Raw genomic sequence first — 115343 nt, 5'->3', positions numbered from 1 at the left:
CAGCAACGCGATCGAGAGCGCGACCCAGGCCAGCCAGAGCGATCCTGAACCCAGCAGCGGCCCGAACAGCAGTCCGACCCCCACCGTCGCTGCGCAGCCGAACATCAGCACCCGCCCGCTGCTGGTCGCGTCCGAGCGATAACCTGACAGGATGATGCCCAGCGCCAGGAACAGGATCGCACCCAGTTGCACCAGCAGGAAATCGACCCGGTCGTGCCCCAAAGCAGTGGTGGCATAGCCCAGCGCGAATGCTGTCGAGAGGTAGAAGATCGCAAAGCAGGCGACGACCGCGAAGGTGCTGGCAAAGGTTGCGCGCAAGTGGTTGCGGAAGAGTTCGGCCACTGGCACCGGCGCGGGCTTGTCGCGCGCCAGAACCTCGGCGAAATCGGGCGTCTCGCTGATCTTGAGCCGCACCCACAGCCCTAGCCCCACCAATATGCCGCTGGCGAGGAACGGCACGCGCCAGCCCCAGGCGACAAACTGCGCGTCGGTCAGCGACAGCCCCAGCAGCAGGAACAGCCCGTTGGCGGCGATGAACCCCACCGGCGCGCCGAGCTGCGGCGCCATGCCGAAGCGCGCGGCCCATCCCGGCGGTGCGTTCTCGACCGCCAGCAGTGCCGCCCCGCCCCATTCGCCGCCCAACCCGAAGCCCTGGCCGAAGCGAAGGATGCACAGCAGCAGTGGCGCGACCCAGCCGACCATCTGATAGGTCGGCAGAAACGCAATCAGCAGCGTCGATCCGCCCATCAGCATCAGCGAGGCGACCAGCGTCGACTTGCGCCCGATCCGGTCGCCGAAATGGCCAAAGACCACCGCGCCGACCGGCCGCGCGAAGAACGCGAGGCCAAAGCTCATATAGCTTAGCAGCAGCTGCGCCGAGGCACTTTCGGAAGGGAAGAACAATGGCCCGAAGACCAAAGCGGCGGCGGTTGCGTAGATATAGAAATCGTAGAACTCGACCGCGGTCCCGACCAATGATGCGGTAAGCACGCGCGCATGGGTGCGATAGGGATGTTGGGGTGTCGTGGTCGCCATGGGACCGCAGCGTTAGCGCGCGACACGCTGATGACAAGCGAATGCGCGCCCCTTCGCGCACAGCGGATCCAAAAAGGGCGGCTGGTTGCCCGCCGCCCTTTTTCAAATGTCGGTGTAAACGCGCCTCAGGCAGCGATGACTTCGCCATCGGCTTCGGGATCGCGCAGCACATAGCCGCGGCCCCAGACGGTCTCGATATAGTTTTCGCCGCCGCAGGCCAAGGCCAGCTTCTTGCGCAGCTTGCAGATGAACACGTCGATGATCTTGAGCTCGGGCTCGTCCATCCCGCCATAAAGGTGGTTGAGGAACATTTCCTTGGTCAGCGTGGTGCCCTTGCGCAAGCTGAGCAGCTCGAGCATCGCGTATTCCTTGCCGGTCAGGTGGACCCGGGCGCTGTCGACTTCGACGGTCTTGGCATCGAGGTTCACCGCCAGCTTGCCGGTGCGAATGACGCTTTGCGAATGGCCCTTCGATCGACGCACCACGGCGTGGATGCGCGCGACCAGTTCCTCGCGGTGGAACGGCTTGGTAACATAGTCGTCGGCACCGAAGCCGAACGAGCGGACCTTGCTGTCCATTTCCGAAATGCCCGAAAGGATCAGCACCGGCGTCTGCACCTTGGCAACGCGCAGCTTTTTCAGCACGTCATAGCCGTGCATATCGGGCAGGTTGAGGTCGAGCAGGATGATGTCGTAATCATACAGCTTGCCCAGATCCAAGCCCTCTTCACCCAGGTCCGTCGTATAGACGTTGAAACCTTCGGTGGTGAGCATCAGCTCGATCGCCTTTGCCGTGGTCGGTTCATCTTCGATCAAAAGCACCCGCATGTGCAGCCCCTTTTTGCCCGTGCCATCAGCACCGTTCAGTCATCTAGACCCAAGAACGGATCGACGTGGAAAACATTAACCATAAAAGTTTTGGGGGCAAAAGGTTAATTTTGGGTAAACCTCGAGCTGCCTGGAGGCCGCGATACGGCCGTAAGGGCCTAATACGCGGGAAAGACTCAGGATTTGCAGGCATTGCCATCCATCAACGGCCCGTCGCATTTCCAGTTATTAAACGCATTTGGTTTCCAATTGGTAAGGAAATCGCGTCGAGGTTAATTTAATTTCGGGGCAGTTCGCTGCGCAAGAATGCGATCAGCGCCTCAACCCGCGCGGGGCGATGCGGCGATGGCGGGGTGACGATACTGAGCGTGGTTTCATCGAACTGCCATTCGGGCATAAGCCGGACAAGCCGCCCGTCGGCGATCGCCTCGTCGCAGAAAAAGTCGGGCAGCGCGGCTATGCAAAGCCCTGCGAGCACGGCAGGAATGGCCGCATCGGCATTGTTGACGATCAGCGCCGGCTTGACCGGGCAGTATAGCCGGGTGCCGTCCGGCCCAGTCAGCGCCCACATCCCGGGTTGCGCGGCGTTCGCATAATACACTGCGCGGTGCTGCCCGAGATCTTGTGGGGTGACCGGCGTGCCGTGGCGGGCGCAATAATCGGGCGAGGCGATCATGTAGAGCTGCACCGGGCGCAGGCGGATGGCGCGCAGACTGCTGTCGGGCAAGGTGGCGATGCGCAGCGCCAGATCGAAGCCTTCGCTGACCAGATCGACCCGCGCATCGGACAGATGCATGTCGATAATGATCCCCGGATGCATCGCCATGAAACGCGCAATCAGCGGCGCGACCGCACGCAATCCGAAACTCATCGGCAGCGCGATCCGCACCGTGCCGGTCAGCAACGACGCTTCATCGCGCGCCGCCTCGACCGCCGCTTCGCCATCGATGCGTATCCGCCGCGCATGATCGACCAGCGATCGTCCGGCAGCAGACAGCGATAGCCTCCGCGAGGTTCGGTGGAACAGCACGGTTCCCAGTTCCGCCTCCAGCCGCGACACCGCCTTTGAGACCTTGGCCTTCGACAGGCTGAGCGCGTCTGCCGCTGCGGTGAAGCTGCCGGTGTCGGCAACGGCTGCAAACACCGCCCAGGCTTCGAAATCGGGAAGGCGCATATTGGAAACAATCCTTTTCCAAACTGGCTATTTTGGAAACGATAGCACCGTCCTATCTGTTGCTCAAGCCAAGGCACCGGCTCAGATCGAGGTGCCTGATGAAGGAGCAACCGATATGATCGAGAAGCGCGACTTTTCTTCGCTGGGCCATGCCAACCACGGCTGGCTCAATGCCCGCCACCACTTTTCGTTTGGTGGCTATCATGATCCTGCCCGCATGGGTTGGGGAGCGCTGCGGGTATGGAACGACGACGAGATCGCTCCCAAGAGCGGCTTTCCCACCCATCCGCACCGCGACATGGAAATCATTACCTATGTCCGCTCGGGCGCGATCACCCATCGCGACAGCCTGGGCAATGAAGGCCGCACCGAGGCGGGCGATGTCCAGGTGATGAGCGCAGGCACCGGCGTTCAGCACAGCGAGTTCAATCTGGAGGGCGAGGAAACCCGGCTGTTCCAGATCTGGATCATCCCCGATGCACCCGGCGGCGCACCCCGTTGGGACGCCAAGCAGTTTCCCAAGGGCGAGCGCTCGGGCAAGCTCGAGGTCCTGGCCAGCGGGCGGGATGAGGACATCAGCGCAGGCGCATTGATGATCCGCGCCGATGCGCGGCTGTCGGGCGCAACGCTGGCCGCAGGCGACAGCATCACCCATCGGATCGCAGACGGCACGTCTGCGTATCTGGTGGTGTCGGCAGGCAGCGTGACGGTAAACGGGGTCGAAATCGGCCCGCGCGATGCCGCCGCGATTACCCGCGAAACCGAAATCACGGTTGCGGCCTCACAAGACGCCGAGTTTCTGATCGCGGAAACCCGGACTCACTGACCCTCTGGGGTTCCTGGAACCCCTGTCCCGCCGCTTTCCCCCTCCCGGCGGCGGGACACCCCTTTTCAACCTTTCTGTCGAAGGAGATCTCTCATGGCAAAAGTTCTAGTACTTTATTATTCTTCCTACGGTCATATCGAGACGATGGCCGAGGCGGTTGCCGAAGGCGCGCGCGGCGAAGGCGCCGATGTCACGATCAAGCGTGTTCCCGAAACCGTGCCCGACGATCTGGCCAAGTCGAGCCATTTCAAGCTCGACCAGGCAGCCGAGATCGCAACGCCTGAAGAGATGGCCGATTACGACGCGATCATCGTCGGTACCGGCACCCGATTTGGCCGCATGTCCAGCCAGATGGCCACCTTCTGGGACCGCACCGGTGGTCTGTGGGCGAGGGGCGCTCTGGTGGGCAAGGTCGGCGCGTCATTCACCGCCACCGCGAGCCAGCATGGCGGACAGGAGACCACCCAGTTCTCGATCCTCACCAACCTGCTACACCATGGCCTGACCATTGTCGGGCTCGATTATGGCTTTCAGGGCCAGCTGAGCAACGACGAGGTCGCAGGCGGATCGCCTTATGGTGCCAGCACGATCGCAGGTGGCGACGGATCGCGCCAGCCGCACACGATTGATCTCGACGGCGCACGCTATTTGGGAGCCAAGGTCGCCCGCACCGCAGCCAAGCTGGTCGCCTAACCTTTCGCGCTCTCCCTCCCAGGAAACGCCGCCCGCACCCCCGTTTATAGGGGTTGCGGGCGGTATGCGTGCGCTCTAGCGTTGCGCCTGAAACGGGGAGCGGGCGATATGAGGTGGATGGGTCGGCGCATGGGAACGTCGGGGCTGACCTTGGGGTTGAGGTCGGGGCTGATGGCAGTGCTGACAGCAACCGTGGCCCTGCCGAGCGCTGCGCTCGCCGAATGGCACGAAGCCTCGAGTCCCAATTTCCTGGTCTATGCCGATCAGGGCGAAAAGCAGGTGCATGCCTTCACCGACATGCTCGAGCGCTATCGCTCGGCGATGCTTGCGCTTTACAAGATACCTGACGAGCCGACATCGCCGTCCAACCGGCTGACGGTGTTCGTGGTGCGCGATGCGGCACAGGTGCGCAAGCTGCTGGGCACTGGCAACCGCTACATCCAGGGCTTCTATCAGTCTCGCGCCGGTGGATCGGTGGCCTTTGTCCCCCGTGTCGATGGCTCAACCCAGAGCGACCGCGTGAGCCAGGGCGAGCAGGTTCTGCTCCATGAATATGCCCATCATTTCATGTACAGCGTGTTTTCCGGATCGGCACCCTTGTGGTTCACCGAGGGCTTTGCCGAATTCTACTCCACCGCCAAGTTCGAGAAGGACGGGTCGGTCGGCCTGGGTCTGCCTGCGACCCACCGCGCAGCCGAATTGTTCTATGCGCAGGATGTTCCGCTCGAGATGCTGCTGAGCACCCGCAAATACCGCGATAATGCGTCCAAGCGCTATGACGCATTTTACGGGCGCAGCTGGCTGCTGTTTCATTACCTGATGCTGTCGGGCAAACGCCCTGGCCAGCTCAACGACTATCTCGGCCGACTGAACAACGGCGAGGGCGAGGATGCCGCCGCAGCGAGCGCGTTCGGCGATCTGGCTGGCCTCAACAAGGAGCTCGAGCGCTATATGATGTCGCGCAGGATGAGCTATCTCAACCTGGGCGCCAACCGCATCAAAACCACCGAGATCGGCGTGCGTCCGTTGCGTGCGGCAGAGGCCGCGATGCTGCCCGTGATGATGCGATCGAAGCGTGGTGTGGATGAGGACCAGGCCGTGGTCGTAGCCGAGACGGCGCGCGAGATTGCGGCGAAATATCCCGATGATCCGTTCGTTCAGACGGCGCTGGCCGAAGCCGAGTTCGACGCCGGAAACGACGCCGCAGCGCTGGCCGCAGCGGACCGCGCCTTGGCGCGCGACCCGAGGGCGATCAATGCACTGATTCAGAAGATGTACGTGCTGTTTCGACAGGCCGAGGATGACAGCAGCGACAGTCTGTGGCCCAAGGTCCGCGCCGCTGTGGGCGCCGCCAACAAGGTCGAGAACGATAACCCGATCCCATTGAGCTTCTACTACCGGACCTACGCTGCCGAAAACAAACAGCCGCCCGAGATCGCGGTGCAAGGGCTGCAAAAGGCGCTGATGTTGGCGCCTTATGATACCGGGCTTCGGATGACGCTCGCGCATTACCATATCCGCATGGGCGACAAGGAAATGGCGCGCAAGATCCTCGGGCCTTTGCTCAACCATCCCCACGACACCGGTCTTGCCGACTTCGCACGCAAGATGCTCGAGGGCGATCCCTCGCCCGCTCCGCTGGAGGATGCAACCGACGCCGCAAACTGATAGCCTTCGCCAATCAGAAGGAGAGTCGCATGTTGCGTCTAAAGTCATTTCGTATCGGATTGTCGGCAATGGCTGCGGCGTTGAGCATGGGCGTCACCCTGGCCCAGGCGCAGGACGCGCCCCGCCCGGGCTTTCACGCGGGAACCGTGATCAGCGACTTCGGCCCTGTGGCGATGGTAGAAGGCCACGAGCCGCTGCCTGCAGATGCGACGTTCAGCGTCGCCTTCGATGTGGGCGAAGCCGCCAAGCCCGGCGCGATCAACCGCACGCTCGAGAGCGCCGCGCGGTTCATCAACATGCACGCCGAAGCCGGAGTGCCGCGCGAAGCGGTGCGGGTCGCGGTGGTGGTCCATGGCCCCGCATCGTTCGACCTGACCAATGCGGCGGCCTACAACCAGAAGCACGGCGGCGCGAGCAACGCCAACCTTGCAGCAATTGCCGCGCTGATCGAGAACGGCGCCGAAATCCATCTGTGCGGGCAGAGCGCTGCGGGCCAGGGCATCACCCGCGCCGATCTGGCGCCGGGGGTAAAGATGTCGCTGTCGGCGATGACCGCGCACGCGCTGCTCCAGCAGCGAGGATATACGCTCAATCCTTTCTGAGCGTGGCTGCGCGACCAAGCGGGGCGATGTTCGCAGGGAACCATTCTGCGCTGCGACCGTAAAGTGATCAAGCACCGCAGCACCGCAACCGCAGGCATGCGCGCTGTTCTTGCCGAGACAGGCTTAACCGCGTTCGTGCCAGGCTGGCCTTCGATCCCGCCGGTCGCCGACGCATTTCAAAGAAGGAATCATCATGGGAAAAGGCATCATTTTGTGGCTGTTGGGCGTCCCTGGACTGCTGATCATTGCACTCCTCGTCTTCGGCATTCTCTGAGCCCAAGCTGACGATCGCGCTCGGTCGATGAGCGCTGCCAAGTCGGCCTGACCGTACACAAGAAACCCCGCCGGAATCGCTTCCGGCGGGGTTTCTTGTGTTTGCAAAAGTGGGTGCTCCCCGGCCTGCGCCGGGGAGCACCCACTTATTGAGACGGCCCTTATTCCGCGTCGGTATCCACCGCTTCAGGCTCGGCTGCGACCGGTGCCGGGGCAGGCGCTGCCTCGACTTCGTTCGCGGCGGCCATCGCCCGCTGCAGCGCGCGCTGCTGCGCACGCAGGGCAGCGTCACGGCTGTTGGCGGCGATCCGCATACGGGCCATGCCGGCACCGGTACCTGCCGGGATCAGACGGCCCACGATGACGTTTTCCTTGAGGCCGATCAGCGAGTCACGCTTGCCTTCGACGGCCGCCTGGGTGAGCACCCGGGTGGTTTCCTGGAACGACGCCGCCGAGATGAACGAGCGCGTCTGCAGCGAAGCCTTGGTGATGCCGAGCAGCACGGGCTTGCCTTCTGCGAACTTCTTGCCCGCGTCGAGACGCGCGTTGTATTCGTCCATTTCCTCGCGATCGAGTTGTTCGCCCGGCAGCAAGGTGGTGTCGCCTCCATCGGTGATTTCCACCTTCTGCAGCATCTGACGGACGATGACCTCGATGTGCTTGTCGTTGATCTTCACGCCCTGCAGACGATAGACCTCCTGGATTTCGCTGACCAGATATTCGGCCAGCGCTTCCACGCCAAGCACCTCAAGGATGTCGTGCGGGTCGGGCGAACCTGAGATCAGGTTATCGCCCTTCTTGACGAAATCGCCTTCCTGCACGTCGATGACCTTGGACTTGGGCACCAGATACTCGACCGATTCACCCTCTTCAGGATGGATCGCGATCTTGCGCTTGGCCTTGTAGTCACGGACGAATTCGATGCGGCCCGAGACCTTGGCGATGATCGCGTTGTCCTTGGGCTTGCGTGCTTCGAACAGCTCGGCAACACGCGGCAGACCACCGGTGATGTCACGCGTCTTGGCAGCTTCACGGCTGACACGGGCGAGAACATCGCCTGCTTCGACCTTCTGGCCTTCCTCGACCGAGAGCATCGCGCCGACTGCCAGCATATAGCGTGCAGCCTCACCCGAATCGTCGTCGAGCAGGGTCAGACGAGGACGCAGATCTTCCTTGGACTTTGCCTTGAGCGATCCACGGAATTCCACGACCACGCGCTGCGCGATACCGGTGGCATCATCGGTCTGTTCGATCAGCGTCTTGCCGTCGATCAGGTCCTGATACTTTACGACACCGCCCTTTTCGGTGATCACCGGCATGGTGAACGGATCCCATTCGGCAATCCGGTCGCCCAGATTGACCACGCCATTGTCGTCGACCAGCAGCACGGTGCCGTACGGGATACGGTGGACCGCACGTTCGCGGCCTTCCTTGTCAACAATCGCGATTTCGCCGTTGCGGGCGAGCGACAGGCGCTGTCCGCGCTTGTTCACGATTGTAGGGATATCCCGGTACTGCAGCGTGCCATCGGCCACCGCTTCGAGGTTCGAGGTTTCGTTGAGCTGCGCTGCGCCGCCGATGTGGAAGGTCCGCATCGTCAGCTGGGTACCCGGCTCACCGATCGACTGAGCGGCGATAACGCCGACAGCTTCACCGATGTTGACCGGCGTACCGCGGGCGAGATCACGGCCATAGCATTTGCCGCACACGCCCATGGTCGCTTCGCAGATCAGCGGCGAACGAATGCGCGCTGCCTGCAGACCCATGGCTTCGATCGTCGCGATGTTCGCTTCGTCGAGCAACGTATCCTTGGCAATCACGATCTCGCCCGACTTTCCGTCGGCGATATCTTCGGCCAAAGTCCGGCCCAGGATACGCTCGCCCAGCGAAGCGATGACGCTGCCGCCCTGGACGATCGCGCGCATTTCGAGCGCGTGCTCGGTGCCGCAATCTTCCTGAACGATGACGCAATCCTGGCTGACGTCGACCAGACGGCGGGTCAGGTAACCCGAGTTTGCCGTCTTGAGCGCCGTATCCGCCAGGCCCTTACGGGCACCGTGGGTCGAGTTGAAGTATTCAAGAACGGTCAGACCTTCCTTGAAGTTCGAGATGATCGGCGTTTCGATGATCTCACCTGAAGGCTTGGCCATCAGACCGCGCATACCGGCAAGCTGCTTCATCTGCGCTGGCGAACCACGCGCGCCCGAGTGGCTCATCATGTAGATCGAGTTGACAGGCGCCTCGCGGCCGTTCTCGTCCTTGGGCGTTGCCTTGATCTCTTCCATCATGGCGTTGGCGACCTGGTCGCCGCAACGGCTCCAGGCGTCGATCACCTTGTTGTACTTTTCCTGCTGGGTGATCAGACCATCCTGATACTGCTGCTCATAGTCAGCCACCAAGGCGCGGGTCTCATCGACCAGACGTTCCTTGCTGTCGGGGATGATCATGTCGTCCTTGCCGAACGAGATGCCGGCGCGGCAGGCGTGACGGAAGCCCAGGCCCATGATCGCATCGGCAAACAGGACGGTGTCCTTCTGGCCGGTATGACGATAGACCTGATCGATGACGTCGCCGATTTCCTTCTTGGTGAGAAGGCGGTTGACGACATCGAAGGGCACCTTGTGGCTCTTGGGCAGGCACTCGCCGATGAGCATGCGCCCCGGCGTGGTGTTGTACCGCTTCAAGTACTGGTTGCCCTGCTCGTCGGTCTGCGGAACGCGCGCGATGACTTTGGAGTGCAGCGTCACGGCGCTGACTTCCAATGCCTGATGCACTTCGGCGATGTCGGCCATCAGCATGCCCTCGCCAGGCTCGCCTTCGCGGTCCATCGAGAGGTAATACAGGCCCAACACCATGTCCTGCGAAGGCACGATGATCGGCTTGCCGTTGGCGGGCGAGAGGATGTTGTTGGTCGACATCATCAGCACGCGCGCTTCCAGCTGCGCTTCGAGCGACAGCGGAACGTGGACCGCCATCTGGTCACCATCGAAGTCGGCGTTGAACGCCGAGCAGACGAGCGGGTGAAGCTGGATCGCCTTGCCTTCGATCAGCACGGGTTCGAACGCCTGGATGCCCAGACGGTGGAGCGTCGGGGCGCGGTTGAGCATGACCGGGTGCTCGCGAATGACTTCGTCGAGAATATCCCAGACTTCCTTGCGTTCCTTTTCGACCCACTTCTTGGCCTGCTTCAGGGTCATCGACAGACCCTTGGCATCGAGACGCGCGTAGATGAACGGCTTGAACAGCTCGAGCGCCATCTTCTTGGGCAGGCCGCACTGATGCAGCTTGAGTTCGGGACCGGTCACGATGACCGAACGGCCCGAATAATCGACGCGCTTGCCGAGCAGGTTCTGACGGAAGCGGCCCTGCTTGCCCTTGAGCATGTCGGACAGCGACTTCAGAGGACGCTTGTTGGCACCCGTGATGATGCGGCCGCGACGACCGTTGTCGAACAGCGCATCGACGGCTTCCTGCAGCATGCGCTTTTCATTGCGGACGATGATGTCCGGCGCGCGCAGTTCCATCAGCCTTTTCAGACGATTGTTGCGGTTGATCACGCGGCGATACAGGTCGTTCAAGTCCGAGGTCGCAAAGCGGCCACCGTCGAGCGGCACCAAAGGACGCAGCTCGGGCGGGATCACGGGGATCACTTCGAGGATCATCCACTCGGGACGGTTGCCTGAATCAATGAAGCTTTCCACGACCTTGAGGCGCTTAATGATCTTCTTGGGCTTGAGCTCGGACTTGGTGGTCTCGAGCTCCTGCAGCAGATCGGCACGCTCGCTTTCGAGGTCGAGGTCCATCAGCATCTGGCGCACGGCTTCGGCACCGATTCCGGCGGAGAACGCGTCCTCGCCGAATTCGTCCTGCGCATCGAGCAGCTCGTCTTCGGTCAGCAGCTGGTACTTCTCCAGGCTGGTGAGGCCCGGCTCGATGACGACATAGCTTTCGAAATACAGCACCCGCTCAAGCTGCTTGAGCTGCATATCGAGCAGCAGGCCGATGCGCGACGGCAGCGACTTGAGGAACCAGATGTGCGCAACCGGAGCGGCGAGCTCGATATGGCCCATGCGCTCGCGGCGCACCTTGGTCACGGTGACTTCGACGCCGCACTTTTCGCAGACGATGCCCTTGTACTTCATCCGCTTGTACTTGCCGCACAGGCACTCATAGTCCTTCACCGGACCGAAGATACGCGCGCAGAACAGGCCGTCACGCTCGGGCTTGAACGTGCGATAGTTGATGGTTTCGGGCTTCTTGATCTCGCCGAACGACCACGAGCGGATCCGCTCAGGCGAGGCGAGACCGATCTGGATCTCGTCAAAGGTTTCCGGCTTGACGGCGGGATTGTTGAATTTGGTCAGTTCGTTCATTTTTTTCGCCTTCCGAGCCCCTCACCTTTAGGGGAGGGGTTGGGGTGGGGAATTTGGGCGGGGCACATTACTGCCCCACCCCCGGCCCCTCCCCTGAAGGGGAGGGGAGCATGTCTTACTCCGCGGCTTCCGCAATCTCGTCCGGATCGGGAAGCGCGTCGATGGAGTTCAACTCGACGTTGAGACCCAGCGAGCGCATTTCCTTGACCAGAACGTTGAAGCTCTCAGGAATGCCGGCCTCGAACGTGTCGTCACCCTTGACGATCGCCTCATAGACCTTGGTGCGTCCGACCACGTCATCGGACTTCACCGTCAGCATTTCCTGCAGCGTATAGGCCGCGCCATAGGCCTGGAGTGCCCAGACCTCCATTTCCCCGAAGCGCTGTCCGCCGAACTGCGCCTTACCGCCCAGCGGCTGCTGGGTGACGAGGCTGTAGGGACCGATCGAGCGCGCGTGGATCTTGTCGTCCACAAGGTGGTGCAGCTTGAGCATGTAGATATAGCCCACGGTCACCTTGCGGTCGAACTTGTCGCCTGTACGGCCATCGTACAGATCGACCTGGCCCGAGGGGTCGAGACCCGCCCGCTCCAGCATCCGCGAAACGTCCGCCTCGCGCGCACCGTCGAACACCGGGGTGCCCATCGGAACGCCGTTGCGCAGCAGACCGGCCAGTTCGACTACGGCTTCATCCGAGCGGCTGTCGATCTCGGCGTCGTAATCTTCGCCATAGACGTATTTCAGCTTCTCGCGCAGCGCATCGGGCGGAGCGCCCGCTTCGGGGTTTGGATTGGCCTCACGCCAGTCGTCCAGCGCCTTCGAAATCTGCTGGCCTAGACCGCGCGCGGCCCAGCCCAGATGGGTTTCGAAGATCTGACCGACGTTCATGCGGCTGGGAACGCCCAGCGGGTTGAGCACGAAGTCGACATGCGTGCCGTCTTCGAGGAACGGCATGTCCTCGATCGGCAGAATGCGGCTGATGATGCCCTTGTTGCCGTGACGGCCGGCCATCTTGTCGCCCGGCTGCAGCTTGCGCTTCACCGCGACGAACACCTTGACCATCTTGAGCACGCCCGGAGCCAGCTCGTCGCCGCGCTCCAGCTTTTCACGACGGTCATCGAACTTCTCGGTGATCCGCGTGACGGCTTCGTCATACTGGACCTTGACGGCTTCCAGATCGGACTGGACCGCATCGTCCTCGACGGCGAACTTCCACCACAGATGCTTCTCGACTTCCTCGAGCAGCTCTTCGGTGATTGCATCGCCCTTCTTGACGCCCTTGGGCGCAGCAGACGAAACCTGGCCGACCAGCATTTCGCGCAGGCGGTTGTAGGTGGCGCGGTTGAGAATGGCGCGTTCGTCTTCGCGGTCCTTGGTCAGACGCTCGATTTCCTCGCGTTCGATCGCCAGGGCACGCTCGTCCTTGTCGATACCGTGACGGTTGAACACACGGACCTCGACCACCGTGCCCGATACGCCCGGCGACAGACGCAGCGAGGTGTCACGCACATCGCTTGCCTTCTCGCCGAAGATCGCGCGCAGCAGCTTTTCTTCCGGAGTCATCGGGCTTTCGCCCTTGGGGGTGATCTTGCCGACCAGAATGTCGCCAGGATGCACTTCCGCACCGATATAGACGATGCCCGCTTCATCGAGGTTGCGCAGGGCCTCCTCGCCGACATTCGGGATATCGCGGGTGATGTCTTCAGGACCCAGCTTGGTGTCGCGGGCCATCACTTCGAATTCTTCGATATGGATCGAGGTGAATACGTCGTCCTTGACGATGCGTTCGGAGATCAGGATCGAATCTTCGTAGTTGTAGCCGTTCCAGGGCATGAACGCGACGAGCGCATTGCGGCCCAGCGCCAGTTCGCCCAGATCGGTCGAAGGACCATCGGCAATGATATCGCCTTCGGAAATCACTTCGCCCACCTTCACCAGCGGACGCTGATTGATGCAGGTGTTCTGGTTCGAACGCTGGAACTTCTGCAGCGTGTAGATGTCGACGCCCGAACGGCCCGAATCCACCGAGCCGGTGGCGCGGATCACGATACGGGTCGCATCGACCTGATCGACGATGCCGGCGCGCTTGGCAGCGATCGCGGCGCCCGAATCGCGCGCCACGGTTTCTTCCATGCCGGTGCCGACGAACGGCGCTTCGGCCTGCACCAGAGGCACGGCCTGACGCTGCATGTTCGATCCCATCAGCGCGCGGTTGGCGTCATCGTTTTCCAGGAACGGAATGAGCGATGCCGCAACCGAAACCAGCTGCTTGGGGCTGACGTCCATCAGGGTGATGATGTCGCGCGGCGCCATCAGGAATTCACCTGCCTGACGCGACGAGACGATGTCCTCGACAAAGCCCATGTCGTCGTCGAGCTCGGCGTTGGCCTGCGCGATCGTGTGCTTGGCCTCTTCCATCGCCGACAGATACACAACGTCATCGGTCACCTTGTGATCGACGACCTTGCGGTACGGGGTTTCGATGAAGCCGTATTTGTTGACCCGGCTGAACGAGGCCAGCGAGTTGATCAGACCGATGTTCGGACCTTCAGGCGTTTCAATCGGGCAGATACGGCCATAATGGGTCGGGTGAACGTCGCGGACTTCAAAGCCTGCGCGCTCGCGGGTCAGACCGCCTGGGCCCAAGGCCGAAACACGGCGCTTGTGGGTGACTTCGGCCAGCGGGTTGGTCTGGTCCATGAACTGCGACAGCTGCGAGGAGCCGAAGAATTCACGCACCGCGGCGACCGCAGGCTTGGCGTTGATCAGATCGTTGGGCATCACGGTCGAGACGTCGACCGAGCTCATCCGCTCCTTGACCGCACGCTCCATGCGCAACAGGCCGACGCGATACTGGTTTTCCAGCAGCTCGCCCACCGAACGCACACGACGGTTGCCCAGGTTGTCGATGTCATCGACTTCGCCCTTGCCGTCCTTCAGATCGACCAGCGTCTTGACGACCGCCAGAATGTCCTCGCGGCGCAGCGTGGTGACAGTGTCCTCGCAGTCGAGTTCCAGACGCATGTTGAGCTTGACGCGGCCCACGGCGGACAGGTCATAACGCTCGCCGTCGAAGAACAGGCCTTCGAACAAGGCATCGGCGGTTTCGCGCGTCGGCGGCTCGCCGGGGCGCATGACGCGGTAGATCGCATCGAGACCCATGTCGCGATTGTCGGCCTTGTCGGCCTTCATCGTGTTGCGGATCCACGGGCCGGTGGTGACATGGTCGATATCGAGCAGCACGAGCTCGTCGATGCCTGCCTTGTCGAGCTTTTCCAGGTTCTCGGCGGTGACTTCGTCGCCAGCCTCGATATAGATTTCGCCCGTCTTTTCGTTGATCAGGTCATAGGCGCTGTAACGGCCGAAGATTTCCTCGGTCGGGATCAGCAGGCTGGTGAGGCCATCCTTGCCCGCCTTGGTGGCGGCGCGCGGGGTGATCTTGTCACCCGCCTTGAACGCAACTTCGCCGGTAAGCGCATCGACGATGTCGAACGCAGGCTTCAGACCGCGCCACTGCTCGGCCACATAGGGGATCTTCCAACCGCCGGTGCCACGCTCGTAGACGACCTTCTCATAGAAATGGTCGAGGATTTCCTCGTCATTGAGGCCCAGCGAATACAGCAGCGAGGTGACCGGCAGCTTGCGCTTGCGGTCGATACGCACGTTGACGATGTCCTTGGCGTCGAATTCGAAATCGAGCCAGGACCCACGATACGGGATCACGCGGGCAGCAAACAGATACTTGCCCGAAGAATGGGTCTTGCCGCGGTCATGATCGAACAGAACGCCCGGGCTGCGGTGCATCTGGCTGACGATCACGCGCTCGGTGCCATTGACGACGAACGTGCCGTTGCCGGTCATCAAGGGCATGTCGCCCATATAGACGTCCTGCTCCTTGATATCGAGAACCGAGCGGCTTTCGGTTTCGGCGTCGACCTCGAACACGATCAGGCGCAGCGTGACCTTCATCGGCGCGGCATAGGTAATCCCGCGCTGACGGCATTCCTGCACGTCGTACTTGGGCGATTCGAGTTCGTAGTGCACGAAGTCGAGCTCGGCAGTGCCGGCGAAATCGCGGATCGGGAACACGCTGCGCAGCGTCTTTTCGAGGCCCGAGATGTAGCCGATCGAGTGGTCCGAGCGCAAGAACTGCTCGTAGCTCTCGCGCTGAACCTCGATCAGGTTCGGCATTTCACTGACTTCGTGGATGTCGCCGAAAATCTTGCGGATGCGCTTCATGGGAGTCGGCTTCTGCTGAGCCGTCGGACGTGCCTTGGTTGCCATAGCTTTGTCTTCGCCTTTTTCGTGCAAGTCGGTATCTGTATCTATCGATTCGCGGCGTCAGAGACGCCAAAAGGCCGCGAGCCCATGGATACCCATGAACTGCAGCCTATCGCGTTAAATTGATGCCTGATATCTCATTCGGTGGGCAGGTCCGCGCAAACCTGTCATGTCTCGAGACGTCCGGTGTTGGAGAGCGATATAGGCCTTGGTGTTGGACTTGTCAAACGGCCCCAAGCGCATATCCGCGTCACGCTGGCGCAAACCGCGTGCACCGCATATAGCACCACGCAATGACCCGCTATCAGCGCCATCACTGGTATCTCGCGATGGCATTGGCCGCGCTGGCAGGCTTCGTCGATGCGATCGGCTTTCTGTATACCGGCGGCTTCTTTACCGCATTCATGACCGGCAACTCGACCCGCATGGCGGTGGGTCTGTTCACCGATGGCCGGATCGCGGGAATCGCCGCAGCGATGATCGCAACCTTCGTCGCGGGCGTGGTGCTGGGGTCGCTGGTGGGACATATGTGCCCCACCCGCTATCGCCTGCCGCTGACCATAACCGGAGTTGCGCTGCTGCTCGCCATGGCGGCAGGCCTCGCCATGGCGGGAATGGGCACGGCGGCAGTCGGCTGCACGCTGCTGGCGATGGGAATGGAAAACACCGTGTTCCAGCGAGAGGGGCAGGTCAGCATTGGCCTCACCTATATGACCGGAACGCTGGTCAAGCTGGGGCAATCGCTCGCGCGGATCCATCACGCCGGTCAGCGCTGGACCTGGGTCCCGCATCTGCTGTTATGGTCCGGGCTGGTCGGTGGCGCAGGGCTGGGCGTGGTGGCCTATCTCGATATGGCACTGCTGGCCTTGTGGATCGCATCGGGTGCCGGGCTGGCCCTCGCGCTGCTTGCCTGCCTGCCGCGGTTTGCGTTGCTCGATTAAGCGATCAGCGCCTCAGCCCGAACAGGCGCAGTGCCAGCAGGCTGGCGAGAACGCCCGCCGCGGCACTGGGCAGCACCTGGCTGGTCCAGTGCCCCCCGGCAGCGATCCGACCTGCGCACCCGATCACCAGCAGCGAAGCCGCCCCAGAGCGCACCAGAACCGCCTCGCACCCGCGCTTGCCCCAGGCGAGCGCGATCAGCGCGCCGCACGCCGCGCCAAAGAACATCGCGAAGGTCGATGGCAAGCCTGAGCTTGCAGACAGTTTGGCGACATCGACCAGTTCGGATGACGGACGCGGGACGAGCACGAACATCCGCAGCCCGCGCTCCATCGCCATCGCCAGCACCATGCCGACCAGCGCCGCTGCCGCCCCGCGCAACCCGGCCAGCGAGGCTGCAAACACTGCCACCACCAAGCCGCTGACGATGATTCCGGGCCAGCCGGCGGTTATCGAGAGGTAATCGATCCACGCCGAGCCTGCCGGAATGAACGCTTGCAGCGCTTTCGTGATCTCGATGTCGAACGGCAACGGCCCCTGGAGCCACATGCTGGCTGCGCCAAGCATCAACACCATCAGGGCAAGCACGAGGGTGAGATTGCGCATTCGATGACCCCTTCGACGACACCAAAGCCACGGATTTAGGTATGGTATCCAGACCTAGTTGGGCATCTGGCCGATCCGGTGGCTCGCTTCAACGGTTATCCGACGATCAGGCGTGAACGTTTTTGCCGTGCTTGAGCGTTTGGTGACTTACTATGACACACACATCGCACCCCATTCGCCCGGCAAGGGCCGCGATTGCCGCCGTTCTTGCCCTGACCGCAACCCCGCTTCTGGCGCAGGACATTCCGGGCGTCGCGCCAGTGATGCCGCCGCCTGGGGCAATGCAGCCGGCAGGCCCTAACGCGTTTAATCCCACGATGACGCCCGAAATCCAGGTGCCTACCGCGCAACCAGCCAACCCTGCAGTTCCCGAAACTGCCCCGCCCACAGCAAGCGGACCAGCGCCGAGCGGACCAGCCCCTTCTACCTCTCTTCCAGGCGAGCCGATGCCGATGGCGATCCCCATTGCGCCCCCGCTGGCAGATGATTCGCTTACAACGTCGGCAGCACTCCCGGCGGATGCGACCGAGCGCCCGTCTACAGCGGCGCGCGCCGCCCCCACCGAGCGCGAGCAGACCCGCGCAGCGACGTCTCCCGCTGCTGCCCAACCGACCGACAGTGTGCAGCCCGGCACCGGCTCCGCCCCTGAGCTGCTGGCCACTCTGCCCGAGCAAGGGGTAGATATCATCCCGATGGCCCCGGCCGCATCAGCACCGGTCGAAACGGGAGTGCAGCCGGATGCGACGATCAGCGACACCGAATCGGGCCGCGGCGATATCTGGGGCTATCTGGCAGGATTGCTGGCGTTGCTGGGAATCGGTGGCGGCGCGATCGCATTGCGCAAAACCCGTACCCGCAAGAGCGCACGGGTGACAAACAGTGCCCCGCTGGCAGCAGCGCCCGATGGACGCCTCGCAGGTCCGCATGATCGCGCGCAGAGCACAACCGTGACCACGCCGGTGCCCGCGCCTTCGACTGCCCGCCTCGATCAGCCGGCCATGCAGACGTCTGCGGTGGCTCCGATGGCAGCACCGCGTCCCGCATCGCGCAACACCCCGGCAGAGCCGCGTCACCACCTGAATGCTGACCTGAATGCGGACGAGCGTCGCATCGAGGAGATGATTGCGCAGAAGCCCAGCCGCGACAATCCGTTCAAGACGCGCGCCAACCGCAAGCGTCGCGCGATCTGGCTGCTGCGCACCAGCTATCCGATGCAGAGCGCGGCCTGATACCGCCAACCCCTGATTGGCCAAACCCCTATTGGGAGGACACGAAACGACAGAAGGCGGGGAGCAATCCCCGCCTTCCTTGTCACGTCAGTCGCAATCGGGCTCAGCGATACCGCTCGAGCCAGTGCGCATAAGGCGCAGGCAGCGTCCAGCTGGGCTTGTCCTTGCCCAGTTCCTTTGCCGCCTGATACGGCCAATGCGGGTTCTCGAGCATAGGCCGTCCCATCATTACCAGATCGACCTGGCCGGTCTCGACCATACGGTTGGCGTTTTCCGAGGTGCCGATATACCAGCTGGTCGCGGCAGGCAGCCCGGTCTCGCTGCGCACCCGCTCGGCAATCGGCGCCATGAACGCCGGACCCCAGGGGATATTGGCGTCGGGCGTCGAGAAAACGATGCTGACATCGATGAAGTCCAGCCCGCGCGCCTTCATCAGCTTGATCAGCTCGATCGACTCGGCAAGCGTTTCTTCGTCATTACCGTCAAACTCGATCACGCCGAAGCGCGCCGACAGCGGCAGCTCGGCGGGCCACACAGCGCGCACGGCTTCCAATGTCTCGAGCAGGAAGCGCGAGCGGTTCTCGAAGCTGCCGCCATAATTGTCCGTGCGCTGGTTGGAGTGCTTGGAGAAGAAGCTCTGCGCCAGATAACCATGGGCAAAGTGCAGCATCAGCCATTCGAACCCGGCCTCGCGCGCCCGGATCGCCGCAGACACATAGTCGGCCTTGACCTTCTCGATATCGGCCAGCGTCATTTCGCGCGGCACCTTGCTAAGGCCCCCGCCGAACGCGATTGGAGACGGCGAGACGGTTTCCCAACCGCGCGCGTCGCCTTCGGCAATGTGATCGTCACCTTCCCAGGGCTTGTTGGCGCTGGCCTTGCGCCCGGCATGCGCGATCTGGATGCCGGGGACGGCGCCTGCCGCCTTGATCTCGGCGACGATCGGCGCGAACGCATCGCGCTGTTCGTCATTCCAAAGGCCCGTGCAGCCAGGCGTAATCCGGCCTTCGGGCGACACGCCCGAGGCTTCGGCAACGACCAGTCCTGCGCCGCCGCGCGCCAGCGAGACGAGGTGCGAGCGGTGCCAGTCGTTAGGCACGCCGTTTTCGGCGGAATACTGGCACATCGGCGAGACCGCGATGCGGTTGCGCAAAGTGACGGACTTGAGCGTGTACGGCTCGAACAGCGCGGGAGTCTTATCAGTCATGGGAAATCCTGTAGTTGTTATGATAGTACGTATATAATCGAACTATAGGATTTACAAGACCGCCATGCTATATGAGTGCCATGCGCACCTATCAGCATCCCGACCTTGCCACCGTCACCATCGAACACGCGCTGCACGCGCTGAGCGATCCCGTCCGGCTAGACATCGTCCGCCAGCTCGACCGCGAAATCGAAGCCAGCTGCGCCGCTTTGGACGGCGGCCGCCCCAAATCGAGCATGTCCCACCACTTCCGCGTGCTTCGCGCGGCGGGGCTGGTGCATACGCGGATTGCCGGCGTGCAGCATATGAACACGCTGCGCCGCGAGGAGGTGGACAAGCGGTTTCCGGGGTTGCTGGATGCGGTTTTGGGGGTGAAGGGGTAGGGTTGAGGCTTGGTTGGCCGCGGTTTCAGGCTATCCAAGATCGGCGTTGGATAGCTGGGGGGCGTGGAAAGCCGCCATCTTGTATGCCTTAAATCAACATCTCTTAGATGGTTTTTTCAGCGGTCACTGCTATCCGATTGCGGGGATCGTCTGGGCTACCATTACGGGGATCATCGGTCATGCGTCGTCGCCCGCTATCCGGCATTCTTTAAGCTTGAATACATCCCCCAACCCAATAGAAATCAGTCTTTGTGCCAGCGCGTCTGACAGGAATATTTTGTGATCAACACGTGCTTCAAACCATAGATCAGGGCCAGATAACGCTATTTCAGAAAGAACGACATCGCCATCTTTAGACCAGCCGTTAACCCTAAGCAGTTCCAAGCCAGTGATTTTTTGGATGCCCCGCACAGAGATATTCTGACTCTGCTCCTTAACTATCGTATTCTTTCGTGAGCCAAAATTAAGCAGAAAAAATCCGCCTGGATAAGGCGTTTCGAGGTCGGCTTTGTAGATGGTGAAGGGGATTATCCCCCCCTTCGCCCAGATCGAACTGCGAAAGGGTTTCAGCGAGCCTGCCTTTTACAGCGTAAAAGGGGCCAGCCATAAAAATGTCTTTGACTTTATTGAACCGCTTTTCGTCCCAAACTGCGATTGCTTCTGGAAGCTCCGATCGTTGCAACGCAAAGCCTTCCCGATGTCGCTTGGAGGCTTGGTATACCTCTTCCGGTTCCGTCGGTATCGTCAAGGATGCCGGGTTCCAATCGTGACCGTAAAACTTCGCCCGCGCGCCCTGCTTCATGCCGATATCGTAGTTGTCTAGCACGCTGCTCATCCAGACCTGGCCGCCTATGTCCTCGGGCGCAGTCCTGGCCTGATCCGGTGCAGGCCGGCTAAACCATTTTCGAAAGACCATCCTGCTTCCCTTCACCGATGTGCCACGGCAACAGCCTTGCCGCCGCTGCAAACGGTAGGCATCGAGCCCTCCTGAGAAATCAGGCGCGTTGATGCGCAACCTAACCGCAAACGTGGCGGTCGGAAAGATTGCACACCGGGTCAAGCCCGGGATGACGGAAGCGGAACCGCCTCCCTCTCCTCCCCGCTTGCCTGCGCAGACAAGCATCCATCTCCTGCCCTCGCACCCGGCACAGCGGTCGGGAGATGGGCCCCTGCCTTCGCAGGGGATCGGCAGGGGTGGCGTTGGGGCGCTGACGGGAGAGTGGAGCGCGGGGGGCAAAAGCCCTCTCCCCTTTAGGGGGGAGGGTTGGGAGGGGGGAAGTCGCCTGAGGTGGCGGTGGCTAGGCCCCTCTCAACTTCGGCTAGCCAGCAAGCTGGCAAGCCTTCGTATCTCTCCCCTTAAGGGGAGAGAGCAAAAAACTCAATGCACCCAGGCAAACAGCGCAGCCGCCCCGGCTCCCGCGCCGATGATCAACGCCGCCAGATGGCTCCAGAAGCCGCCGCTGCCTGCCCCGGCCACGCGCACCTTCTTGTCCCAGATCAGCGGGATGTGCGGGATCGGGGGCGGTTCGGGGGCGCCGCCCTTTTTCGGAACCTGTTCTTCGAGGCGCCGCACCAGATCGGGCAGGCGCAGCAGCGTCGCGACATCGGTGTTGATCCGGTCGGCGAGCAGCGTTTCCGGCCCCAGTTCGCCGCGGATCCAGTCGCGCACATACGGCGCCGAAACATCCCACATGTTGATCTGCGGATCGAGCTGGGTGGCAACGCCCTCGACCATCACCATCGTCTTTTGCAGCAGCAGCAGGTGCGGCTGGGTCTTCATGTCGAAATCGCGGGTGATCGCAAACAGCCCGTCGAGCATCTGGCCGACCGAAAGCTCGCTCACCGGCTTGCCGCGCATCGGCTCGCCCACCGCGCGCAGCGCGGTCGCGAACTCGTCGACATTGTGATAGCTCGGCACGTACTGCGCCTCGAAATGGATTTCGGCGACGCGGCGGTAGTTGCCCGTGGTCAGCCCATAGAGGATTTCCGCCAGCCAGAACCGCGCCTGCCGGTTGATCCGCCCCATGATGCCGAAATCGATCGCCACGATGGTCGAATCTGCTGCCACGAACAGATTGCCCTGGTGCATGTCGGCATGGAAGAAGCCGCCCGCGATCGCCTGGCGCAGGAACGCCAGCACCAGCCGCCGCGCCAGATCGGGCAGGTCGTGGCCGGCAGCGACCAGCGCCTCGCGGTTCGAGATCTTGATGCCGTCGATCCATTCGAGCGTCATCACGGTGCCGCAGGTGCGATCCCAATCGATATCGGGAACGCGGTAGCCGGGGTGGCCGTCCATCGCGCTGGCGAGTTCCGACGCGCTCGCCGCCTCGCGCCGCAGATCGAGCTCGCGCATCGTCCAGCGGCGAAAGTTGGCGATGGTCAGCTGCGGACGCAGACGCGTCGCCTCGCCGCCCAGCGCCTCGAGGTGCGCGGCGGCCCATTCATAGGTTTCGATATCGCGCGCGAAATTCTTGCGCACGCCGGGGCGCAGCACCTTGATCGCGACATCGCGGCCCTCGATCGTGCGCCCACGATGAACCTGCGCCACCGAGGCTGCGCCGACTGGCACCTCGTCAACATGCGAAAAGAACTTTTCGAGCGGGCCGCCCAGCCCCTGCTCGATCTCCGCTCGGATCAGCTCGAACGGCACCGGCGGCAGGCTGTCCTGCAATTCCAGCAAATTGTTCGCGGCCTCTTCGCCGACCAGATCAGGCCGCGTGGCGAGCGTCTGGCCCAGCTTGATCGCCGCCGGACCGATCGCGCGGAAGGCGCCGGCGTAATCGGGCTTGGCGGGAACGCGGGCACCCAGCCGCGCGATGCGGAACAGGCGGCGGACCTCGGGCGGGGTCTGCGGCGCAGCCTCCAGACCTTTGAGCGCACCATGCCGCGCAAGGATGCGGCCCCATTTGAGGAGCCGGAAGATATGCGTGCGCGGAGCGGTCATGCGCGGATGCCGAACCCCTGGCCCGGCTGCATCACGCCTTCCACCCGCTATGGATGTTCACCGCGCCACCCAGAATCGGCTCGACCCTGGTCGATACGAACCCGGCGTCCTTGATCATCTGCTCGAACACGGGCGGCTTGGGGAATCGGCGGATCGATTCGGCGAGATACCGATAGCTGTCGGCATCGCCCGCGATCATCTGGCCCAGCCGCGGCATCAGATGGTGCGAATAGGCATCGTATACCTCGCCAAAGCCCGGCCATTCGGTCGTGGAGAATTCAAGGCAATAGAAGCGCCCGCCATAGCGCAGCACGCGGTGCGCCTCGGCCAATGCCCTGTCGATATGGGTGACGTTGCGGATGCCGAAGGCGATCGTATAGGCATTGAAGCAGCGATCGGGGAATCTGAGGGCCTCTGCATCCTGGCACGACCAGACCAGCCGGTCCTCGCCGCGTTCGACCGCGCGGTCGATGCCGACATCGAGCATATCCTGGTTGATATCCGCGACGGTGACGTTGGCGCCCGACTTGACCATGCGGAAGGCGATGTCGCCAGTGCCGCCTGCCATATCCAGAATGTCCTCGCCGGCGCGCGGCTTGACCCGGCGGACGAAGCGGTCCTTCCAGAGCCGGTGCATGCCGCCCGACATCGCATCGTTCATGATGTCGTATTTGGCAGCCACGCTCGAAAAGATGCCGCCAACCCGTCCCTGCTTTTCAGCCGGGTCGATATCCTGATAGCCAAAGGGCACTGTCTCGCTCATGGCACCGCATGTAAGCATCTTTGTACCAAGCGCAAAGACTGATAACGCCGGAATGTCCATGCCAGAGCTTCCCGAAGTCGAAACCACCGTGCGCGGGCTTGCCGCCGTGCTGCAGGATGTGCGCCTGACCAGCGTCATCACGCGCCGTGCCGATCTGCGCCGTGCGTTTCCGGTCGATCTGGGCCAACGGATGACCGGGGCGCGGATCGTGACCCTGAGCCGCCGCGCCAAATATGGCCTGCTGGGCACCGACCGCGGCGATTCGATGATCTTCCATCTCGGCATGTCGGGTCGCTGGCGAATCGACCCCGAAGAGATCGGGACGCATGACCATCTCGTGATCGAGACCGATTCGGGGCAAGTGCTCTCGCTGTTCGACCCGCGCCGATTCGGGTCGGTCGATCTGGTCGAGACCGCGCTCCTTGCGAACTTTCCCAGCTTCGCCGCGATGGGCCCCGAACCGCTGGGCGACGATTTCACCCCCGCGTACTTGCGAGAGCGGCTCAAAGGCCGCGCCTCCCCCATCAAAGCCATGCTGCTCGATCAGCGAATCGTCGCCGGCCTGGGCAACATCTATGTCTGCGAGGCGCTCAACATGGCGCGAATCTCTCCGCTGCGCGCGGCCGGACAGATTGGTCCTGCCAAGCTCAAACCTCTGGTCGCGGCAATCAAATCGGTGCTGATCGATGCCATCGCGGCGGGCGGATCGACCTTGCGCGATTATGCCCGGCCCGATGGCCAATTGGGCTATTTCGCCAAGCAATGGCGGGTTTACGCCCGCGAGGGAGAGCCCTGCCCGTGCGGCGGTACGGTACAGCGCACGGTCCAGTCTGGCCGCTCCACCTTCTGGTGCTCCGCCTGCCAGAAGTGATATGAGCTTGCGCACTGCTTTGGCAATCTGGCGTTGACGCGCCAACGGATAATCGCTAACGGCAGCGGCTTCAAAGCGCGGGCAGAGCTTTATCGCGGCCCAACGCTTTTACCCAAAATCCACCGATCATGCTGTGATCGCCTGAATGAAAGACGTGTGAGAACTTATGGCCAATACGCCGCAAGCCAAGAAGCGCATCCGCCGGAACGACCGTCGGGCGATTGTCAATGGCAACCGCATCGGACGCATCCGCACCTTCGTCAAGAAGGTCGAATCGGCTCTCGAAGCCGGCGACAAGGACGCTGCTGCTGCGGCTCTGGCCAGCGCGCAGCCTGAACTGGCTCGCGGCGTCGCCAAGGGCGTGCTCCACAAGAACACCGCATCGCGCAAGTTCTCGCGCCTGACCAAGCGGGTCGCCGCTCTGGCATGATCTAGGTCTGCGTGTAGCGGCTCACCCCCGCTCCGCAGCCGGTCACCACGCTACGGATAACGGAATATCCGCCACCCGGCACCGGGTCGGCGGATTTTTCCTGTTTGGTGATGGTTTGCAGCCATGTGACACCGGTCGCCAGCCGTATGACAGGATGGTCATAAAACCTTCACCTGCGGTTTTGACAAAGCCTAGCAATTCCCGCGATTCGCATGGGGTCCTCAAAACCGATTTTGTCTAAGTCATTGCAAAACAATGGTTTTTACAGTGAATCAAGCAATATCCAGACGTTAACTGAGTCAAGCGTCTTTATTTCATTTTTTTTACCCTGGCGCTCTTGCTCGACTCGTTTTTTCATCGCTACATCAGGCTCCAGAGAGCGAGCGATCAAGCACCGCTCTTAACTGCACCAACGGATGAGGCATCGCGGATCGAAAGGGTAACAGCCTTTCGTGCAGGTGTCTTGCGCGCTGGTGGAGGGGCATCGGATCGACAAGGGCCAGGGGTTGGTCCGGGTCGGAAAAGATGAGGTTCGGCAGCAGGCGCGTTGCCTGCCGCCGGTGCGGATGTGGGGAGATAGCCAGTGTTGCGTATCAGGGTCGGATTGCCACAGGAACTGACATTGGAAGCGATGCTCGCAGGGCTGCACGCGATGCAGCTGCCCGCTTCGTCCTCACTGGCCCGCTGGTCTGACACGGGCCGAGGGTGCATCCACTAGAGGGGCCGTGACGTCACTGGCGCAGGTATCCCGCCCGTGTGAGAGTGATGTCCTCAACATCCCATATAATCCCGGTTCCCGCGCATTCTCGCGTTGCCGGAGTTTTGTCAGCAATGACCAAGAACCAAGAAGTGGCAGTGACCGGCATGATCGACATGAATGATTCGAACGGTGCAGCCGACTGGGCGGCAGACTGGAACGAAATCAGCGAAGGATTGAGGAAAGACCTGGGCGCGCAGATCCATACGCAATGGATCCGTCCGATTCGCCCCGGAAGCTTCGATCCCGGCTCGGGCATGCTCAACCTGCATCTGCCGTCCGAATTTTCCGCCAACTGGGTTCGCGAGCGCTTCGCCGACCGGCTGGCGCTCGCCTGGAAGATCGTGCGTCCCGAAGTGCGCAGCGTGACGATCGCTGCGGCCCCGCGCGATACCGACCTTGCGCGTCCCCGCGCCGCTGCCGCCGCCCCGCAGATGGCAGCGCCTGCGCCGCGCGCGCCGCTTGGCGAAGCTGGCAACCGGATCTCGCTCGATCCCTCGCAGGTGTTCGGTGGGTTCATCACCGGCCAGTCGAACGTGCTGGCGTTCAACGCCGCGCAGCGGATGGCCGCGATGGAAAAGCCGCTGTTCAGCCCGCTCTACCTCAAGGCCGCAACCGGTCAGGGCAAGACGCATCTGCTGCACGCGATCGGCAATGCGTTTGCCGAGGTCAATCCGGGCGCGCGGATCTGCTATTGCCCGGCGGAAAAGTTCATGAACGATTTCGTCAGCGCCATTCAGCGCGGCGATTCGATGGCATTCAAGGCGCGGCTGCGCGGCTTCGACATGCTGCTGGTCGATGACATCCAGTTCATCATCGGCAAGAACTCGACCCAGGAAGAGTTCCTGCACACGATCGATGCGATCCTGGGCGCGGGCAAGCGCCTTGTCGTGACATCCGACCGCGCACCCCAGGCACTCGACGGGGTCGACCAAAGGTTGCTCTCGCGCCTCGCCATGGGTCTGGTCGCCGACATCCAGCCTGCCGATATCGAACTGCGCCGTGCGATCATCAGCGCGCGGATCGCAACGATGCGGATGGGCGATGTGCCCGAAGACGTGATCGAGTTCCTCGCGCGCACCATCAGCCGCAATGTCCGCGAGCTGGTCGGCGGTCTCAACAAGCTGATGGCCTATGCCCAGATCACCGGCCAGAAGGTCACGCTGCCGCTCGCCGAAGAGCAGCTTTCGGATCTGCTCAGCGCCAATCGCCGCCGGATCACCATCGACGAGATCCAGCGCGCCGTGTGCCAGTTCTACAAGGTCGACCGCTCTGAAATGTCCTCCAAGCGGCGCGCGCGTGCGGTCGTGCGTCCGCGCCAGGTCGCGATGTATCTCGCCAAGGTGCTGACCCCGCGTTCTTACCCCGAGATCGGCCGCAAGTTTGGTGGACGCGATCATTCGACCGTGATCCACGCGGTCCGCCTGATCGAGGACCTGCGCACCCGCGATGCCGACATGGACGGCGACGTCCGCGCGCTGCTGCAACAGCTCGAGAGCTGAGCGAGATATCACTCCAATAAAGATACCGTTCTCCGGCGAAAGCCGGAGCCCAGGAGTGGGATTGCGCTACATCGCCCCTGGATTCCGGCTTTCGCCGGAAAACGGGTGAACTGATCCGCGTTCGGTATTACAGCGGCGAAATCATGCCCCTCTCCCCCACCCAGCTCAATCGCCACGCCCGGCACATCGTGCTGCCCGAGATCGGCGGCGTGGGCGTCGCAAAGCTTTCTGCGGCGCATGTCGTGCTGGTCGGCATGGGCGGGATCGGCTGCCCGGCTCTCCAGTATCTCGCCGGTGCCGGGATCGGGCGGCTCACTCTGATCGATGACGATCACGTCGACATCTCCAACCTCCAGCGGCAGACCTTGTTCACGCCCGCCGATATCGGCCAACCCAAAGCCGCAGTTGCAGCAAACTGGGTGAGCAGCTTCGATGCCGAACTCACCGTCACCGCGATCACCGAGCGGATCACCCCCGCCAATGCCGCTGAACTGCTAGCGGACGCCGATGTCATCCTCGATGGCACCGACAATTTCGCCACCCGGCTGCTGGTGTCGGACACCGCGACCGCATTGCACATCCCAATGGTCAGCGCGGCGATCGGGCGGTTCCAGGGCCAGATCGGAACCTTTCGCGGATGGCTCCCCGATGCCCCGTGCTATCGCTGCTTCGTCGGCGATGCGTTCGATGCCGAGGATTGCGATACCTGCGCCGAGCAGGGCGTGCTGGGCGCGATGGTCGGGCTGATCGGCAGCTTCGCCGCAATGGAGGCGGTGCGCGCGATCACGGGCTTTGGCGACGATCCTGCGGGCAAGCTGCATCTGTTCGATGGCCTCAAACCGCTATGGCGCACGCTGAAGATCGCCAAGGACCCATCCTGCAAGGCTTGCGGGGAAGCCGCACCAGCGGCATAGTCGGACCCTGACCTGAGGGGGGCCGATCCATGACACTGCCGATCACCGCTTTGACCGCCGCGATCTGCGCGATCATGCTGCTCGCCACCGCGATTGCCACGGTCCGCGCGCGCTTCCGCACCCAGGCCGCGTTTGGCGATGCTGAAGATCAAGGCCTGATCAGCGCCAGCCGATCGCACGGCAACCTTGCCGAACACGCGCCTCTGTTCGTGATCCTGATCGGCCTGCTTGAGCTCGCCAGCGCCAGCCACTGGCCGCTGACCGCGCTCGCGGTGCTGTTCCTGGGCGCCCGCGCGGCCCACATCATCGGCCTGCACCAGACCCACAGCGCCGGCAAACCGCCGATGCTGCGCGCGGTCGGCGTCATTGGCACCTGGATCACCTATGCCGCCGCGATCGGCTGGACACTGTTTCTGGTGGTGACGGTGAATGGGTGAGGCGTTTTCAAATCCTCCCCCAGCTCGCTGGGGGAGGGGGACCGCCCGCGTAGCGGGTGGTGGAGGGGCAGCGGGGTCGCGCCACCTTCAGCTGCACACTATCTCGCTTCCCCTCCACCACCGACCTTCGGTCGGCGGTCCCCCTCCCCGAGACAAGCTCGGGGAGGATTTTTGAGTCGGCTTTACCCCAGAACCTCGTCCACCCACGCCGGCACCAGCAGCGATGCCGGGCCATGGCGCGATTCGTGGAAGAAGTGGCTGCCCTGGCTGGGATCGAGGTTGAGCTCGAGCGTCATCGCACCGCGGGCGCGTGCCTCGCGGACCAGCCCGGCGGCGGGATAGACCGCGCCCGAGGTGCCGATCGAGACAAACAGGTCGCAATTGCCAACCGCCTCGTAGATCCGCTCCATCTCGTACGGCATCTCGCCGAACCAGACGATATCGGGACGCAACTGCCCCGGCGTGCCGCATTCGGGGCAGGCGGGCCGGTGGATCAGCGGATCGCGCCATTCAGGCCGCGCGTCGCAGGCGAGGCACCATGCGGTCAGATGCGTGCCGTGCATATGCAGCAGCCGGTTGGCGCCGGCGCGCTCGTGCAGATCATCGACATTCTGCGTGACGATCAGCAGCTCACCCGGCCACTGCGCGTCCAGCCGCGCCAGCGCTTCGTGTGCAGGGTTGGGCTGCTTGGTCTGGATCGATTCGCGGCGCATGTCATAGAAGCGCAGCACCAGATCGGGATCGCGGACAAAGGCTTCGGGGGTGGCGACATCCTCGATCCGGTGCTGCTCCCACAGTCCGCCCTCGGCGCGGAAGGTATCGATGCCGCTTTCGGCGCTCACGCCTGCGCCGGTGAGGATGACGATGCTGGGAATCTTTGCCATAGCCCATGCATTAAGGCATTGGCCAACGCAGATACAACCCAGAGCATGAGCAGGACAGCGATGACGCGCATCGGAATTATCGGCAACGCAGGCCGGATGGGACAGGCGCTGGCGACGGCGATCGCCGATGCTGGTGCCACCGCGTCGGGCGGGATCGACCAAGGCGGCGATCCGCTGGCGCTGGCGAAGCAAAGCGACGTGCTGGTCGATTTTTCCTCGCCGCACGCGCTCGAGGCCAATCTCGATGCCGCGATGGCAGCCAACATCCCGATTGTCATCGGCACCACCGGGCTCGATGAACGCCACCATTGGCTGATCGATACCGCATCCGACCAGATCGCGGTGCTGCAGACCGGCAACACCTCGCTGGGCGTCACGCTGCTCGCGCATCTGGTGCACGAGGCCGCGACCCGGCTGGGCGAGGACTGGGACATCGAGATCGCCGAGATGCACCACCGCCACAAGGTCGATGCGCCTTCGGGCACCGCGTTGCTGCTCGGCGAGGCTGCGGCCAAGGCACGCGGCATCGATCTGGCGCGGGACAGCGAGCGCGGCCGCGATGGCGTCACCGGCGCGCGCGCGCGCGGTGCGATCGGCTTTGCGAGCTTGCGCGGTGGATCGGTGGCGGGCGACCACACCGTGTTCCTCGCCAGCGACGACGAGCGGATCGAACTCACCCACCGCGCCGAGAACCGCATGGTGTTCGCCCGCGGCGCGGTGAAAGCCTGCCTGTGGCTGCACGGCAAGCCAGCCGGGCGCTACACGATGCCGCAGGTGCTGGGGCTGGCTTGACGGACACCGTCGCACAGCCTAGCTGTGTTATTTATCCAATACAGCGGGGGCGGGATGGCATTCAATCCGGAAGCGGCGACAAAAGCCTATATTGACGGGCTGGGGGCAGACGCGCTCGCCAAGGCGGCGGCCTACACCATGGATGGTCACTGGATGATCCTGTGGGGGTTGCTGGTGTCAGCGCTGGCAACGATCATCATCGTCAAGCTCGGGCTGACCGACCGCATCTGGGCACGGATGGAGCAGCGCGGTTGGGCGTTGCGCACCTTCGCCACTGCCGCCGGTCTCTTCCTCGTCTCGGCGATCATCACCCTGCCCTGGAGCATCTGGGCCGAATGGGGCCACGAACGGCTGTATGACCGCACCCAGCAGCCGCTGGGCGATTTCCTGATGCAGGACGCGATCGGCATTGCGATCAGCGTCATCGGCGGCGGATTGTTCTTCCTCGGCATCTATGCGCTGATCCGCAAGACCGGCAAACGCTGGTGGCTGTGGTCGGGCGGGTTTTCCGCTGCCGTGTTGTCGGCGGTGCTGCTGCTTTCGCCGACGCTGATCGAGCCTTTGTTCAACAACTATGAGCCCATCCCCGCAGGCCCGGTGCGCGATGCGGTGCTGGAGATGGCAAGCCAAGTCGACATCCCCGAAGACCGCATCTTCATCTATGACGGTTCGCGCCAGTCGAACAACTTCACCGCCAACGTCTCGGGCGTGGGCAGCGCGGCGCGGATCGCGATCTCGGACGTCGCGCTCAAACAGGCCTCGCTCGATGAGGTCCGCGCGGTCACAGGGCACGAGATCGGCCATTACGTGCTGGGCCATGTCTGGCGCTCGGTGCTGGTGCTGAGCGTGCTGGCAATGCTGTTCTTCTTCCTCGCCGACCGGCTGTTCGCGCGGTTTGCCAAGCTGTTCGGCAGCCAGACGACCGACATTGCCGACCCGCGCGGTCTGCCGGTGTTCCTGTTCGTGCTGTCGTTCCTCGGCGTGTTCGCGGTGCCGGTGGCCAACACGCTGACCCGGATCAGCGAAAGCGAGGCCGATGCCTATTCGCTGCAGATGGTCAACCTTCCCGATGCACTGGCAGGCGCGCTCGTAAAGACCGCCGAATACCGCTATCCGCGCCCGCACCCGGTGCAGGAGGCATTGTTCTACTCGCACCCCTCGGTCGAACGCCGCGTCCGGCGCGCGATGGAGTGGAAGGCCGCCAATCCTCCCGCCGCCACGCCTGACCCTTCGTCCAATCCGTGACCGGCTTGATGCGGACCATCGGCCTGCTGGGCGGGATGAGCTGGGAGAGCTCGGCGCATTATTACCGGCTGATCAACGAAGAGACGCGCCGCCGTTTGGGAGGCACGCACAGCGCGCCCATCGTGATGGTGTCGGTCGATTTCGCCGAGATCGAAGCGCTGCAGCACGCGGGCGACTGGGACGCGCTGACCGAGAGGATGATCGCAGCCGCGCTACAGGCCGAACGCGGAGGCGCGCAGCTGCTGGTGATCTGCACCAACACGATGCATCTGATGGCCGATGCGGTGCAGAACGCGATCGCCATTCCGCTGCTGCACATCGCCGATCCGGTTGGCCGGGCGATTGCCGAACAGGGAATCACCAAAGTGGGCCTGCTGGGCACCGCGTTCACGATGGAGCAGCGGTTCTTGCGCGATCGGCTGGAGCAAAACCTTTGCCTGGAGGTGATCACGCCGGGTCCCGAAGACCGCAGCGCCATCCATCGCATCATTTATGACGAGCTGGTCTGCGGCGTCGTCACCGAGCCATCGCGCGCGCTCTACCGTGCGATCATGCACCGGATGGCGGACAAGGGCGCGCAGGCGATCATCCTGGGGTGCACCGAGATCATGCTGCTGGTCGACCAGAGCGACAGCCCGGTGCTCTTGTTCGACACCACCACGCTGCACGCGCTTGCCGCAGTGGATGCGGCTCTGGCACAAGGCGCGGCATGAACAAGGCCGACACCTTCGAATTCTACCGGCGGCTGGCCGAGGCCAACCCCGCGCCGGTGACCGAGCTCGAATATGGCAACCATTTCCAGCTGCTGGTCGCAGTCGTGCTCTCGGCGCAGGCGACCGATGTCGGCGTCAACAAGGCGACGCGCGCGCTGTTCGAGCTGGTCAAGACGCCGCAGCAGATGGTCGAACTCGGCGAGGACGGGCTCAAGGCGCACATCAAGACCATCGGGCTGTTCAACGCCAAGGCCAAGAACGTGATCGCACTGTCCGAAGCGCTGATCGCGCGGCATGAAGGTGAGGTGCCCAATGACCGCGACGCGCTCACCGCTTTGCCCGGGGTGGGGCGCAAGACCGCCAATGTCGTGCTCAACGCCGCGTTCGGGGCGGAGACCTTCGCGGTCGATACGCATATCTTCCGCGTCGGCAACCGCACCGGCCTGGCACCGGGGCGCACGGTGCTCGATGTCGAACGCGCGCTCGACAAGGGCACCCCCGGCCCGTTTCGCGTCCACGGCCATCACTGGCTGATCCTGCATGGGCGTTATATTTGCAAGGCGCGCAAGCCCGAATGCTGGCGCTGCCCGGTAATCGATCTGTGCCGGTTCAAGCCCAAGCCCGATGGCCCCGACGCCCCCGCGCCCAAAGCCGCGCTCAAGCACCGCGCCAACAAGCCCGCGTCCGCGCGGAAGAAGCGGGTGAAGGTGGTGAGGGCCGCCGAGATCATCGATCCCCAAGCGTGAACCGGTTCCCCTGCGAAGGCAGGGGCCCATCTCCTGCAAGTGCGTTCGATGCACCGGTTGTTTGGCAAAGGGACTGTCCGATGATGGGCCCCTGCCTTCGCAGGGGACCGGAAAGGGATTGCTTCGGCTCGACAACACCGCCTTAATACGCCAGCGTGGCGCGATGACATCACATCCCACCCCGCTCGCCCTCATTCCGTTGCTGCTCGCGCTCGCCGGTTGCGCCACCACCGCGCCCGCCGATGACCCGCAAGCCGCGTTCCTCGCCAACCTCGCACAGCATTGCGGCAAGGCCTATCCCGGCAGACTGGTGAGCACCGACGCCGCCGATTCCGATCTGGCGGGCAAGCCGATGATCGTCCATTTCCGCTCGTGCAGCGCCGACCGGATGGAAATTCCGTTCCATGTCGGCACCGAAGGTGGCGGCTGGAACCGCTCGCGCACCTGGATCATCACCCGCACCGGGACCGGCCTCCGCCTCAAGCACGACCACCGCCACGAGGACGGCAGCATCGACAAGATCACCCAGTACGGCGGCGATACCGCCACGGTCGGCACACCCAGCCAGCAGACGTTCCCGGTCGATGCCGAAAGCATCGCGATGTTCCGCGCACAGGGGCTCACCGGGTCGGTGACCAACCGCTGGGTCGTGGACATCGACGCAGACACCTATGCCTATGCGCTACGCCGCCCCGACGGCCCCAATGCACGCAACTTCCGCGTCGAGTTCGATCTGAGCCAACCGATAGCGCCGCCGCCAGCACCCTGGGGCTGGTAGGCGCCCGTCCGATTGCAGGCACAGATTTCAGGCGCTTTTGAAGCCGACAGGGTTTATAGCAGGCGTCCGGGCGCTGCGCCTGGACAAGGAACAGACCATGGCAAAAGGCCAGAAGAAGACCAATCGCGAGACCCGCAAGCCCAAGGCCGAAAAGCCCAAGCCGCAGAACGCATCGAACCCGTCGACCAAGCCCGGCGGCCTTTCCATCGTCACGCTCAAGAGCTGAACCGACCGATGCACAGCGGCGACAGCGACGACTATGTCTATGACGAAGCGACCGGCGAATGGGTCGCCCCCGGCGATCTGACCGTCGCCGCGTCTGAGGACGAGGCGGTCGAAGTCCGCGATTCGGCAGGCACCCTGCTCGCCGACGGCGACCAGGTGACGCTGATCAAGGACCTCAAGGTCAAGGGCGCGGGCCAGACATTGAAGCGCGGCACCGTGATCAAGTCGATCCGGCTGACCGGCGACGCGCAGGAGATCGATTGCCGTTTCGATGGCATCAAGGGTCTGGTGCTGCGCGCCGAGTTCGTCCGCAAGCGCTGATCCATATGCCGCGCCAGTCCGCTGTCCGCACCGGATTTCGCTGGCTGCTGGCGCTGATCTATTTCGCGGCCGGGGTCATCCACATCCGCTCGCCCGGCGGGTTCCTCGCAATCACGCCGGGCTGGGTGCCGTTTCCCGAAGACGTGATCTTCCTGACCGGCGTCGCCGAGATCGCAGGCGCGATCGGGCTGATGGTTCCCCGGCTGCGCTATGCGGCAGGGATCGGGCTTGCGCTTTATGCGCTGTGCGTGTGGCCCGCCAACATCAACCACGCCTTCGGCGATATCGCGGTCGGCGGGCGGACCTTGCCCTGGGCCTATCACGGCCCGCGCCTGGTGCTGCAGCCGGTGATCATCTGGTGGGCTTTATGGGTGGGCGGCGTCACCGACTGGCCGTTCCGGCGCCAACAAAAGATGCCGTAACGGTAATTGATCTGGCCAGCGGTTTGCGCCACTAGGCGATTTCATGACAGCGGCACGCGGCGATCACGCCGCAAGGAAAGCCCTGCATCAGGTGTGGGGACGGATGATGAACGCGAGTCAGCCTGAGCCTTCCCGGCCGCGTAAGCTTTCCACCGCGCATTTGGGCTGGGCGGCCCGCGCGCTGTATGCGCTGATGATGTTCGTCTATCGCCGCCACCGCTTTGAGGCGATCGGCACCCCGCCGCCCGAGCGCCGCTACATCATCATCGCGGTGCCGCACACCAGCAACTGGGATTTCCCCAACTACATGGGCGTTACCCGCGAGCTTGGCCTGGAAACCCATTTCATGGCCAAGACGTCGCTGTTCCGCTGGCCGTTCCACAATTTCATGCGGCAGATGGGCGGGGTTCCGGTCGATCGCAGCGCGGCGGGCGACATGGTGCAGCAGATGATCGCGGAGTTTGGCGCGCGCGAGGACTTCATCCTCACCATCGCGCCCGAAGGCACCCGCAAGTCGGTCACCGCGTGGCGCACCGGCTTCTACCGGATCGCGCATGGCGCGGGCGTGCCGATCGTCTGCGGGTTCATGGACTATGGCAACCGCCGCGCAGGCCTTGGCCCGGTGATCTATCCGACGGGTGATTACGACGCCGACATGGCGCCTGCCTTCGCCTTCTATGCGGCGATGGCAGGGCGCAATGCGGTGCATTCAGCCCTGAAGGGCTGAATGCCTATCCTCAGTCCTGGTGCGCGAGATCGGGCCGACCCAGATCGCCCTGCCCCACTGTGCTGCTCGCCATCTCGAGCATTCGGTCGAGCGACTTCTTGGCGTTGAGCCGCAGTTCCTCGTCCATCTCGATCCGCGGCGTCAGATCGCGCAGCGCGACGTAAAGCTTCTCCATCGTGTTGAGCGCCATATACGGACAGATGTTGCAGTTGCAGTTACCGTCCGCACCCGGCGCGCCGATGAAGGTCTTTTCGGGAACCGCCTTTTCCATCTGGTGGATTATGTGCGGCTCGGTCGCCACGATCACGGTGGTGCTCGTGGTTTCCTTGGCGAATTTGAGGATCGCGCTGGTCGAACCCACCATATCGGCATGATCGATGATGTGCGCGGGGCATTCGGGGTGCGCGGCGACCGGCGCATCGGGATATTGCGCCTTCAGCTTGAGCAGTTCGGTCTCGCTGAACGCCTCGTGGACGATGCACACGCCGGGCCATAGCAGCATCTCGCGGCCCAGCTTGCGCACCAGATAGCCACCCAGATGCTTGTCCGGGCCGAAGATGATCTTCTGGTCCATCGGGATTTGGCTGAGGATCTTTTCGGCCGACGAGGACGTCACGATGATGTCGGACAGCGCTTTCACCTCGGTCGAGCAGTTGATATAGGTCAGCGCGATATGATCGGAATGCTTGGCGCGGAACGCGGCGAACTGGTCGGGCGGGCAGCTGTCCTCGAGCGAGCAGCCCGCGTCCATGTCGGGCAGCACCACGATCTTGTCGGGGCTCAGGATCTTGGCGGTCTCGGCCATGAACTTGACGCCGCAGAACGCGATGACGTCCGCATCGGTTTCCGCCGCGATCCGCGACAGCTCGAGCGAATCGCCGACGAAATCGGCAATGTCCTGAATCTCGGGCTTCTGGTAATAATGCGCCAGAATGACGGCGTTCCTCTCCTTGCGCAGCCGGTCGATTTCGGCGCGCAGATCCAGTCCAGACAGGTTCTCACGGGGTTGTGCAGTCATCGATCGTAAAGCCCTTTATCAGCGACCTGCATGCTCTAGCGAACTTGCACGCAAGCTGCAGTCCAATTGTTAAGCGGCGGCCAGCAGCCGCCATGCGTCGCCATCGCGCGCGACCAGCCTGCGGTTCTCCAGATCGATCAGATGCGCGAGCACCGATCGTCCGGCCGCGCCGAACAAGCGCTGATCCAGCCCCTTGTACATCTGCGGCACCATGTCGGGGATGGTCTGCGGCCCGCTTTCGAGCTGGCGCAGCACCTGGCGTTCGCGCTGCTTGCGGTGGCCCATCATGCCGCGCACCAGTTGTGCGGGGTTCTCGACCGCGGGCCCGTGCGCGGGGTAATAGACCCGGTCGGAGCGTTCCTGCAGCTTGGCAAGGCTCGCCATATATGCCGCCATATCGCCATCGGGGGGCGAGATGACGCTGGTCGACCAGCCCATGACGTGATCGCCGGTGAACAGCGCGCCTGTCTCCACCAGCGCCAGGCACAGATGGTTGCTGGTATGGCCAGGTGTCGCCACCGCCTGCAGCGTCCAGCCATCGCCCGATACGCTTTCGCCATCGCTGAGCACCCGGTCGGGGGCATAGCTGGTGTCGAACGCCTCGTCCGAGCGGGGGCCGTCGTCGCTGAGCGTCAGCGGCGCGCAGCCGATGATCGGAGCACCGGTGCGTTGCTTGAGCGGCGCGGCGGCGGGGCTATGGTCGCGGTGGGTATGCGTGCACATGATCGCGGCGATCTTTGCGCTGCCCACGGTGGCGAGGATCGCGGCGATATGGTCTGGGTCTGCGGGACCCGGATCGATCACCGCGACATCGCTGCCGTTGCCCACGACATAGGTCTGGGTACCGGTATAGGTGAACGCAGACGGATTGCCCGCGAGCACGCGGCGCACCAGAGGCTCGATGGTTTCGGCAAGACCGGTCGGAAGATCAGCAGGCAGTTCCATCGCGCCTAAGTGGCATCGATCGAGCCAAAGCGAAAGGGGCGGCGCGATATTTGGTGAGTCGTAAGGCAGACATCAGCGGCTGATGGAAGGTGGGGCCGGAGGCGCAGGAGGAGCCGGCATAGCCCGCATCTCACGGCGGGCTTCGGCCAGATCGGCGCGGACTTCGCGCCGCGCCTCGGCGAGATCGGTACGCAGTTCGCGCATCCCTTCGTCCAGTTCACGCAGGGCCTCCGAGCGCTCGCTATCGCTTAGATACCTGTTCTTGCGGATCTCGGCGCGGGCGACCGCCATGCTGCGGCTGGCCTCTACCATTCCGCGTTCGATCTGCGCCATGATCTGGGCCTCGTCGGGCATGACCTGACCGCAGGTGACGACCTTGGTGCGCGTGACATTGCCGTTCCTGGTTTCGGTGTGGGTCATGAACGAGGCCGCCTCGGATTTGCCTTTGCAGTTGCTGGTCTGCACCCGCAGGCTGTGGCGATCCCCCATTTCGATGACATAGTTGTCGGGGGATCCGGTGCGCACCACCATCTGCCGCGCGCGATCCATGGCGTCTGCCCGGGTGCGTTCGGCGCTATCGAAAGCAACGGCCCTGGCTTCGGCCACCGCCGCCGCACGGTCTGCCTGTGCCCAGGCACGATCGGCCTGCGCCATCGCCCGGTCACCCTCTGCCATCGCAAGGTCGCCTTCCGCCAACGCGCGGGAGGCTTCCGCTTCCGAAACCCGGCGCTCGATCTCCGCCCGGTCGGTGGGACGATCCAACCGCAGGACGATGGTGTTGTCGCCGCGAGGGACGGTGTAGATATACACGCCATCCTTGATCACTGGCGTGAGCGGAGCACTTGGTGCTTGTGGCGCTGCCGGAGCGCCAGGCGCTTGCGGCGATGCCGGGGTACCGGGCGTTTCGGGAGCACCGGGCATGCCCACCGGCTGGATCGCATAGCTGACCGTCGCAGTCATCGCCATCGCGGTGACCAGACCGCTGCCGATCAGCGTTCCGCCGAGCCACTTGCGGGTGCGCGAGGTTTCCTTTTGCTTCATGATCTTCAGCCGCTCGACGATCTTGGTCTTGGGATTGAGCGGGCTGGCAAAGGCGAGCGTGTGGCCGGTCGCCGCCTTGGCGATGGCGCGGGCGTAAGCAGTGCGCTCGGCAGCCGAGCGGCGGCGCAGCACCCGGGCATCGCAGGCAGCCTCTTGGTCGAAGCGGAAAGCACGCCAAGCCATCCACGCAACGGGGTTGAACCAGTGCAGCGACAGCATCGCGAGCGCGGCAAAATTGGCCCACAGATCGCCCGCCCGGTGGTGCGAGCGTTCGTGCGCCAGTGCCAGTTCGCGCTCCATCGGGTTGTATGCCTTGGTAAAGCCGATCGGCAGCGCGATGTACCGCCGCCACAGCCCGAAGGCGAATGGGCCTGAAATCCCGGCGATCTCGATCACCCGGATGCCATCGATCCGCGAGACTTCGACCGCATCTTCAAGCAACTCTCGCCGGTTCTGCAGATAGGCCGACAGTTGCGCGATCAGGAAGATCGCTGCACCGCACAGCCAGACGGTGACGCCGATCACGAACCAGTCGGAATCGAGCAAAAGCCCGTTGGCAAACGCAGCTTCGGGCACGGCGTCGATTGGCGTGGCCAGATCGGCAACCGGCATCGCCATGGCGGCGGTGCTATCAACCGCAGCCGGTGCAGGTTCGCTGACCGGCACCTCGATCGTCTGGACCACCGGCGGCATGAACAGCCGCGCAAGCGGAATCGCCCAGAGCATGTACACGATCTCGGCACCGAAATGCCGCGCCACCGGTCGCCGCAGCAACAGCACCAGCACCAGCAGCGCCGCGGTCACGACCAAGGTTTCGACCAGCCACTGCCCGGCCACACCATGTGCAAATTCCGCCAGCCAATCGCTGACAAGTCCGTCCCCGCTCATGACTTCAACTCCCCGATCAGCCGCTCGATTTCGGCGAGATCCTCCGCCGTGAATTCCTGCTGCTCTGCCAGATGCGCGATTAGCGGCGCGGCGCGGCCGCCGAACAGACGATCGACCAACCGCCGCGATTCGTCGCCGACATAGTCTTCTCGCGCCAAAATCGGGCTGTAGAGATACCGGCGGCCTTCCTGCTGATACGACACCGCACCCTTGTTCGCGAGCCGCGAGAGCAGCGTCTTGACCGTTTGCAAGGTCCAGTCGCGGGCGTCGGCCAGCGAATCGGCAACATCCGCGGCAGTCATCGGCGATCGCTGCCACAGCACCTCCATGACCGCATGCTCGGCATCGCTGATACGTTCGGGGGCCATGAAATCACTGCCTTTCACAAATTGCGACCACGGGCGTAATCGATTCGACCACGCATGTAAACGATATTGTTGGAGACAGCCTTGCCGACCAGGAATATACCGTATCAAATACGCGATTGCGGAACCTTCGACCGGCTCGGGCCTTTAGCCAATCGACCTGCGCAGGTTTATGAGGTTGGGCCAGGCCAGAAGGGGCAAAACAAGACAATGGCCTCCACCGTTACCAGCAAGCCTCCCGCGAACCCTTACGCTGCGTTCGATTACAGTGCCGACATCGTCATCTCGCTGAACGCCGATGGGATCGTCCAGGCATGGAACGCGGCGGCAACCGAAGCATTGGGCCATTTGCGCGAAGATATCGTTGGACACTCCATCACGCAGATCATTCCCGACTTGACCGACCTTGCTCTGCAAAGTCACGATCAGGTTTCGGCCAGCGCAGACGATAACACCCGCGATTTGGTCGCGCACCACCATAACGGCGCCCCCACGACCCTGAGCGTCTGCATCTCACCGGTCATTCTGGACGATGGCGCCATCAATGGGTTCTGGCTGGTTGCCAGGGATATCTCGCGCAAGCTGCGGGTCCGCAATATCCAGCAGCCGCTGATCGATTGCGCGCGGCTGGTCGGCGAACCCTTTCTCGAAAAGGCGGTCGAGGTGCTTGCCGGAGCGCTCAAGGTCCGCTGGGTAATGATTGCCGAGGTCGATCCTGATCTGCCCGATACTGCACGCACCGTGCGGTTCTGGGCAGATGGCGCGCTGCAAGAGAATACGGACTATGCCCTGCGCGGCACGCCGTGCGCAGACGTGGCCCAGAACCAGATCTGCTTCGTCCGCTCCAACGCCATCGCGCAATACCCCGATGATCCCATGCTGGCCGAGATGGGTGTCGAGAGCTATCTCGGCGTGCCGTTGCATTCCGGCAATGGCAAGCTCATCGGCCTGCTGTCGGTGTTGCACGATGCCCCGATCGACGAACAGATCCAGCCCGCATTGATCCTCGAGTTGTTCGCAGGGCGCGCCGCAGCCGAACTCGAGCGGCTCAAGTCGTCTTCCAGCGTCGAACGGCTCGGCCGCATTGTCGAGGATGCGGTCAGCGAAGCATTCCTGTTCGATGCCGGCACACTCAATTTCATTCTGGTCAACCGCGGCGCGCGCGAGAACCTTGGCTATACGATGGAAGAGCTGCGGTCACTGACCCCGATTGATATCAAGCCGCAGATCGACGAGGCCGGGTTCCGCGCACTGATCGCGCCGCTTCTGATCGGAGAAAAGCAGGTCTTGGCATTCGAGACCGTGCACCGGCGCAAGGACGGCAGCGATTACAACGTCGCGGTGCGGTTGCAACTGCTGGTCGATCAACAGCAAAAGGTTTTCTACGCAGCGATCGAGGATGTCACTGAGCGCAACTGCACGCTCAGCGAACTGCAGAGCGTCACCAACCGGCTCGACACCGTGCTCAACAACACCTCGATGGCGGTGTTTCTGATGGATGACCGGCAGCAGTGCATTTATCTCAACGAAGCCGCCGAACGGCTGACCGGGTATCGCTTCGACGAGATCGAAGGCCGCATCCTGCACGATGTCATCCACCACACCCGGCCCGGTGGAGAGCCTTTCCCGCTGCATGAATGCGCCATCGACCGGGCGCTGCCCGAAGACAATCAGATGCAGGGCGAAGAGGTCTTCGTCCACAAGGATGGCAGCTTCTATCCTGTCGCCTATTCCGCAAGCCCTATCCGCGACGGATCAGGCATAGCCATCGGCACCGTCATCGAAGTCAAGAACATCACCACCGAACTGGAAGCACGGGCAGCGCGCGAAAATTTCAACGCCGAGCTCAAGGCTCAGGTCGAAAAAGCGCTGGCCGAACGCGACGCTGCCGAAGCGCAGTTGCGCCACGCCCAGAAGATGGAAGCGGTGGGCAAGCTTACCGGCGGGGTCGCGCACGATTTCAACAACCTGCTCCAGATCATCGGTGGCAGCCTGGAGCTGCTTGGCCGCGATGTCGCCGGCAACGAGCGTGCCCGCCAGCGCGTCGAGCTGGCACTGTCAGGCGTTGCGCGCGGCACCAAGCTGGCACAGCAGCTGCTTGCCTTCAGCCGCAAGCAACCGCTGGCGCCAAGGCCCGTCAACCTGTCCCGGCTGATGGGCAATCTGGGCGACATGCTGCACCGCGCACTGGGCGAACAGATCGCGCTCAAGTCTGTCGCCGACAGCGGCCTGTGGGATTGCTTCGTCGACGAAGGTCAGCTCGAAAACGCCATCCTCAACCTTGCGATCAACGCACGCGATGCGATGCCCGACGGTGGCATGTTCACCATCGAACTTGCGAATGCGGCGGTGGATGACCTGTTCGCCAGCAGATATCCCGACGTTGCCCCCGGCGAATATGTGATGGTGTCGCTCACCGACACCGGCACCGGAATGCCGCCCGAAGTGCGCGAGCGCATCTTCGAGCCCTTCTATACCACCAAGGAGGTCGGCAAGGGGACAGGTCTAGGGCTCAGCATGGTCTACGGGCTGATCAAGCAGTCTGGCGGGCATGTTACGGTCTACAGCGAGCAAGGGGTCGGCACGACTTTCCGCATGTACTTGCCCCGGTCGATCGCTCCGGACACGGCGCAGGCCGAGCAGGTCGACGACATCGTTGCGGGCGGAAGCGAAACGATTCTGGTGGTCGAAGACGATGACGATGTCCGCTCGACCGTCACCGCGCTGCTCAACGAACTGGGCTATGCCACGCTGACCGCGCGACATGCCGCTGCCGGGTTGGCGATCGTCGAGAGCGGCACGAAGATCGACATGCTGTTCAGCGATGTCGTGATGCCGGGCCCTGTACAGAGCCACGAGCTCGCCAAGCGCGCAGCCAAGCTGATCCCTGGCCTGGCGGTGCTGTTCACCTCGGGCTATGCCGAAAAGGGCATCGTCAACGGCGGGACGCTGGAGGCCGGGGTCAAATTGCTGAGCAAACCCTACACCCGCGATATGCTGGCACGCAAAGTGCGCCAGTGCCTCGACGCGCGCTGAAACGTTACCAGTAGCGCGCGCTGGCGATGCTCGCGCCTTCCGACAGCGCGGCAAGCTTGGCCCAAACGATCTCGGGATCGAGGCTGTTGCTTCCCGCATGGACCGAAAAGCCGCAGTCCACGCCCGCGATCACCCGTTCGCAACCCAGCAGATCGGCATAGCGGCCGATGCGCTGCGCGATCAGCTCGGGATGCTCGATATACGGGCTCTGCGGCTCGACCATTCCGGGGCACAGGATCTTGCCTTCGGGCAGCGGGTGTTGCTCGAAAAACGCGAATTCATGCGCGTGGCGCGGGTTTGCGCCCTCGATCAGCACGGTCTGCGGCTTGGCCGTCCAGACGATATCGGCAATCTCGCCCAGCGCCACGTCGCAGTGGTGCGGGCCGGGGTAGTTGCCCCAGCACAGGTGCATGCGCAATTGCTCGGCCGGGATGTTCTGCACCGCATGATTGAGCGCGGCGATGTTCATACCGATGCGCTTGCGAAAGTCCTGGAGGCTGAGATGCGTGAACTGCACGTGGCGGCCCATCGCGAGGTCCGGACAATCGACCTGCAAGGTTATGCCGGCAGCGGCGATGGTTTCGTATTCGTGGCGCAGCCCCTCGGCGAGCGCGAAGACATACGCCTCGTCGCTCGGATAATATTGGTTCGGAAAGAACAACGCGGTAACGCCCGGCGACGCCGCCGACATGAAGGTGGCGTGGCCATTTGCCAGTCGCTGCAGCCGCTCGGCATCGATCCGCGGGGCTTCCATATCGATCACTGTGATCGGCGCGGTGCACGCCGGCGCGGTCCGCCGGGCGCGGCCCGTGTTGCCGAACACCTGCGCCTTCGCGCCGGGGAAGGCCTCGAGATCGGCGAATTCATATTGTCCCGCCTCGCCGCCGAAGCCCGAGAGCCGGTGCTTGATATAGGTGGCATAGCTTGGCTTGGACTGCTCGCCATCGTTGACGATGCTGACCCCGGCCTCGATCTGACGCTTGACGACATAAGCGGTAGCCTGCTCGACCGCGGCATCGAAGTCAGCCTCGGAAACCGGCTCTCCGCCTTCGCGCGCGAAGACCAGTTCGAGCAGCGCTTCGGGCCGCGGCAGGCTGCCGACATGCGTGGTGAGAAAGCGGTCGGGCGCGGGCATTGCAGAAGTCTCCATAGCTCGAAATGGGGCGGATCAATCGTTGACAGCAGACGGGACCGGCAGCAGCGGCCGGGTAAGGAAAGCGGATAAAGCGGCGTTGTATTCCTGCGGATGCGACATGTTGCACACATGGCCGCCCGCCCGGACGAACCGCGCCTGGCCCAGCGGCGCGGTGCGCGCCACTGCCTGGGTCACCGAGCGGCGCCATGGCGTGTCCTCGTCACCGGTGATCGCCAGCACGGGCACGGTCAGCGCGGCGACGCTTTCGAGGCGCGCCGATGGACCCGCAGCGCCTGCCAGCAAGTCGCGGCCATCATAATCGGCGAGCATCGCAGCGCCGATTTCCGCCGCCTCGCCCGACAGCCCCGCCATCAGTGGGTGCCCTGCCCAATGGCGCTTCATCGAAGCGAGCGCCCCAAGTCGCACCATCTCGGCATAATCGGCCAGCGGTATGCGGTCCGATGCGTTGGAATGATCCGGTATACCGGCAAGCGAAATACCCTGCAGGACCAGCGACGCGACGCGCGCGCGGTGCCTTTGCGCAAACGCGATCGCGGTCGCGCCTGCCTGCGACATCCCGACCAGATGAAAGCTCTCAAGCTGCAGCTGATCGGCCAGCCGCGCCAGATCATCGACCTCGCGCGCGCGGTCGGGCTGCGCGGTGGATTGGCCAAAGCCGCGCCGGTCTAGCGCGATCAGCGTAAAGCGGCCAGCAAGCGCGCGGGCCTGCAGCATCCACATCCGCCGGTCGAGCGTCCAGCCGTGCAGCAGCACGACCGCAGGCCCGCTGCCGATCTGCTCGACCGCCACATGCCCATCGCCGACATCGAGCCAGAAGGTCTTGCCATCCAGTCGCGCGTCGGGTGGGGTCATGGTGTGTGCGCAGCCCAGCGTCCCGACCGGGCCAGCCACCGATCAGGCCGCTTCGGCGCTGCGGAACGGGTTGTTGTTGCTGTGATCACCCGCCAGCCAGCGCGCGAGTTCGGCGCGAGCCTTGGCGCGGGTGTCCGCCTCGATGTCGAGCGCCTCGGGCGCATCGCAGGTGAACTCGATGATCATGCCGTTGGGGTCCTTGACGTAGACCGACCGGCAATAGCCATGCTCGAGGATATAGGTCCGCGGCTCTTCGATCCCGGCGGCAGCGATCCTGCGTTCGAGTTCGACCTGCGCATCCTGATCGACATGCAACGCGATGTGGTGGAACGGCGATTCGGGGATCGGCGGACTGAACTCGGCCTGATCGTCCTCGTTCGCGAACTGGAAGAAGGCAAGCGCGCTGCCGTCCTTCATCGCGAAGAAGCAGTGGCAATAGGTGCGCTCCTTGCCGAACAGTTCGTCCTTCTCGCAATAGGTTGCGACCAGAGGAAAGCCGAGTACGTCCTCGTAGAACGCGCGCGTCGCTTCAAGGTCGCGGGTGGTGTAAGCGGTGTGGTGCAAACGGTTGACGAGTACGGTCATCGCATCCTCCTTGAAGTGTCCCCAGAACCGGCGGTCAGGCGGCCAGCTTGAGCGTGATTTTCGCCACATGCTCGCCTTGGAAGCGCGCGCCTGCAAGCTCGTTTTCGGACGGCATCCGCGATCCGTCGCCGCCCGCGATGGTGCTGGCGCCGTAAGGCGTGCCGCCGCTGATTTCGGTCATGATGGTGTTGCCGGCAAAGCTGTACGGCAGGCCGATCACGATCATCCCGTGGTGGAGCAAAGTGGTGTGGAACGAGGTGATCGTGGTCTCCTGGCCGCCATGCTGGCTGGCAGTCGAGACGAACACGCTGCCCGGCTTGCCGACCAATGCGCCCTTGGCCCACAGCCCGCCGGTCTGGTCGAGGAAGTTGCGCATTTGCGCTGCCATGTTGCCGAAGCGGGTGGGCGTGCCGAAGATGATACCGTCATAGTCGGCAAGCTCCTCGGGACTGGCAAAGGGCGCGGCCTGATCAAGCTTCATGTGCGCTGCGGCGGCAACCTCGTCCGACACCAGTTCAGGCACGCGCTTGATCACCGCCTCGCAGCCTTCGACCGCGTTGACGCCATCGGCGACGGCACCCGCCATCACCTCGGTGTGACCATAGCCCGAATAATAGAGGATAAGGATGCGTGCCACTGGTGTTTTCCCGTCGTCGTTAAGATCAGAACTTGTAGAGCGCCTCGAGCCCGAAGACGCGCGGACGGCCCTTGAACACGAAGCCTCCGGGCGAGAACTCGGCATTGTAGCGTTCGTCGAACAGGTTATCGGCAAAGCCGGTCAGCGACCATGCGCCGCCATCGAGCGTCAGCCGCGCGTTGACCAGATCGACCGGACGCCGCACGGTCGAATTGGGCACATCGAACCAGGTCTTACCGGTGCGGTTGTAATCAACCCGAATGCGGCCCTTGAGATCGCTGTCGCCCAGATTGCTCTCATATTGCGTGCCCAGGTTGATCGTGTAGCGCGAAATGAACGGCGCCTCGTTGCCGATCACGGTGGGATCGGGGAATTCCTTTATCTCGCTATAGGTGACGCCGAGGCCAAAGTTGATGTCCAGCCCGCGTGCGGGACGCAGCGTTCCGTCGATCTCGAAGCCCTGCAGCCGGACCTCGGGAACGTTGCCCAGGTTCTGCGTCGAGTTGGCGGCGAGGAAGACGAAGAAATAGCCGTTTTCGGACTTGGTGGTGTAGGCGCTGGCGTTGAGCGTCAACATCCGGTCGAACAGGGTGGTCTTGACGCCAAGCTCGAAGGTATCGGCGACTTCGGCCTCATAGATATCCCCCACGCCAACGACACCGGTGCCTGCTGCCACCGCACCGACGCCGGTCTGGTTGAACCCGCCCGAACGGAAGCCGCGGGCATAACCGCCATAGATCGTGACATTCTCGACCGGCTTGTAGGTCAGCGTGACCTTGGGCTGCCATTCATCGAAGGTCTCGCGGCGCACCTCGCCCGGCGTGCCGGTAGGGAAGCCGGGGACCACGGGAATGAACGCCAGCGGGGTCAAGGTACGGTTGCGGCGGCGGTCCTTGTCGTAACGCAGCGAGGCATCGACGCGGAAGGCGTCGGAGAACTTGTAGCCAAGGTTCAGATAACCCGCCCAGGCGAAGTTGTTCTGCGAATCCGCCAGGAACGACGCCTGCGGGTTGAGCGGGTTGGTGCTGGGGGTGCGGAACACCGGGAACACGCCATTGCCGGTGTCGACCATGTTGCCCGTTGAGATATAGCGCTTGGTGTCGATGAAGTAGCCGCCGACGGTCCATTCGAACGCCTGGCCATCGGGCGACTGGATGCGCAAATCCTGGCTGAACGCCTCGACATCGAGGAACTGGCTCTGGTTGAGATCGAAGCCGAGGATCTGGAAAAACAAGGATTCCTCGATCGGCAGGAAGTCGAACGCGTCGCCGGTGAGGATTTCGGTCAGCGTGTCGTACGAGGTGACCGAGGTGATCTTGCCCCAGTCGCCCTCGTAATCGATCTTGGCCGAGACATTGTAGATGTCGCGGTCGTTCTGCCCGGCGTTGTTTACCCGCACCGGCAGGCTGGTGTCGTTCACGTCGGTGACAATGTTGTAATACAGCGCCTGGGTGCGCAGCAGCGACATCGAGGCGCGCAGATCGACGGTCAGGCTATCGGTCGGCGTCCACAGCAATTTGCCGCGCAGCGAGATATCCTCGAGCGGATCGGCATCCTCGCCCAGAAAGGAATTGGGAATATAGCCATTGGTGTCGCGGTACGATCCCGACAGGCGGAATTTCAGCGTATCGCTGATCGGGCCCGAAACCCCTGCGCGCAGCGTGTAGCCAAAGCCGTTGTCGATCCCGGCAAATACCCGCCCCTCAAATTCATCGCTGGGCTGCTTGGTGTTGATGATGATCGCCCCGCCGATCGCGTTGCGGCCATAGAGGCCGCCCTGCGGGCCTTTGAGGATTTCGATCTGCTCGATATCGAACAATTCCTGGCTGAACTGGGCAGCATTGACCTGCTGCACTCCGTCAACCACCACGGCGACCGAGGGCTCGGAATTGCGGTTCTGGGTGATCCCGCGGATGATGACGAAGGCGTTGCCCGCGTTCTGGGTTTCGATCAGCTGAACGTTCGAAGTCAGGCCGATAAAGTCAGCCGCCTTGTCGATCCCGGCGTTCTCGATCGATTCGGCATTGAAGACGGTGATCGCAGCGGGGGTATCCTGCAGGTTGGTGTCGCGGCGCAACGCGGTAACGACAATCTGTCCGTCGTCTGCAGATTCATCGGGGGCAGACTGGTCCTGCGCAAACGCGGGAGGTGTGATCGCCAGCGCCAGAGCCGACGCCGAACCTGCCAGAAGCATCTTGTTCCAAATGACGGACATACCACCAGTTCCCCTCATCCTGTGATGTCCCGCTACGTCAGGCCAAGATGATTGGGGACACTGCGCGCGGGTTATGATCTCGAGATAAATTGTTCGTAATACGAAGTCAAGTTCGCTATGCGAAGTTTTAAAGCACTGTGCGAACTCGCCCACAGGTCTTGGTTCGCCACCGCCTGGCGACGTTGCTTGGCATCGGTGATGGGATCAGATCAGTTTTGCTGGAGCGAGTGCATCAGCGTCGGCCAGCGCTGGAGCGCGTTGCCGATTTCGGCAGCTGCCTCACGCAACATCGGCAGCCGGGTGCGGACCAGCTCGTCTTGCGATATCCGCGTCGTCGAGGTCGAGCAGTTGATCGAGGCGATCGCGTTGCGGCTGGCATCGAACACCGGAACCGCGACCGAAACGATGCCGTAATCGAGCTCGTCGAGCGCCGAATCATAGCCGGTCTCGCGCGCGCCCTGCAACCGCTGCTCCATAGCTTCGGCGCTCGTCACCGTCCGCTCGGTAAAGCGCTGCAGGCTGACATCGGCCATGTATTGCGCGATCACCGGCGCAGGCTGGAACGCAAGCAGCACCTTGCCCAGCGAGGTGGCGTGTACCGGGAAGCGCGTGCCGACCGTCGCCCCCAGCCGGATGCGGCGGTTGGTCGAGACATGCGCGACATACAGGATATCGGTCCCCGACAGCACCGCCATCGACGCGCTGTCGCCGGTGTCGTCGCGCAACTTCTGCAGCGGCGGCAGGATGACCTGCTCGACATTCATCGATGACAGATACGCGGTGCCGAACGACAGCACCTCGGGCCGCAGCAGGAACTTGCGCCCGAACTGCGCGACATAGCCCAGCTGCACCAGGGTATTGAGACAGCGCCGCGCGACGGCGGGGCTGAGCCCGGTAACCTGTGCGACCTCACTCAGCTGCATTTCGGGATGCATTGCATCGAACGCGCGCAGCACCTTGAGCCCGCGTTCGAGGGTCGACAGATATTCGCTGTCTTTCTCGGGCTTGGCCTTGCCGGGCTGGGACACATCTTGCATCGCAGCAGCGCTAGCCTGTGTGCCGGGTGCAGACAAGGTTATGCTGTCAGGCGCGTACAGCGGCCTTACTCCGCAGCGGCGGAAGTATCGGCCAATCCCGGGGTCCTGGCCCCCAGGATTTCTTCGTTGTGCTGGCCCAGCATCGGGGGCGCGGTCACGCTCGTTGCGCGCTCGCCATCGAAGCTGACCGGCGACCGGATGGTACGGAACCGGCCATGCGGGCCATCGGGGTCCTCGATGCAAAGCTCCAGATGCTGCGCCTGTGGTGTCGCGATCACCTCGGGCGCGGAATAGACCGGTGAATGCGGAACCTCGAGCTGCTCAAGCGTCGCGCACCAGTCGGCGCGGCTGCGCGCGGCGAACAAGGGCGCGAGGAAGGCTGCGACCTTTTCGTAATTGGCGATCCGCGCGTCGCGGCTGGCGAACTCGGGCCGTGCCAGCATATCGGGCTGGCCGACGGCGGTTGCCAGGTTCTCCCAGAACTTGGGCGGCGATGACATGTGCAGCGCCAGCCAATCGCCACCAGCGCACTGGAAGACATAGGATTGCGAGACGTTGGGGCGGCTGTAGGGGCCCATCACCTGGTCGTCGGAGAAATAATGGGTGAAATCGTCGAGATTGAAATGCGTCATCGCCTCGAACATCGAAACCTCGACCAGCCGGCCTTTTCCGGTGCTCGCGCGCTCGTGCAGCGCGGCGAGCACGCCATAGGCGCCGTAAAAGCCGGTGATCGCATCGGCGAGCGCGGGTCCGACGACGCGGGGATTTTCAGGGTTGACTAGCAGCCGCAGGAAACCGCTTGCCGCCTGTGCCACCGTGTCGAACGCCGGGCGATCACGATCAGGACCGGTCGCGCCGAAGCCCGAGATCGACAGATAGATCAACCGCGGATTGATGCTGCGCAGCCGCTCGGGGTCGACATTGATCTTGTCGGCGACACCCGGACGGAAGTTCTGGATGAAGACATCGGCCTTGGCGATCAACTGATCGAACGCTTCCAGATCGGCACCTCCACGGGTATCGAGCGTGATCGAGCGCTTGTTGCGGTTGTACGTCTGGAAATGCGGGCTGTAGAACCCGCCGCGAAACGCACGGAACGGATCGCCGCCATCGGGCCGTTCCACCTTGATCACGTCCGCACCCATGTCTGCAAGCATCATGCCTGCGGCAGGACCGGTGATGAACGTGCCCATTTCCAGCACGGTGACATTGGCGAGCGGCTTGGCCATATTGACATCTCCTAGATGGCTCAGCATAGAAACTTCGATATACGAAATCAACTTCGTAAATCGAATTATAGGCGCTGTGGCAGTCGGTTGTCGAACGCCGCAAAGCAGAGGAACATTTTCATGCGCATCGGCAAGCAGGACGCTCCTTTCACCTCGATCTGCACATCGGATGCCCACAGCATCACCGTGCGCGGACGCGATCTGTGCGGCGACATCATTGGAAAAATGGACTTCACCAGCTATTTCTGGCTGCTCGTCACCGGAACCGAGCCGACCGAGGTGCAGAAGTTCTTCGCCAATGCCGTGCTGGCCGCCATCGCCGAACACGGCCTTGTCCCCAGCGTGGTTGCAGCCCGGATGACCTATGCCGCAGCGCCCGAAGCGTTCCATGGTGCGGTTGCCGCAGGTTTGATGGGCTGTGGATCGGTGGTGCTGGGCAGCGCCGAGATTGCCGGGCGTTTCTATGCCGATCTGGTCGGCCAGGTCCACGACACCGGCAGGGACGCCGCCCAAATCGCGGCAGATGGCGTCCGCACCCTGCGCGCGACCAAACAGGCGATCCCGGGCTTTGGCCACCCGCAGCACTCCGCAGGCGATCCGCGCGCGCTGCTGCTGCTCGAGATGGCAGGCGAGCACGGCATCGTCGGCCCGCATATCGAGATGCTCTTCGCGCTGCGTGACTGCCTGCCCGAGACGCTGGGCCGCCCGCTCCCGATCAACGTCAATGGCGCGATTCCTGCAGTCATGCTCGATGTCGGATTTCCGGTCGGCGCGCTGAAAGGCATTTCGCTGCTCGCGCGCACCGCCAGCCTGATCGGCCATCTGCACGAAGAGATCGAACGGCCGATCGGCTTTGTCATGTCGGGCGCGGCGGCAGCCGCGATCACCTATGACGGCCCCCAGGGGAACGCATCGGATAACGCCGACTGATCGCGCAGCTTACCGGGTGCAGGCATCCAGCCCGTCGCGCTGGACGATGCCGATGCGCCGCGCGATCGAGTTGCCATAGCGCCGGGTAAAGCCGCTGGGGTTCTTGACCGAACGCTTTTTGGGCAACGGCAACGCAGCCGCCATCCGCGCGGCCTGATCGCGGGTCAGTGCAGCCGCGCTCTTGTCGAAATAACGCTGCGCGCCCGCCTCGACGCCATAGGTGCCGATGCCGGTCTCGGCGACGTTCAGATACACCTCCATGATCCGGCGCTTGCCCCAGATCGTCTCGATCAGCAGCGTGAAATACGCCTCGAGCCCCTTGCGGAAAAAACCGCCACCCTGCCACAGAAACACGTTCTTGGCGGTCTGCTGGCTGATCGTCGATCCGCCGCGGATACGTCCGCCTTGCGCATTGCGCCGCACCGCGTCCTCGATCGCCTCACGGTCAAAGCCGTTGTGCTGGCAAAACTTGCCATCCTCGGCAGCGATCGCGGCGGACACCATGTTGCGGTTGATGTTGTCCAGCGAGGTCCAGTCGCGGGTCGCGCCGTTGCTGTCGGTGAGCATCGTGACCGTGGTCGGCGGAGGAACGAAGCGATAGAACGCCACCAGCAGCACCGACACGACGACGAAGCCGAAGATCAGCTTGAACACCAGTGCGATCAGCCGGGCGAATATCCCGCGTTTGCGTGCAGCCATGGTGCTGCGCTCAGCGCTCGGTCTGCCATTTGACGGTATCGCCGGGCTTGATCCCGAGCTCCGCCGCGCGGCCCGCTGCCAGTTCGAGCACCGCAGCCACAGGCTCGTTCGAGCTCACCGCATCGAGCGAATAGGGCACGGTGTTGGCAGCAATACTCTCGATGCTGCCATCGGCGCGGACAAAGATGATGTCGAGCGAGATCACGGTGTTCTTCATCCAGAAGCTGGCGGGCTTGACCGTGGGGAACGGGAAGATCATCCCGGCATCGGGCGCCAGTTCGGTGCGGAACATCAGCCCCTGCGCCTGCTCCTGCGCCGTGCGCGCGACCTCCACGGTGAATGCGTGACGCTTGCCCGCGCTATTGATGGTCAGCGGCACCAGCGGCAGCCCGGCGGGCGACAAAGCTTCTGCGCCGGCGGCCGGCCGCTGCGCAATCGCATCGCTAGGGGCGGACGCGTTGCACGCGACCAACGCGAGCGTTGCAAACGTGGTGGCACACCATCTCATGACCATCATTCTCTCCTAAAAATCCTCGTCCAGCCCCGCGATCTGATCCATGCTATCGGCGAAAACGATCGTGCGGGCGAGAGCAAAATCGTGGCCCGCGCGGATAAACGCCTGCAATTGCTTGCGGCGCTTTTCCGGATCGGCGGGCTGGTCGGCAAATGCGCCGATCCGCTTGCGCTTTGCGAAGGCAAGCGCGGCAGTCACCGCCTGATCCTTTCCGGCCTCGCGCATCTCGCCACGATCGGGCTCCTTGACCCCGGCGGCGGCGAGCGCTTGCTCGACCCGGCGTGCGCCATAGCCCCGGCGCAGCAGCGACCCGCCCTTCATCGCCGCATATGCGGCATCGTCGACATAGCCGAGCTCGGCACACCGATCTGCGAGCGCGACCAGATCGGGCGGCGTATCGCCGTCCCAGCCGCGTTCGCGCAGCTTGCGCTCCAGATACTGCACCAGTTTCGCCCGGGTCGAGGCGAACCGTCCCAGATAATGCAGCGCGAGATCCCGCAGGCTCGTCTCGTTGAGCGGCTTGGGCGGGCGGCGTTCGGCCCGGCTGGATCGCGATTTGGAAAACATGCGCCTTTTTTGTGCCACAGTCGGGCCGAAATTAGAACGCCTGTCGTCGGCTAGACCGACGGTTGGATTATTTTCGGGCGGGGCCCGCGCGCATTTTGCGCTTGTTCATCCCCGATCCATTGGACACTGGGCAGACGCAACGATCTGCCCAACAGACGTGAGAAGCCCGATAACAGGCTCCGCGTACAGGAAAGCAACGGGTTAACACGCATGACGCAACTGCAGCCGACACCTACCGCAGACAGCCTGCCACGACGCTTCGCCGATTTCGCGACGCTGGGCGATGCGCTTGACTATGCGGCCAGCGGAACCCGTGGCTTCAATTTCCACGATCCGCGCGGCACGCTGGTGCGGCCGTATCCGTTTGCCGAGATGCGCACCGATGCGCTGGACCATGCGCGCCGGTTGATCGCGCGCGGCGTGGCGCCGGGTGACCGGATCGCGATCGTCGCCGAAACCAGCGCGGAGTTTGCCGCCTTGTTCTTCGGCGCGGTCTATGCCGGTGCCTGGCCGGTTCCGCTGCCGTTGCCCACCAGCTTTGGCGGCAAGGAAAGCTATGTCGAGCAGCTTGGCGTTCAGTTGCGCAGCAGCGACCCGAAGTTCCTGTTCTATCCCGAAGAGCTTTCCGAAATGGGTGGCGAGGCCGCGCAGCGTTGCGACGTCGCAGGCCTTGATTGGCACACCTTCGCGCAGGATGCGGTGACCGATATCGCGCTGCCTGCCGCCAACTCGGCCGAAATCTGCTATCTGCAGTATTCCAGCGGATCGACCCGCTTCCCGCACGGCGTCGCGGTGACCCATGGGGCGCTGCTTAGCAACCTCGCCGCGCACGCGCACGGCATGCACATCGCGCAGAGCGACCGCTGCATCTCGTGGCTGCCGTGGTATCATGACATGGGGCTGGTCGGCTGCATGCTCTCGATGGTCGCCAACCAGGTCTCGACCGATTACCTCAAGACCGAAGATTTCGCGCGGCGCCCCCTCGCCTGGCTCGACATGATCAGCCGCAACCCGGGCACCTCGTGCAGCTATTCGCCGACCTTCGGCTATGACATCTGCGCGCGCCGGATCGGCAGCCAGTCCAAGGTTGCCGAGCGCTTCGACCTGTCGCGCTGGCGGCTTGCGGGCAATGGCGCCGACATGATCCGCCCCGATGTGATGCAAAGCTTCGTCAACGCCTTTGCCGATGCCGGCTTCAAGGCCAGCGCCTTCCTGCCGAGCTATGGCCTTGCCGAAGCGACGCTGGCGGTGACCTTGATGCCCCCGGGCGAAGGCATCGTGGTCGATCTGGTCGAGGAACAGAGGCTTTCGGGCGCGCCGGTCGATCCGGCAAAGCCCCGGCGTTACCGTTCGATCGTCAATTGCGGCAAGGCGTGCCTGGGCATGAGCCTGGAAATCCGCGATCCCGATGGCGCGGTGCTGCCCGATCGCGAGATCGGCAAGGTCTGGACCGCAGGTCCCTCGATCATGCACAGCTATTTCCGCGACCAGGAGGCCACCGATGCCTGCCTGATCGACGGCTGGCTCGATACCGGCGATATGGGCTATCTGGTCGATGGCTATCTCTACATCGTCGGCCGCGCCAAGGACATGATCATCATCAACGGCAAGAACCACTGGCCGCAGGACATCGAATGGGCGGTCGAACAGCTCCCCGGCTTCAAGTCGGGCGATATTGCCGCGTTCTCGATCACCACACCTGCAGGCGAGGAAGCGCCCGCTGTGCTGGTCCAGTGCCGCACCACCGACGAGGCCGAACGCCGCCGCCTGCGTGACGAGATCCGCGAAAAGGTCCGCTCGATCACCGGAATGAACTGCGTGATCGAACTGGTGCCCCCGCGCACGCTGCCGCGCACGTCCTCGGGCAAGCTCAGCCGTGCCAAGGCGCGCAACCTGTATCTATCGGGTGAGATCCAGCCGTATCAGCTGGCGGCTTGAGCGGGGCTGGGCCTAGCCTTGAATGACATCGGTATCCATCGCGCTATGCTGGATACGGATGACCTCAATCGTGTCAGCCAAGCACGATAGCAAATAGGATAGCGCCCGTGCGAGCATTTCCGGATGCCGTATTGTTCGATGCCGTATTGTTCAAGGCGCGGAACGATCGGATAACGGTTCGGATAGTCGGCGAGCGATGCGCAGGTCTTGCGCAGTTCGGCCAGAAAGCTGATGGCCCGCGCCGGATTGTCTGCAGCCCTGAAATCGCCGATAACCTCAAGATCACGATCCGCCACCGGGGTGATCCGGACGATCATTCCGGTGCAGATTCCACCGCCTGATACTTGCGTTCAAGCTGGTCGAACACGGTGTCGATCGGGTGCACAAGACCAGCATCGGCATCGGCCAAGCCACGCAAGATTGCCGCATCGAGCGCAGCAAGCCGGGTCTCGCGATCCTGAACCAACCTGACCCCTTCGCGGAGCACTTCGCTCTTGGAATTGTATCACCCGGTAGCGACCAATTGCGCGACATACGCCTCTAGCGTTTGGCCCAAATCAGCACTGATCATGAAGTCGTCCCTTCCGGCAAAGCTAACAGCCTTATCAACAGTTATCAATCAGCGAGCAGATCGATTCAGCTTCCCCTTGCGTGGCGCAACTGTATTGATATATTAACACAGTAACACTTATCGCTTGCCTGACAGGGCATCTCCCCTCATTTTGGGGCATAGAGCGGCAAACTGGAGCTTGAATGGCATGGCGACGCAAACTGCGATTGCGGAAAAGAAGCTGACACTGGAGGCGCCCGAGCCGGTTCCTGTGGTCACCGCAGCCGAGGCCACCGGCCTGGTTCCGGTATCCGATGATGTGAAGTCCAAGCTCGACGAGAAGGTCGATGGCTTCATCAGCGATCTGGTGGCGCAGGATGTCAATTCGCCCGAATTCGGCAAGCGTGTCGACCAGATCACCAATATGGGCCGCAAGGAAATCGGCGATGCGGCGGGTCAGTCGAACCGCTTTCTCGATCGCCCGGTCAAGGCGATGGACTCCGACAATTCGGTCGGCGCCAACCTTGCGCAACTGCGCCGCACGGTCGAGGATCTCGATCCGGGCAAGAAGGGCGATCTGTTCACCCGCAAGAAGATTTTCGGCATCATTCCGTTCGGCAACAAGATGCGCGATTATTTCGACAGCTACAAAAGCTCGCAGGGCCATATCCAGTCGATCCTGGGCAGTTTGCAAAGCGGCAAGGACGAGCTGTTGATGGACAATGCCGCGATCGATGTCGAACGGCAGAACCTGTGGGCGGCGATGGGCAAGCTCGAGCAGATGATCCACGTCTCCAAGACGCTCGATGCCCGGCTCGAGGAAAAAGCCGCCGAGCTCGACATGACCGATCCGGCCAAGGCCAAGGCGATCCGCGAAAGCGCGTTGTTCTATGTCCGCCAGCGCACGCAGGACCTGCTCACCCAGATGGCGGTGACGGTGCAGGGCTATCTTGCGCTCGATCTGGTCAAGAAGAACAATGTCGAACTGGTCAAGGGCGTCGACCGTGCCAGCACCACCACCGTGGCAGCCTTGCGCACCGCAGTGACCGTCGCGCAGGCGCTCGTCGGGCAAAAGCTGGTGCTCGACCAGATCACCGCATTGAACACCACCACCGCGAACATCATCGATTCGACCGGCACGATGCTCAAGGACCAGACCGCCAAGATCCACGAGCAGGCGGCATCGGCGACGATCCCCGTCGAGACGCTGCAGCGCGCGTTCCAGAACATCTATGACACGATGGACAATATCGACACCTTCAAGGTCAAGGCCTTGGACAGCATGAAGACCACGGTCGACACGCTGAGCAAGGAAGTCGAGAAATCGAAGGGCTATATCGCGCGAGCCGAGGGGGCCAGCCAGGGCCAGGTCAGCGGTGGCAGCGCAGGCCCGTCGTTGCTCAGCTCGCTGGAGGCTTGAGGCAGCCACACGCATGAGCAAATCCCTGACCAGCCAGTCCGACCAGATCCTTGCCGATGCCGCCGCGGTCAAGCGCCGCGTCCAATCGGGACCATCGATCGGCAGCAAATCGCGCGCGTTGAAGCGCGAGCATCTGTGGAAGAAGATCGCCGCGATCGCGATCAGCATCGGCGTCATCCTGGTCGCGGCTGGCGTCGTCGGCGCGATCATCGACGGAATCGGCTTTTACGGCGTGCTGCTGACCGTGCTCGCCATGGTCGTTGCGACCGTGGTGCTGGGCAGTTCGATGAAGCTGCGCGTTCCGACGCCCGAGAAGCTCGCGAAAGAGCCGCTCAAAGTGCTCGCCGGCAAGACCGAGATCTGGCTCGAAAGCCAGCGGCCCGCTTTGCCTGCGCCTGCGGTCAACCTGATCGACAATATCGGCGTCCAGCTCGACATGCTCGCGCCGCAGCTCCAGACGCTCGAGGAAAACAGCGAGCCCGCGCGCGAGATCCGCAAGCTGGTCGGCGAGCATCTGCCCGAACTGATCACCGGCTATCGCAAGATTCCGGCAGCCATGCGCCAGGAAAAGCGCGGCGAACGCACGCCTGACGAACAGCTGCTCCATGGCCTGGGCGTCATCGAACGCGAGATCGCCAGCGCCACCCGCACCATATCCGAAGGCGATGCCGACAAGCTCGCCATCCGCGGGCGGTTTCTCGAGCTGAAATATGATGGTGTTGCCGACAGCCAGTGACTAGGCTGCAGCGATGCTCGACTTTTTCCTCGCGATCCAGAACACCCCCTTTGCCGCCGCAATCGTGCTGATGCTGCTGATCGGCGGGCTGCAGGCGGCTGGCCTCGGTGACCTTGACGCCGATAGCGACCTTGGCGATGCGGCGGGCGACGGATTGCTCGCTTTGCTGGGGCTGGGCCGGTTGCCGCTGCTGCTGTGGCTGGCGCTGTTCCTGATGATCTTCGGGGTGATCGGCTATGCCGGACAGCAGTTCTGGCAATCGCTCACCGGAAGCCTGGCGAGCGCCTGGCTTGCCGGACCCGTCGCATTCGTCGCAGCGCTGCCGGTCACCGGCGCAGGCTCGCGGCTGCTCGCGCGCGTCATGCCGCAGGACGAAACCACCGCCGTCGCCGTCGACTCACTGGTCGGCCGCTTCGCCACCGTGCAAACCGGCACCGCCCGCCCCGGCTCCCCGGCAAGAGCCCGCGTCACCGACATCCACGGCCACCCGCACTTCGTGATGGTTGAACCGGATAATGCCGATCAGCTGCTGCATGAGGGCGAGGAGATACTGCTGGTGCGGCGCGAAGGCGAGATGTTCCGGGCTATCAGCAAAGGTGGGCATTTTCTGCCGAGGTTGTGAGACGAACAAGACTATTTAGCGAGTAGCTAACCGTTTACCAACAGCAACCAGTGCTTGGGGCTAAGTTGAATAGCGGGCCAAGCTCTACGTCGCTATACCAACCTCATCTGGACCTATGTAGGTTCGGCGAATTGGAGTAGAGTTTGATGGATTCCGAATGCCTGCTTTGGGGTGAGCACGCTAGTGTTCAGGTGGATGGAGATTCTACAATTTTCCAATCAATGCGCACCGATGGTAGCTATCGGGCGACAGGGACATTCTTAACAATCTGGAGTCAGTTGTCTTTGCCGGAACAAGCAGAACTCCGTCCGAAAATTACAACATGGATTGTTGACCAGCACCGGTCGGGGATAGTGGCGCCCACGATCAATTCAAACATCTTGGATATGATACGGCAGAAACGATACTTAAGACATAGCGAAAGAATGGAGCGCTTCTTTCTGATGCTCGCCTATCAGGATTTCGGAATTTCAGGCAGCATTAAAATTGCTGGTGTCGTTGATGAGGAGAGTAAGTCCACAAAAGCTCGCTTGGAGGCTTGGATCGAAGCACGTACTGACAAAGATGCAGGTGCCTTTCTCTTTATGCTTTGCGAAGCAAATTTGCTTGTTGGAAGAGGAAACCATAGATATTTTCTTACGCCAGGCGGCTATGATCGGTTAGAACAAGCAGAGCTAGGCAGCAGCAGCTCGAGGCAAGTCTTTGTTGCGATGTGGTTCGATCCCCAGATGGACGTTGTCTATAGCGAGGGTATAGCACCCGCGATAGAAGCCGCCGGATTCAAACCGTTCCGTATTGATCACAAAGAGCACAATAATAAATTTGATGATGAGATAATTGCCGAAATTAGACGATCTCGCTTTGTGGTTGCAGACTTTACATGCCGCGTACGCGAAGTGGATGGAGTCAGTAGCGCCGACGCAAGGGGTGGAGTTTATTACGAAGCTGGCTTTGCCCAGGGCCTGGGTTTGCCGCTTATCTGGACAGTCCGTAATGATTGTATTTCCCACGTTCACTTTGACACCCGTCAATTTGCGCATATTGTGTGGAACGATCCAGGTGACCTTAAACTTAAACTACAGAATAGAATTTTGGCTTCTATTCTCAGCTAGCTTAGCTTAGCAAAAGGCACGCAGAGCAATTATTGATCAATATCATTCTCGCGGCCACAGATTTGCCACCAACAGGAGCCCCCCATGACCGACGCCATCCCCAGCGGGATCATCACCATCGCCATGATCGTCGGCGTGGTGTTCGCGTTCCTGATCATCTTTGGCCTCATCATCACCCGGCTGTATCGCCGCGCAACCAAGGAAATCGCGTTTGTCCGCACCGGCTTTGGCGGCGAGAAGGTGGTGATGAATGGCGGGGCAATCGTGTTTCCGGTGCTGCACGAGACAATGCCGGTCAACATGAACACGGTGCGGCTGGCGGTGGAGCGCAAGAACACCGATGCGCTGATCACGCTCGACCGGTTGCGGATCGATGTGAAGGCGGAGTTCTATGTGCGCGTGCGGCCCGATGCGGGCGCGCTGGCGATGGCGGCGCAGACTTTGGGCCTGCGCACCATGCAGCCCGAAGCCTTGAAGGATCTGGTCGAGGGCAAGTTCGTCGATGCGCTGCGCTCGGTCGCGGCCGGAATGACGATGAACCAGCTGCACGAACAGCGTGCCGATTTCGTTCAGAAGGTGCAGCAGGTCTCGTCGGCCGATCTGGCGATGAACGGGCTCGAGCTCGAATCGGTGTCGCTCACCGGGCTCGACCAGACCAGCATCGAGCACTTTAACGCCAACAACGCCTTCGACGCCGAGGGCCTGACCAAGCTGACCGAGCAGATCGAATTGCGCAAGAAGGCGCGCAACGACATCGAGCAGGACACCCGTGTCCAGATCGAGACCAAAAATCTCGAGGCCGACAAGCGCTCGTTCGAAATCTCGCGCGACAACGAGTTCGCCCGGCTTGAGCAGGAGCGGGTGATCGAGATGCGCCGCGCCGAGCAGGCGGCAGAAGTCGCGCGCGAACAGGCGCTGCGCAGCCAGGAAGCCGAAGGCGCGCGGATCGAAGCGAAGAAGCTGGTCGACAGCCAGCAGATCGAGGCCGACCGCGCGGTGCAGCAGGCGCGGATCGCGCAGCAGCAGGCGATCGAGATCGCCCGGCAGGAGCAGCAGATCGCGATCCAGAACAAGAGCCGCGAGGAAAGCCAGGCCAAGGCCGAGGCCGATGAGGCACGCGCCACCGCCGTCTCCGCCGAGGAGCAGGTGACCACCGCGCGCGAAACCGAGATTGCCGACCGCTCGAAGCGGATCGAGCTGATCGAGGCCGCCAAGGAGGCCGAGCGCGACGCCATCCGCGTCAAGGTGGAGGCCGAGGCCGAAAAGGCCGCCGCGGCCAACCGTGCCGAGGCGGTTCGACTGGAGGCGCAGGGCGAGTCCGAGGCCGAAAAGCTTCGCGCCGATGCGGCCCGCGTGCGTTTCGAGGTCGAGGCGGCAGGCCAGCGCGCCGTCAACGAGGCGGCGAACATCCTGTCCTCCGACCAGATCTCGCTGCAGACCAAGCTGGCGCTGCTCAAGGTGCTGCCCGAGGTGATCCGCGAGGCATCCAAGCCGCTGGAGGCGATCGAATCGATCAAGATCGTCAAGGTCGATGGTCTTGGCCAGTCGGGCGGGTCGAATGGCCATGGCGGATCAAACGGCCATAACGGCTCAGGCGGCAGTAGCGGCAACCTCGCCAGCGATGCGGTTGCCGCCGCATTGAGCTATCGTGCGCAGGCACCGATCATCGACGGGCTGATGAAGGATCTGGGTCTGGATGGCGGATCGCTCGACGGACTGGTCGCGGGCGCTACGCAAATCACCAGACCACAGCAGGCGGCAGAACCATCGCCCGCAACGCACGATAGGACCCCTGACGCGACATCGCCTGCGGACCCCAACGCAGCCTAAGCGATCAGCCAATCGCCCGACGCGATCCGCTCGAGCCCGTTCAGCGGCAGGTTCCAGACATAGACCAGCGCACTGGCCGGACCATGCGACGCCATGACCTCGATCCGCTCTCTGCGGTAATCATGGGGGGGATGGTCATCCGGACTGCAGCCCTCGAATGCGTCGAGCCACGGCAGGCTGGCTGACGGATCGTGCAGCCGCATCAGGTCGCCCGTGACGGTATCTGTGCCCTGCAGCACCAGCGCCGGGTACCAGCTCACCCGGTAAAGCGTGCCGGTAAGCGTGGCCTTCCCCAGCCAGGCGCTCTCGCGGGCCAGCCGCACCGCATTGGCATGGTCGCTGCCCCGGCGCAAAGTGCCATAGACGAACAGCAGATCGGAGGATTGGCTTGCGGACATGGTTTGTCGTAGCATCGCCCGAAAGGATGATCGACATGCAACGCTACACCAGCTTCGCCGAATTCTGGCCCTATTACCTCAGCGAACACAGGCGGCCTCTGACCCGCGCCTGGCATTATGCCGGGACCTCTCTGGTCGTGCTGCTGGCGCTGGCTGCGCTGCTGACCGGCAACGTGCTGCTGTTCGCCGCAATGCCGCTTGCGGGATATTTCTTTGCCTGGATCAGCCATTGGCGGATCGAACGCAACCGGCCTGCAACCTTCACCTATCCGCTTTGGTCGCTGGCTGCGGACTTCAAGATGTGGGCGATGTGGCTGACCGGGCGGCTGGGCCCGGAACTCAAGCGCGCCGGCGTGGACTGACGCCGAAAACAGGAACCCTCGGTCATCACCGGCGTAGGCTCAACACCAAGGAGAGCTTTATGACCGATCATCAAGACCCCAAGACCCCCGCCAACGATCATGCCGATGGCGGTGAAGAGGCTGCCAAGCGCGCCGGTGCAGAGCAGACCAGTCTCCAGCCCGGCACCAACGAGGCCAAGCCCGACATCGACAAGGATGATGTCAGCGAGGCCGATCTCGACGAAGCGCTCGAAGATTCGATGGATGGTTCGGATCCGCCAGCCTCGATCCAGCCCTGATCGGCTGCGGCTAAATCGTAATCAGCAACCCGGCCAGCGCCGCGCTCATCAGATTGGCCAGGCTCCCCGAGGCAAGCGCCTTGAGGCCTAGCTTGGCGATCATCGGCCGCTGGCTGGGGGCTAGCCCCCCGGTCACCGCCATCTGAATGGCGATCGACGAGAAGTTGGCAAAGCCGCACAGCGCAAACGTGACGATCGCGATCGTCCGCGCCGACAGCCCGGCATCCGGGCCTCCCAGATCGATGAACGCAACGAACTCGTTGAGCACGATCTTGGTGCCGAACAGCCCGCCCGCGCTCAGCGCCTCGTCCCACGGCACCCCGATCAGGTACATGATCGGCGCAAACACATAGCCGACCAGCATCTGGAACGAGAGGTTCGCAAAGCCCAGCCAGTTGCCGATCCCGCCCAGCAGGCCGTTGGCCATTGCCACCAGCGCGACAAACGCCAGCACCATTGCCCCCACCGCCACCGCCAGCCTCACGCCGGTCTGCGCGCCCATCGCTGCGGCCATGATGACATTGGCGGGGCGTTCGTCTTCATATTCGACATCGAGCGGCATGACCGCCTCGGCGCTCGCATCGGCTGGATCGTCGGGCATGATGATCTTGGCCATCAGGATGCCGCCGGGCGCCGACATGAACGCGGCTGCGAGCAGATAGTCGATCCGGATCCCCATTGCGGCATAAGCGGCCAGGATGGTGCCCGCGACGCCCGCCATCCCGACGCTCATCACCGTGAACAACTGGGCCGGCTTAAGCCCGGCAAGATAGGGCCGGATCACTAGCGGGGATTCGCTCTGTCCGACGAAGATGTTCGCGGCCGCGCACAGGCTTTCGACCTTCGAGATGCCAATCAGCTTCTGGATCGCGCCGCCCACCCACTGGATGATCCGCTGCATGATGCCGAGATAATAGAGGATCGACACCAGGGCCGAGAAGAAGATGATCACCGGCAGCGCGGCGATGGCAAAGCTGTTGCCGCCGACCTCGGGACTGGCGAGCGGGCCGAAGATAAAGTTGGTCCCCGCCTGCGCATAGCCCAGCAGGTTGGAAACGCCCCGCGCCATCGCCTGGATCGCGGTCTTGCCTGCGGGCACGTACAGCACCAGCACCGCGATGCTCGCCTGCAGCGCGAATGCCGAACCCACCACCCGCAGCCGGATGGCGCGACGGTTGTTCGACAGCAGCAATGCGAGCGACAGGATCAAAGCGATACCTGCCAACCCCAGCAAAATCCGTGTCATGCTTTGCGCCCGTGCCCCCGATAATGGAAAAGGTCTGGATTATCCCCATATCTGCCTAGCCAGAATGCCGCGACGGGGGAAGCGCGAACTGCGCCCGCTGCGCCAGGCCGTGGGACGCGATCAGGCCCTCGATTGCCGGGCAACGATCCAGCAGCCGGTAACGATCAGCGCCGCGCCGGCCAGTGTCGTCCAGCCGATGGTCTCGCTGAACGCCAGCCACCCGAACAGCGCGCCCCAGATGAACATTGTATATTCCAGCGGAACCAGCGCCTGTGCTTCGGCGCGCGCATAGGCCCACGACAGCAGCAGCAGCGAGACGATCGACAGAGCCGCCGACAGCGCGAGCAGCCCCCATGAAACCGGTGCCGTCATGACGCTTGCACCGGGCATTCCTCCGGCAAAGGGCATCGCCAGCGCCATCCAGAAGCCGATGATCAGGTTCTGCGCCAGCACGATCTCCTGCGGGCTGGTGACCTGTGCCTGCTGGCGCTGGAGGATCAGGTTCCACGCATAGAGCACCGCCGAGCCGGTGATCGCAGCGATGCCCTGCCATTGCGCGACGCCTTGCGCCTCGCCTGCGCTGCCGACGCCAAAGAGGCCGAGCCGTCCCGCAGCGATGATCCCGACACCTGCCAGCCCGAGCATCGACGCCATGATGGCGCCTCGGCCGATCCGCTCCTTGAGGATAATCGCCGCGAGGAACAGCGCGATGATCGGCGCGATGAAGGTGATCGCCACGGTCTCGGCCATCGGCGTACGCGCAAGCCCCCAGAAGAACAACGCTGCCATGCCCGCCACCACGGTGCCGCGCAGCAGGTGCAGTTTCAGCGCATCACCGCGTGGCAGGGCGCGCCTACCGCTCGCGAGAAACAGCGAAGTCGCAAGGACGGTCCCGATCATGCAGCGCCAGAACAGGGCTGCGACAACCCCGAGATCGATAGTGACCGCTTTCATCGCGGTGTCCATCGCACCGAAGAACATCATCCCGGCCGCACACGCCACGATCGCCGCCAGCGGCGCGGTGTTGGCCGATCTCAGCGAGGAAGGGTTGGATGCCATGGCGACGCTATTGCCATGGAATGGCGCGCTGTCCAGTCGCCAGCCTTCAAGCGCTCAGCTGCCCATGCGGGCAAGCGCCGCGGCGGTGGCATCGCGATAGGCGCTGCCGTCATGGCGGTGTGCCCCGACAAAATGCATGAACCGGCAATCGCTGTCCCATGGATCGCCCCAATAATTGCCATACTGGCGATAGGGCAAAAGCACCGCGCCCGGATCATTGGCGATCACGAAGCTCGAGGTGACCTGCTCGGTCCCCCATTCGTGCATCGCGCCCGTGCCCAGCAGTTGCTGCATCTCGCGCGCGAAGTGCGCTGCGAGCGCGCGACCGTCGCCGCCCCGGGCGAAGCCGGTAAAGCCCGAGCAGCCCCGGATATACCGCAACTTCTCTGAATCGGCGATTTTGGCCAGCACCCGCTCCATCCGGGTCTGGATATGGGCCTGGGCGGATGCAGGCACGTCCACAGGCGGGGTAAACGCAGTGCAGGTCTGCGCGCCGATCTCCCATTCCGCACCGCCGAGCAGTGTGAAACTGATGTTCGCTGCAATCGCATCGGCCACAACATCGGGGTATCCCAATGTCACCGTGTCGCTGTCGAGCTGGATCATGTAATCGTCGCGGCGCATATCGAGGATGGTGAGCAGCCGTTCCCAGGTACCACCGACAGGAAAGCCGGTGGTGTCGACATCGGCGATATCGATGATCTGCGGGTTGCCGCAATGGTGCGCGAGCACTGCGCGATCGCCCGGGGTCAGCGTCCCATCCGACAGGATCACCACGCGCCCCCGGCGCAGATGGCTCCACAAGGATTTGACCGCGATCAGGTACGGCAACAACACCGCGGTACCCATCATCGAAAAGATCACCAGCCCGTCATCGGCAGGCACGATCGGCGCGGTACCGAGCACCGGACGGCACGCAGCATCATGCCGCCGCGTATTGATGCGGCTGCGCAGGCGGAAAGGCAGGAACTTCGTCAGCATGGGCACCAACCGGTCGAGACAACGAAAGAACCAAGAGTGTACCGGCAAGAGCGTTAATGCGAAGCAAAAATGGTCGCGTCGTCACCCGGCTGCCAGGGCGCAAGCCGCAGCATCGCGGCGGTGAACAGATCGGACTGCATCAATTCGGCAAGCCAGCGCTGCACTCCGGGCAGCGCCTGCGCGGCAAACCATGCGGCATCGGTCGCGGCAAACTGGCGGACGAACGGGAACAACGCGATATCGACCAGCGCGCGATCAGGACCTGAGAGAAAATCGTGCGAGGCCAGCCGCTGTTCCAGCAGCACCAGATGCGCAAGCCCCGCCTGGCGGTGCGCGAGCGGGTCTTCATCATAGCGCGAGGGGTATTTGTACCGGTCGAGATGGTGTTTGAAGGGGCCGTCATTGGCGGAAATCAGATCCGCATCGTCGCCCGCCAGCCAGCATTCTGGGTCCTTGTGCTGCAATGCCCAGCGCATGATGTCGATGCTCTGGTCGATCACATCGCCATTGGCGAGCACCAGCACCGGCACGGTTGCCTTGGGCGAGGCATCAAGCAGCGCCTGCGGCTTGGCGCGCAGCACCACCTCGCGCAGTTCGACCTGCTGTCCGCTGACCAGCAACGCCATCCGCACACGCATGGCGTAGGGGCAGCGGCGAAAGCTGTAGAGGATGGGCAGGTCGGTCATTTCTTCGATCGTTCTCCGGCGAAAGCCGGAGTCCACGCGTCGGCAGGCTTCAGGCCGCCCTGGGCTCCGGCTTTCGCCGGAGAACGGGAAAGGATTAACCCGCCAGACGCTCTGAAATTTCGAGCATCATGATCGCGGCGCGGGCAGCATCACCGCCCTTGTCCTTTTCGCTCATCTTGGCGCGAGTGAGCGCCTGCGCCTCGTTTTCGACCGTCAGGATGCCGTTGCCGATCGGCATTCCGTCAAGCGTCAGTGCCATGATCGCGCGCGCGCTCTCGTTCGACACGACCTCGAAGTGATAGGTCTCGCCGCGAATGATGACGCCGATCGCGACATAGCCGTCGAAGCGCTGCGTGTCCGATGCCATGGCGATCGCGGCGGGGATCTCGAGCGCGCCGGGGACGGTCAGCACTTCGCAGCTGTGCCCGGCCTTCTTGATTGCGGCCTTCGCGCCCTCGATCAGCATGTCGTTGAGATGGTCGTAGAAGCGGGCCTCGACGATGAGGAAATGCGCCATGGTTTCAGTATCCTGTAAACGTCAGAGAAATGAGAGAAAGCTCAGCCCGCGACCCATGCGGCGACCTGCACGGCCACGGTGTTGGCCGCCTGATTCAGCGCCGCACCGACATTGACCGCATCAACCACCGCTACTGGAACGCTGGCCTGGAAGCGCTGCTTGCGCAAGGGGGTGCCGGGTTGGCGGATGACCGCATCATACTGCACGATCACCGAGCGGGCAGCCTCGTCATAGCCGAAACGCTGCAACTGGCCCGACAGCATCATCCCGCGCTCGGACCCGGTCTCGACCTGATCGAGCACCAGCCGGCCGCTCTTGGCAGCAAGCGTTTCGGCGAGCACGCCGCGGAACAGCCGCGCAGGCTTGTCGGCCCAGATGGCATCCTGAACATAAGCGATGGCGCTGTCGCTGACCTGAACCGGGACCCGCACCTGATCAAGCGTACGCTCGACCGTTGGCACATCGACGATGATCGCTTCGGTCACCGAAGCCTGCGCCATTGATCCTGCGGTCGGCGCAGCATCGGAGGTCAGCGTCAGCAGCTGCGGAGGAGCCTTGTCGCCGAAGCTGACGCAGCCGGCGAGCAGCGCCAGCGTCGCTCCGGCGGCCAGAGCCGGACGAAACATCTGGCGGCAGAACATCTGGGTCACATGGCGGGCTCCGGTTGTCGGCATCGCGGTCATTGCTCGCCTTCTCACTTCTTGGGCTGGTAGTCAGGCAGCGGCGGCGCGCGAAGCAGGCCGCTGGCGCCTTCCTGATCGATCTTTTCGGTAATCGCCGACAGCGCCCGGGCAGTCACGCGCAAGTCGCGCACCAGCGCCTCGGTTTCGGGCAGCGTGGTGTTCGAGAACTGCTGGAGGCCAGGTTGCGCCGCATCGAGCGTCACGCCGAGCTTGGCGATACCCTTGTTGGCTTCGGCCAGCGTCTGCGCAAGCTGCTTGGCGAGCGGGCGGCCTTCGGAGTCAAGCACGTCCTTGGTCGATTGTGCAGTCATACCAAGCTGTTCTGCGGCAACGCCTGCCTTTTCCAGCGTCACGCGCAATTCGGCCAGCGCCTCGCGCATCTGCGGTCCGGTTTCGGCAAGCTCGCCGGTCAATCGCCCCGAATTCCTGAGCAGCACCGCGATCGACGCCTGGTTTTCTTCGGACAACACCTGCGTGAATCGTTCGGTCAACGTCGCCAGCCGCTCGAGCAGCAACGGGGCGTTGTTGAGCAGTTCGCCCAGTGCGCCCGGCTTGGTCGGGATCACCGGCACGCCTTCAGGGCCTGGCTCGGTCAGGGGCGGCGCGCCTATCTTTGCGCCATCCAGTTGGATCTGCGACACGCCGGTGAAGCCCACGCCCTGGATCGTCGCTGTGGTGCCTTCAAGCACCGGCGCGCTGTTGTCGACCGTGATGCGGACCCGGACGAATTGCGGGTCCTTGGCCCACAATGCGATCTCGGTGACCTGGCCCGATGGCACACCAGAATAAGCAACCACCGATCCTTTGGCGATGCCATCGACCGACGTCTTAAAGAAGATATCATACTCGCTGCGGTTGGTTTCGCCCAAGCCGGCAAGCCAGATGACGAAGGCCACTATCCCTGCGAGCAGCACCAGGGTGACGGTCCCCACCCAGATATGATTGGCGCGTGTTTCCATGGCGTAGCGTTATGCCCCTGATCTTTGAATGCTGTCTACCGCCAATGCGGCTATGTCGTTCCGTTGCGTCATGACTTGAAGCCCCGGCTCTTGCTCTGCGCGGGAAAGCGGTTCTGACGCCGCTCCTCGTCCGCATGGCTGACGGCCGCGGCGCGGCCGCGCGGGCCGTTGAAATATTCCTGGATCCAGGGGTGGTCGGTCGCCAGCAGCTCGGGGATCGTCCCGATCGCGATCACCTTGCGATCGGCCAGCACCGCGACCCGGTCACAGATCTCGTGCAGCGTATCGAGATCATGCGTGATCAGGAACACGGTGAGCCCCAGCGTCCGCTGGAGTTCGAGCGTCAGTTCATCGAACCGCGCCGCACCGATCGGGTCCAGCCCTGCGGTCGGCTCGTCGAGGAACAGCACATCGGGATCAAGCGCCAGCGCGCGCGCCAGCCCGGCACGCTTCTTCATGCCGCCGGAAAGCTCGGAAGGGTATTTGTCCGCCGCATCAGCGGGAAGGCCACTCAGCGCGATCTTGTAAAGTGCGATCTCGCGACGCAGCTTGGAATTGATCTCGGGGTAGAATTCGGCAAGCGGGACCATCACGTTTTCAGCAACGGTCAGCGTCGAGAACAAGGCACCACCCTGGAACAGGACACCCCAGCGGCTGCGGATAGAGACATCCTCCTCCTCGCCATCAAGGATAGATTCACCCAGAACCTCGATCCTGCCGGTGTCGGGAACCTGTAATCCGATGATCGAGCGCATCAGCACCGATTTGCCGGTGCCAGATCCGCCAACCACGCCCAGAATTTCGCCGTGGAAGACATCGAGCGAGAGGTCCTCGTGGACAACATCCTCCCCGAAGCTGTTGGTCAGCCCGGTGATGCGGATGGCGACATCGCACTCTTTCTGGCGGGCAGCGCTCATCCCCAACCGATCTCGGTGAAGAACACCGCAAAAAACGCGTCGAGCACGATGACCATGAAAATGCCCTGGACCACAGCGGCGGTGGTGCGCGCGCCGACTTCCTCGGCGTTGCCACGCACCTGCATACCCTGATAGCAGCCCGATAGCGCGATGATCAGGCCGAACACCGGTGCCTTGATCATGCCTACATAGAAATCGTGGATGGGCACAACCTCCTGAATGCGCACGATGAACGTGGCGATCGGCAGATCAAGCGTGGCCCACAACAGGAATGCGCCCCCCGCCATCGCGACTATCATCGCGTAAAAGGCGAGCAGGATCATCATCAGCACCGCCGCAGCGACCCGCGGCAGCACCAGCGCCTCGACCGGCGACACCCCGATCGTACGCATAGCATCGACCTCTTCGGTGAGTTTCATCGTGCCGATCTGCGCGGCAAAGGCGCTGCCCGAGCGCCCCGCGACCATGATCGCGGTCATCAGCACGCCCAGTTCGCGCAGCGTCAACCGTCCGACCAGATTGACCGTAAACACCTCGGCACCGAACTGGCGCAGCTGAACCGCGCCCTGCTGGGCGATGACGATACCGATCAGGAAGCTCATCAACCCGACGATGCCCAGTGCCGATGCGCCAACCAACTCGAAATGCCGCACGGTTGCGGCCCAGCGGATGCGGCGTGGATTGGCGGCCTGCGCCAGCATGGCGCGCACGATTGACCCGAAGAAACTCAGCATCGCCAACATGCTGGTGAATGCCAGAATCACCCCTTCGCCCGTGCCGCCCACGACCCGGGTGACCACATTGGGGCGATGCGGGCGTTCCAGCTCGCCGGCATCCGATTTGCCAACGGCATCGACCAACCGGCTGCCCGATTCACTCAGGTTGACGATATCGCAGCCATGATCGCGCGCCAGCCGGTGGACGATCCATGCGCCCACCGTATCGATGTGGCCAACATCGGACATATCGATCAGCGCCAGCGTCTGATCCACCGACTTCAACCGGGTATCGATTGGTCCGATGGTGGCGATGTTCAGATCACCGGCAAAGCGCAGCACCGCGCCGGTGTCGCTACGCTCTTCAACGGAAAAATCGGCCGGGGCACCCATATCGCCGCCATCTTTGTGCGATAAAGCGAGCGATCACAAGCATCTTGGCGAACGGTCTGCCGCAGCGCCCATTCTGGCGCTGGCAGACCGTTGGTACAACGGCACGCTTGTTTCGCGCCAATATCGCTATATGCCCTGGTACCGTGAGGGAACGGATAGCCTTTTACGATATGGACAGGACGATCACCGTCCATCCCACGTACGCGCGCTTTTTGCTGTGGATGGCGCTGCGTCACGATCCCAAGCGCCTGCTGCTGCTGCCTTTGTCCGCACTGGCTGGGCTGGGTTATCTGCTGCGGATCGTCAGCCGCGATGGCCTCAAGCAGATCAACCAGCGGATGCTGCTGGGTTCGCTGCGGCTGGCAGATCTGGCCTCACCCATGGCAAGGCACGCCGATTTCGTTTTTGCCAAGAACATCCGGCCCGGAGCGCTCGAGCAGATCGCCGCCGACCGGGCAGCGGGTTATCGCATCGTGATCGCGACCGCGTCGTATCGCTTGTATGTCGAGGCGATCGCCCGACGCGTTGGCGTCGATGATGTCATTGCGACCGATCTGACCGCTTCGCGCGGGCGCGTCCAGCCGCATATATCCGGGCACAACTGCTATGGCCCCCACAAGGCACAGATGATCGTAGCGTGGATGGCTGACGCCGGGCTGGACCGCGCCGCCTGCCATATCCGCTGCTATTCGGACCATATCTCGGACCTGCCGATGCTCGAGATGGCAGATGAGGCGTTTGTTACCAACGCGCATCTGCCGATGCGGCTCGTGGCGCGGCAGAAGGGATGGCCCGAGCTCGACTGGGAACCGGGCAATGGACATCTTGCGGTGGCGCTTCCCACCTTGCCGCGCTAGCGTACCCCCATAATCGCGTCTCAGGGGAGCTTCATGAAACATACCACCGTCGTCACATCCTGGATCGCCGCCGCCTTGCTGGCGACCGCTCCAGCCTCTGTCTTCGCACAGGGGCCGGGCAACGCCAGCGAAGCGCAGGCGCCTGCCTATCCCGACATTTTACCTTTGCGCGAACAGGCCAAGGTCCGCGATGCCTGGCTGGCGCAGCGGCTGGAAACGGTGGTGCCTGCGCTGATGCGCGAGCAGGGCGTCGACATGTGGGTGCTGATCGCGCGCGAATATGCCGAGGACCCGGTCGTCGCGACAATGCTCGATGCGCGATCGATGCACGCACGGCGGCGCACGATCCTGGTATTCTTCGATCCCGGCGAAGGCCAGCCGGTCGAGCGGCTGACCGTCAGCCGCTATGGCCTGGCGGGCATGTTCGCCCCTGTGTGGCAGCCTGAAACCGAGCCCGACCAGTGGAAGCGGCTTGCCGAAGTCATCGCCGAGCGCAACCCGCAGAAGATCGCGCTCAACATTTCAAGCCAGACCGCGCTCGCCGACGGGCTGACGCATAGCCAGCACGAAGACTTCGTCGCCGCGCTGCCCGAGGAGATGCGCGAGCGCATCGTGCCGGCCGGGCCGCTCGCGATCGGCTGGCTGGAAAGCCGCACCCCCGCCGAGATGGAGATTTATCCCTCGATCGTCCGCACCGCGCACGCGATCATCGCCGAGGCGCTATCCGACACGGTGATCACGCCGGGCAAGACCACCGCTGAGGATGTGCAGTGGTGGATGCGCGAGAAGGTCAGCGCGCTCGGTCTCAAGGTCTGGTTCCATCCCTCGCTCAACATCTTCCGCGCCGGCCAGACAGCGGAGCTGACGGGTGATGCGGTCATCCAGCCGGGCGACATGCTGTGGACCGATTTCGGCATCACCTATCTGGGGCTCAACACCGATACCCAGCACCTGGCCTATGTTCTCAAACCCGGCGAAAGCGAAGCGCCCGCCGGACTGAGGGCCGGGCTCGCAGCCAACAACGCGGTGCAGGACATGCTGACGGCGGCATATCGCGTCGGCCTCACCGGCAACGACCTGCTTGCGGCAACACGCGCGCGGGCGATCTCTTCAGGCTATCAACCCAGCATCTATTCGCACCCCATCGGTTTTCATGGTCATGGGGCGGGGCCTGCGGTCGGCTTCTGGGACAATCAGGACGCCACCCCCGCCGGAAATTACCTCATCCGCGCCAGCACGGCCTGGTCGATCGAGCTGGCAGTCACCAACAACGTTCCCGAATGGGGCGACCAGGCGGTCTCGTTCCGAACCGAAGAGGACATGTTCTTCGACGGCGAGCAGGTGAGCTATATCGACGGACGCCAGAGCGACTTTCACCTGATCAAGGGCGCTGCGGATCGGCCGGTGGTGGAAGAGATGGTTGCGCCGGTGGAGGCGCCGGTAGAGTGAATGATGGATGCTCTCTCCCCTTCAGGGGAGAGATACGAAGGCTTAGCAGCTTGCTGCCTAGCCAAAGTTGAGAGGGGCCGCAGCAATCGCGATGTCTTACAACTCCCCCTCTCCCAACCCTCTCCCCTGAAGGGGAGAGGGCTTTACCTTAAGGATGCTCGCGCCCGAAGTCGGGCTTGGCGTCATCCTGGCCCTGTTCGATGATCGAACGGCGGATGGTGCGGGTGCGGGTGAACAGCGCTTCGAGCTCGTCGCCCTTGCCCCAGCGGATCGCGCGCTGCAGCGCCGACAGGTCTTCGGAGAAGCGCTGGAGCATCTCGAGCACCGCATCCTTGTTCGACAGGAAGACATCGCGCCACATCACCGGATCGGACGCTGCGATGCGGGTGAAATCACGAAAACCGCCCGCAGAATATTTGATGACCTCACTTTGGGTCACCCCTTCCAGATCGCTGGCGGTGCCGACGATGGTGTAGGCGATAAGGTGCGGCAGATGGCTGGTCACCGCGAGCACCAGATCATGATGCGCCGCGTCCATCGTCTCGACCTCGGCCCCCAAAGCGCGCCAGAAGCCGGCGACGCGCTCGAATGCGGCAGCATCGGAATCGGCATCAGGGGTGAGAATGCACCAGCGCCCCTTGAACAGCGATGCAAAGCCCGCTTCGGGTCCGCTGTTCTCGGTTCCGGCCACCGGATGCGCGGGAACGATAATTGCATACGGCAACGCGCCGCGCAGCGCGGTGAGCACGCTCGCCTTGCACGATCCGACATCGGAGATGATCGTCTCGGGCGAAAGATGCGGTGCCATCGCGGTGGCGGCAGCGGCCATCGCGCCGACCGGAACGCACAGGATGACCAGCTCAGCCTCGGCCAGCTCGGGCCCGAATGCAGCGTGATAGCTGTCGCACAATGCGATCGCCTGCGCACGGGCGCAGACATCGGCGTTGCGATCATAACCCATGATCTGCGTGTCCGGCAGGCTCTGGCGGATCGCGCGGGCGATCGAGGAGCCGATCAGCCCCAGCCCGACGATGGCAACCGAAGCGAACGGGGCGGAACTTTCCAACGGTCCGTTCATGCCGCGACCAGATCGCGCAGGACGGCAGCGATGGCGCGCATGTCCGCCTCATGCCCGATGGTGATGCGCAGCGCGTGGCCGAGCCCCTGCCCTTTGGGCCAGCGCACGATATAGCCTGCCTTCATGAGCGCATTGAACGCCGCTTCTGCGCTGAGCGATCCTTCGAAAAGCACCAGCACGAAGTTGGCGTGGCTGGGCACGACAGTGACGCCATGGTTGCCAAGCTGGCCGACTTCGGTCGTGAACCAATCCCGCCATAGGGCATTGTGCGCGGCCGAGCGGGTGACGAATTCCTGATCCGCCAGCGCCGCCAGTGCGGCTGCCTGCGCGGTGAGGCCGACGTTGAAAGGTCCGCGCAACCGGTTGAGCAGGCCCGTGACATGCGCAGAGCCATAGCCCCAGCCGACCCGGTCTCCAGCCAGGCCATAAGCCTTGGCAAAGGTCCGGGTGACCAGCACATTGCCATGGTCGCGGGCCAGGTCGAGCGCGCCATCTTCATCGGTCGCAGCAACATATTCGGCATAGGCCTGGTCGATCACCAGTAGCACCTGCGACGGCAGCGCCGCATGCAACCGGGCAAGATCGGCGCGGCTGGTCAGCGTGCCCGTGGGATTGTTGGGGTTAGCCAGATAGACCACGCGGGTCGCGTCGGTGATGCAGGCCAGCAGCGCATCGACATCGGTCGCATAGAAGTTGTCTGGCGCAACTACCGGGGTTGCACCGCAGCGGCGGGCTGCGATCTCGTATAGCGAAAACCCGTACCGGACGTAGACGACCTCATCGCCGGGACCGGCAAATGCACTTGCGGCGATGGTGAGCAGTTCGCCCGAACCCGTACCGCAGACGATCCGTGCCGGGTCGAGCCCGTGCAGCGCGCCGATCGCATCGCGCAGCATCGTGCTGTCCGGATCGGGATAAAGCGACGGATCGGTTGCAGCCCCCTGCGTCCGCGCGGCGAGCGCCAGCGCGCTAGAGCCAAGCGGGTTTTCGTTCGCGGACAGTTTGATCAGCGGCTTGCCATCGTCGCCCGTCGACTTGCCGGGAACATAGGCATGGATCGCCTCGATCCACTCTTTGGGCTGAGGTAGAGGCTCGCTTTGGGAAAGACTTGTCATGGCCCGCGCGCATAGCGTGAGTCGCCCGGATTGGAAAGCATCGCGGCACAGGTTGCAGGTTCGACAGCCAAAAGGCGCGACAGGCTTTCAATGTCACGGGAGATATCCGCGACCTCGAAAAATGCTGAATGAAATCAACGTCCGTTACGCGCGATGTTACCCCTTTCGGCCTCGCGGGGACAAGTTCATGTTAACTTTGGACATTTTGTCGGCATTGCGGGTTGCCCCCAGGTTACGGGTGCGTTAAAAGCCCGCGCAAGGTCGCCCAGGATGGTAGAAGTGGAACAACCGCTTTGCCAGCCGCTATACGGTTGTGGGTGACACGGTAAAAGCCATGTCTCCCTTCTGCCGCAATGGTTAAAAGGGGGTAACTTTGGCGACGCTCACCAGGCGCACACGTCCGTATTTTCTGGGCACCGCCGTGCTCGCAGGGCTGTTTACGGCAAACGCAGGCCATGCCCAGCAGGTCAATGTCCCCTCTCCCCCCACCCGCGAGGAAATCGAACGCCCGGTGCAGCAACGCACCGATCGCCCTGCCCGGCTGACGGTCGAAGGCGATATCGAACGCGCGCCCTGCCCGCTCGCCGACCCGGCCTATGCCAATGTCCGGCTGACGCTGAGCGAAGCCCGGTTCAACAATCTGGGCCCGGTGGCACCTGCCGAACTGCGTCCGCTGTACGAGCGGTATATCGGCACCGAACAGCCGGTGGCGGTGCTGTGCGAAATCCGCGATGCGGTCGCCACCAAGCTGCGCCGCGATGGCTATATCGCAGCGGTCCAGGTGCCGACCCAGCGGATCGACAACGGCATCGTCCAGTTCGAGGTGTTATATGCCAAGCTCACCTCGATCCGCGTGCGTGGCGATGCAGGCAGCGGCGAAAAACTGGTCGCAAGCTACCTCGAGCGGTTGACCACCGGCACCGTATTCAACCAGCGGCTGGCCGAGCGCTATCTGCTGCTGGCGCGCGACCTGCCGGGCTATGATATCCGGCTGACGCTGGTTCCTGCAGGCACCGGCCCGGGCGAACTGATCGGCGACGTTACGGTGCGCCGCACTCCTTATGAGGTCGATCTTAACGTCCAGAATTTGGCGGCGCGGGATGCCGGGCCCTATGGCGCCCAGGTGCGCGCGCAGTTCTATGGCCTCACCGGCATGGGCGACCGAACCTATATCTCGGCCTATTCGACGCTCGATTTCGACGAGCAGCAGATCGTGCAGGCAGGCCATGAATTTCGCGTCGGTCAGGAAGGCCTGACACTGGGCGGTCGTTTCACTTATGCCTGGACCAAACCGCAGCTCAATCTGCCCGCAGGCGTGAATGCGTCGATCGACGCGACGACCCTGCTCGCCAGCATCGAGGCGCGCTATCCGCTGCTGCGCCGCCAGGCCGCATCGCTCTACAGCACGGTCGGGCTCGATTACGTCAACCAGGACATCGATTTCATCGGGCCGCTGTCACGCGACCGGATCCGCATCGCTTATGTCCAGCTGGCGGGCGAGGCGATCGATATGGCCAATGGCGCCGAGCCCCGCTGGCGCATGGGCGGGCAGATCGAACTTCGCCAGGGTCTCGACATCCTGGGCGCGAGCGAGGCATGCAACTTCGTCTGCGCGCTCGTCCGCACGCCGACGACGCGCGGCGACGGCAACCCGACCGCAACGCTGATCCGCGGCGAGATCGCCGCCGAAGCCGCGCTGGGCGACCAGTTCTCGGTCTATCTGCGCGGACGCGGACAGATCGCGTTCGATCCGGTGCTCAGCTTCGAGGAGTTTTCTGGCGGCAACTTCACCATCGGGCGCGGCTATGATCCGGGCGTGATCGTCGGCGACGATGGCGCGGGCTTCCAGGTCGAGCTTCGCGGGCCGCAGATTACCCCGATCCAGCAGGCCAATTTCTCGTTTCAGCCGTTCGCCTTCATGGACGTCGCCTGGACCTGGGACGACGGCCGTCCGGGTGATCCGCAACGTTTGAGCTCGGTCGGCGGCGGGGTTCGCGCGCGGTTGAGCGACCGGTTCCGGCTTGACCTGACCGTGGCGGTACCGACCGAACGCGCCGGCCTGCTGGTCGAGACGCCCGATCCACGCATCCTGTTTACTCTTACCACCTTGCTATTGCCCTGGGGAGCCCGCTGATGGCTGATAACCGCAATATGATCGCGCGCCGCACCACGCTGGCCAGGGCGACATCCGGGATCGCGCTCGCCACCGGGCTGGCTATCGGAGGCTCCGGCGTTGCGCATGCCCAGGCCTATGAGGGCAACCCGACAGTGGTATCCGGTGGTGTCGTCATCAATCGGACGACAGGCAACGACGATATTCAGGTCGATACCAACCAGGCGGTGATCAACTGGACCACCAACGATGGCGCGCTGACCGGCGCACCGATCAATTTCCTGCCCAACGGTCGCACCGTGGTCTATCGCAACAATCCTTCGGTGCAAAACCAGTTCACGGTTCTCAACCGCATCATTCCCGCCGGTACCAGCCGCGCCATTCAATTCAACGGAACCATCATCAGCCAGCTGCAGACTGCGGCCGGTCTCGTCCCCGGGGGCAATGTCTGGTTCTACAGCCCCGGCGGCATCGTCGTAAACTCAACTGCGGTGATCGATGTCGGTGGGCTGCTGCTGACCAGTTCCGATCCCGTCCGCGATGGCGCTGGCAATTTCATCGACTCCGGCGGATCCTTCACGCTGGGCGCGGCCGCATCGGCCTCCTCGGTCATCATCCAGCCCGGGGCGCAGATCCTCGCGACGCCGGAAAACAGCTATATCGCGATGGTCGCACCGACCGTGCTTCAGCTCGGCAACGTCTCGGTCAACGGATCGGCGATGTATGTCGGCGCGGAGGCCGCCACCATCACCTTTGGCGGCAATGGCCTGTTTGACATTCAGGTCACCACCGGCACCGACGGCAGCGGCGGGGTTGCGATCGGTCATGGCGGCGTCACCACGGGGCCAGCCAGCAGCGGCATCGGCGACAATCACCGCATCTATATGGTCGCGGTGCCCAAGAACAACGCGATCACCATGGCGATCGGCGCAGGAAGTCAACTGGGCTTCGATATCGCAGGCGCGGTCGATGTTGACGGCAACTCGATCATCCTGTCGGCAGGTTATGATGTGTTTGGCGATTTCATCGACACCACAACACCGGTCAATCCAGGCCAGGCAGCCGATATCCTGGTGTCGCCCGCAGATATCACGTCTGCCTTCACCGCTGCGGCATCACGCAACTTTCTGGGCCAGTCGCTCGGCGGTGACCTCAACTTCTTCAGCGATGTCGAGGCATTCGGTGCCGGTTCGGCGATCCTCGATGCCAATGGCGCCACCGCCTCGGTCAATGTCGGAGGCAACCTGAGCCTGTCGTCCGATACCTTTGCAGTCGTCGAAGGCGCAGATGCCGTCGGCGGTACCGTCCGGCTGGCTGCGACCAACGGCGGCGTGATCAGCCTGTCGGGCGACGCAAATCTGAGCGCGACCGGCAGAGGCGGATCCAATTTCACCAGCGGAAGCGTGGGTAGCGGTACAGGTGGCCTGATCGAAATCCTGGCCAACGATGGTGGCCTCGTCGCCGTTGGAGGCAACCTGCGCGCCGATGTCTCGGGCATTGCAGGTCCGACTGAGACCGACGGTGTCGGCAGCAACTTCGGCCGCGGCGGGAACATTGGCGTCTACACGCTGGGCAGCGACGGCACGCTGCTGGTCGAAGGTTCGACCGATTTGATCGCGCAGGGCTTTGGATCGGATAATGGCGGGTCGGTCACCAGCAGCGGCGGTACCGGCATCGGCGGCAGGATCGATGTCTCCGCTCAGGGCTCGGGCCATCTCATGCGCTTTGGTAGCGCGTTTGCGGCTGACGTTCGCGGCTTCGGCGGCTTTGGCGGCTTCGGCATCAATCAGAGCAGCGGCGGCATCGGCCAGGGCGGCCAGATCTTCGTCAACACGCAGGGCGCAAGCACGCTCGATTTCCTGAGCGATCTGACACTGTCGGCAGTGGGCTTTGGCGGGACCGCGGGATCGTCGGCGGGCTCAGCAGGCGGCGCAGCCTTGGGCGGCACCGCCAGCCTGGCCATGGAGGGAAGCGGCGGGCTGATCAACATCGCGGCCAATACCCTCGTGGAGGCCGGTGCCATTGGAGGAACCGGCAATTCGGCGGGCGGTCTGGGCGGCAATGCGACAGGCGGCGACGCCATCATCTTCCAGAACGCTGCAGGCGGCAACCTGACGATCGCAGGGGTGACCCAGGTCGGATCCTTCGGCATCGGCGGTTCGGGAACCTTCGGCGGCAACGGGACCGCCGGCAACGCGCAGGTCGTCGCGCAGAACGCAGGAGAACTCAATCTGCTGAGCGGACTGACAGTCGATGGTGCGGGCTTCGGTGGCTCGGCCACCACACCGGGTACGGGATCGTCGGGCAATGGAACCGGCAGCGCTTTGGCGCAGATTGTCGCGCTATCTAGCGGCATCATCAATGTTGTTGGCGACGTCACGGTGTCAGCGAACGGCACGGTTTTGGGTACGGCGCTCACGGGTATCGATGGCGGTAACGGCAACGGCGGAAACGCCTCGATCTCGCAAGGGATCGGTGGCCGGATCACGATCAATGGCAATGCCAATGTGACCGCTACCGGCACCGGAGACGCCAATCAGGGCGGCGGTGACGGCATCGCTGGCAATGGCGTGGGCGGCGATGCGCGCATTGCGGTCAACGACTTCAACATCACCATCACCGGCAATGCGACGGTCGATGCGAGCGGCTTTGGCGGTGCCAATCTGGGTGGCATCGGCGGGGGCAACGGCATCGGCGGGGTTGCCAATCTGGGCGCTGCCGTGGGCACCCTGGCCATCGGCGGTGATGGCATCCTACGAGCATCGGGGCTTGGCGGTGATGCGGTCAGCTTCGGGGCGGGCGGGAATGGCACCGGCGGCCAGGCGCTTGTCGGAACGGTCTCTCCGACCGCGCTGATCCAGGTCGGCGGGCTTGTTGACGCAACGGCCAATGGCGAGGGCGGCAATGGCTCCGGCAGCACCTTTGCAGGCGGCGCAGGAACCGGCGGGATAGCGCAGATCTTTGCCCAAGGTGGCTCGGTGACCGTCGGCGGCACCAGCTTCCTCAGCGCTTCGGCCTTTGGCGGCAATGGCATCAACGATGCTTCTGGCGGTTCGGCAATCGGCGGTGATGCAGGCGTGCAGGCGCTCGCCGGCGGCCAGGTCACGCTCAACGACAGTGCCTTCATGGCAGCATTCGCAGGTGCTGGCAGCAGCGCCGGTGGCAGCGGCAACACCGGCTCTGCAACCGGCGGCGATGCGTTCATCCAGTCTGAATCCGCGGGAAGCGCGATCACCATCAACGGTAGCTTCTTTGCCGATGCGACCGCGTTTGGCGGGTCGAGCGGAACCGGAAGCATCGGCTTGGCGACGGGCGGCACGGCTGGCGCATCGACGCAGTCAGGGCTGCTCCAGATCAATGGGGACGTCGTGCTCGATGCTTCGGCCACCGGCGGAGACTCGACCCTGTCAGGAACCGGCGGCAATGCCACCGGGGGCCGCACCTTCATGGTCGTGTTCGGCACCGGCGGCGGTACCGCCAATGCTACCGGCTCGATGAGCCAGCGGGTCAACGGCATCGGCGGCAATGCCAATGTCGGCGCCGGGGGCGTGGGCACCGGCGGTCTGGCGGAATTCGGGACGCTGGGCATCGTGGGCACCGTGACGGTGGGCGGCGACGCCGAACTGTTGGCCAACGGCTTTGGCGGCACCGCCTTTGTTGCGGGCAACGGTGGTGATGGCAACGGAGGCGAGGCGCGCGCAGGAGTCAACGGTGCAACGTTGCGCGGAGGCAATATTACTCTGGGCGCGGGCGGTTTTGGTGGCAACGCCACTGCCGGCGGCTTTGGCGGCAACGGCACCGGTGGCATCGCCTCACTGATCGCGGGCAGTGGCCCGGTGATCGGGCTGGTCGATTTCGACTCCGTGTTGATCGACGCATCAGGCAATGGCGGCATGGGTGGCGCGGGCACCACCGGACCTACCGGCGGCAATGGCGGCAATGGCGGAACAGGCACCGGGGGCTCCGTGCTGCTTTTCGGCACGGCGGGCAATGGACAGCTGGATGTGCTGGACGTGCAGATGTTTGCTAACGGTGTCGGCGGCGCAGGCGGCCTGGGTGGCACGGGCAGTGCCGGCTTGGGCGGCAATGGCGGCATCGGCGGCGCAGGCAGGGGCGGGGTGGTCCAGTTTGGCACCCAAAGTGGGACCGCAGCGCTGACCGTCAATGTCGGCTTTGCCGATACCGGAAATATCTCAGCAGTTGCAGGGGCCTTTGGCGGCTCGGGCGGCGACGGCGGCCTGGGCTCTGCAGGCATCGGCAATGGCGGCAATGGCGGCGACGCTTTTGGTGGCCTCAGCCTGCTGACCGTGCGCGGATCACGCCTGACGGCGGGCGACATCACCATGGCGGCGGGCGGCGCAGGCGGGTTCGGTGGCAGCGGCGGCGCGTTGGGCGGCACCGGGGGCAACGGCACAGGCGGCGGCCTTGGCTTTGCGATTACCGACCGGTTCCAGATCCCGGCCAATCGCGGGCTGCTGCAGGCGGGCAATATCCTGGGCATTTCCACCGGCATCGGCGGCGCCGGGGCGGTATCAGGCCTGGGCTATTACTCCACCGGTAACGCTATCGAACTGCGCAATGCCGATGCCTCGGTAGGCAGCTTCGTGATCAATATCAGCGGCGATCTTCCCGACCCGGTCGGCATCGTCGAGGATTTCGTCCGCATCACCGATGGCATCGCCAATGTCGGCGGCGGCTTCACCTTCGCAACATCGGGATCGCTTTCGACCCTGATCGACAACGGCGCGCTCAATGCCGGTTCGGTAGGTCTGAGCGCAGGAACGTTCGTGGCCGATACGGTCATCACGGCACCGACGAACATTGGCGCCATCAATGCCGATGCGATCGGCCTGTTCTCTAACGGCAATCTGCAGGTCACCGCGGACATCAATGCGGTGCAGGATATCACTATCTCGGTCCCCGGATCGGTCGAGCTGTTCAACATCTCGAGCAGCGGCGCAATCGGCATCAGCGGGTCATCGCTTGCGCTGGGCGATCTCAACGCAGGGGATCACGTCAACCTTGTCTCGACCACCGACTTCATCGGCGCGGGCAACATCACCGCGAACAGCTTCGTTGCCATGACGGCGGCAAACGGGTTGAACCTGGTCAACGCCGCTGGCCAGGGGGCGAGCGTCAACGCGGGTGATTATATCGACCTGCTCGTGCTCAACGGAGACATGGAGATCGGCGCTCTGAACGCCGGCACGTACATTGCGCTCGAAACGCAAGGCGGCAACATCGCCATCGGCGATACTCTGTCAGGTGAAGACACAGACGTTGAATCGGCAGGCTCGCTGGTGTTCGGCAACGCTGTGACCGGACTGAGCTTCGGTGGATCGGCGCTGGGCAACATCAACGGCGGGAACATTACCGCATCGGGCACGGCCTTGGGCACAAGCTACAGCGTCGGCCTGCAGGCACTCGGCGGCAATATCGTCGTCGGCAATCTCAGCGGCCCGCGCAATATCGGTCTGCTGGCAGCAGGATCGGCAACCACGGGCAGCCTGACCAGCGGCGAAAACGTCGTCGCGCTGGCCACCGGCAACATTCTGGTCAACGGTTCTGTGACCGGCGCCAACGGGGCCGACCGCTTTTTCTACGTCGGCAATGCCCAAATGGCATCGCTGCTTGGAGCGGACCTCGACCCTGCACCGCTGTTCGCGGTGACGCCGGTCCGCATCGGCGGCAGCTTGACCGTCAACGGCCCGATCCAGGTGGGTAATCTGCTCGCCGGTATCGGCACCGCGTTTACCACGACCGGTGCGATCACCGCCAATGGCGGGCGTGTCGGCATCACCGCCAACAGCATCAGCGCCCAGGCGATCACCTCGACCCTTTCCACCGCGCTTAGCGCGACCAACGGCAACCTGTCGGTCGGCAACATCGCTGCGGGCGGGGCGCTCACGCTGTTTACCGATACCGGTCTGATCACCGCAGGAACGCTCGCCGGATCGCAGGTTGGCGTCGATGGCCAGAGTGCGGTCAGCATCGGCGGGGTAACCACCACGGGAGCCGCGCAGTTGCGCTCGCGTGCGGCGAGCTTTGCCTCGACCGGTGCGATTACCGGCGGCACGGTCAACATCGGTGGCACCTCGATAGCGCTCACCGATGTCACCAGCACCGCCGGTGTGATTGCGATCGGAGCTACCGCGGGCAACCTCAGCTTCGGTACGCTGACCTCTTCGGCCAACACCCAGTTTGCGGTCACCGGATCGGTCACCGGCGGCGATATCACCGCAGGCAGCTGGATAGGCACGACCGTCGGCGGCGACATGACGCTCGGCAACCTGCGTACCACCGGCCCAGGTGCCGCGCCGACCAGCGGCTTCAGCGTGGGTCTGGGTGCCAACGGCGCCATCGTGACCGGAACGATCGACAGCTTCGGACTGCTGGGTATCGGCTCGGATGACGGCCAGGGCATTTTCGGCAATGCGACCAGCATCTCCACCGGTGCGATCACTGCAGGCGGCAGCGTACTGCTTCGCAGCAATCAAGGGCTGACCACAGGTGCGATCACCTCGACCAACGAGATCAGGGTCCGCGGCGGCACGGTCACCACCGGCGCGCTCCAGGCCACCAACGCCATCCTGGCAGCGGCGATGACCGGCAGCCTCAGCACCGGCACTGTCACCACGGGCGCATCAGCGCTGCTGCTGGCGGCGCAATCGGTCAACACCGGCGCGATCGGCACCGGCACCTCGGGCACGACGTTCATCGGCAACAGCGCGGCAATCCCGGCAACCGGTCTGATCTCGACGATCAACCTTGCCAACCTGTTGGCGACCGCGCCGGCTCAAGTTGGCGGCAGTGTATCGATCGGCGGCCCCGTGACCACCGGCACGCTGCTGTCCGCATCCAACGGCGGCTTTTCTGCCAGCGGGGCGATGACCGCAGGGACACGGATCGATATCAATGCCGGCGGCACGGCGGCATTTGGCGGGCTGGCAACAGCGCCGACGATCACCGTGGCATCGAGCGACATTGCCATCTCGCAAACTGGAGGCCTGGGCGGTGCGAACACCGGCACGCTGACGCTGATCAACAGCAACGATGGCCAGATGGTCATCGGCGGCACCACCTCGGGCCAGGGCTATACGCTTGATGCCAGCGAGATTTCGCGGTTGCGTGCAGGCAACATCGTGATCAGTTCGCCGATCGCCGGATCAAGCGGTGTAGGGATCGAAATTCGCGATTTCACCCTCAATGGATCGACGGCGGCCAGCGGCGTCAACCTCAACGGGTCAGAAGGGTCGCTGACGATCCAGACCACGAGCACCATCCGCGTCAACGGCAATGCCACCTTCAACGCGATGGCTCCAACCAACCGGGTGGCGCTGACCGCCGGGCGGGTCGAGGTCAACGCCGATACTGGTGGGATATTCCTCAACGGCAGCTCGCCGGGCGGGGTGCTGTCGATCACCGCCGACAACATCCACATTGCCGGGGCATCGGTGCTCGAGCGACTGGCGCAGGATGTGAACTTCACCGGACGCGACGCGGCTTTGAGCCTGCCGATCGCGATATCGCGCCCCGATGGCGTGATCCAGGCATCACGGTTGCAGTTTAACGTCGGCAGCACGCTGCTGATCCAGAACACCGGCACCAGCCTGCTCAATGCCGGGTTCTTTGGCAGAGTCGGCAATGTCGAGATTGCCCCGCGGTCCTCGCAAGGCTCGCCCGGCCTGATCGACATGGTGATCTACGGCCAGTTGCTCGATAGCGGGGACATCGTGCGCAACGGCACATCGGTGCGCGACCTGATCTTCCCGACGTCGACCGGTCAGGATGGGCCCATCACGATCACCGGCTTCACCGCGACATCGAGCGTCAACGGCTGCCTGCTCAATGCCGCCAGCTGCATCGGCGGCGGCGGCATCACCGAACAGGGCCCGACCATCATCACACATGCCGGCCCGCCCCCGCCTGAACCGGCTGCCGAGCGCAAGGCCGAGCGTGAGCAGGAAGAGGCCGAAGCGGCAGCCGAAGAGGCCGCACGCGGCGAAGCGGCACCGCGCCGCCCGATCATGCCGCCGGTGACCATCGTCAACACCCGCCGCCTTGGCGTCGAACCGATCATCGATGAACCGGTGACCAGCGGGGGCAATCCCAACCTGCAGCTTGACCAGCCGCTTCCCGATACCCTGCCCGATGCCCTGCCAGATACCGGAGGACAGCCATGATCCGCACCCCATCCATGCCGCATTCTTTGCAGGGCGCTTTGGGCCGTACCGCTCGTGCCGTCATGGCGCTCAGCCTGGGTTTTGCAGTCACGTTCCCCGGAGTTGCGCTTGCCCAGGGCGAAGGCGCGATTGCGTTGCGCGATAGCTTCCGCGTCGGTTCGGCAGGGGTGCTGTGCACCGCCCAATACCGCCCTACGGATGCGGCGCTGACCAGCATGTTCGATCGCGGCTATCGCGTCGTTTGCCGTGATGCCGCCAGCCCAGTCGGCTCGCTCTATGCGCTGCGCGGCGGTGAAGGCGACCGGCTGGCGAGCTATCTGCAGGCAGCCGCCAGCCGCTTGAACTGCGGCGAGCGGCAGATCACCGAGGTCGAGAATGTCGGCGGCGCGACGGTGATCGAATGCCGCGATCCCAAGGCATCGGTCGATTACCGGCTGTATGCGGCGGTACGCGGCGACACTGTGTTCATTGCCGAGGGGCTATCGGGGTATGATTCGGCGCTCAAGCTCGCGCTAGCCGCATTGGTTACAAACCGGCCGGTGACCGGCACCGTCGATGTTGCCACCACTCAGGTCAGCGATCCTGCGGCGTTTGCGCGGATTCAGGCAGGTACGCTCGACGAGGAATCGGCGCGGGTCGAAGCTTATGTCCGCAATAATTACGGCGCCTATGCCGAATCGGCCGAGTTCTTCGAGACGCTCGCTGCGCGCGAACAGGGCGCATCCGAACGGACGGCGGAATTCCTCGCCAACCAAGCCCTGCAACAATCGAACATGGGCGATTTTGCGACCGCAGGCGCGCTGTTTGCGCGCGCGGACCGCGTGGTGGCATCGAGCGATGGCGTCACCCAGCGGATGATCCGCAACTTCCGTGCGATCGATGCGATCAACCAGCGTGACCCGGCAGCGGCGATCGCGTTTCTCGATCGCCCGGTATCGATCGATACCGAGATGATCGGCGAGGCGCGGCTGTCGCAAGGCGAGATCACCAAGATGCTCGCCGATCAGATCAACCGCGAAAACGCAGGCCTCAAACGGCTGGGCGGGGTGGACAGCAGCCTGACCGGCACAGAGCGCGCGCAGATCCTCGATGGCCAGGCGCTGCTGCTGCGCGGATCGGCGCTGCGCCTGACCGGGCAGAGCGCGGCGGCGCTGACCGCATTGGAGCAGGGCATCGATAGGATCGTTGCGGTCCGCAACGGCCGGATCAGCTCGACCGGATGGCTGCGGGCCGAGGTCGCGACGCAACGCGCGTTGATCCAGGAATCACAAGGCGACCTTGCAAATGCCCGCGCGGGGCTGACCGAGGCGCTGGATATCTATCGGCTCGATTACCCGCAATCGCCCGGGCTCTTGAGCGCCAAGGCGCGGCTCGCGGCGTTCCTCGCGCGGCGGGGAGAGGCCGATGCCTCGATTGCGCTATATGACGAGATCGTCGCCGAGGGCGAGGCCGTTCCCAGTGCACGGGGAACGATGAAGGAAATGCTTGGGCCGTATTTTGCCCAGCTTGCGCTCCGCGCCGATGCCGATGCTTCGGTCGCCTCGCGGATGTTCACCGCCAGCCAGCTGCTCCAGCGGCCCGGCGTCGCGCAGACGCAGGCGGTGCTGGCGCGCGAACTGTCCGAAGGCAATGACGAGGCCTCCTCGCTGTTCCGTCTGGCAGTGACCCGCACCCGTGAAATCTCGCGCACCAGTGCCGAGATCCAACGGCTCGAGGCCCTCCCCGCACCCACCGCAGATGATACCGCCACGCTGGCATTGGCGCGCGAATCGCTGACCAACCAGCAGAACGAGCAGACCGCGCTGCAATCGCGGCTGGGCCAGTATTCGCAATATCGCGTGCTATCGCCGACATCGGTGACGCTCGAAGAATTGCAGAAGCTGCTCAGACCCGGCGAGGGCTATTACAAGATCAGCTTCGTCGGCAACCAGGTCTATGGCCAGCTGATCACCCAAGAGCGCGTCCGCACCGTCAGCATCCAGCTGACCCGCACCGATCTGGACAAGACCGTCGCCAAATTGCGCGATACGATCGTGGTCATCGAGAACGGCCAGCCGACCAACTATCCGTTCGATGTGGTCGAGGCCAAGGCGCTGTACGAGGCGCTGTTCCCCGGACTCCAGCAGGACCTCGCCGGGATCGAGCACCTGGTCTACGAACCCGATGGCGCGCTGCTGCAGCTGCCACCGGGGCTACTGGTCGAGGATCAGAAAGGTGTCGATGCGTATCTGGAACGGACTGCGGCGATTGATGCCGATCCGTTCGACTTCACCGGCATCGCCTGGTTCGGTCGTGACCGGCGGTTCTCGATCGCGGTGTCACCGCGCTCGTTCGCCGATGTCCGTACGATCGCATCCTCGCGTGGCAAGCAGGCCTATCTGGGGCTGGGCGAGAACGCTCCGCCGCCCGAACGCGTCCAGCTTGCCTCGGCGAGCCGCGCCGCCGATTGCGAATGGCCGATCAACACTTGGCTCGACCCGATTTCGCCTGCTGAACTCAAGCTCGCGCAAAGCGTGCTAGGGGCAGGCAGAGCCAATGTGCTGACCCAGGGTGCATTCAGCGACACCGCGTTGCTGAACCGTGATGACCTCAATGATTTCCGCATCCTGCACTTTGCCACCCATGGCCTGGTGACCGCACCTCGCCCAGAATGCCCGGCGCGCCCGGCGCTGGTCACATCGTTCGGGGATGCGACATCGGACGGTCTGCTGAGCTTCAAGGAGATCTTCGACCTCAAGCTCGACGCCGATCTGGTGATCCTGTCCGCCTGCGACACCGCAGGGCTCGCCACCGTTTCGGCCTCGCGCGAGGCGGGGATCGAGACCGGAGGCAATTTCGCACTCGATGGTCTGGTCCGCGCATTCGTCGGCGCGGGTGCCCGTTCGGTGCTCGCCAGCCACTGGCCGGTGCCGGATGATTTCAACGCGACCGAGAACCTGATCTCCGCTTTGTTCAAGGCGAGCCCCGGCACCGCGATGAACGCTTCGCTGGCGCAGGCGCAGCGCATGGCGATGGATGATCCGCTGACATCGCATCCCTATTACTGGGCAGCGTTCATCCTGCTCGGCGATGGCACCAAGCCGCTGGTTCAATAGGCCGCATTCGCGCTTGGTGGATGCCGATACTGGTCAAGACGGGCAAAGCTGCCTATCTTGGCGGGTATGGGATTCTTACGTGACATTTCGCCGATCCGCGCCTTTGGCGATATCAAGACCTATTGGTTCGACCAGCAGGACCACAAATGGCGGTTCCTGCTGGCATCGCTTGCGGCGACGACAACGATCTTCGCTGCCTTTTTCAGCGAATCCGGGTTCGAGGTGCAGTGGAAGCGGCCCGAGATCACTTGGGTGACCAGCTTTGAGCCCGGGCGAAGCGATACGCAGATCGCTGCAGAGAATGTCGCCAATCAGGAGCGCAACGATAAACTCGAGGCCGAGCGGCTGGCGCGCGAGGAAGAGCGCAAGGCGCAGTTCCGTCGCCTCGCCGAACAGTTGGGCATGGATACCGAGTGATCTTATCTCCCCGGTCGGATACGGACTGGATGCAGGCTGCCATCGCGCTGGCTTTGCGCGGACGGGCCCTGTCGAGCCCCAATCCTTCGGTCGGATGCATCCTGGTGCGCGATGGTCGGGTTGTCGGGCGCGGCTGGACCATGCGCGGTGGCAGGCCGCATGGCGAAGCGATGGCGCTGGCCGCAGCCGGAGACGCGGCGCGCGGCGCAACCGCCTATGTCACGCTCGAACCGTGCGCGCATGACAGCGAACGCGGCCCTGCCTGCGCTGACCTATTGATCGCAGCCGGCGTCGCGCGCGTCGTCATTGGCACGCAGGATCCCGACCCGCGCACCAACGGCGCCGGGATCGCGCGGCTCGAAGCGGCGGGGATCACCGTACAGTCGGGTGTTGCTGAAGCATCGGCGCGCGCCAGTCTTTCCGGGTTCATCACCCGCCAGACGCTGGGCCGCCCGTTCGTCACATTGAAGCTTGCAACCTCGCTCGATGGACAGATCGCGCTTGCCGATGGTTCGAGCCAGTGGATCACCGGCGAGCAGGCGCGCGCGCACACGCATGTCGAGCGCGCGCACCATGATGCGATCCTGGTGGGCGGCGGCACGTACCGTGCCGATGCGCCCCGGCTTGATGTGCGGCTGGCTGGGCTGGAGACACGCTCCCCCCGCCGGGTGCTGCTCAGCCGAATGGGGGATGCGCCCGCAGGATGGACCGCTTTGGCCTCGCCGCACGATATCGCCTCGCTCGCAGGCGTCGGCTGGTTGATGGTCGAAGGCGGGGCAGAGACGGCAGCGGCGTTCCTGGCCATCGACAGCGTCGACCGGCTGTTGCTTTACCGTGCACCGGTGCTGATCGGGCGCGGCAAGGCAGCGCTGGGCGATATCGGGCTTGGCAATCTGGTCGATGCGCATGGCCGTTGGCGGCTGGACAACACGCGGCTGCTTGGCAACGACCGGATGGAAAGCTACCAGCGGATACGCTGACCCGCGCCCCAAACAGACAGGACGACCATGTTCACAGGCATCATCACCGATATCGGCACCATCGACCATGTCGAACAGCGTGGCGACCTGCACGCGCGCATCCGCTGCGGCTATGACATGACAGGCGTCGCCATCGGCGCCTCGATCGCGTGCTCGGGCGCGTGCCTGACCGTCACCTCGAAGGGCGAAGACTGGTTCACCGTCGATATCAGCGCCGAAACCGTCAGCAAGACCAGCGCCGGACGCTGGCAGCAGGGCACCCGCCTCAACCTTGAACGCGCACTCAAGATTGGCGACGAACTGGGCGGGCATATCGTCACCGGGCATGTCGATGGCATGGGAACCGTGGCCGCGCGCGAATCCGAAGGCGATTCGATCCGCTTCACGATTGCGGCACCTCAGGCACTGGCCCCTTATATTGCCGCCAAGGGATCGATCACCGTCGAAGGCGTGTCGTTGACGGTCAATTCCCATGCCGACCAGAGCGATGGTAGCGTCCATTTCGGACTCAATATCATCCCGCACACCTGGGAGATGACCACATTGGGCGCGCTGCAACCAGGCGATGCGGTCAATCTGGAGATCGACGTGCTCGCGCGCTATCTGATGCGAATGAACGAGGTCAATGCGGCCAAATCCATTTCAATGTGATCTTGCCTTTACGACGCACATTCTGATGTGATATTGGGATTTCCGAAGGGAAATTCCGATGTCCGCACAGCTTATCGAACGTATCGTTGAAATCATCGAGGGTGGCCAGGAAAGCCGCGCCGGGCTCGCCCGCGCCGCAGGCCTGCACGCCAATTCGCTGCGCAAATTGGGCGAGCCTGACTGGAACCCCACCGCCGATACCCTGGGCAAGCTCGAGCGCTATCTGTCGCGTGATCCTGCCGGCGTGATGGCCACTGCCGAGGAAATCATCAACGAAGCGCGCAATGGCCGGATGTACATTCTGGTCGATGACGAAGATCGCGAGAACGAGGGCGATCTGATCATCCCCGCGCAGATGGCGACACCCGATGCGATCAACTTCATGGCGAAATATGGCCGCGGCCTGATCTGCCTGGCGCTGACCAAGGACAGGGTCGAGACTCTTGGGCTCAACCTGATGTCGCGGCACAACGGAACCCGGCACGAGACCGCGTTCACCGTATCGATCGAGGCACGCACCGGGGTCACCACCGGAATCAGCGCAGCCGACCGTTCGCGCACCGTGACCGTGGCGATCGATGCCGCCAAGGGCCCTGAGGAAATCGTCACCCCGGGCCATGTCTTCCCGTTGATGGCGCGCGATGGCGGCGTTCTGGTGCGTGCCGGTCATACCGAGGCTGCGGTCGATGTCTCGCGACTGGCGGGGCTCAATCCTTCGGGGGTGATCTGCGAGATCATGAACGACGATGGCACCATGGCGCGGCTCGACGATCTGATCGAGTTCGCGCACATCCATGGCATGAAGATCGGTACGATCCGCGACCTTATCGCCTATCGTCGCCGCAACGATCATCTGGTCGAAAAGCGCGCCGAAGTTCGTTTCACCAGCGAATTCGGCGGCGAGTGGAAGGCGATCGTTTTCTACAACAAGGCCGAAAAGACCGAGCAGATCGTGCTGCAGAAGGGCCATGTCGATCCCGACAAGCCCACCCTGGTGCGCATGCACGTGCTCAATCCCTTTGCCGACATCTTCGGCGAGACGGGTGCGCGATCAGGCCTGCTCGAGCGTGCGATGGAGATCATCGGCGCGGAAGGCTCAGGGCTGGTGGTGCTGCTCAACCGGCACGGAATCAACAGCCTGAGCCAGGCGATCCGGATGAAGTCCGGCGAGCAGCTGCCCGATATGGAAGAACTGCGCGATTATGGCATTGGCGCGCAAATCCTCACCGAAATGGGCGTGCAGGACATGCTGCTGCTGACCAACTCGCACCACAGCCTGGTCGGGCTTGACGGCTATGGCCTGTCGATCGTCGGCGAGCGCGCAATCAGCCCCGAATAACGGCCGGGCTGCCGGCGAGAGCGCTCAGACGGTAAAGCTCTCGCCGCAGCCGCAGCTACCCTTGGCATTGGGGTTGGCAAACACGAACCCTGCAGTGAAATCGTCCTCTACCCAGTCCATCACCGATCCGATCAGATACAGCACCGATCCGCCATCGACATAGAACACCCCGCCGGGGGTCTCGATCTTTTCGTCGAACTTGACCTCTTCGGTAACGTAGTCGACCGAGTAGGCCAGCCCCGAACAACCACGGCGCGGGGTTGAAAGCTTGACTCCGATCGCGCCTTCGGGTGCCTGCGCCATCAGATGCGTAATCCGCGCCTCGGCCGAGGGGGTCAGTGTCAGTGCGGCAGGCCGCGTGCGAGTGGTCGTCGTCATAACATTCCCATTTCGAGCTTGGCCTCATCGGTCATCTTGCCCGGGTCCCAGGGCGGATCCCAGACCAGGTTGACCTCGGCATGGCCGACGCCCGGCACGCCGCCGACCTGGAGTTCGATCTCTCCAGGCATCGATTCGGCAACCGGGCAATGCGGCGTGGTCAGCGTCATCGTGATGATCGCGTGGCCGTCATTGACCTCGACGCCGTAGATCAGGCCCAGATCATAGATGTTCACCGGGATTTCAGGGTCGTAAATGCTCTTGAGCGTGTCGATCACGGCTTCGTAGATGACGCCGCCGGGGCCATCCGGGGTGACGCCCTGCGGCTTTTCCTCGAGGAATCCGGCGAGATAATCGCGCTTGCGGCGGTAGCGTTCGCCCGCGCTTTCGGGTCCTGTCGTGTCGATCGCACGATCGACGCGTGTCTCCGACGTATCGATGGCATCATCGACCCGCGCCTTGGGCGGCTTGGCCACCGCGTCCACCTGCTCGACCATGATCTTTCCTGTTTCGTCCATCTCACTCATCCGAAAATCCTGCGTACCCGGTCGAGCCCGCGCACCAGGGCGTCAACGTCTTCGCTGCTGTTGTAGACTCCGAAGCTCGCGCGTGCGGTCGCGGGAACGCCAAGGTGATCCATCAGCGGCTGCGCGCAATGATGCCCGGCGCGGATCGCGACCCCTGCCTCGTCCAATATGGTGCCAATGTCGTGCGGGTGCACCCCCTGCATCTCGAACGAGAGGATGCCGGCACTGTCCCTGGGCCCGAACACCCGGATCGCATTGATCTGGCCAAGCGCATCCTGCGCCTCGGCAACCAAGGCGGATTCGTGCGCATGGATCGCCTGAACACCGATCGCCTCGACATAATCGATCGCTGCGGCCAGTCCGGCGGCTCCCACGATGTGCGGCGTTCCCGCCTCGAACCGCTGCGGCGGCGGGGCGTAGGTGGTGCGCGCGAAGGTCACGCGATCGATCATTGCGCCGCCGCCCTGCCAGGGTGGCATGGCATCGAGCAATTCCGCCCTGCCCCACAGCACACCGATCCCGGTGGGCCCATAAAGCTTGTGGGCGCTGTAAACATAGAAATCGCAATCGAGCGCGGCGACATCGACTGGCAGACGCGGCACCGCCTGGCAGCCATCGAGCAGCAGCAAAGCGCCGACCCCATGCGCCAGATCCGCCGCGCGCCTCGCATCGAGCACGCTGCCCAGCACGTTGGAAATATGCGCCAGTGCGACCATCTTGTGCCGCTCGGTGAGCATCTGTCCCAGCGTGTCGAGATCGATCTGGCCGTCCTCGGTCAACGGCGCGACATCGATATGCGCACCGGTGCGTTCTGCCACCAGCTGCCACGGCACGATGTTGCTGTGGTGCTCGAGCTGACTGAGCATGATGCGGTCGCCCGCCTTCAGGTTCGCCAGACCCCAGCTGTGGGCCACCAGATTGATGCCTTCTGTTGCACCGCGCACGAACACGGTTTCATCCTCGCGCCCGCCGATGAAGCGCGCCGCCTTGCGCCGTGCGCCTTCATACGAGACGGTCATGTTCGCCGAGCGCGCATAGACGCCGCGGTGCACGGTGGCGTAATCCTCGCCATAGGCCCGCGCGATCGCGTCGATCACCGCCTGCGGCTTCTGCGCGGTGGCGGCGGTGTCGAGATAGTGCCAGGGCTTGCCGTCTGCGGTGAACAGTCCGGGGAAATCGGCGCGGTGGTCGAGCAGGCGGGGTGCAGCGAGCGTTGCCATCACACCAGCCCCTCGAGCGCGGCGAGCGCCCGCGTCTCGATCGCCTCGCGTGCGGCATCATCGTTCAGCGATACGAACGCATCGGCGATGAACGCTTGCAGCATCAGCTTGCGCGCCAGCTGCGGCGGGATGCCGCGGGCGGCCATGTAAAACAGCGCCGCCTTGTCAAGCTCGCCCACGGTCGCGCCATGCGCGCACTTCACGTCGTCGGCATAGATTTCAAGCTCGGGCTTGGCGTTGGCGGTCGCGGTGCGGTCGAGCAGCATGGCTTTGACCGACTGCGACGCATCGGTCTTCTGCGCATGCCGCGCGACCGCGACCTTGCCGAGGAACGATCCGGTCGCATGGCCCGCGAGCACGCTGCGCACCACCTGGTTGCTGGTGGCATTGGGGTGCGCGTGGTTAACCTGCGTCACGATCTCGAGCGTCTGGTCTCCATTGCCCAGGATCGCGCCGCCCATCTCGAAATGCGCGCCTTCGTGCAGCAGCACGTTGACGCTCATCCGGCCATAATCGGCGTCGGTGGCCAGCAGATGCAGCGCAAAGGTCGCGCCGGCTTCGATCACGACATCGAGATCGGTGATAGACACGCCCGACATGACGACCGGAAGCACGATCTGCTTTGTCAGGGTTTCGCCCGCGGCCACAGTGATCCGCTCGGGCCCCTGCGGCACATCGCCCCAGACCCGCGCGAGCGCATCGAGATCGGCATAGCGCCACGCCTCGTCACGGCGCGTGGGGAGCGGGATGACGTTGGTTGCGGTCATCACAACAAACCCCCTCCCCCCTCGCGGGGGAGGGTTGAGGAGAGGGGGTTGGGCGTGTCGGCTCGATGCCGACGCGCGTGAGGGGCGGTTGCACTCACCCTCTCCCAGCTTCGACTAGGCGCTTGCAGCACCAAGTCTGCGCAACCCTCTCCCGTCAAGGGAGAGGGGAAATGCGTCAGTGTGCCCATCACGCCGCAGCCTCGTAACCCTGCTCTTCCAGCTCGAGCGCCAGTTCGGCGCCGCCGGTGCGCACGATGCGGCCGCCGGCCAGCACATGGACGAAATCGGGCTTCACCAGATCGAGCAGCCGCTGATAGTGGGTGATCAGCAGCACCGCGCGATCGGGCTTGCGCATGATGGTGTTGATGCCTTCGCCGACGATGCGCAGCGCGTCGATGTCGAGCCCGGAGTCGGTTTCGTCAAGCAGTGCGAGCTTGGGATCGATGATCCCCATCTGCACCATCTCGTTGCGCTTCTTCTCGCCGCCCGAAAAGCCGACGTTCACCGGCCGCTTGAGCATGTCCATGTCCATCTTGAGCAACGCGGCCTTTTCCTTGGCCAGCCGGATGAACTCCGCGCCCGACAGCGGCTCCTCGCCACGCGCGCGGCGCTGTGCGTTGAGGCTCTCGCGCAGGAACTGCAGGTTGGAGACGCCGGGGATCTCGACCGGATACTGGAAGCCGAGGAACAGGCCCGCGGCGGCGCGCTCATGCGGTTCGAGTGCGAGCAGGTCCTGCCCGTCGAACGTCGCCGAACCTTCGGTCACTTCGTACCCGGGCCGTCCGCCCAAAGTATAGGCCAGCGTAGACTTGCCCGCGCCGTTCGGCCCCATGATCGCGTGGATCTCGCCCGCGTTGATGGTGAGCGAAAGGCCCTTGAGGATGTCAGTGCCACCGATGGTGGCGTGGAGGTTATTGATTTGGAGCATTAATCTATTTTCCGTCCTTCGCGAACCATTGGCTCGAGCTGAGCATTGGCCTCAGCAATATAAAACGCGGCGGTTTCATCCGGGCTTTTCCCTGCAATGACAAACTCACGCTTCCGTCGAAAGATATCTGCCAACGCTTCTTGCAAGGCAGCTACTTCGTTCTCACACGCCGTCAAAATCTCTTTAGCGACATCAGCGGACTGCCGCGTGTCTGCCCGCCGGTCAAATGCTCCGCCCCCAGTGCAATCGAGATATGCTCCCAGTGACTCACCCGCTATTTTCTCGTTCGCAAACCAATCAAGGTTCATTGGCGGCGATGCAGATGTGAAAAGTAGCACGAGCAAAAGCATCACCCCACACTCCCCTCGAGCGAAATCCCCAGCAGCTTTTGCGCTTCGACCGCGAATTCCATCGGCAACTGCTTGAGCACCTCGCGCGCGAAGCCGTTGACGATCAGCGCCACCGCGTCCTCTGCGCTTAGCCCGCGCTGCATCGCATAGAACAATTGATCGTCGCTGATCTTGCTGGTGGTCGCCTCATGCTCGATCTGCGCGGATGGATTGCGCACTTCGATATATGGCACGGTATGCGCGCCGCATTGGTCGCCGAGCAGCAAGCTGTCGCACTGGGTGAAGTTGCGCACGCCCTCCGCGCCGGGGGCAACGCGCACCAGCCCGCGATAGGTGTTGTTGCTGCGTCCCGCACTGATCCCCTTCGACACGATCGTCGAGCGCGAGCCCTTGCCGTTGTGGATCATCTTGGTGCCGGTATCGGCCTGCTGGTAGTTGTTGGTGACCGCGACCGAGTAAAACTCGCCGACGCTGTCCTCACCGTTGAGCACGCACGAGGGGTATTTCCACGTCACGGCAGAGCCGGTCTCGACCTGCGTCCAGCTGATCTTGCTGCGCGCGCCCTGCGCGAGGCCGCGCTTGGTGACGAAATTGTAGATGCCGCCCTTGCCGTCGGCATCGCCGGGATACCAGTTCTGCACGGTCGAATATTTGATCTCGGCATCGTCCATCGCGACCAGTTCGACCACTGCGGCGTGAAGCTGGTTCTCGTCGCGCTGCGGCGCGGTGCAGCCTTCGAGATAGGACACATAGCTGCCCTTGTCGGCGATGATCAACGTGCGCTCGAACTGGCCGGTGTTCTCCGCGTTGATGCGGAAATAGGTGCTGAGCTCCATCGGGCATCGCACGCCTTCAGGGATGTAGACGAAGGTGCCATCGGAAAAGACCGCGCAGTTCAATGTCGCGAAATAGTTGTCGCGCACCGGCACGACCTTGCCCAGCCACTTCTGCACCAGCTCGGGATATTCGCGGATCGCCTCGCTGATCGACATGAAGATCACGCCGGCGCGGCTCAATTCCTCGCGGAAGGTGGTCGCGACAGAGACGCTGTCGAATACAGCATCGACAGCGACGCGGCGCGCACCTTCGACATTGGCGAGCACCTTCTGCTCTTCAATGGGGATGCCCAGCTTCTTGTAGACTTCCAGGATCTGCGGATCGACCTCGTCCAGGCTGCCCAGCTTGGGCTTGGCCTTGGGCTCGGCGTAATAATAGGCGTCCTGATAGTCGATCGGCGGCACGTTGAGCTTGGCCCAATCGGGGGTCTCGAGCGTCTGCCAGATGCGGAACGCCTTCAGCCGCCAGTCGAGCATCCATTGCGGCTCGTTCTTCTTGGCGCTGATATAGCGCACGGTGTCTTCGGTCAGGCCCTTGGGGGCCATTTCCTGCTCGATGTCGCTGGAAAAGCCCCATTCATAGGTGCTCGCCTTTTCCGCCGCCGCCCATGCGTCTGCGTCGCGCGGCTTGGTGTCTACAGGAGTGCTGTCGTCGGTCACGTTGTAGTCCTTTCGCCGACCTTCTTGAGGTCGAGCGCATGTTCAGGGCGCCTGGGGTCTGAGATATGCTGGCCCAGGCTGGCCAAGGTCACCCCGGCAAGCGCGGAGCGGATGGTGCGGTTGACGATCTGCCAGTGCGGGCGGACATGGCAGCTGCCCTCCATCGCGCACTCGCTGGCATGGTCGCCTGCGCATACGGTGATTTCGATCGGCCCATCGACAGCCTCGACGATGTCGGCCAGCGTAATCGCGGCAGGCGGGCGCGATAGGCGAAACCCGCCGCCCGCACCCCGGACCGATTCGATCAGACCGGCGGCCGACAGCTTGCTCACCAGCTTCTGTGCGGTGGGCAAAGGCAGCCCGGTCTCGGTCGCCAGCGCGCGGGCATTGCACCGCATCCCACCGCAATGACGGGCAGCGGCGCTCATCAGCACCACGGCGTAATCGGCAAGACTGGACATGCGCATAGGGCTTGGCCTATTAATCGGAGTGAATCGTTCCGATTACGAGATGGCGGTTTTGGGCAGGAAAATCAAGGGTGAAGATGGGAGTTCCGCGTTCCCAACTACGCATCCCTTGAAAGCCCTCCCCCTGGATGGGGGAGGGTTGGGTGGGGGTGATCTCTCCGGATTGTGCGAGAGGTGCGTTTGCGCGCCGCTGGTGCCCAGCCGCACCATCACCCTCGCCGCTGCGACTAAGGCAGTCCTTCGACAAGCTCAGGACTGCCAAGTCTCGCTGCCTCTCCCATCAAAGGAGAGGCATGATGCGGGCCATGCTCACCAGGCATCCCCCAATATTCGCTACTTCACCGCGCCCGATCGCAGCAGCCTGGGCACCAGGAACACCGCCGCGACCAAAGGCCATTTACGCTGCCAGGGTTTGATCGTGATCTGCGTGCCCGCGTGGCGGTTGATCTTCCACGCGAGATAATCGATCCCACCGGCAAAGGTGAAGCTTGCCTTGGCGAGGCGCGCTACCGTCAGCCGTTTGCCGCGCCGTCTGAGCGCTTCCCAGCGGTTTTCAGCTTCGGCGCGCGGCATCGCGGCGATATCGGGATGTTCGCGCATGATCGTCTCGCCGACCCGTGCATAATAGCCGGGCGCGAAATCGACCACCTTGTCGGGACGGTCGCCACGCTCGGCGCGCAGTTCGGCACCGTAAGTGCGGGTAAAGCCGGTGCGCCAGGCCGCCAGCGGATCAGCGGACGCGGTATCTGTCAGTGGCGCAGCGTGGCGCAGCAGCGTGACCACCGCATCGCACAGCGCATCCAGCGCAGCATCGCGCGCCGCATCATCGGCGCTCCACACCAGCCGCACCGGCTGCGCAAAGCGCGCCCAGACCGAGACATCGCGCGCCTGCATCGAGCAAGCCCGGGCGAGATCGGCCTCAGACAGCACCGCATATTTCGCCGCGAGATTCGCGTGTGCAGCGGGAAACACATTGGGCGGGATCAGCGCATTGGCACGCGCCATCCATCCGCCTTTGCCAGCCTGGCGATAGGCAGCGGTATAGTCCGACACGATCACATAGAAATCGAGCATGAGCCCATCGAGCTGCGCCTCGCGCAGGCACGACCCATAGAAGATCACCGCGCGCGCGGTATCGCCGAAGGGCCGCGCCAGTTCGGCGGCGAAGGCGGACACGCGCGGATCGACCGGCTGCAGCGCCTCGGCGGCGATCAGGGATTTAAGAGAGTCCACCGTACGATCCAAATTCTTCCGTCACCCCCGCGAACGCGGGGGTCCCGCTTCCTTGTGAGCGCCGCTTCTATAGCGGGATTCCCGCTTGCGCGGGAATGACGAACAAAGCGATCAAGCCGCCAGCCGCAGGAACGGCACCGGATCGGTCGAGCGCAGGATGATCGGCTTGCCCGCGCTGGCCTCGAAGATCTCGCCATCAAGCACCACACGGCTGCGGCTGCGGTCGGAGTCGATGCGGATCATGTCCTCGCGTGCGAGATGCACCCCGCGACCGCGCCGCGTGCCGAACCGGCCCATCAGCGTGTCGATCAGCATCGTGGTCAGGCCCGCGCCATTATGTTCCACCGCAATGAACTTCAGTTGCCCGGTGGGGGAGCTGCCTGCCTCTGCGCGGCTTCCCAGCAGAAGCTTCTCGAGCGTCGTCACCATCACCACGATGAAGCTGCCGTTGAGCTCGCCCTTCTGGAAATACGAGATCCGCAGCGCCGAGCGGGTGATCGGCAAAAACTTGGCGGTGAGACCGAACAGCATCGTGAACAGCCCCGCGACCGCCGCGATGAAATGGCTGATCGAATTCGGCAGGCCGAGCGGGTAGATCTTCTGGCGGCAGTACAAGATGATCTCGGCCAGGCCTGCGCCGCCCATGAACATGCCCAGCACCGGGCGGCCATCCTCGCCATCGGTCAGCGCAATCAGCTGGCGCACCACGATATGGCTCTCCAGGTCGTTGCGCGCGATGTCGACGATCCGGTCGAGCGTTGGGATCGGCTTGCCGCTGGCACCCAGATCGAGCGCGATCAGGTTGGTCTTGCCGTTGGGCAGTACCGCCACCGGGGGCGGGTTTTTGCCGAAATGGCCGCCATGATACAGCTCGGTCAGCGTCGCCTGTACGGTGCCGTCACCCCCGTTGATGACCAGCACCTTGGGCTTGACCAGGGCGATCGCGCGCAACGCGTCGGCAATCTGGTGGACCTCTTCCACTTCGTAATGGAAGATATCCGGGTTGCGCGCGCAGTAATCACGCACCGCCGGCAACAGGGCCTTGTTGCCGGTGGAACGCGGATTGGAAATGAGCGCAACGAGGGTCATTTGGGTTTATCCTATCGGCTTGATCGTCATGCCCTGGCGGTAGTTCAAAACCACCTGGATGCGCGTTACGCCGGAACCGACCCGGATAGCGGTCTTGCCCGCAGAGGGCTTGAGACTGAGCAGCGAAAGCGAAGGGTTGTTCGAAAACCCGCCGCCATCGTTCCAGCCGGACTTGCCGCTGCCATCCACATCGTGGCGAACGGCGATGCCGTACGCTCCCGTCGCAGGGAGAGGGACGCAGAAATTCATCTTCCCGCCGCGGGGGGCGACGGGGGTATCGATGCGGTTGATCCATTCGCCCTTTTCGAGCCAGCTGTCCTTGGTCGCAGGGTATGCCTGCACCCGCACGCGACCTGTCGCAGCCTTGAACCCGCTGACCTCGACATGCACCGCAGGGCCGGATGCACCGGCGCCGCATTTGCGCATGTCGTTGGAGATTTCCTGCCGCTGCGCGCTGGCCACAGGCACGGCAACTGCAAAGACAAGAGTGCCTGCAGCCGCGATGGCCAGTGATTTTGCCGCAATTTTGAACATGACGTAATCAATCCCAGAAGCTATAGCCGGACCGCTCCGGATGGCGCGGTTTGGCTGATGAGCCCCCTTTACCCGTCTGCTTATGGGAAGCGTTTGCGGCCAAATCATGGTGACAGGGCGACAATAAGTTGAAATTGATAACCGCCACAGACGCTTATATCGCCCGTCTCGTCTTCTTCCCGCTCGTCGGCACGCTGGTCATCGCAGCCATGCTGCTGGTGCTGGACAAGATGCTGCGGTTGTTCGATTTCGTCGCTGCCGAAGGTGGCCCGGTAAGCGTCGTGTGGCGAATGCTCGCCAACCTGATCCCCGAATATCTCTCGCTGGGCATCCCGATTGGCCTGCTGATCGGCATCCTTCTTGCCTTCCGCAAGCTGGCGATGTCGTCCGAACTCGACGTATTCCGCGCGGTGGGCCTCAGCTACACCCGGCTGCTGCGGGTGCCGTACATGTTTGCGGTCGGCCTGATGCTCGTCAACCTGGCGCTGGTCGGCTATATTCAGCCCAAGGCGCGCTATGCCTATGAAGAGCTGGGCTTCGAACTGCGCTCAGGTGCGCTGGGTGCATCGATCAAGGTCGGCGAATTCACCCAATTTGGTGACAGCATGACGATGCGAATCGAGCAGAGCCAGAACAGCGGACGCGAGCTGTTCGGCATCTTCGTGCGGGCAGAGGCAAGTTCAGGCACCTCGCTGTCGGTTAGCGCCGAACAGGGCAAGTTCCTGGCGACCGACGACCCCAACACCATCATCCTGCGACTCACCAATGGCACGCTGATCCACAACGCCCCGGGCTATGATACGCCGCGGGTGCTGACCTTCTCGAACCACGACCTTCCGATCGACCTGCCCCGGATCGAGTCCTTCCGGGGGCGCGGTGGTGGCAAGGACCGGGAATACACCATTCCCGAACTGGTCCGCATCGGCGGAGATGGCACCATCCCCGAGCAGCAGCGCAACCAGACTCGCGCCAATTTCCATTTCCGCATGGTCGAGGTCGTCATGATGCTGTTGATGCCGCTGCTCGCGCTGGCGCTGGCAATCCCCCCCAAACGCTCGACCTCGGCGCTGGGTGTTTTCCTTTCGATCGTGATCATAGTGACCTATCATAAAATCAACGAATATGGCGAAGATGTCGGCGCGCTGGGGCTGGTCGATCCGATCATCGCCTTGTGGCTGCCGTTTGCGCTGTTTGCCTCGCTGATTGGGTGGATGTACTATCAAGTTGCCTTCGTGCCCGGCGGCCAGCCGATCGGCACGCTGGAAAAGCTGTTTTCCAAATCGGGTGCGGCGATCCGCGGGCTGTTCAGCTTTGGCCGCAAGCGGTCCTTCCAGGAATAGGCCGGCGCGATGCAGTTTGAATTTTTCCCCTCACGCACCGTCGCTGTCTATATGGCACGCAAGTTCCTCACCAGCATCCTGGCGGTGGCGGCCTTGCTGTTCATCGTGCTGCAGTCGCTCGACCTGCTGGGGGAAAGCGGCAAGATTCTCGCTTATCCGGGTAACGGCCAGGCCCAATTGCTGACCTATATCTCGCTTCGCGCACCACAAATCATCGATCTGGTGCTGCCGTTCTCGGTTCTGCTGGCAACGATCATTACGCTGGCGACGCTCAACCAGAACAGCGAAGTCGTGGCGATGAAGGCCTCGGGGCTCTCGGCGCATCAGGTGCTGGCACCGCTGCTGATCGCGGCGCTGGGCGTTTCGGTCATCACCTTCGTGTTTTCCGAACGGATCTTGAGCCGCGCCACCGCGACGCTGAGCGCCTGGGAGCAGGCCGAGTTCGGCCCGATCCCGCGTGATTCCAACGTCAAGGCCAATGTCTGGGTGCGCGATGGCGACAGCATCATCCAGGCAGATACGGTCGAAGGCACCGGCCCTGCCACGCGTCTGACCGGAATCTCGGTCTATGTCCGTGACAAGGAAGGTGGCCTTGCGCGCATCGTCAACGCGACCGAAGGCGTCTATACCGGCAACGGTTGGAAGCTGACCGACGCCAGCCAGTTCGATGTTATCACCGGCAAGAAAGAGGAATTGGGCAACATCACCACCGCAGGCGGGGTGCGGCCCGACCAGTTCACGCTGAGCAAGGTCAACCCCGAGGGCATGTCGTTCCTGCAATTGTGGTCGGCGATCGAAGAGCTCAAGGAAGCAGGCCGCCCAACGGCATCGCTCGAATCCAATCTGTGGCACAAATTGTCGGGCCCGCTCTCGGCACTGCTGATGCCGTTGCTGGGCGCGGTCGCTGCCTTTGGCCTGGCGCGCTCGGGCCAGCTGTTCATCCGCGCGGTCATCGGCATGGCGTTGGGTTTTGCCTATTTCGTTGCCGATAACTTCGCGTTGGCTATGGGCAATCTGGGTGCATATCCCCCGTTTCTTGCCGCATGGTCGCCGTTCCTGCTGTTCTTGATGGTGGGCGAGACCGTGCTGATCCGTACCGAGGAATAGGCAGCGACCGTGCCACCCGATCCTGCGGACCCTGCCCAGCGCTCCGCCGACACAACGGCCGATCCCGGCAAAGCTCCCCTCGGCGCACCTGCTGTCAGCCGCGCCGATGTGGCTTCCGGTGCGGCACTTTCGGGGCTCGCCCGGATGGGCGCGGTCATCGAGATCGTTACCCAGCCCGCGTTCGTGTGGATGTACGGGCTGGCGACCTATGGCACCTATATCGTGCTGTGGGCGGCGGTGAACCTGCTGGCGACGCTGACCACATTGTCGCTGGCGCAGGGACTGCAGAGATCGATCCCCGCTGCGCAGACCCGCGCGGCAGAGCACGGCGCGGTGCGTTATGCGCTGCTGATAACGGTAATCCCATCGACGCTGCTCGCCTTGGCCATATCGATCGCCGCGCCCTGGATCGCGCCGGCATTTGCGGTCGAGCCCGCGATGCGCGCGGCGTTACCCCAGATGATCGCACTGTTCGTGTGGACGCTGCCGCTGACCGTCGCGCTCGAAATCGCCACCGCCGCTGCGCGCGCCAAACGTGCGTTTGGCCCCGAAATCCGGTTGCGGCTGTTCTGGGAGCAGATTGCCCGGCTGATCGTCGCGGTGGCGCTCTATGTGCTGGGTGTGCAGTTGTTCGGGCTGTTCATCGCGCATATCGTGTCGCTGGCGATCACCGCGTGGCTGTCTGTGCGGCTGCTCGGCCGTTATTATGACCTTGCGCTGCTGGCGCGCGCACCGATGTCGAAGCCGCTGCGGCGCGAAACGCTGAAAAGTGGCCTCGCGACCATGCCCCCCAATCTGGCGCGACGCGCGTTCAACGATCTGCCCCCGGTGCTGCTGGGCCTGGCGTCGATCGGCGGCGGCGGCGCGGTCGCAGCCGGACTGTTCGGCATCGCGCGCAAGATCGCATCGGTGCCTCTGATCGTCCGCCAGACCTTTTTGTATGTGATGGCGCCGCTGAGCGCGGCCCAGGGTGCCGCCGACCGCGCAGAGATTGCGCCCTTGTACCGTTTCGCAAATCGGCTGGCGGCGATCATCGTGCTGCCACTGACCGGGGTGATGATCGCGGGCGGCGATGCGTTGTTGTTGCTGTTCTCGCCCGAGGCTGCAGCCGCTTTGCCCGTGCTAGTCGTGTTGCTGGTCGGCCGCGCGGGCGAGACGATCCTGGGCGCGGCAACCCCGATCATCGAGATGACCGGTCACCGTATCCTGCCGCTGGCCAATTCCATTCTCGGAATCGCAGTTGCCGCCCTGATCGGCTGGCTCGCGGTGCCCACGCTCGGCGCAACCGGCATGGCTTTGGCGGTCAGCGCCGGGGTCGTTGTTTCGAGCTGGTCGGCGGTCGCCGAATTGTGGTGGAGCGAAAGGCTAGGCCCCTTTGACAGCCATTTCCTGCGCGCACTGGCTTGCGGCGTGGCTGGACTGGCGCTGTTGTGGCTGGTCGGCATGGCGCTGGACGACCTTCCCATGGCCGTGCGCGCCGGAGTCCAGTTCGTGCTGTTCTTCCCCCTGGTCTGGCTGGGATTGAAGCTGGGGCTCGATGCCGAGGACAAGCATGCGCTGGGCCGAGCAGGCCGGGCATTGCGGATTTGACCTGCGAGCACCAATTGCGGCGGTATCCAAACCCCGCTAGACCCATGCCGACAAGACCGCACACCCAACACGCGGCGTTTTGAGGAGCCTGATACCGGTGATCGCCAACACGTCCCTCGACCAGTTCAAGGATTTCGACAATCTGGTCGGCATGTTCTTCGCCCGAGCCGACGAGCTGGGCGACCGGCCCTTCCTTTGGGCCAAGCGCGGCGGGGCATGGACCCCGACCAGCTGGCGACAGGCAGCAGGACAGGTCGCCGAGCTTGCGCATGCGCTCAAGGACATGGGGCTGGCGCGCGGTGACCGGGTGATGCTGGTCAGCGAAAACCGCCCCGAATGGTGCATCGCCGACCTTGCGATCATGGCGGCAGGCTGCGTTACCGTGCCGACCTACACCACCAACACCGAGCGCGACCACCAGCACATCCTCGACAATTCGGGTGCACGCGCGGTGATCGTATCCGATGCCAAGCTCGCCAAGACGCTGCTGCCTGCGGTGCTGCGCGCGGGCAACGCCTGGCATGTCATCGGCATGGATGCGATGAAGATCGGCCAGGCGAGCCGTTTTCGCGCGCACAACTGGGGCGATCTGGTGACGGGCGATCCCGAGCGCCAGGCCCGGCTGATGCAGCAGGTGCGCGCCGATGCCGCAACCCTGACCCGCAACGATACCGCGTGCATCATCTACACCAGTGGCACCGGCGGAGCACCGCGCGGGGTGATGCAGCACCACGGTGCGATCCTGCACAACGTTGCCGGTCCGACCCGTGTCATCGCCGAGGATTTCGGCTGGGAGGACGAGATTTTCCTTTCGTTCCTGCCACTCAGCCATGCCTACGAACACAGCGCAGGGCAGTTCTTCCCGATCGGGCTGGGCGCGCAGATCTATTATTCCGAAGGGCTGGAAAAGCTCGCGAGCAACATCGAGGAAGTCCGCCCGACGATGATGGTCGTGGTTCCAAGATTGTTCGAGGTGCTGCGCGCGCGCATTCTCAAGCAGATCCAAAAGCAGGGCAAGGTTGCCAACTTTCTGTTCGCACGCGCAATGGCGCTGGGCGAAAAGCAGCTGGGCGGCCGCGCCGGCCTGATCGACAAGCCGATGGATTTCATCCTGTCGAAAAGCCTGCGTCCCAAGATCCAGGCGCGCTTCGGCGGGCGGGTCAAGGCGATGGTATCTGGCGGCGCGCCGCTCAACCCCGAGATCGGCGTGTTCTTCCATTCGCTCGGAATCACTGTGCTGCAAGGCTATGGCCAGACCGAGGCCGCACCGATCATCGCGTGCAACCGCCCGGCGGTCGGCATCAAGATGGACACGGTCGGACCACCTCTCGCAGATACCGAGGTCAAGATCGCCGAAGATGGCGAGATCGTGGTCCGCGGCGAGCTGGTGATGCATGGCTATTGGCAAAACCCCGAAGAGACCGCACGCGTGCTCAAGGATGGCTGGCTGCACACCGGTGACATTGGCCATATCGATGAGGCCGGGCGGATCGCGATCACTGATCGCAAGAAGGACCTGATCGTCAGCGACAAGGGCGACAATGTTTCCCCGCAAAAAGTCGAGGGGATGCTGACACTGCAACCCGAAATCCACCAGGCGATGGTGATGGGCGACCGCAGGCCCTATCTGGTCGGGCTGGTGGTGCCCGATCCCGAATGGACGATGGAATGGGCCTCGGCGCAGGGCCTCAAGCTCGATTTTGCCGAGCTTCAGGCCAACCCCGCGTTCAAGTCCGCGGTCCGCGCGGCGATCGACCGGGTCAACGCCGATCTTTCGGTGATCGAGAAGGTCCGCCAGTTCAGCTTTGCCGATGAACCCTTCGGAATCGACAATGGCGAGATGACCCCGTCGATGAAGATCCGCCGCCACGTCATCCGCGGGCGATACCAGGACCGTCTCGACAGGCTGTACAAGAGCTGAGAGGCGCGGGGTTGAGGGGTGTCGGTCACGGTGCGGCTAAGTTGAAACCCCGATTGCGCAGCTGCAGCATCTTTGATAATCGCGGTGCCCATGATCACGCCCCCTGAAACCATCCGCACCACCACCCCCCGCGTCGCCTGCGATGGCGCCAGCGATGTTCGCGGTGGCGCGGCGCTGGGCCACCCCCGTGTCTGGCTGCAGATCGACGAAAAGGGCTATGTCGAATGCGGCTATTGCGACCGGCGCTTCGTCCTTACAGGCGGCCCTGCGGACATCCAGACAGCGGCCTGAAGATCGCGTCTGAACCGCACTCAACCGGCGTTTCCGCGAATTTTCTTGCTATTGGGCCGACTTGTCGTCATATGCGCCACCAAGCAGCGCGCCTAGGCCCGGGAATCCTTCCCGGCGCCCCTTACGAACCGGCAGCGTGAACGCCGATCTGTTTCGATCCCGCAAAGGGAACCGGCACAGGTCCGAATGGCCGGGTCTTGAAACCCCGCTGCTTATCCCAGAACATCCCAATTCACGCGGGGCGTTTACCTGAAGTTTCTGGACCTCCAGAAGCTTCTGAACCCCGCAATGCGCGCGCCGCCTGTTACAGGTAGGCCAGCGCCTTGCTCTGTATTGAGTAAAATTATGTCTTTTTTCCATGAACTTGGCCTTGCCGACCCGATCCTCCGCGCGCTCGATGCCAAGGGTTACGACACCCCGACACCGATCCAGAAGGACGCCATCCCCGCATTGCTGCAGGGCCGCGATCTGCTCGGCATCGCGCAGACCGGCACCGGCAAGACCGCAGCCTTCTCGCTGCCTTCGCTGCACCACCTCGCCAAGGAAACCAAGGGCCGCACCCATAAGGGCGTGCGCATGCTGGTGCTTTCGCCGACCCGTGAGCTGGCTGCGCAGATCGCTGAGAACATCCGCGAATATGCGCGCTTCCTCAACCTGTCGGTCAACTGCATCTTTGGCGGCGTGCCGATCTTCCAGCAGAAGAAGAAGCTCGCTCCCGGCACCGACGTTCTTGTCGCCACGCCTGGTCGTCTGCTCGATCTGATCGAGCAGCGCGCAGTGACGCTCGAGAACGTCGAGATCTTCGTGCTCGACGAAGCCGACCAGATGATGGACCTGGGCTTTATTGTTCCCTTGAAGCGCATCGCATCGATGCTGCCCAAGAACCGCCAGAGCCTGTTCTTCTCCGCCACCATGCCCAAGGCGATTGCCGAACTGGGGGCGCGATTCCTCAACAACCCGGTTCGCGTCGAAGTCGCCCCGCAGGCGACCACGGCCGAGCGCGTCGAACAGTATGTCACCTTCGTCAGCCAGAGCGAAAAGCAGGCTCTGCTCACGCTCAAGCTGCAGGAAATCCGCCCCGAACGCACGCTCGTCTTCACCCGCACCAAGCATGGCGCGGACAAGGTGGTGCGCGCGCTGGCAGGAGCCGGCATCCGCTCTGCCGCGATCCATGGCAACAAGAGCCAGGGCCAGCGCACCGCAGCGCTGAAGGCGTTCAAGGACAACGAGATCAAGGTGCTGATCGCCACGGATATCGCGGCGCGCGGCATCGACATCACCGGTGTCAGCCATGTGTTCAACTATGATCTGCCCAATGTGGCCGAGCAGTACGTCCACCGCATCGGCCGGACCGCGCGTAATGGCGCAGACGGCATCGCCATCGCCTTCGTCAGCGGTGACGAGCGCGGCCTGCTCAAGGACATCGAGCGCCTGACCAAGGTCAAGCCCGTCCCGATGCCACTTCCCAAGGGCTTCAGCGAAGCTGCAGCGCAGCTTCCGCCTCCGGCCAAGGCCCCTGCAAACTCAGGCGGCCCCGGTGGTCGCGGTGGTGAGCGCGGTGCCCCAGGTGGCCGCAACTACGGCCCCAAGCGTGATGGCGATCGTCGTCGCGCAGGTGGCGGCGGTCGTCCCGGTGGCGGCGGTGGTCGCTCGGGTGGCGGTGGCCGTCCCGGCGGTGGTGGTGGCGGCGGTGCCCGTGTGGGCGGCGTCGGCGCACACAAGGATAGCGTCAAGCGCATCGGTTGATCACAAAATACCGTCACGCCTTAATCCCGTTCTCCGGCGAAAGCCGGAGTCCAGGGGCGAGGTTACATTGTGGCCGCTCTGGATTCCGGCTTTCGCCGGAAAACGGCGGCCATTTGTGTGTTTACGCCTTGCTAACCCGGAACAACATCGCGTCGCCGTTCATGCAGTAGCGCTTGCCGGTGGGCTTGGGGCCGTCATCGAAGACATGGCCCAGATGCCCGCCGCAGCGCCGGCAGTGCACCTCGACGCGGGCATAGCCGAGCAGGCGATCGGTGCTGGTGCCCACCGCCTTGGGCAGCGGCGCATAGAAGCTCGGCCAACCGGTGCCGCTGTCGTACTTGGTTTTCGATGAGAACAGCGGCAGCTGGCAACCGGCGCAAATGAAGGTTCCGGCGCGCTTTTCCTTGTCGAGCGGGCTCGAAAACGCGCGCTCGGTGCCTTCCTTGCGCAGGACGTAATATTGGTCCGCACTCAGCTGGCGCTTCCATTGCGCATCGGTCTTGGTGATCTCGAACTTCGTGCCGGACTTTGCGCTTGCCCCGCCCAAGCCGCACGATCCCAGCCCGAACAGGCCAATTCCCGCTGCGCCTATAAGCCCGCGTTCAAAGAATGTGCGTCTGTCCATCTGACCATCCCGTCCTGTGCGCGTGTCAAGCCGGGTTCGACCGGGACACTGGCTCAGTTACGCCGGATCAGCCGATTCGGCTTCAATATTTGCTCAGTTGCACCTGCATCGCGCGATAGCCGTGGACGAAACAGGCACGTACCCGCTCGGGTTCGGCGAGCACATTGACCCGCATCCGGCGCTTGGCCATTTCCTCGAGCAGGATCGCAATCTGCAGTTCGGCGAGCCGCGCACCGACGCAGCGGTGGATGCCGTATCCGAACGCCAGATGCCGCCGCGCATTCTCGCGGTCGACGATGATCTTGTCAGCGTCCTCGAACACGCTCTCGTCGCGATTGCCCGAAATGTACCACAGAGCGAGCTTGTCGCCCTTCTTGATCTGTTTGCCGAACAGGTCGTAATCGGCGAGCGCGGTGCGGCGCATGTGCGCGAGCGGGGTCTGCCAGCGGATGATTTCCTGCACCGCATTGGGGATCAAAGCAGGGTTCTGCTCGAGCTTTTCGCGCTGTTCGGGGAACGTGTGCAAGCCATAGGCGAGGCCCGACATCGTATTGCGGGTGGTGTCATTGCCGCCAACGATCAGCAGGATGAGATTGCCCATGAATTCGAGCTCGTCCATCTCGGCCATCGCATCCGAATGGATCATCATCGAGATTAGATCAGGCGTCGGCTCGGCGTTGATCTTGGCGTCCCACAGCTTCTTGAAATAGGCACCCATTTCATAAAGATGCTTGAGCCGCTCGGCGCGCAGGTCCTCGTTGTGCACCAGCTCGATGTCACCCGCCCAATCGGACCATTCGGTCAGCTTGCGGCGGTCAGCCCAGGGGAAATCGAAAAGGATCGCCAGCATCTGCGTGGTCAGCTCGATCGACACGGTATCGACCCAGTCGAACGGCTTGTCCCAGGGCAACGTGTCGAGCAATTCGGCAGTGCGCATGCGAATGTCGTCCGACATGCGCTTGATCTCGGATGGCGTGAACGCGGGCGCGACAGTGCGGCGCTGCCCGGTGTGCTTGGGGCGGTCCATCGCGATGAACATCGGCATCACCAGTTCAGTACCGTCGTCGATCCTGTCGGCCAGCGTGATGCCGCCATGTTCGTAGGAGGACGAGAAGATCTCGGGCAACGCCTCGACGTGCTGGATGGCCTTGTGGCTGCACACGTTCCAGAAATCACCGAACGATCCGCCCTGGGTCCAGTGGATCGGGTCTTGCGCGCGCATCTGGGCAAAGGGTTCCTGCCAGCGGTCATCGACATACCATGAGGCATCGCTCATGTCGTAGGTCAGCTCAGCGCCGGGTTCTTTCAGTACGGTTGCCATGGCTCTCTCTCCTTGCTCTGCGCAAAACATCCGGGTTGCGATGAGCCCGGCGGTGCCGCTTGTTCGCGGTCTAGATGACAAGGTGTCATCTTACTGACAGCTTTGTCAATATAGTTTCGATCTGAAACCTTGTCGCGGGAGAGTTCTGCGCGACCAGACGAAGCCACCTGCGCGCTGGGCGATCATTGCGACGCGACGGATAGGCACAAAAAAGGGCCGGGATGTTGCCATCCCGGCCATGAGTTGTCAGTTCGCAGGAGGAACCTCTGGAGGTCTGTGGCGGAGCTAGCGGTTCCCGCCACAGACCAAACTTGAAAACTCAGTAATTGTAAGCCCGCTCGCCATGCTCGCCGAGATCAAGCCCTTCGCGCTCCACCTCTTCAGAGACGCGCAGACCGGTCAGCAACTTGGCGACATAGAAGGCGATTGCGGCGGCAACGGCAGCCCAGACGACCGCGATCCCGACGGCCTGAATCTGGATAACCAGCTGGCCGACCAGATCGTAATCGTCCGCGCCGGGGCCACCCAGAGCGGGCAGCATGGTGACGGCGGTGCCGATCGATCCGATGATGCCGCCGATGCCGTGGATACCAAAGGCGTCGAGCGAGTCGTCAAGTGCAAGCTTGGGCTTGAGCGAAACCACGAACCAGGCGCAGACGATGGCTGCGATGGCACCCAGCAGGATGGCACCGAACGGTCCGCTGTTCCCGGCGGCGGGTGTCACCGCGACCAGACCGGCGATGGCTCCCGAACAGGCGCCGAGCAGCGAGCCCTTGTGGCCCATCACACGCTCGGTCAGCATCCAGAACAGCACACCGGCAGCGGTGGCGACGAAGGTGTTGATCAGCGCAAGACCGGCCGAGCCATTGGCTTCGAGCGCGGAGCCGGCGTTGAAGCCGAACCAGCCCACCCACAGCAGACCGGTACCGATCAGCGTCATGGTCAGCGAGTGCGGTGCCATGGTGTCCTTCTTGTAGCCCAGCCGCGGGCCAATGATCATGGCGCCGACCAGCGCCGAGATACCGGCATTGATGTGCACCACGGTGCCGCCAGCGAAATCGAGCGCGCCCATTTCGAAGATGAGGCCACCGGTCGCCCAGACCATGTGCGCGATCGGGAAGTAGCCGATGGTCAGCCAGACTGCGGCAAAGATCATCAATGCCGAGAACTTCATCCGCTCGACCAGGCCGCCCACCACCAGCGCCACGGTGATCGCGGCGAAGGTCATCTGGAAGGCGATGAAAACATATTCGGGGATCAGGAAGCCATCCGAGAAGGTGGCGGCGGTGGAGTCGGCGTTGGTGTTCGCCAGGAACAAATTGCCCCAGCTGACGAAGGCGTTGCCCTCTGGTCCGAATGCTGTCGAATAGCCGTAGATCACCCAGATGATCATCGCGAGGCTGGCCACCGCAAGGATCTGCGTCAGCACCGACAGCATGTTCTTGGTGCGGACAAGGCCGCCATAGAACAGCGCCAGGCCCGGAACGATCATCGCCATCACCAGCACGGTGGACATCATCATCCAGGCAGTGTCGCCCTTGTCGACGACGGCGGCGACTTCGGCGGCAGCTTCAGCGACCGGAGGTGCTGCTTCGGCAGCCTCTTCGACGACTTCCTGCGCCCATGCCTGCGCCGATACGATCAGTGAAAGCGCGGTCGTCCCGACGGCAGCGCCCATCTTGTGCATAGGTTTCATCATTCCCCCTTCCCCTTACAGTGCCGTGTCGCCGGTCTCGCCGGTGCGGATGCGCGTCGCAGCCGCCAGGTCGAGAACGAAGATCTTGCCGTCACCGATGGAATCCGTGTTCGCGGCCGCCTGAATGGTCTCGACCACCTGCGGTGCGATATCGTCGCTCGCCGCGATCTCGATCTTGAGCTTGGGCACCATGTTGGTGGTGTACTCCGCGCCGCGATAGATTTCGGTCTGGCCCTTCTGGCGGCCAAAGCCCTTGACCTCGGTCACGGTCATGCCGGCGATCCCCAGGCTGGTGAGCGCTTCGCGCACCTCGTCCAGCCGGAACGGCTTAATTATGGCAATGATGAATTTCATTACGCCCCCTTTGTAATTTTGTTGCGAAGCTGTGCCTCGTCACCGCTAGAAAGCTACGCAAGCCACGTGCCAATTGGCGCAAACCCGCAAATCCTAATGAATCGCTAAGGTTGCGGCGGGGGATCAGTTCAAATTTTGTGCAGTTGCGAACAGATGTGCAATTTTTAGGCAGATGTTATGCGGCAATTGCACACATATCGAGCGATGCCGGGGTGAGAAGGCCTTAAGCCTCGCCGAGCCCCTCAAGCACCGCGCGGGCGCGCGCTGCGTCTTCGGGCAGTACCATGACGCGCGCCGGGGTCATGAACCCCAGGCCCAGCCCCGCCATTCCGCCATCAAAGATATGCGCATCGATGCCCTGCGCACCCAGCGCCAGCCGGGCCATCTCGGCCTCGATCCGATCGGAATATTCTGCAATCGCTTTCAGGCTCACGCGCGATCAGCCCTCGACGTCGGTGAAAAAACGCGTGGTGGGCGTGGTGGGCAGGCCATCAATCGAGCGGGTCGCACTGGCGGCTTCGGCCAGCCATTCCTCGGCGTCGCTCTGGCGGTGCGCCTTTTTCAAGGTCTGGCGCTCGCGCTCGAAGTCCATGACCGGAACGCCCCAGCCGCAGCTGGTCTGCACGCTGTCGACCGCGATGTCGAAGATCTGGCGGGTGCCAGGCAGGATGCTGAAGTGCCCGGCAAGCGCATCCCAGTCGGCATGCTGCGGCAGCACCGGACGCCCCCGGCCATAGATGCGCAGGATCAGCGCGGGGTTTTCGAATGCGCAGAACATGATGGTGATCCGGCCATCAGCCACCAGATGCGCGTGCGTCTCGTTGCCCGATCCGCCCAGATCGAGATAGCCGACGCGCGATGGCGAGAGCACGCGGAACGAGTCATAGCCCTTGGGGCTGAGGTTGATCCGCGCATCGGCCGCTGCAGTGGCGACAAAGAACACTGGCTGGCGGGCGATGAAGGCGGTGTGTTTTTCGCTGAGCGTATCGCTGAATTCCATTGCGGCAGTGTGGGCGATGATGCGCCGCCGCGCAAGTGCGTGCCCCCTTCCCCCCGCCTGAAAAAGCCATTACGGCACGTGCGCATGACAACAGTCCCAGCCGCCGGAAACCCCGGCATTCCGCGCTCGCTTTATGTGCTCTCCGTCTTTTATGGCGGCATGGTGTGCCTGGCTGGCGTGCTGGGCAACAAGCAGGTCTCTATCGGCCTGCTGGCGGTCGAAGCGGGAATCTTCGCCTTCTTGCTGCTGGTCGTCGTCTCGAGCGCGATCGCCGAACTGCATGGCCGCGACACCGCCAACAGCCTGGTCAAGTTCGGTTTTATCCCGTTGCTGTTTGCCATGGCGCTGTCGTGGATCGTCTATGCGCTGCCCGCATCGCCCGACATGGCGCCCGAAAACGCAGCTGCGATCCAGCTGATCCTCGGCGCGACGGGGCGCATCTGGGCTGCGGGGGTGTGCGCTTATGGTGTCTCGCAGTTCCTCAACGTCTATATCTTTTCAAAGCTGCAGAACATGCCCGGCCGCTGGCTCGCGGTGCGCGGTGTGATCGCCTCGGCGCTCTCGCAGATCGTCGATACGCTGATCTTCGTCACCATCGCGTTTTACGGTGTATTCCCGATCGGCCAACTGCTGGTCGGCCAGATGGCCGCCAAGGTCGCGCTGTCGGTGGCTTTGGTGCCGTTCCTGATTGTGTTCTTCGTCCGTCTGGGCAAAAGGCTCGACGCATGAGCGATACCCAGACCCCCAACTCCGGCCCCGATTCCGGTCCCAGCTCCGGCGGAGACCACGTCCACGATCCCGCGCTGCTCGCCAAGGCCGAGACGCTGACCGAAGCGCTGCCGTTCATGCAGCGTTATGCGGGCAAGAGCTTCGTCGTCAAATATGGCGGCCATGCGATGGGTGACCCTGAACTGGCGCGCGATTTCGCCGAGGATGTGGTGTTGCTCAAGGCGGTGGGGATCAATCCCGTCGTCGTGCATGGCGGCGGCCCGCAGATCGGCGCGATGCTCAAGCGCCTGGGCGTGCAATCACAGTTCGTCGATGGGCTGCGGGTCACCGACCAGGAGACCGCGAACATCGCCGAAATGGTGCTGGGCGCGATCAACAAGGACATCGTCACCTGGATCGGAGCGGCGGGTGGCAAGGCGATCGGCATCAGCGGCAAGGATGCAGGCTTCGTCCGCGCGAGCAAGGTCGAGCGCACCAAGCGCGATCCGGACAGCAATATCGAGCAGGCGATCGACCTCGGCTTTGTCGGCGAGCCCGAAGCCATCGACTGTTCGGTGCTCAAGACGATATCGGATGCAGGGATGATCCCGGTGATTTCGCCGATTGGCGTCGGCGCCGATGGCCAGACCTACAACATCAACGCCGACACGATGGC

The 115343-nt window shown here is 63.3% G+C and carries 102 protein-coding genes and 2 pseudogenes (2 of these 104 cut by a window edge); 48 read left to right on the top strand and 56 right to left on the bottom strand.

All coding sequences use genetic code 11. The annotated features are described in order from the left end of the window. From IEW00_RS14270 to IEW00_RS14260, 3 genes are all read right to left on the bottom strand, one after another. A protein-coding gene (locus tag IEW00_RS14270; RefSeq protein ID WP_188515087.1) for an MFS transporter crosses the window boundary here: on the bottom strand, window positions 1–1035 show its 5' portion. Its footprint begins 246 nt before the window's first position; the window shows 1035 of its 1281 coding nt (coding positions 1–1035); the start codon lies at window positions 1033–1035; the stop codon falls past the left edge of the window. A 125-nt stretch (window positions 1036–1160) separates the two neighbouring features. After that, window positions 1161–1862: a response regulator transcription factor CtrA gene (gene ctrA / locus IEW00_RS14265; protein ID WP_017672249.1), complete on the bottom strand. Its 702-nt coding sequence runs from the start codon at window positions 1860–1862 to the stop codon at window positions 1161–1163. Window positions 1863–2139: 277 nt separating this feature from the next. Further along, on the bottom strand, window positions 2140–3036 hold the full coding sequence (locus IEW00_RS14260; RefSeq protein WP_188515086.1) for a LysR family transcriptional regulator: 897 nt from the start codon (window positions 3034–3036) through the stop codon (window positions 2140–2142). 115 nt (window positions 3037–3151) lie between these two features. On the opposite strand from IEW00_RS14260, the gene IEW00_RS14255 reads away from it, so the two are divergent. The 4 genes from IEW00_RS14255 (at window position 3152) to IEW00_RS14240 (ending at window position 6825) form a co-directional block, all read left to right on the top strand. Continuing rightward, window positions 3152–3862: a pirin family protein gene (locus IEW00_RS14255; RefSeq protein ID WP_188515085.1), complete on the top strand. Its 711-nt coding sequence runs from the start codon at window positions 3152–3154 to the stop codon at window positions 3860–3862. A gap of 93 nt (window positions 3863–3955) precedes the next feature. After that, entirely contained in the window at window positions 3956–4555 is a 600-nt protein-coding gene (gene wrbA / locus IEW00_RS14250; RefSeq protein WP_188515084.1) for an NAD(P)H:quinone oxidoreductase, read from the top strand. Window positions 4556–4684: 129 nt separating this feature from the next. Beyond that, a complete protein-coding gene (locus tag IEW00_RS14245; RefSeq protein WP_188515083.1) occupies window positions 4685–6223 on the top strand; it encodes a hypothetical protein in 1539 nt (512 codons plus the stop codon). A gap of 29 nt (window positions 6224–6252) precedes the next feature. Further along, the gene (locus IEW00_RS14240; protein ID WP_229737054.1) at window positions 6253–6825 is read left to right on the top strand and encodes a DsrE family protein; all 573 of its coding nucleotides are present in this window, start codon (window positions 6253–6255) and stop codon (window positions 6823–6825) included. A gap of 535 nt (window positions 6826–7360) precedes the next feature. Here IEW00_RS14240 and rpoC read toward each other — a convergent pair. Next, window positions 7361–11471 (bottom strand): annotated as a pseudogene (gene rpoC / locus IEW00_RS14235) (DNA-directed RNA polymerase subunit beta'); the annotation flags it as partial. A 115-nt stretch (window positions 11472–11586) separates the two neighbouring features. Then, window positions 11587–15753 carry a DNA-directed RNA polymerase subunit beta gene (gene rpoB / locus IEW00_RS14230; protein WP_373282648.1) on the bottom strand — a complete coding sequence of 1389 codons (4167 nt, stop codon included), beginning with the start codon at window positions 15751–15753 and terminating at the stop codon, window positions 11587–11589. A gap of 290 nt (window positions 15754–16043) precedes the next feature. Here rpoB and IEW00_RS14225 point away from each other — a divergent pair, with 290 nt between their 5' ends. After that, window positions 16044–16691 (top strand): YoaK family protein, encoded by a 648-nt coding sequence (locus IEW00_RS14225; RefSeq protein ID WP_188515080.1) that lies wholly within the window; start codon window positions 16044–16046, stop codon window positions 16689–16691. Window positions 16692–16695: 4 nt separating this feature from the next. Here the strand turns inward: IEW00_RS14225 and IEW00_RS14220 are convergent, their stop codons facing one another. Continuing rightward, window positions 16696–17295, bottom strand: coding sequence for a phosphatase PAP2 family protein (locus IEW00_RS14220; protein ID WP_188515079.1), 600 nt, complete (start codon window positions 17293–17295; stop codon window positions 16696–16698). A 452-nt stretch (window positions 17296–17747) separates the two neighbouring features. On the opposite strand from IEW00_RS14220, the gene IEW00_RS14215 reads away from it, so the two are divergent. Beyond that, window positions 17748–18524: a hypothetical protein gene (locus tag IEW00_RS14215; RefSeq protein WP_188515078.1), complete on the top strand. Its 777-nt coding sequence runs from the start codon at window positions 17748–17750 to the stop codon at window positions 18522–18524. A gap of 103 nt (window positions 18525–18627) precedes the next feature. Here the strand turns inward: IEW00_RS14215 and IEW00_RS14210 are convergent, their stop codons facing one another. After that, a complete protein-coding gene (locus IEW00_RS14210; RefSeq protein ID WP_188515077.1) occupies window positions 18628–19731 on the bottom strand; it encodes an NADH:flavin oxidoreductase/NADH oxidase in 1104 nt (367 codons plus the stop codon). Between the two features lie 80 nt (window positions 19732–19811). Here IEW00_RS14210 and IEW00_RS14205 point away from each other — a divergent pair, with 80 nt between their 5' ends. Then, window positions 19812–20114: an ArsR/SmtB family transcription factor gene (locus IEW00_RS14205; protein ID WP_017672237.1), complete on the top strand. Its 303-nt coding sequence runs from the start codon at window positions 19812–19814 to the stop codon at window positions 20112–20114. Between the two features lie 463 nt (window positions 20115–20577). On the opposite strand, the gene IEW00_RS14200 is transcribed toward IEW00_RS14205, so the two are convergent. From IEW00_RS14200 to IEW00_RS14190, 3 genes are all read right to left on the bottom strand, one after another. Continuing rightward, on the bottom strand, window positions 20578–21129 hold the full coding sequence (locus tag IEW00_RS14200; protein ID WP_188515076.1) for a hypothetical protein: 552 nt from the start codon (window positions 21127–21129) through the stop codon (window positions 20578–20580). 363 nt (window positions 21130–21492) lie between these two features. Further along, window positions 21493–23058 (bottom strand): 2-polyprenylphenol 6-hydroxylase, encoded by a 1566-nt coding sequence (ubiB, locus tag IEW00_RS14195; RefSeq protein ID WP_188515075.1) that lies wholly within the window; start codon window positions 23056–23058, stop codon window positions 21493–21495. Between the two features lie 31 nt (window positions 23059–23089). After that, entirely contained in the window at window positions 23090–23821 is a 732-nt protein-coding gene (locus IEW00_RS14190) for a class I SAM-dependent methyltransferase (protein ID WP_188515074.1), read from the bottom strand. A 58-nt stretch (window positions 23822–23879) separates the two neighbouring features. Here IEW00_RS14190 and mutM point away from each other — a divergent pair, with 58 nt between their 5' ends. From mutM to IEW00_RS14165, 5 genes are all read left to right on the top strand, one after another. After that, window positions 23880–24692 carry a bifunctional DNA-formamidopyrimidine glycosylase/DNA-(apurinic or apyrimidinic site) lyase gene (mutM, locus tag IEW00_RS14185; RefSeq protein WP_188515227.1) on the top strand — a complete coding sequence of 271 codons (813 nt, stop codon included), beginning with the start codon at window positions 23880–23882 and terminating at the stop codon, window positions 24690–24692. 166 nt (window positions 24693–24858) lie between these two features. Then, window positions 24859–25122, top strand: coding sequence for a 30S ribosomal protein S20 (rpsT, locus tag IEW00_RS14180; RefSeq protein WP_188515073.1), 264 nt, complete (start codon window positions 24859–24861; stop codon window positions 25120–25122). Between the two features lie 864 nt (window positions 25123–25986). Then, entirely contained in the window at window positions 25987–27381 is a 1395-nt protein-coding gene (gene dnaA, locus IEW00_RS14175) for a chromosomal replication initiator protein DnaA (protein WP_188515226.1), read from the top strand. 143 nt (window positions 27382–27524) lie between these two features. Beyond that, the gene (locus IEW00_RS14170; RefSeq protein ID WP_188515072.1) at window positions 27525–28295 is read left to right on the top strand and encodes a HesA/MoeB/ThiF family protein; all 771 of its coding nucleotides are present in this window, start codon (window positions 27525–27527) and stop codon (window positions 28293–28295) included. 29 nt (window positions 28296–28324) lie between these two features. Continuing rightward, a complete protein-coding gene (locus IEW00_RS14165) occupies window positions 28325–28732 on the top strand; it encodes an MAPEG family protein (protein ID WP_188515071.1) in 408 nt (135 codons plus the stop codon). A gap of 182 nt (window positions 28733–28914) precedes the next feature. Here IEW00_RS14165 and IEW00_RS14160 read toward each other — a convergent pair whose 3' ends face one another. Then, window positions 28915–29616 (bottom strand): NAD-dependent deacylase, encoded by a 702-nt coding sequence (locus tag IEW00_RS14160; protein WP_188515070.1) that lies wholly within the window; start codon window positions 29614–29616, stop codon window positions 28915–28917. A 60-nt stretch (window positions 29617–29676) separates the two neighbouring features. On the opposite strand from IEW00_RS14160, the gene dapB reads away from it, so the two are divergent. The 9 genes from dapB to IEW00_RS14120 all read left to right on the top strand — a co-directional run bounded on the left by dapB (window position 29677) and on the right by IEW00_RS14120 (window position 35585). Beyond that, window positions 29677–30408 carry a 4-hydroxy-tetrahydrodipicolinate reductase gene (gene dapB, locus IEW00_RS14155; RefSeq protein WP_188515069.1) on the top strand — a complete coding sequence of 244 codons (732 nt, stop codon included), beginning with the start codon at window positions 29677–29679 and terminating at the stop codon, window positions 30406–30408. Between the two features lie 54 nt (window positions 30409–30462). Then, window positions 30463–31653, top strand: a complete 1191-nt coding sequence (locus IEW00_RS14150) for a M48 family metallopeptidase (protein WP_188515068.1) — start codon at window positions 30463–30465, stop codon at window positions 31651–31653. Between the two features lie 8 nt (window positions 31654–31661). After that, the gene (locus IEW00_RS14145) at window positions 31662–32366 is read left to right on the top strand and encodes an aspartate/glutamate racemase family protein (RefSeq protein WP_188515067.1); all 705 of its coding nucleotides are present in this window, start codon (window positions 31662–31664) and stop codon (window positions 32364–32366) included. Next, the gene (nth, locus tag IEW00_RS14140) at window positions 32363–33112 is read left to right on the top strand and encodes an endonuclease III (protein ID WP_188515066.1); all 750 of its coding nucleotides are present in this window, start codon (window positions 32363–32365) and stop codon (window positions 33110–33112) included. Before IEW00_RS14145 ends, nth begins: the two co-directional genes overlap by 4 nt. A 163-nt stretch (window positions 33113–33275) precedes the next feature. Then, the gene (locus IEW00_RS14135; protein WP_188515065.1) at window positions 33276–33890 is read left to right on the top strand and encodes a hypothetical protein; all 615 of its coding nucleotides are present in this window, start codon (window positions 33276–33278) and stop codon (window positions 33888–33890) included. Between the two features lie 97 nt (window positions 33891–33987). After that, a complete protein-coding gene (locus tag IEW00_RS17595; protein WP_255352559.1) occupies window positions 33988–34116 on the top strand; it encodes a hypothetical protein in 129 nt (42 codons plus the stop codon). 8 nt (window positions 34117–34124) lie between these two features. Further along, window positions 34125–34436 (top strand): alkylphosphonate utilization protein, encoded by a 312-nt coding sequence (locus tag IEW00_RS14130; RefSeq protein WP_188515064.1) that lies wholly within the window; start codon window positions 34125–34127, stop codon window positions 34434–34436. 5 nt (window positions 34437–34441) lie between these two features. Next, complete coding sequence (locus IEW00_RS14125) at window positions 34442–34858, top strand: DoxX family protein (RefSeq protein WP_188515063.1); 417 nt, start codon at window positions 34442–34444, stop codon at window positions 34856–34858. A 43-nt stretch (window positions 34859–34901) separates the two neighbouring features. Further along, window positions 34902–35585, top strand: a complete 684-nt coding sequence (locus IEW00_RS14120; protein ID WP_229737052.1) for a lysophospholipid acyltransferase family protein — start codon at window positions 34902–34904, stop codon at window positions 35583–35585. Between the two features lie 10 nt (window positions 35586–35595). Here the strand turns inward: IEW00_RS14120 and nadA are convergent, their stop codons facing one another. From nadA to IEW00_RS14100, 4 genes are all read right to left on the bottom strand, one after another. Beyond that, window positions 35596–36603, bottom strand: a complete 1008-nt coding sequence (gene nadA, locus IEW00_RS14115; RefSeq protein ID WP_188515062.1) for a quinolinate synthase NadA — start codon at window positions 36601–36603, stop codon at window positions 35596–35598. A 69-nt stretch (window positions 36604–36672) separates the two neighbouring features. Further along, a complete protein-coding gene (locus IEW00_RS14110; RefSeq protein ID WP_188515061.1) occupies window positions 36673–37548 on the bottom strand; it encodes an MBL fold metallo-hydrolase in 876 nt (291 codons plus the stop codon). A gap of 72 nt (window positions 37549–37620) precedes the next feature. Continuing rightward, complete coding sequence (locus tag IEW00_RS14105) at window positions 37621–39477, bottom strand: M56 family metallopeptidase (RefSeq protein WP_188515060.1); 1857 nt, start codon at window positions 39475–39477, stop codon at window positions 37621–37623. Beyond that, window positions 39474–39845 carry a BlaI/MecI/CopY family transcriptional regulator gene (locus IEW00_RS14100; RefSeq protein WP_188515059.1) on the bottom strand — a complete coding sequence of 124 codons (372 nt, stop codon included), beginning with the start codon at window positions 39843–39845 and terminating at the stop codon, window positions 39474–39476. The genes IEW00_RS14105 and IEW00_RS14100 overlap by 4 nt, the downstream gene beginning before the upstream one ends. Before the next feature lie 207 nt (window positions 39846–40052). Here IEW00_RS14100 and IEW00_RS14095 point away from each other — a divergent pair, with 207 nt between their 5' ends. Next, window positions 40053–42878, top strand: a complete 2826-nt coding sequence (locus IEW00_RS14095) for a PAS domain S-box protein (protein ID WP_188515058.1) — start codon at window positions 40053–40055, stop codon at window positions 42876–42878. Window positions 42879–42882: 4 nt separating this feature from the next. On the opposite strand, the gene IEW00_RS14090 is transcribed toward IEW00_RS14095, so the two are convergent. The 7 genes from IEW00_RS14090 to IEW00_RS14060 form a co-directional block, all read right to left on the bottom strand. Next, on the bottom strand, window positions 42883–44013 hold the full coding sequence (locus IEW00_RS14090) for a cobalamin-independent methionine synthase II family protein (RefSeq protein WP_188515057.1): 1131 nt from the start codon (window positions 44011–44013) through the stop codon (window positions 42883–42885). A gap of 33 nt (window positions 44014–44046) precedes the next feature. After that, window positions 44047–44886: an alpha/beta fold hydrolase gene (locus IEW00_RS14085; RefSeq protein ID WP_188515056.1), complete on the bottom strand. Its 840-nt coding sequence runs from the start codon at window positions 44884–44886 to the stop codon at window positions 44047–44049. 42 nt (window positions 44887–44928) lie between these two features. Next, window positions 44929–45471, bottom strand: coding sequence for a VOC family protein (locus tag IEW00_RS14080; RefSeq protein WP_188515055.1), 543 nt, complete (start codon window positions 45469–45471; stop codon window positions 44929–44931). A gap of 34 nt (window positions 45472–45505) precedes the next feature. Continuing rightward, complete coding sequence (gene wrbA, locus IEW00_RS14075; RefSeq protein ID WP_188515054.1) at window positions 45506–46108, bottom strand: NAD(P)H:quinone oxidoreductase; 603 nt, start codon at window positions 46106–46108, stop codon at window positions 45506–45508. 25 nt (window positions 46109–46133) lie between these two features. Continuing rightward, the gene (locus IEW00_RS14070) at window positions 46134–48323 is read right to left on the bottom strand and encodes a TonB-dependent receptor (protein WP_229737051.1); all 2190 of its coding nucleotides are present in this window, start codon (window positions 48321–48323) and stop codon (window positions 46134–46136) included. A gap of 209 nt (window positions 48324–48532) precedes the next feature. Then, window positions 48533–49360, bottom strand: coding sequence for an IclR family transcriptional regulator (locus IEW00_RS14065; protein WP_188515052.1), 828 nt, complete (start codon window positions 49358–49360; stop codon window positions 48533–48535). 65 nt (window positions 49361–49425) lie between these two features. Beyond that, window positions 49426–50589, bottom strand: a complete 1164-nt coding sequence (locus IEW00_RS14060) for a CaiB/BaiF CoA transferase family protein (RefSeq protein ID WP_188515051.1) — start codon at window positions 50587–50589, stop codon at window positions 49426–49428. Window positions 50590–50709: 120 nt separating this feature from the next. Between IEW00_RS14060 and IEW00_RS14055 the strand changes: the two genes are divergently transcribed. Beyond that, window positions 50710–51519, top strand: coding sequence for a citryl-CoA lyase (locus IEW00_RS14055; protein WP_188515050.1), 810 nt, complete (start codon window positions 50710–50712; stop codon window positions 51517–51519). Window positions 51520–51528: 9 nt separating this feature from the next. Here IEW00_RS14055 and mtgA read toward each other — a convergent pair whose 3' ends face one another. From mtgA to IEW00_RS14040, 3 genes are read right to left on the bottom strand one after another with little or no spacing between them, the layout of a single operon-like run. Next, window positions 51529–52218, bottom strand: a complete 690-nt coding sequence (gene mtgA, locus IEW00_RS14050; protein ID WP_188515049.1) for a monofunctional biosynthetic peptidoglycan transglycosylase — start codon at window positions 52216–52218, stop codon at window positions 51529–51531. A gap of 10 nt (window positions 52219–52228) precedes the next feature. Next, window positions 52229–52735 (bottom strand): DUF192 domain-containing protein, encoded by a 507-nt coding sequence (locus tag IEW00_RS14045; protein ID WP_188515048.1) that lies wholly within the window; start codon window positions 52733–52735, stop codon window positions 52229–52231. A 6-nt stretch (window positions 52736–52741) separates the two neighbouring features. Next, the gene (locus IEW00_RS14040) at window positions 52742–53299 is read right to left on the bottom strand and encodes a regulatory protein RecX (protein WP_188515047.1); all 558 of its coding nucleotides are present in this window, start codon (window positions 53297–53299) and stop codon (window positions 52742–52744) included. 210 nt (window positions 53300–53509) lie between these two features. Between IEW00_RS14040 and IEW00_RS14035 the strand changes: the two genes are divergently transcribed. Beyond that, window positions 53510–55237, top strand: a complete 1728-nt coding sequence (locus tag IEW00_RS14035; protein WP_188515046.1) for a fatty acyl-AMP ligase — start codon at window positions 53510–53512, stop codon at window positions 55235–55237. On the opposite strand, the gene IEW00_RS14030 is transcribed toward IEW00_RS14035, so the two are convergent. Both IEW00_RS14030 and IEW00_RS17525 read right to left on the bottom strand, forming a co-directional pair. Beyond that, the gene (locus IEW00_RS14030; protein ID WP_229737050.1) at window positions 55222–55554 is read right to left on the bottom strand and encodes a type II toxin-antitoxin system RelE/ParE family toxin; all 333 of its coding nucleotides are present in this window, start codon (window positions 55552–55554) and stop codon (window positions 55222–55224) included. The two genes, IEW00_RS14035 and IEW00_RS14030, sit on opposite strands and share 16 nt — an antisense overlap. Next, window positions 55551–55730, bottom strand: a pseudogene (locus tag IEW00_RS17525) (ribbon-helix-helix domain-containing protein); the annotation flags it as partial. The pseudogene IEW00_RS17525 and the gene IEW00_RS14030, both read right to left, overlap by 4 nt. 265 nt (window positions 55731–55995) lie before the next feature. On the opposite strand from IEW00_RS17525, the gene IEW00_RS14020 reads away from it, so the two are divergent. The 5 genes from IEW00_RS14020 (at window position 55996) to IEW00_RS14000 (ending at window position 61507) form a co-directional block, all read left to right on the top strand. Next, window positions 55996–57207, top strand: coding sequence for a toxic anion resistance protein (locus IEW00_RS14020; RefSeq protein WP_188515045.1), 1212 nt, complete (start codon window positions 55996–55998; stop codon window positions 57205–57207). Between the two features lie 13 nt (window positions 57208–57220). Next, complete coding sequence (locus IEW00_RS14015; protein ID WP_188515044.1) at window positions 57221–57943, top strand: hypothetical protein; 723 nt, start codon at window positions 57221–57223, stop codon at window positions 57941–57943. A gap of 13 nt (window positions 57944–57956) precedes the next feature. Continuing rightward, window positions 57957–58565, top strand: coding sequence for an OB-fold-containig protein (locus IEW00_RS14010; RefSeq protein ID WP_188515043.1), 609 nt, complete (start codon window positions 57957–57959; stop codon window positions 58563–58565). 146 nt (window positions 58566–58711) lie between these two features. Then, window positions 58712–59677, top strand: coding sequence for a hypothetical protein (locus tag IEW00_RS14005; RefSeq protein WP_188515042.1), 966 nt, complete (start codon window positions 58712–58714; stop codon window positions 59675–59677). 123 nt (window positions 59678–59800) lie between these two features. Beyond that, entirely contained in the window at window positions 59801–61507 is a 1707-nt protein-coding gene (locus IEW00_RS14000; protein WP_229737071.1) for a flotillin family protein, read from the top strand. On the opposite strand, the gene IEW00_RS13995 is transcribed toward IEW00_RS14000, so the two are convergent. Continuing rightward, complete coding sequence (locus tag IEW00_RS13995) at window positions 61504–61905, bottom strand: gamma-glutamylcyclotransferase family protein (protein WP_188515041.1); 402 nt, start codon at window positions 61903–61905, stop codon at window positions 61504–61506. The genes IEW00_RS14000 and IEW00_RS13995 overlap by 4 nt on opposite strands. Window positions 61906–61931: 26 nt before the next feature. Here IEW00_RS13995 and IEW00_RS13990 point away from each other — a divergent pair, with 26 nt between their 5' ends. Both IEW00_RS13990 and IEW00_RS13985 read left to right on the top strand, forming a co-directional pair. Further along, complete coding sequence (locus IEW00_RS13990) at window positions 61932–62267, top strand: Mpo1-like protein (protein WP_188515040.1); 336 nt, start codon at window positions 61932–61934, stop codon at window positions 62265–62267. A gap of 59 nt (window positions 62268–62326) precedes the next feature. Beyond that, a complete protein-coding gene (locus IEW00_RS13985) occupies window positions 62327–62545 on the top strand; it encodes a hypothetical protein (protein ID WP_188515245.1) in 219 nt (72 codons plus the stop codon). 10 nt (window positions 62546–62555) lie between these two features. Here IEW00_RS13985 and IEW00_RS13980 read toward each other — a convergent pair whose 3' ends face one another. The 9 genes from IEW00_RS13980 to IEW00_RS13940 all read right to left on the bottom strand — a co-directional run bounded on the left by IEW00_RS13980 (window position 62556) and on the right by IEW00_RS13940 (window position 70702). Continuing rightward, entirely contained in the window at window positions 62556–63791 is a 1236-nt protein-coding gene (locus tag IEW00_RS13980; protein WP_188515039.1) for a NupC/NupG family nucleoside CNT transporter, read from the bottom strand. Window positions 63792–63911: 120 nt separating this feature from the next. Continuing rightward, window positions 63912–64850 (bottom strand): DMT family transporter, encoded by a 939-nt coding sequence (locus IEW00_RS13975; protein ID WP_188515038.1) that lies wholly within the window; start codon window positions 64848–64850, stop codon window positions 63912–63914. A 54-nt stretch (window positions 64851–64904) separates the two neighbouring features. Next, window positions 64905–65831, bottom strand: a complete 927-nt coding sequence (locus tag IEW00_RS13970; protein ID WP_188515037.1) for a hypothetical protein — start codon at window positions 65829–65831, stop codon at window positions 64905–64907. 53 nt (window positions 65832–65884) lie between these two features. Next, window positions 65885–66517 carry a glutathione S-transferase gene (locus IEW00_RS13965; RefSeq protein WP_188515036.1) on the bottom strand — a complete coding sequence of 211 codons (633 nt, stop codon included), beginning with the start codon at window positions 66515–66517 and terminating at the stop codon, window positions 65885–65887. 94 nt (window positions 66518–66611) lie between these two features. Next, the gene (gene ribH / locus IEW00_RS13960) at window positions 66612–67034 is read right to left on the bottom strand and encodes a 6,7-dimethyl-8-ribityllumazine synthase (protein ID WP_188515035.1); all 423 of its coding nucleotides are present in this window, start codon (window positions 67032–67034) and stop codon (window positions 66612–66614) included. A 41-nt stretch (window positions 67035–67075) separates the two neighbouring features. After that, window positions 67076–67717, bottom strand: coding sequence for an ABC-type transport auxiliary lipoprotein family protein (locus IEW00_RS13955; RefSeq protein ID WP_229737048.1), 642 nt, complete (start codon window positions 67715–67717; stop codon window positions 67076–67078). An 11-nt stretch (window positions 67718–67728) separates the two neighbouring features. After that, on the bottom strand, window positions 67729–68676 hold the full coding sequence (locus tag IEW00_RS13950; RefSeq protein ID WP_188515034.1) for an MlaD family protein: 948 nt from the start codon (window positions 68674–68676) through the stop codon (window positions 67729–67731). Window positions 68677–68744: 68 nt separating this feature from the next. Beyond that, window positions 68745–69593, bottom strand: coding sequence for an ABC transporter ATP-binding protein (locus IEW00_RS13945; RefSeq protein WP_188515033.1), 849 nt, complete (start codon window positions 69591–69593; stop codon window positions 68745–68747). Then, the gene (locus IEW00_RS13940; protein ID WP_188515032.1) at window positions 69590–70702 is read right to left on the bottom strand and encodes an ABC transporter permease; all 1113 of its coding nucleotides are present in this window, start codon (window positions 70700–70702) and stop codon (window positions 69590–69592) included. Before IEW00_RS13940 ends, IEW00_RS13945 begins: the two co-directional genes overlap by 4 nt. Window positions 70703–70845: 143 nt before the next feature. On the opposite strand from IEW00_RS13940, the gene IEW00_RS13935 reads away from it, so the two are divergent. Further along, window positions 70846–71559: an HAD family hydrolase gene (locus tag IEW00_RS13935; RefSeq protein WP_268235834.1), complete on the top strand. Its 714-nt coding sequence runs from the start codon at window positions 70846–70848 to the stop codon at window positions 71557–71559. 33 nt (window positions 71560–71592) lie between these two features. Beyond that, window positions 71593–73008 carry a M24 family metallopeptidase gene (locus IEW00_RS13930; RefSeq protein ID WP_188515031.1) on the top strand — a complete coding sequence of 472 codons (1416 nt, stop codon included), beginning with the start codon at window positions 71593–71595 and terminating at the stop codon, window positions 73006–73008. Between the two features lie 148 nt (window positions 73009–73156). Here IEW00_RS13930 and IEW00_RS13925 read toward each other — a convergent pair whose 3' ends face one another. Both IEW00_RS13925 and IEW00_RS13920 read right to left on the bottom strand, forming a co-directional pair. Next, complete coding sequence (locus tag IEW00_RS13925; protein ID WP_229737047.1) at window positions 73157–74074, bottom strand: prephenate/arogenate dehydrogenase family protein; 918 nt, start codon at window positions 74072–74074, stop codon at window positions 73157–73159. 8 nt (window positions 74075–74082) lie between these two features. Further along, window positions 74083–75201: a pyridoxal phosphate-dependent aminotransferase gene (locus tag IEW00_RS13920; protein ID WP_188515029.1), complete on the bottom strand. Its 1119-nt coding sequence runs from the start codon at window positions 75199–75201 to the stop codon at window positions 74083–74085. Window positions 75202–75574: 373 nt separating this feature from the next. Between IEW00_RS13920 and IEW00_RS13915 the strand changes: the two genes are divergently transcribed. The 7 genes from IEW00_RS13915 to ribB all read left to right on the top strand — a co-directional run bounded on the left by IEW00_RS13915 (window position 75575) and on the right by ribB (window position 91979). Next, the gene (locus IEW00_RS13915; protein WP_188515028.1) at window positions 75575–77335 is read left to right on the top strand and encodes a ShlB/FhaC/HecB family hemolysin secretion/activation protein; all 1761 of its coding nucleotides are present in this window, start codon (window positions 75575–75577) and stop codon (window positions 77333–77335) included. Then, entirely contained in the window at window positions 77335–85497 is an 8163-nt protein-coding gene (locus IEW00_RS13910) for a beta strand repeat-containing protein (RefSeq protein ID WP_188515027.1), read from the top strand. The genes IEW00_RS13915 and IEW00_RS13910 overlap by 1 nt, the downstream gene beginning before the upstream one ends. Next, window positions 85494–88592: a CHAT domain-containing protein gene (locus tag IEW00_RS13905; RefSeq protein ID WP_188515026.1), complete on the top strand. Its 3099-nt coding sequence runs from the start codon at window positions 85494–85496 to the stop codon at window positions 88590–88592. Before IEW00_RS13910 ends, IEW00_RS13905 begins: the two co-directional genes overlap by 4 nt. Window positions 88593–88658: 66 nt before the next feature. Next, complete coding sequence (locus tag IEW00_RS13900; RefSeq protein WP_188515025.1) at window positions 88659–89009, top strand: hypothetical protein; 351 nt, start codon at window positions 88659–88661, stop codon at window positions 89007–89009. 29 nt (window positions 89010–89038) lie between these two features. Next, window positions 89039–89989: a bifunctional diaminohydroxyphosphoribosylaminopyrimidine deaminase/5-amino-6-(5-phosphoribosylamino)uracil reductase RibD gene (gene ribD / locus IEW00_RS13895; RefSeq protein ID WP_188515222.1), complete on the top strand. Its 951-nt coding sequence runs from the start codon at window positions 89039–89041 to the stop codon at window positions 89987–89989. 27 nt (window positions 89990–90016) lie between these two features. Continuing rightward, a complete protein-coding gene (locus IEW00_RS13890; RefSeq protein WP_188515024.1) occupies window positions 90017–90640 on the top strand; it encodes a riboflavin synthase in 624 nt (207 codons plus the stop codon). Between the two features lie 58 nt (window positions 90641–90698). After that, window positions 90699–91979 (top strand): 3,4-dihydroxy-2-butanone-4-phosphate synthase, encoded by a 1281-nt coding sequence (ribB, locus tag IEW00_RS13885; protein WP_188515023.1) that lies wholly within the window; start codon window positions 90699–90701, stop codon window positions 91977–91979. Between the two features lie 24 nt (window positions 91980–92003). Here ribB and IEW00_RS13880 read toward each other — a convergent pair whose 3' ends face one another. From IEW00_RS13880 to IEW00_RS13830, 11 genes are all read right to left on the bottom strand, one after another. Further along, window positions 92004–92357 carry a HesB/IscA family protein gene (locus IEW00_RS13880; RefSeq protein WP_188515022.1) on the bottom strand — a complete coding sequence of 118 codons (354 nt, stop codon included), beginning with the start codon at window positions 92355–92357 and terminating at the stop codon, window positions 92004–92006. Next, the gene (locus IEW00_RS13875) at window positions 92354–92875 is read right to left on the bottom strand and encodes a DUF59 domain-containing protein (protein WP_188515221.1); all 522 of its coding nucleotides are present in this window, start codon (window positions 92873–92875) and stop codon (window positions 92354–92356) included. The genes IEW00_RS13880 and IEW00_RS13875 overlap by 4 nt, the downstream gene beginning before the upstream one ends. A 5-nt stretch (window positions 92876–92880) precedes the next feature. Then, entirely contained in the window at window positions 92881–94104 is a 1224-nt protein-coding gene (locus IEW00_RS13870; protein ID WP_188515021.1) for a SufS family cysteine desulfurase, read from the bottom strand. Continuing rightward, entirely contained in the window at window positions 94104–94871 is a 768-nt protein-coding gene (locus IEW00_RS13865) for a SufD family Fe-S cluster assembly protein (RefSeq protein ID WP_188515020.1), read from the bottom strand. The genes IEW00_RS13870 and IEW00_RS13865 overlap by 1 nt, the downstream gene beginning before the upstream one ends. 187 nt (window positions 94872–95058) lie before the next feature. Then, entirely contained in the window at window positions 95059–95799 is a 741-nt protein-coding gene (gene sufC, locus IEW00_RS13860) for a Fe-S cluster assembly ATPase SufC (RefSeq protein WP_188515019.1), read from the bottom strand. Continuing rightward, window positions 95799–96107: a hypothetical protein gene (locus IEW00_RS13855; RefSeq protein ID WP_188515018.1), complete on the bottom strand. Its 309-nt coding sequence runs from the start codon at window positions 96105–96107 to the stop codon at window positions 95799–95801. The genes sufC and IEW00_RS13855 overlap by 1 nt, the downstream gene beginning before the upstream one ends. Before the next feature lie 41 nt (window positions 96108–96148). Continuing rightward, complete coding sequence (gene sufB, locus IEW00_RS13850; protein ID WP_188515017.1) at window positions 96149–97645, bottom strand: Fe-S cluster assembly protein SufB; 1497 nt, start codon at window positions 97643–97645, stop codon at window positions 96149–96151. Continuing rightward, on the bottom strand, window positions 97642–98112 hold the full coding sequence (locus IEW00_RS13845) for an SUF system Fe-S cluster assembly regulator (RefSeq protein WP_188515016.1): 471 nt from the start codon (window positions 98110–98112) through the stop codon (window positions 97642–97644). The genes sufB and IEW00_RS13845 overlap by 4 nt, the downstream gene beginning before the upstream one ends. Before the next feature lie 333 nt (window positions 98113–98445). Then, entirely contained in the window at window positions 98446–99345 is a 900-nt protein-coding gene (locus IEW00_RS13840; RefSeq protein WP_188515015.1) for a hypothetical protein, read from the bottom strand. A gap of 111 nt (window positions 99346–99456) precedes the next feature. Next, complete coding sequence (locus IEW00_RS13835; protein WP_188515014.1) at window positions 99457–100434, bottom strand: acylglycerol kinase family protein; 978 nt, start codon at window positions 100432–100434, stop codon at window positions 99457–99459. A gap of 6 nt (window positions 100435–100440) precedes the next feature. Continuing rightward, window positions 100441–100968, bottom strand: a complete 528-nt coding sequence (locus IEW00_RS13830) for a DUF2141 domain-containing protein (protein WP_188515013.1) — start codon at window positions 100966–100968, stop codon at window positions 100441–100443. A 134-nt stretch (window positions 100969–101102) separates the two neighbouring features. Here IEW00_RS13830 and lptF point away from each other — a divergent pair, with 134 nt between their 5' ends. The 6 genes from lptF (at window position 101103) to IEW00_RS13800 (ending at window position 108963) form a co-directional block, all read left to right on the top strand. Next, window positions 101103–102308, top strand: coding sequence for an LPS export ABC transporter permease LptF (lptF, locus tag IEW00_RS13825; RefSeq protein WP_188515220.1), 1206 nt, complete (start codon window positions 101103–101105; stop codon window positions 102306–102308). A gap of 9 nt (window positions 102309–102317) precedes the next feature. Continuing rightward, window positions 102318–103415 (top strand): LPS export ABC transporter permease LptG, encoded by a 1098-nt coding sequence (gene lptG / locus IEW00_RS13820; RefSeq protein WP_188515012.1) that lies wholly within the window; start codon window positions 102318–102320, stop codon window positions 103413–103415. Window positions 103416–103424: 9 nt separating this feature from the next. Continuing rightward, window positions 103425–105005, top strand: coding sequence for a lipopolysaccharide biosynthesis protein (locus IEW00_RS13815; RefSeq protein WP_188515011.1), 1581 nt, complete (start codon window positions 103425–103427; stop codon window positions 105003–105005). Between the two features lie 151 nt (window positions 105006–105156). After that, window positions 105157–106926, top strand: a complete 1770-nt coding sequence (locus IEW00_RS13810) for an AMP-dependent synthetase/ligase (protein ID WP_188515219.1) — start codon at window positions 105157–105159, stop codon at window positions 106924–106926. Between the two features lie 90 nt (window positions 106927–107016). Continuing rightward, complete coding sequence (locus tag IEW00_RS13805; RefSeq protein ID WP_188515010.1) at window positions 107017–107217, top strand: zinc-finger domain-containing protein; 201 nt, start codon at window positions 107017–107019, stop codon at window positions 107215–107217. Between the two features lie 345 nt (window positions 107218–107562). Continuing rightward, entirely contained in the window at window positions 107563–108963 is a 1401-nt protein-coding gene (locus tag IEW00_RS13800; protein WP_188515009.1) for a DEAD/DEAH box helicase, read from the top strand. Between the two features lie 121 nt (window positions 108964–109084). On the opposite strand, the gene msrB is transcribed toward IEW00_RS13800, so the two are convergent. The 6 genes from msrB to IEW00_RS13770 form a co-directional block, all read right to left on the bottom strand. After that, entirely contained in the window at window positions 109085–109588 is a 504-nt protein-coding gene (gene msrB / locus IEW00_RS13795; protein WP_188515008.1) for a peptide-methionine (R)-S-oxide reductase MsrB, read from the bottom strand. A gap of 82 nt (window positions 109589–109670) precedes the next feature. After that, complete coding sequence (locus IEW00_RS13790) at window positions 109671–110909, bottom strand: cytochrome P450 (RefSeq protein WP_188515007.1); 1239 nt, start codon at window positions 110907–110909, stop codon at window positions 109671–109673. Window positions 110910–111228: 319 nt separating this feature from the next. Beyond that, window positions 111229–112608, bottom strand: a complete 1380-nt coding sequence (locus tag IEW00_RS13785) for an ammonium transporter (RefSeq protein ID WP_373282647.1) — start codon at window positions 112606–112608, stop codon at window positions 111229–111231. Window positions 112609–112620: 12 nt separating this feature from the next. Next, the gene (locus IEW00_RS13780; RefSeq protein WP_054136003.1) at window positions 112621–112959 is read right to left on the bottom strand and encodes a P-II family nitrogen regulator; all 339 of its coding nucleotides are present in this window, start codon (window positions 112957–112959) and stop codon (window positions 112621–112623) included. A gap of 223 nt (window positions 112960–113182) precedes the next feature. Continuing rightward, a complete protein-coding gene (locus IEW00_RS13775) occupies window positions 113183–113392 on the bottom strand; it encodes a putative signal transducing protein (protein WP_188515006.1) in 210 nt (69 codons plus the stop codon). Window positions 113393–113398: 6 nt separating this feature from the next. Further along, window positions 113399–113959 carry a pyridoxamine 5'-phosphate oxidase family protein gene (locus IEW00_RS13770; RefSeq protein ID WP_188515005.1) on the bottom strand — a complete coding sequence of 187 codons (561 nt, stop codon included), beginning with the start codon at window positions 113957–113959 and terminating at the stop codon, window positions 113399–113401. Window positions 113960–114043: 84 nt separating this feature from the next. On the opposite strand from IEW00_RS13770, the gene IEW00_RS13765 reads away from it, so the two are divergent. Both IEW00_RS13765 and argB read left to right on the top strand, forming a co-directional pair. Continuing rightward, entirely contained in the window at window positions 114044–114688 is a 645-nt protein-coding gene (locus IEW00_RS13765) for a queuosine precursor transporter (protein ID WP_188515004.1), read from the top strand. Further along, window positions 114685–115343, top strand: partial view of an acetylglutamate kinase gene (argB, locus tag IEW00_RS13760; RefSeq protein ID WP_229737046.1) — the 5' portion only. Its footprint extends 292 nt past the window's final position; 659 of the gene's 951 nt are visible here — the first part of the coding sequence; it begins with the start codon at window positions 114685–114687; its stop codon lies off the right edge, out of view. Before IEW00_RS13765 ends, argB begins: the two co-directional genes overlap by 4 nt.

It is taken from the genome of Blastomonas aquatica, from assembly GCF_014639875.1.
GTDB lineage: Bacteria > Pseudomonadota > Alphaproteobacteria > Sphingomonadales > Sphingomonadaceae > Blastomonas > Blastomonas aquatica.
Note: the sequence above shows the minus strand (reverse complement) of the source record. Positions and strands in the feature narration are given on the sequence as shown.

Excerpts from the sequence above, each read along its gene's own strand:
- ctrA (WP_017672249.1), bottom strand. The coding sequence starts at position 1,862 with ATGCGGGTGCTTTTGATCGAAGATGAACCGACCACGGCAAAGGCGATC.
- IEW00_RS14260 (WP_188515086.1), bottom strand. The coding sequence starts at position 3,036 with ATGCGCCTTCCCGATTTCGAAGCCTGGGCGGTGTTTGCAGCCGTTGCC.
- IEW00_RS14255 (WP_188515085.1), top strand. The coding sequence starts at position 3,152 with ATGATCGAGAAGCGCGACTTTTCTTCGCTGGGCCATGCCAACCACGGC.
- wrbA (WP_188515084.1), top strand. The coding sequence starts at position 3,956 with ATGGCAAAAGTTCTAGTACTTTATTATTCTTCCTACGGTCATATCGAG.
- IEW00_RS14245 (WP_188515083.1), top strand. The coding sequence starts at position 4,685 with ATGGGAACGTCGGGGCTGACCTTGGGGTTGAGGTCGGGGCTGATGGCA.
- IEW00_RS14240 (WP_229737054.1), top strand. The coding sequence starts at position 6,253 with ATGTTGCGTCTAAAGTCATTTCGTATCGGATTGTCGGCAATGGCTGCG.
- rpoB (WP_373282648.1), bottom strand. The coding sequence starts at position 15,753 with ATGGCAACCAAGGCACGTCCGACGGCTCAGCAGAAGCCGACTCCCATG.
- IEW00_RS14225 (WP_188515080.1), top strand. The coding sequence starts at position 16,044 with ATGACCCGCTATCAGCGCCATCACTGGTATCTCGCGATGGCATTGGCC.
- IEW00_RS14220 (WP_188515079.1), bottom strand. The coding sequence starts at position 17,295 with ATGCGCAATCTCACCCTCGTGCTTGCCCTGATGGTGTTGATGCTTGGC.
- IEW00_RS14215 (WP_188515078.1), top strand. The coding sequence starts at position 17,748 with ATGGCGATCCCCATTGCGCCCCCGCTGGCAGATGATTCGCTTACAACG.
- IEW00_RS14210 (WP_188515077.1), bottom strand. The coding sequence starts at position 19,731 with ATGACTGATAAGACTCCCGCGCTGTTCGAGCCGTACACGCTCAAGTCC.
- IEW00_RS14205 (WP_017672237.1), top strand. The coding sequence starts at position 19,812 with ATGCGCACCTATCAGCATCCCGACCTTGCCACCGTCACCATCGAACAC.
- ubiB (WP_188515075.1), bottom strand. The coding sequence starts at position 23,058 with ATGACCGCTCCGCGCACGCATATCTTCCGGCTCCTCAAATGGGGCCGC.
- IEW00_RS14190 (WP_188515074.1), bottom strand. The coding sequence starts at position 23,821 with ATGAGCGAGACAGTGCCCTTTGGCTATCAGGATATCGACCCGGCTGAA.
- mutM (WP_188515227.1), top strand. The coding sequence starts at position 23,880 with ATGCCAGAGCTTCCCGAAGTCGAAACCACCGTGCGCGGGCTTGCCGCC.
- rpsT (WP_188515073.1), top strand. The coding sequence starts at position 24,859 with ATGGCCAATACGCCGCAAGCCAAGAAGCGCATCCGCCGGAACGACCGT.
- dnaA (WP_188515226.1), top strand. The coding sequence starts at position 25,987 with ATGATCGACATGAATGATTCGAACGGTGCAGCCGACTGGGCGGCAGAC.
- IEW00_RS14170 (WP_188515072.1), top strand. The coding sequence starts at position 27,525 with ATGCCCCTCTCCCCCACCCAGCTCAATCGCCACGCCCGGCACATCGTG.
- IEW00_RS14165 (WP_188515071.1), top strand. The coding sequence starts at position 28,325 with ATGACACTGCCGATCACCGCTTTGACCGCCGCGATCTGCGCGATCATG.
- IEW00_RS14160 (WP_188515070.1), bottom strand. The coding sequence starts at position 29,616 with ATGGCAAAGATTCCCAGCATCGTCATCCTCACCGGCGCAGGCGTGAGC.
- dapB (WP_188515069.1), top strand. The coding sequence starts at position 29,677 with ATGACGCGCATCGGAATTATCGGCAACGCAGGCCGGATGGGACAGGCG.
- IEW00_RS14150 (WP_188515068.1), top strand. The coding sequence starts at position 30,463 with ATGGCATTCAATCCGGAAGCGGCGACAAAAGCCTATATTGACGGGCTG.
- IEW00_RS14145 (WP_188515067.1), top strand. The coding sequence starts at position 31,662 with ATGCGGACCATCGGCCTGCTGGGCGGGATGAGCTGGGAGAGCTCGGCG.
- nth (WP_188515066.1), top strand. The coding sequence starts at position 32,363 with ATGAACAAGGCCGACACCTTCGAATTCTACCGGCGGCTGGCCGAGGCC.
- IEW00_RS14135 (WP_188515065.1), top strand. The coding sequence starts at position 33,276 with ATGACATCACATCCCACCCCGCTCGCCCTCATTCCGTTGCTGCTCGCG.
- IEW00_RS17595 (WP_255352559.1), top strand. The coding sequence starts at position 33,988 with ATGGCAAAAGGCCAGAAGAAGACCAATCGCGAGACCCGCAAGCCCAAG.
- IEW00_RS14130 (WP_188515064.1), top strand. The coding sequence starts at position 34,125 with ATGCACAGCGGCGACAGCGACGACTATGTCTATGACGAAGCGACCGGC.
- IEW00_RS14125 (WP_188515063.1), top strand. The coding sequence starts at position 34,442 with ATGCCGCGCCAGTCCGCTGTCCGCACCGGATTTCGCTGGCTGCTGGCG.
- IEW00_RS14120 (WP_229737052.1), top strand. The coding sequence starts at position 34,902 with ATGACAGCGGCACGCGGCGATCACGCCGCAAGGAAAGCCCTGCATCAG.
- nadA (WP_188515062.1), bottom strand. The coding sequence starts at position 36,603 with ATGACTGCACAACCCCGTGAGAACCTGTCTGGACTGGATCTGCGCGCC.
- IEW00_RS14110 (WP_188515061.1), bottom strand. The coding sequence starts at position 37,548 with ATGGAACTGCCTGCTGATCTTCCGACCGGTCTTGCCGAAACCATCGAG.
- IEW00_RS14105 (WP_188515060.1), bottom strand. The coding sequence starts at position 39,477 with ATGAGCGGGGACGGACTTGTCAGCGATTGGCTGGCGGAATTTGCACAT.
- IEW00_RS14100 (WP_188515059.1), bottom strand. The coding sequence starts at position 39,845 with ATGGCCCCCGAACGTATCAGCGATGCCGAGCATGCGGTCATGGAGGTG.
- IEW00_RS14095 (WP_188515058.1), top strand. The coding sequence starts at position 40,053 with ATGGCCTCCACCGTTACCAGCAAGCCTCCCGCGAACCCTTACGCTGCG.
- IEW00_RS14090 (WP_188515057.1), bottom strand. The coding sequence starts at position 44,013 with ATGCCCGCGCCCGACCGCTTTCTCACCACGCATGTCGGCAGCCTGCCG.
- IEW00_RS14085 (WP_188515056.1), bottom strand. The coding sequence starts at position 44,886 with ATGACCCCACCCGACGCGCGACTGGATGGCAAGACCTTCTGGCTCGAT.
- IEW00_RS14080 (WP_188515055.1), bottom strand. The coding sequence starts at position 45,471 with ATGACCGTACTCGTCAACCGTTTGCACCACACCGCTTACACCACCCGC.
- IEW00_RS14070 (WP_229737051.1), bottom strand. The coding sequence starts at position 48,323 with ATGTCCGTCATTTGGAACAAGATGCTTCTGGCAGGTTCGGCGTCGGCT.
- IEW00_RS14065 (WP_188515052.1), bottom strand. The coding sequence starts at position 49,360 with ATGCAAGATGTGTCCCAGCCCGGCAAGGCCAAGCCCGAGAAAGACAGC.
- IEW00_RS14060 (WP_188515051.1), bottom strand. The coding sequence starts at position 50,589 with ATGGCCAAGCCGCTCGCCAATGTCACCGTGCTGGAAATGGGCACGTTC.
- IEW00_RS14055 (WP_188515050.1), top strand. The coding sequence starts at position 50,710 with ATGCGCATCGGCAAGCAGGACGCTCCTTTCACCTCGATCTGCACATCG.
- mtgA (WP_188515049.1), bottom strand. The coding sequence starts at position 52,218 with ATGGCTGCACGCAAACGCGGGATATTCGCCCGGCTGATCGCACTGGTG.
- IEW00_RS14045 (WP_188515048.1), bottom strand. The coding sequence starts at position 52,735 with ATGATGGTCATGAGATGGTGTGCCACCACGTTTGCAACGCTCGCGTTG.
- IEW00_RS14040 (WP_188515047.1), bottom strand. The coding sequence starts at position 53,299 with ATGTTTTCCAAATCGCGATCCAGCCGGGCCGAACGCCGCCCGCCCAAG.
- IEW00_RS14035 (WP_188515046.1), top strand. The coding sequence starts at position 53,510 with ATGACGCAACTGCAGCCGACACCTACCGCAGACAGCCTGCCACGACGC.
- IEW00_RS14030 (WP_229737050.1), bottom strand. The coding sequence starts at position 55,554 with ATGATCGTCCGGATCACCCCGGTGGCGGATCGTGATCTTGAGGTTATC.
- IEW00_RS14020 (WP_188515045.1), top strand. The coding sequence starts at position 55,996 with ATGGCGACGCAAACTGCGATTGCGGAAAAGAAGCTGACACTGGAGGCG.
- IEW00_RS14015 (WP_188515044.1), top strand. The coding sequence starts at position 57,221 with ATGAGCAAATCCCTGACCAGCCAGTCCGACCAGATCCTTGCCGATGCC.
- IEW00_RS14010 (WP_188515043.1), top strand. The coding sequence starts at position 57,957 with ATGCTCGACTTTTTCCTCGCGATCCAGAACACCCCCTTTGCCGCCGCA.
- IEW00_RS14005 (WP_188515042.1), top strand. The coding sequence starts at position 58,712 with ATGGATTCCGAATGCCTGCTTTGGGGTGAGCACGCTAGTGTTCAGGTG.
- IEW00_RS14000 (WP_229737071.1), top strand. The coding sequence starts at position 59,801 with ATGATCGTCGGCGTGGTGTTCGCGTTCCTGATCATCTTTGGCCTCATC.
- IEW00_RS13995 (WP_188515041.1), bottom strand. The coding sequence starts at position 61,905 with ATGTCCGCAAGCCAATCCTCCGATCTGCTGTTCGTCTATGGCACTTTG.
- IEW00_RS13990 (WP_188515040.1), top strand. The coding sequence starts at position 61,932 with ATGATCGACATGCAACGCTACACCAGCTTCGCCGAATTCTGGCCCTAT.
- IEW00_RS13985 (WP_188515245.1), top strand. The coding sequence starts at position 62,327 with ATGACCGATCATCAAGACCCCAAGACCCCCGCCAACGATCATGCCGAT.
- IEW00_RS13980 (WP_188515039.1), bottom strand. The coding sequence starts at position 63,791 with ATGACACGGATTTTGCTGGGGTTGGCAGGTATCGCTTTGATCCTGTCG.
- IEW00_RS13975 (WP_188515038.1), bottom strand. The coding sequence starts at position 64,850 with ATGGCATCCAACCCTTCCTCGCTGAGATCGGCCAACACCGCGCCGCTG.
- IEW00_RS13970 (WP_188515037.1), bottom strand. The coding sequence starts at position 65,831 with ATGCTGACGAAGTTCCTGCCTTTCCGCCTGCGCAGCCGCATCAATACG.
- IEW00_RS13965 (WP_188515036.1), bottom strand. The coding sequence starts at position 66,517 with ATGACCGACCTGCCCATCCTCTACAGCTTTCGCCGCTGCCCCTACGCC.
- ribH (WP_188515035.1), bottom strand. The coding sequence starts at position 67,034 with ATGGCGCATTTCCTCATCGTCGAGGCCCGCTTCTACGACCATCTCAAC.
- IEW00_RS13955 (WP_229737048.1), bottom strand. The coding sequence starts at position 67,717 with ATGACCGCGATGCCGACAACCGGAGCCCGCCATGTGACCCAGATGTTC.
- IEW00_RS13950 (WP_188515034.1), bottom strand. The coding sequence starts at position 68,676 with ATGGAAACACGCGCCAATCATATCTGGGTGGGGACCGTCACCCTGGTG.
- IEW00_RS13945 (WP_188515033.1), bottom strand. The coding sequence starts at position 69,593 with ATGAGCGCTGCCCGCCAGAAAGAGTGCGATGTCGCCATCCGCATCACC.
- IEW00_RS13940 (WP_188515032.1), bottom strand. The coding sequence starts at position 70,702 with ATGGGTGCCCCGGCCGATTTTTCCGTTGAAGAGCGTAGCGACACCGGC.
- IEW00_RS13930 (WP_188515031.1), top strand. The coding sequence starts at position 71,593 with ATGAAACATACCACCGTCGTCACATCCTGGATCGCCGCCGCCTTGCTG.
- IEW00_RS13920 (WP_188515029.1), bottom strand. The coding sequence starts at position 75,201 with ATGACAAGTCTTTCCCAAAGCGAGCCTCTACCTCAGCCCAAAGAGTGG.
- IEW00_RS13910 (WP_188515027.1), top strand. The coding sequence starts at position 77,335 with ATGGCTGATAACCGCAATATGATCGCGCGCCGCACCACGCTGGCCAGG.
- IEW00_RS13905 (WP_188515026.1), top strand. The coding sequence starts at position 85,494 with ATGATCCGCACCCCATCCATGCCGCATTCTTTGCAGGGCGCTTTGGGC.
- IEW00_RS13900 (WP_188515025.1), top strand. The coding sequence starts at position 88,659 with ATGGGATTCTTACGTGACATTTCGCCGATCCGCGCCTTTGGCGATATC.
- ribD (WP_188515222.1), top strand. The coding sequence starts at position 89,039 with ATGCAGGCTGCCATCGCGCTGGCTTTGCGCGGACGGGCCCTGTCGAGC.
- IEW00_RS13890 (WP_188515024.1), top strand. The coding sequence starts at position 90,017 with ATGTTCACAGGCATCATCACCGATATCGGCACCATCGACCATGTCGAA.
- ribB (WP_188515023.1), top strand. The coding sequence starts at position 90,699 with ATGTCCGCACAGCTTATCGAACGTATCGTTGAAATCATCGAGGGTGGC.
- IEW00_RS13880 (WP_188515022.1), bottom strand. The coding sequence starts at position 92,357 with ATGACGACGACCACTCGCACGCGGCCTGCCGCACTGACACTGACCCCC.
- IEW00_RS13875 (WP_188515221.1), bottom strand. The coding sequence starts at position 92,875 with ATGGACGAAACAGGAAAGATCATGGTCGAGCAGGTGGACGCGGTGGCC.
- IEW00_RS13870 (WP_188515021.1), bottom strand. The coding sequence starts at position 94,104 with ATGGCAACGCTCGCTGCACCCCGCCTGCTCGACCACCGCGCCGATTTC.
- IEW00_RS13865 (WP_188515020.1), bottom strand. The coding sequence starts at position 94,871 with ATGACCGCAACCAACGTCATCCCGCTCCCCACGCGCCGTGACGAGGCG.
- sufC (WP_188515019.1), bottom strand. The coding sequence starts at position 95,799 with ATGCTCCAAATCAATAACCTCCACGCCACCATCGGTGGCACTGACATC.
- IEW00_RS13855 (WP_188515018.1), bottom strand. The coding sequence starts at position 96,107 with ATGAACCTTGATTGGTTTGCGAACGAGAAAATAGCGGGTGAGTCACTG.
- IEW00_RS13845 (WP_188515016.1), bottom strand. The coding sequence starts at position 98,112 with ATGCGCATGTCCAGTCTTGCCGATTACGCCGTGGTGCTGATGAGCGCC.
- IEW00_RS13835 (WP_188515014.1), bottom strand. The coding sequence starts at position 100,434 with ATGACCCTCGTTGCGCTCATTTCCAATCCGCGTTCCACCGGCAACAAG.
- IEW00_RS13830 (WP_188515013.1), bottom strand. The coding sequence starts at position 100,968 with ATGTTCAAAATTGCGGCAAAATCACTGGCCATCGCGGCTGCAGGCACT.
- lptG (WP_188515012.1), top strand. The coding sequence starts at position 102,318 with ATGCAGTTTGAATTTTTCCCCTCACGCACCGTCGCTGTCTATATGGCA.
- IEW00_RS13810 (WP_188515219.1), top strand. The coding sequence starts at position 105,157 with ATGTTCTTCGCCCGAGCCGACGAGCTGGGCGACCGGCCCTTCCTTTGG.
- IEW00_RS13805 (WP_188515010.1), top strand. The coding sequence starts at position 107,017 with ATGATCACGCCCCCTGAAACCATCCGCACCACCACCCCCCGCGTCGCC.
- IEW00_RS13800 (WP_188515009.1), top strand. The coding sequence starts at position 107,563 with ATGTCTTTTTTCCATGAACTTGGCCTTGCCGACCCGATCCTCCGCGCG.
- msrB (WP_188515008.1), bottom strand. The coding sequence starts at position 109,588 with ATGGACAGACGCACATTCTTTGAACGCGGGCTTATAGGCGCAGCGGGA.
- IEW00_RS13790 (WP_188515007.1), bottom strand. The coding sequence starts at position 110,909 with ATGGCAACCGTACTGAAAGAACCCGGCGCTGAGCTGACCTACGACATG.
- IEW00_RS13785 (WP_373282647.1), bottom strand. The coding sequence starts at position 112,608 with ATGATGAAACCTATGCACAAGATGGGCGCTGCCGTCGGGACGACCGCG.
- IEW00_RS13780 (WP_054136003.1), bottom strand. The coding sequence starts at position 112,959 with ATGAAATTCATCATTGCCATAATTAAGCCGTTCCGGCTGGACGAGGTG.
- IEW00_RS13770 (WP_188515005.1), bottom strand. The coding sequence starts at position 113,959 with ATGGAATTCAGCGATACGCTCAGCGAAAAACACACCGCCTTCATCGCC.
- IEW00_RS13765 (WP_188515004.1), top strand. The coding sequence starts at position 114,044 with ATGACAACAGTCCCAGCCGCCGGAAACCCCGGCATTCCGCGCTCGCTT.